The following is a 115,343-nucleotide window of genomic DNA, read 5'->3' on the forward strand; positions in this document are numbered from 1 at the left end:
CGACTCCCACGAACATCAGCTGACGCATCCCCACAACCGCTTGATCGAGTTGTTGGTAGGACTGGTCAAGGCGGTAGATCATCGCCAGGCCCAGACCCGTGAGCGCGACCGCGATGGGCAGAATCACGGGGTCGGAATAGGGCGCGAGGAAACGGATCCCAAGTTTCGCGATGAGGGAGATGGCGAGGAGGATTCCGATGTGTTGCAGGAGATTCGCTGGAAGCGCTCCCGTCCTGTTGATACTGGTCAGTGCATACCCGCCAATGCCGACCGCAAGGGCGAGCAGCAGGAGGAGGAGTTCGAAGAATCGACGCGGGCGCGTCGGGGCGATCGTCACGGTTGCCATCAGACCTTCACCGTGCTTCCCGACAGTCCGCTGTCAATCCTTGAATGCACAGACTGCACTCTATCGGGGGAAGTACTCGTCCCGGACTGTGAGTTTTCAGTGCCCTCCCCGCTCGTCTTCAATGATGAGCGCAACTGCGCGAGGTACTCGTCGATCTGTTCACGAGAAGACCTCATGACGGGATCTTGGAGACGTTGACGGTCCACGGGGGACAAGTCTTTCAAAGCAATATCCGTCACTTCGATCGAATGTGAGAACTCCCAGGGGCCCAAGGACTGGGGGATCCCCTGGTGGACGACGACGTATCCGTCCTGGCCGATCACGTAATACTGGCTCTGAGTCCACGCCCATCCGCCCCAGCCCGCGACGGCGAGCACGAGGGCCACCAACGCGGTGATAAGGAAAGGGAGCCAGGGCCTTCGCTTCTCTTCAAGATCGAGGTCGTCCTCGTCAAGGTCGCTGTCCTTCTCTTTCCCGAGGGCTGCGGCGCGGGCGGCCGCACTCGAGCCTCCGCGCGAAGCGGCGTTGCGGTCGAGGGCTGCGGCTCCAACGATCTGTGGGGGCGCAGGGGGGAAGGCACCGGAATTGACGACGTCTGCGACGACGCAGGTGACGTTATCAGGGCCGCCGGCGCGTAAGGCCAGGCGGATGAGTTCTTCAGCGCACTCTCCCGGATCCTTGATCTCGGCGAGGACCGAGCCGATTGTTTCTGGGGAAACGACTCCGGATAAACCATCGGAGCACAGGAGCCAGCGGTCGCCGAGAACGGCTTCGCGCATCGTCTCATCAGGAGTGACATCCGCCTGCGAATCACCGAGGATACGCAAGACGACATTACGATTCGGATGATGCTCGGCCTCTTCAAGGGTGATCTGCCCGGTTTCGACGAGGTATTGGACGAAGGAGTGGTCCGTCGTCACTTGCGTGAGGGCCGCACCTCGTAGGACGTAGGCGCGAGAGTCCCCGATATGCACCATCGCCAGTTTGTTCCCTGAGCGCATGATCGCAATGCACGTCGTGCCTAGGCCTTCGAGGTCGGGGTCGCGTCTGGAACGTTCCGAGAGCTCATCGTGCGCATCCATGAGGGCATCGCGCAAGAGGGCCAGCATTGAGTCTGCAGTGTGGGTGTCGGTGTCGAGGGGGACGAGGTGGGCGAGGGCGACGGAGGAGGCGATATCCCCACCCGCAGGTCCTCCCATACCATCGGCGAGGACCAGCAGGTTCGTACCGGCATAACCCGAATCCTGATTGTTCGAACGGACAAGGCCCACATCGGAGCGGGCCGCTGCGTGGAATTCGACCGCTGGCGTCGCCATGTCACTTCACCAGTTCGAGGGTCGTTTGCCCGATGCGAATAATGTCCCCTGCTGTGAGGAGTCTCGGTTCAACGAGCCTTTCATCGTCGACATAGGTCCCATTACGGGAACCAAGGTCTTCGATCCACCATCCGCGCTCAGAGGGTTGGAGGCGCGCATGACGACTGGAGGCGTACTCGTCTTCGAGCACGAGAGTGCAGGCGGGGCTCCGCCCGATCACGACGGGCGCGCCGCTCAGGGGCAGCATCGTTCCCACGAGGGGGCCGCCGGTCAGGAGGATGTGATGAGGGGTTTCGCTCACGCCCGGTTCCTGACGTCGGCGCTTACGCGAGTCTCGACGACGCTGATCAGCTTCTTTGCGTCCTTTCCCTCGCGGAGTGACCACTGTGCCGAAGATGTCCCGGCGTAGTGTGTGTACAGCGCCGAGGACGAGGAGCCACAGGAGGATCAGAAAAGCGAATCTGAAAACGGTGAATGCAAGATCTGTAGTCATTGATCACCGTCCGAGTCCGGGTGGGTCCAGAAGTCGATGGGGGTCCGACCGATCACGATTCGATTCCCATCGAGCAGGGTCGCAGCGTCGATCTTATGGCCTTCGACGAAGGTGCCGTTCGTCGAACCGAGATCAGTGGCGATCACGCCGGTCGGCGTGATGCGCAATTCAAGATGGCGACGTGAAACACCCGAGTCGTTGACGACAATGTCGGCTTCGGTGCCACGGCCGATAACCGTGACGGGTTCGGTGAGGAGCCACTTCTCACCGTCAACGTCAATGATCGGGTGAGCGGGGGAGGGTGAGGACGCGGTCGCCGGAGCTGCGGGGCCCCGACGGTTCGAAGACTCGACGCGAAGCTGGCCGGTCTGCTCGGTGTCATCCACCGCGAAGTCGATGTGCACGGGGCCCAGGAGCGCATACCCATTCGCCGTGGCATGCTCGGTGGCTTGGAGCGCGAACTCGTCGGCGAGAATCTCCAGATCCGCTTCGAGTGAAGCGAAGTCGGAGCGTGCCGCGTAGACGACGAAGTGGTTGGCCGCGATCGTGCGTTCAGGCGAGAGCTCCTTCGCGGAGTCGTCCATTGAACGACGGATCGCAGAGTTGACGTCAACGGGTTTGATCCCCGACCGGAACACGCGCGAGAAGGCGCTGTTGACGCCTCTCTCTACGGCGTTCTCGAAGCGGTCGAAGATGCTCATGGTGGTACTCCTCTTTTCTTCCCGCGCCGTGATGGTTGCGCAGAGCGTTCCTTCGCATGAAGCGAAGGCGCGGATCAGAAGCAGGACGCACCCGATCAGGGACAGTTTAACCGTCAAGGTGACCTTGAGGGGATTCACAACGAGTGCGCTGTCGGGAAATCGGTGCTTCTTCGCGTGAGAACACGGGCTGTTAAGGGGTGGAACTGGACGGAGGCCCGCAGACAGGCCGGGCCTCCGTTTCGTTCGAAGAGGATCAGAAATCCCAGTCGTCGTCCTCGGTGTCGACGATCTCCCCGATCACATAGGAGGAGCCGGAACCGGAGAAGAAGTCGTGGTTCTCATCGGCGTTCGGGCTCAGGGCCGCGAGGATCGCCGGGTTCACGTTCGTCTCATCGGAGGGGAACAGGGCTTCGTAGCCGAGGTTCATCAGCGCTTTGTTTGCGTTGTACCGCAAGAACTTCTTCACGTCCTCGGTCAGACCGAGCGGATCGTAGAGGTCCTCGGTGAACTGTTCTTCATTCTCGTAGAGCTCGTACAGGAGAGAGTAGGTGTAATCCTTCAGTTCATCGCGTCGCTCCTGAGGCGATTCGGCGACGCCCAGCTGGTATTTGTAACCGATGTAGTAGCCGTGAACGGCCTCGTCGCGGATGATGAGGCGGATCAGGTCAGCGGTGTTCGTGAGCTTGGCGTGCGCCGACCAGTACATCGGAGCGTAGAAGCCCGAGTAGAAGAGGAAAGACTCGAGCATCGTCGAGGCGACCTTACGCTTGAGCGGATCATCACCCTCGTAATAGGACTTGATGATCTCAGTCTTCTTCTGAAGGGGCCCGTTCTCCTCAGACCAGCGGAAAGACTCATTGATCTCCTCAGTTGACAGAAGAGTCGAGAAGATTGAGGAGTACGACTTCGCGTGCACGGATTCCATGAAGGCGATATTCGTCAGGACCGCTTCCTCGTGCGGAGTGCGGGCGTCGGGGATCAGGGAGATCGCGCCGATCGTACCCTGCAGGGTATCGAGGAGAGTCAGGCCCGTGAACACGCGGTTCGTCATGAGTTGCTCGGCGGGGCGCAGGGTGTTCCACGAGGGGATGTCGTTCGAGAGCGGGATCTTTTCGGGCAGCCAGAAGTTCCCTGTCAGGCGATCCCAGACCTCGAGGTCCTTCTCGTCTTCAATGCGGTTCCAGTTGATTGCCTCGAACACCGACTCAGCGCTCACTCGTCCTCCAAATTGTGATTCGGCGCCGCAGCGCCGCGTACCGGCAAGCCTACCTGCGAGCTCAGAGGAGAGGGAGATGAGCCTGTGCCGCGTTCCTCACCTTCTCCTCGCAGTGCGAGTGGAGGGGGTTGCGAGTGGGCGAGTGTCGTGTCGGTGGCACTCTTCTTCCCGTGCGTGTTCGTGGCTTCCCCGAATCGTGAGTGGAGGGGTTTGCGGTAAAAGGAGGGGTTGTATCCCCTCCACATGTCGTCAACCCCTCCACTTGGTTGGGGCACCCCCTCCGCTTGGTTAGAGGCTATGTGTCTACTTGCGCGGGAGACCCTCCACTCAGGTGGGGGAATGGCTCCACTCAGGCGGGATCCCGCTCAGCCAGTGAACGCCTCCAAGGAAGTGGGGGACTCAGTCGCGAAGGAGCTCGAGAAGATGGGCGAAGACCTTCCCAGAAGAGGCGCGAAGGCCGTCATGCTGGTATTCGTTCGTGATCCAGGTCCGGGTGTTGCGAACCGTCTGGGCGGTCGCAAGGGAGAGCTCGCGCGGGACGAACATATCCTCCTCGTAGACCGCGGCGGCGATCGGAACCTCGTTGGCGGCGAGGCGCTCGGGCGAATACACCGCAGGCCAGTCCGTGCGCGCAGCGAGGATATCGCTCGTACCCGCCAGAGGGACGAGGGCGAGGTCCTCATCGAAAATGCGGCGCATCATATGCTCCCCGGTCAGGTAATACGGTTCGGAGGCATCCAAAGGATCGGCATCCTTGGCGAATCCGGGCACTTCCTCGGCAAGACGATCAGCCGACCAAGCGGTCGCCGTTCCCGCAAGCTCCGGAGTCGCACACGCGTAGATCGCCTCCTGGAGCACGCCGTACATGGGGTTCATCGCGACCTCCGCGGCCACGCCCTCGAGAAACTCTAAGGAGAGGCGCCGCTCGCCGCGAAGCGTGACGAAGGGGCCTTCGAGCAGATAGTGCAACATGTCCGTTCGGCTTTGCATCCCCAGGCTCATACCGATCATGCGCAAGCGCTCGCTCGAGAGGCGCTCACCCGTGGGCAGCAGCTCCTCCGTGTCCCGCACATGGGCTGCGACCTCGCGGATCTTCTGCTCGTCACCCGGGTAGCGCGAGAAGTAGAAGCGGTTGCGCGCCGCAGTCTTCTCATAGCTCAGACGGTAGATGTCATCGACATGGACGAGGCCGGGAAGGCCGCCGGTCACGAGGGAGGCCTCGACGGCCTCCGGCGCGGTCGACAGGTAGGCGAGAGTGAGGAAACCGCCGTAAGACTGCCCGAGGGTCGTCCACTTCGCGCCATCGGTGATCTCAGCGCGGAAAGCCTCGGCATCTTTGATGATCTGATCTTGACGGAAGAGCATGAGATGGTCGGCGCGAGCCTGATCATCGGTCAACTCCTGGAGGGCTTGCCAGTCCATACGAGTGGACTGGCCCGTGCCTCGTTGATCGAGGAGCACGACGCGGAACTCCTTGAGCGCCTCGCCGATCCACCCATCGCGGAAGTCTCCTTGACGCGGCCCCTTGCCGCCCGGACCTCCTTGGAGGAATACGAGGTGCGGGAGCTTTTCCCCGCCCGGGCGGATGATCTCGCGGGCGAAGATCTCGATCTTGGGGTTCGTTGGGCTGAGCGGCTTCGAATGATCGAGGGGGACCTCAAGACGATGCTCGTGGACGGTGCAGGAATGCTGAACGTAGGTCGTCGTGCGCATGGGGGAAGCCTAGCCGTACTCTTCACGGAGCTTGGGTGCGGCGCGCATCGCTTCGGGTGCTGTGCATCGCTTCAGGTGCTGTGTATCGCTTCAGGCAGCGCCCAATTGTTCAACAGGGTGGCGCCCAGTTGTTCAAGAGGGCGGTGTCCAATCATGCAAGAGACAAGGGTGGTCCTCTTAGAGGTTGATGAAGAGCACGTAAGACAAGGTCCCCGCCGCAATGCTCACCATCATGCGGCGCCCGCCCAGCAGATGCGCCGCCACTGTGATGGCGCTCGCCGCGATGGTCGCCCAAGCTTTGCCCGGTGCAGAAACGAGGCTGGACTGGACGGAGACAATGGCGAGGACGAAGAGGATCCCCGCGGGCATCCACACTCCCATCGTCCGTACGAAACGAGACTCGCGTAGCGGCTCCAGAATAAGGAAGGGAATGGCGCGCAAGCCGAGGTCGACGAGGAAGACCACGAGGAGCACCGCGAGGATGTATCCGAGCGTCGGAGTCATGAGCGCACCTCCGGCTCACCCTCCACTGATTCGACGCCGTCCGCACGGGCGGGTGAAGGGACGTTGTCCTCGCCTAGGGGTGAGGCGACTCGATCCCCGTCCGCACAGGCTTGCGAAGCGCCCTCGTTCCCATCTGCGCAGGATCCGGCGTACTCCGTGTCGGACTGTGAATCGGCGTCGCCGTCCTCCTCAAGTGGGTGAAGGCCCTCGTCCGCGCTTGCAGGAGTAAGGCCCTCGTCCGCGTGTGCCGGAGAAGGGGCCTCATTGAGCAAAGAGAGGTCCTCGTGTGCCGGAGAATGCTCCTCGTCGAGCAGGGGAAGATCCCCGCGCGCCCTCAGCCATACGAATCTCGCAGCCAAAAGTCCCACGAAGATCAGCAGCGAGGTGATGAGCCATTGACTCGGAGCGATGAACCAGGCGAGCGTGAGGGCGAGACTCGCCAAGAGGACGGAGGGAATATCCGACAGTGAGCGCGCCGCCTCCAAGGTGAGGGCGATGAACATGGCGACGAGGGCGAAATCGAAGCCCTCGATGGATGCGGGGATGAGGGAACCGAGTGTCAACCCCGTCAACCCCGAACACATCCACAACCCCTGCAAGAAGAGCTGCATGGTGAGAATGCGGGTGTGCGTCCACCCGGGGCGTGACAAGGACAGCGCATAAGCCTCGTCGACCAGCGCATACGCCGAGTAGAAGCGCCCGAGCTTGGTGCGCACGAGCGAGATCGGGAAGGAGAAGGCGTAGAACAGGTAGCGTGAGTTCACGAGGAAGATCGTCACCGCAATGGAGGCGATGGGAGTTGCCGAGGCGATGAGGGAGACGAGGAGGAGCTCCGCCGATCCGGAAAAGGCAGCGATATTGAGGGCCACCCCGATCCAAGGGGGCAGACTGGTCTGCGAGATCAGCAGGCCGTAGGCGATGCCCAGAGGGACGTACCCTAATGCGACAGGAGCGGTGATCCGCACGCCCTCGAGGATCTCGTGACGCTTCGACCTTGCAGGTGCTGGAGCTGAGGCGGGCGCCCCTTGAGCGGGGTCGAGCGGCGGCGTGGCGGAAAGGGACATGAGCCCATTGTGTCTATGCCGCCCGATGGGGGCCAGCGGCATCGTCATGTGGACCCTCCACACCTTTCGCAGCCTTCACAACATCTTTCGCTCCTTCACACCTTTCATGTCGTCAATCATTGTTCGAAATCCGTGATCGCTGAGCGTGGCGCCCTCTCACTCCTGTGTCTTAGGCTCCTGTCCGCCTCCTTGTGTCCCTCCGTCTGTTCTGGCCTCTGCTCGCCTTGTTTGGCCCCTGCTCGTCTCGTTTCGTTCAGGAGTGTCCTGCTTCGTCCCCGCTTTTCGCGCTCGCGGTGACCTACGCGCCCTCGACTAGCATGACCCCATGACAATCACCGCAGCCGCAGACGGCTCCTCGCTCGGAAACCCCGGACCCGCAGGCTGGGCGTGGGTCGTTGACGAGGACCGCTGGGACGCGGGCGGATGGCCCGAAGGGACGAACAATCTCGGTGAGCTCACTGCCATCCTCGAAGTACTCAAAGCGACCGAGGCCGCAGGCCTCGCGGGCGAAGACCTGCATATCCTGTGCGACTCCCAGTACGCGATCAACGTCGTGTCGAAGTGGAGGATCGGCTGGAAGAAGCGCGGATGGGTCAAAGCCGATAAGAAGCCGATTAAGAATCTTGAACTTATCCAGCAGATTGACCGTGCCATTGAGGGGCGGCGCGTCACTTTCGAATGGGTGAAGGGCCATGCCGGGCATGCGCTCAACGAACTGGCCGATGAGCACGCCCGGGCCTGCGCCGAAGAGTACCGGGCGGGCAAGGTTCCCTCCCGAGGACCCGGTTTCTCAAAGTCTTCGACCTGCGACGAGGACGAGGCCCCTGATCAGGTGAAGGCTCTGGATGCGGGCGGTTCGGAGCCTGCGCTTGAGGGAGCGCAGGCGGTGATCGCCCTCGAAAAGAGGATGATCCTCGCGTGGACGAGGGGTGACGCCGAGGCTTTGAGAGGCCTCGAGGCCGGGGATACGACGCGGATTTGGCCGGATGGGCGAACCTCACAGGGCATGGGCGGCCCTGCTCCGGCGGGCCTGAGCGTCAGCCCAATGAATGTCGTCGAAGCGGGCGGCGCCTGGTGCGTGCGCTACACGATCCGTTTCGAGGGCGGTTCCAGCGCCGAAACATCCCTCTGGACACCCACTGACACTGGCCTGAAAATCCTCCTGCACCAATCGACCCTCGTCTCCGAGAGGTCCCGATGACGCTGATGCGACCCCTCCAGGAGATGCCCGAGGACATCGCCCACCTGCTCGGCGAATGGGGGCTACGCCAGGACTACGATGCCCGCCCCGCCTACCAGCGCAATGACTACCTCGCGTGGATCGCGCGCGCCAAGCGTCCCGCGACTCGAATGAAGCGCATCGACCAGATGCTGAGCGAACTGGAGGCGGGCGGCGTCTACATGAAGATGCGGCACGCGCCCTCCGAGCGCTGACTGCGCCCTTTGCGTCCGGTCTGGCTCTGCCAGCCGTGTCGGACTCGTCAGTGAGGGCATCGCCACCGAGGCGCGTGTGTCAGATGCGAATTGGGCTTTCTGAGGGAGGAGAACGAGTTCCTGCTCAGGAGATGCGCATTCATGGTCATCTTCATCTGCTCGATGTTCAACAAGTGGTACTTGTTCGAAATAAATCATCTAGCCATGTTCAACAAATGCACATTGTTGAACATGGCTAACCCTCTTATGTGCAACAAGTGCCTTATGATGAGTGTTGTGGATCTTGAAATGTTCAACAACAGCGCCATGGGTGAACTCGTTGAGATCAGCGGCTCGGATCCGATCTCGGGCTCATGGACGCATAAGGCCTTCATTCCGATCCCCCTGAGCGACGAAGAACCGCCCCTGTCCGCTCAGAGTTACCGTGAAGTCGCGGCAGCCGGGCGTGAACTCGCCTCCCTTGACGCGACAGCGCGTCAGCTTCCACAGCCATACCTCCTTCGTCTCCCCTCGTTGCGAGCTGAAGCGCAGGCGACTTCAGCCCTGGAAGGCACATACGCTCCTTTGGACGCCGTGCTCACAGCAAATGAAGCCGCCCCCACGAGTGTGGAGATGAGGGAGGTCCTCAACTACGTCACCATGGCTGAGACTGGCTATGCCTGGGTCGAAGAAGGACGTCCAATCACCCTTGGACTGTTGGAGGACCTCCAAGGGGCTTTGATGCGGGGGACTCCTCTGGAAGAAGAGTCCGGTCACTTGAGAGAAGGACAGGTGGTCATCGGACGACGCGACCTCCCAGATCCGCACGATCCTGCGATCAAGGGCTCCCGTTTCGTGCCGCCCCCTCCTGGAGATCGCCTGCGGGCCGGAGTCGAATCCCTGCTCGCATGGATTGAAAGGGATCATTCCGGCAAGATCGACCCCGTCATTGAAGCCGGAATGGCTCACTACCAGTTCGAAACTCTTCACCCCTTCCGTGATGGAAACGGCAGGCTCGGACGCTACCTGATCGTCCTCACCCTGCTTCGCAACCACTTGCTCTCCGAACCGACGTTGACAGTCTCCCCCTGGTTCGAAGCAAGACGAGGCGAGTACTACGACCGACTCCTCGCAGTCAGCACCGAGGGTGATTGGGATTCCTTCCTATCCTTCTTCGCCAGAGGCCTGGCCCACTCGGCGCGTTCGACCCGAGAGCTCATGCTGGCGCTGGCGGACGTCCAAGGGCGTCTGAAGGAGACCGTCAGCGCCTCGAAGTTGCGTTCGGCGAAGGCACTCGAACTCGTCGATTTTGCGGTAGCAAATCCGTCCTTCACTGCGAAGATGGTTCAGCGTGCGGTGGGCTTGTCGTATTCGCGAACGAACAATCTGATCGGACAGTTCGTCGATCTGCGGATCCTGGAAGCCCATGAGGGCGAGGGGAACCAGCGCGTCTTCTGGGCTCCTGAAGTCCTCCGCATCCTTTTGGCGGGGCGCAATCGATAAGACCGTGCAGCAGGGGGTGAACAGCAGGTCGCCGACCCCTCAAAGAGGTTCGGGCCCCGATGAAGGGCTCAGGCCCCGATCCCCACTTGCCCAAGGGCGAAAGCAAACTCTTCTGCGCGCGCCGCCCAATGCCCCTCACGACCCGAGGGGCCGGCATGCCCGGCGACCATCTGCGTGCGCAGCACGATCGGCCTGGCGTGAGCGAGTTCGGCGTCCTCGTGAGCACCGCTCGCCTCTCGCAGACGCAGCACCCACTTTGTCGGCTCAACGAACTCAACGCGCGTGTCATTCACCGAGGTCGTCGCCATAACCGCCGGAAGCTCAACCCCGATCGGCACATTCTCATAGGGGGTGTAGCCCCTCATGAGGGCATAAACCTCGGGGCTTTCAATGGGATTGCCCCACTCCTCCCACTCGCCGATCGTGAGCGGCAAAGAAGGATCAAGGATCGTCGTTAGAGCATCGACGAAGGGCACTCCCGCGACGATCACGCGGTAGCGATCTGGCGCCATGTTCGTCACCGCGCCCATGAGAAGACCTCCCGCGCTGCGCCCTTCGCCAATGAGACGCCCCTTCTGGACCCACCCGGAGGACACGAGCCACTCGCCCACATCAATGAAATCCGTGAAAGAATGGGGTTTTGCGAATTCTTTGCCGTCCTCGTACCAGGCGCGACCGAGCTCACCACCGCCTCGAACATGAGCGATCGCGAAGACAAGGCCGCGCTTAAGGAGCGGCAGACGCAGGATCTCAAACTCAGGGTCATAGGAGACCTCGTAGGCGCCGTATCCGAGCTCCCAGCCAGGGTTCGTCCCATCAGGCACGACATCGGCCCGGTGCACCAGCGTCACCGGGATCTGCGTCTTCTGGTCACGGGCCCGAACCCACACGCGCTCCTCGACGTAGGCGGAGGCATCCCACCCCGGGGCTTCGGCCACTTTCAACACCCGCTCCTCTGCGCTTCGCGGATCCACCTGCACGACGCGCGGCGGCTGGATCTGCGATTGCACAGAGACGCGGAAGAACTCATCGTGAAACCTCGGGCCGTTGATGGACTGGATCGTGCGGACAGGCACATCCGTTTCAACGAAGCGGCCCGGCCCCCAGGCTCTGGAAATCTCCTCAGCATCCAGGAAACGAGGACGAGGCCCCTGCCCCTGCCCGAGAGGCACTTCGCGCATCCTGTACTCGAGCTGTGTGAGCGACGCGGAACGCATTGTAAGGACGCAGAACCCGGCATAGGCCTCGACGTCGAGGATCCTTTCACCCACCTCGGGCTCGCGCAGGCAGATCCAGGTCGAAAAAGGCGCGAGGACGCGGTCGGCGTCGCCTGCAGCCCAAGCGACGCTCCCAGGGGTCGAGGCTGTGTTGTCCTTCTTGGCGTGCCCAGAGGTGGCGAGTGAACCCGAAGCAGGCTCTGTGCCAGGTGCCCGATTCCCCAGAGCCGATCGGGAGAACTCCGGGCCCACGGTCTCGAAACGATCCTCAAGATCAACGGGGATCGGCGCCGCAGCCAAAGAGCCCTCCCGCGTCGACGCAGTGTGAACAATAAGGAAGTGATCGCCCGCAGACTCGAGGGACACCATCACCCCGGGCCTCGGCTCGACGATTGGCAGCGGCCTTCCGCACGGAGTGAAAGGCGACCACGCCCACGCCTTCCCGGAGGTCGACGATACCGATGCGATAATGCCAAGATTCGGGTCTGCGCCAGTGGAGATGCCCATCTCGAAACGCTCATCCGGCTCAACAAGGAGTAGACGGTCCTGCCCCTGAGCGGTCCCAAGGCTGTGATGCCAGATCTCGCATGCGCGCCAGGCATCATCCACCCCGACGTAGATGAAGGAGGAAGAATCCGCGGCCCAAGCGAAGCCATAGCCGGCATCCACCACGGCCTCGTCCACGGTCGTCCCACTTGCGACCTCGCGAATCAGCCACTGGTATCTCTCATCCCCGGAAAGATCACGAGCCCAGGCGATGAAACGACCATCGGGGCTGGGCACAATATCGGCGACGCGGAAGAACTCATGTCCCGCAGCCTGCTCGTTCTCATCCAAAACGAGCTGCTCTCCGGGCAAAGGGGAGTTCACGGCGGGCTTTGGGGGAAGCGAGTCGGCGCTCAGCGGCGCACTCGGATCTCCGATCGCCCTCACGCGGTGGTGGGTCGCGTAGGACGCGCCTTCACGCCACCGGTGAAAGTACCAGAAATCGCCTTCGCGCACGGGCACGGACACGTCATCAAGCGCAGCATGCCCCTTCACCTCGGCGGCGATTCTCTTCGCCAATCCCGCGGTGGGTGCGCAGATCTCATCCGCCCACGCATTCTCCGCGTCGAGGTGTGCCAGGACCTCGGCATTGTCTTCGTCGCGCAGCCAATCCCAACCGTCGTCGAAGTGATCGCCGTGAATGTCGCGCACGCGCAAACCGAACTTCTTTGGGGCGCGGGGAGGGCGGGTCGTTTCAGTCATGGCCCGAGACTACCGAAGCCCTCGGGCATCTTCGGACTCGGAGAACGGGGCGGCCCTCGACACCACAGCACAGGTCCGTGAATCGGAAGGGTCTGGCGGAGCCGTATCGGCATGGGGTGTGCCAATCCGAAGGATTTGAGCTGTCAGCACCACACCTCAGCTCTCTTCTTCCGGTACAGATTGGAGGAGGAGCTTCACTCATCCGAATGCCCTTCATGCAGAAGAGCCCCCAGGCACAGCAGCCCACAGATGAGCCCACGCACAAATCCCCCTTCATACAGGAGAACCCCTGGCCCACACTCATCAAATAGAGCCTCGTTGAGCGTCCTCCAAGCTGCGGGAATAGGCTCGATGGGTGTCCGAAGCGATGAATGTCCCAGAATCCACGCCCGCGCCCACACAAAGCGGCGCGGGGAATCTTTCAGAGCCCACCTTCACTCCTGCGAGACGAGGCGCGCACGAATCCTCGATGCGCCTTGAAGAGCATCTCTGCCAGGAGAATGGAGGAACGCCTCGGAGCAGGAACGCAGTCGACCCGGGTCTTGCACCGAATGTGCTCGACACAGCCCTGGTTTTCGAGGGCGGAGGCATGCGCAATGCCTACACGGCGGCAGTCGTGGCGGAGTTGCTCGCTCAGGGAATCCACTTCGGCCACGTGTCGGGCATCTCGGCTGGCTCCTCGCACCTGTGCAACTACGTGTCCAGGGATGCCGCGCGCTCGCGCCGCACCTTCGTCGACATCGTGGATGACCCGGATTTCGGGGGCTTTTCGCACTTTCGTCAGGGGCGCGGCTTTTTTAACGCGGAGTACATCTACGAGCGCATCTGCTACCCCGAGGGCGCGATCCCCTTCGACATCGACACTTTCGCAGCAAGCCCGGTGAAGACCCGCGTCGGAGCATTCAACGCCTCCCGAGGTGAAATGCGCTGGTTCACGAAAGAGGAGATGTCCACGCTCGAGACTCTGGGGCCGAGGGTACGCGCCTCCTCCACCCTTCCGATCCTCATGCCCCCGGTCATCATTGAGGGCGACACCTACGTCGATGGTGCGCTCGGCCCGAATGGCGGCATCGCCTTGGATGCCCCGATGCGCGAGGGCTACCGAAAGTTCCTCGTGATCGCGACTCGTCCGCGCAACTATGTGAAGGGCCCGCTGCGGCCCGCCCTCGGTGCGGCGCTCAAAGCGAAGTTCCACACGCTGCCCACCGTGTACGAGGGCGTGGCCCGCCGTCCCGCACGCTACAACGCGGCGCGCAAGAAGATGCTCGAGCTTGAGGCCCAGGGGCGCGCCTACCTGTTCTTTCCCGAGTCCATCACCATTTCGAATACGGAAATGCGCAAGGAGCGCCTCGAAGCGAACTATCTCGCCGGTCAGGCGCAGATCCGCAGGGAGATGCCCGCGATCAGGAGGTTCCTCGGGCTCTGAGGGATCTGGGGAGTTCGGGTGCTCTGAGGGGGTGCACAAGCGTCGAGTGCTCCGAGAGGTCTGGGGAGTTCGGGTGCCTGCGCTCCCGGGTGCGAGGCCTTGCGTAGTGGGGAAAAGAGGCGTGTGGTGCCTTCGCAGTTGTCGCAGATGGTGGGCCCTTGTGTGCGGGGAAAGACCACGACCACGACCGGATAGCGGAACGCCCCGGGGGGTGGGCCGTTGTGTGCGGGGAAAGACCGGGAATCCCGTATCGGATTGCGCTTCCCGGGGTGTGAGGCCCCGTGCGCCTCGTACTCCCCGTGCGGATTGCCCACCTTCGTTCTCCCCATGCAGATGCCCCCGCCCCTCGTGCCGCAGTCGCAAGCCACTATACGTCGCCCACAGGCATGCAATCTTTCGCAGGCGATGTTCTCTCAGCTGATCTCCCCTATTGAATTCGCAGCCCCCGGTAGCGGTTGAGTGCGGCGCCAATGTCGACCATGCGCGGACGTGCGAGGAACGCGGGATAGGCGCGCGCCCCGGCCTTCGTCACCGTGTCCAGCCCCTCGGAATCCAAGCGCCGCTGGAAACGTTTGAGCAGATCAGGCAATGCCACCTGAGAGTTCGCGAGTTCTTCGAGGATCGTGCGCATCGCCCAGGCGATCGCCTCGGTCTGCCCCGGATCAACGATCTGCTCGAGGTCAAAGAGGGAGACACTGCGACGGTCGAGAATGATCTCGTCAAGACCCGAGGACTTCGTCTTGGGGCGCTCCGTGTTCGGGCGCTGACGGATCAGGACACGATGAGTGGGCATCGTGAAGGCGTCCTCGTCATCAAGGCGGCGTGGCATCGCAGCCACGACCTCTCGGGCGCGTTCACTCACGTCGAGACACCGGTAGGAATCGAGCATGAGGACCCTGTCAGCCACATCGAGATAATCACCCGAGCCGCCCATGACCATGATGGTGGACACTCCCGATGTGGCGAGCGCCCCGATCCTGTCGACCAGCGGCGTGATCGGCTCCTTCTCAGCGGCAACGAGAGTGCGCATACGCTCATCGCGAATAAGAAGATTCGTTGCGGAAGTGTCCTCATCAATGAGGAGCAAAGGCGAGCCGAGCTCCACTGCCTCCATGATCGCGGCCGCCTGCGAGGTCGAGCCGGAGGCATTTTCAGTGGAGAAGACGCGGGTGTCGGCGCCGGTCGGCAGATGCGTGATGAAGGCAGAGACATCAACCGCAGTGACCGCACGGCCATCGGCGGCCCGGACCTTCATCGCATCCGGAGTTGTGGCAACGAGTTCACGCCCATCGCCGGGGATGTGCGCGTAGACGCCGCGTTGCAGGGCGGACAGAAGTGTCGACTTGCCGTGATAGCCGCCGCCGACGATGAGCGTGACCCCCGGTTCGATCGCCATGCCGGTGATCTCGCCCGCATGGGGCAAGGTGACGGCGCAGCGCAAGGACTCGGGTGATTCGAAGGGGACTGCATCTTCCATGGGGGACTGCGAGACCCCAGATCGCCTCGCCAGGATTGATCCCTCGGCCACGAAAGCCACCCAGTTCTTCTCCACGAGAATGTCTTGCAAGGCCCGGTAGTCCTCGTACACGGCAATGTGCGTGAGAAGCGCGGAGCGTTTCGTAGTGGTCGCCTCGTCTTCGGAGATGAAATCGAAGGCATCCATCACGATGTTCGGGACATCGACATCGAAAATGCGGGCAGCTTCACGCCCCAAGATTGAGCGGCCGCGCGCGGGCAGCTGCACTTGGAAACGGATCTCGACGCGGTCAGGCATGACCGTGACACTTGAACGCTGCAAGATCTCCTGTCCGGGGCGGGCGATGCGGACCGCTCCACCGCGGGCGCGCTCGGCGATGGCGGAATCGAAGGCTCGTGCAAGAAAATCGGCGGTCGCCAGCCGGGAGCGCCCATCACTTAAGGCCTCTTCAGGTAGGCCCATTGTCTTTGGAACTGTGATCGCGCGGATCGCCGAGGGCGGGGCGTAAGGATCGGACTGGACACGATCGATCGAGAGTTGGAAATCGCCGTAATCCCAATCCCCGATCACTGACTTGTAGGAGCCGTAGGGTCGCGAGTCCATGCGGCGAAGATCGGCGAGAAGATCGGCATCTGAACCGGATCGGCGGCGGAACTGATCAGAATCGTGGCGAGGCGTCATGCATTCAGCGTAGCGGTGCCCCCGAGCGCGAAAGCTCAGGGGCACCAGGCTTGTGGCTGAATCCTCCCGCTTCGGATGAGAAACGGGAGGATTCAGTGTGATTCTGCGTGGAGCGCGGAGCGCAGGCTCAGTAGCCCGAGGCGCCCGCTGCGATGCCGAACATGATCACTCCGATGAAGAAGAGGATGCTGAGGGCAACAACAATGATCCAAATCCACGTTCCAACAAGACCGAGGATTCGGCCGATCTTTGCATTCGAAACGTAATCCTCAGGGATTCCGTTTGCCGCAGCCTCCTTGATGATGGAGTTGCCCCAGATCCATGCGGGAATCGATCCGAGCAGACCGATCATGACAAGACCGAGAATGCCTAGGATCAGGCAGACCATCGAGTTCGAACGCAGGCGCTCGGCAAGAGCCTGCGAAGAAGTGGAGTACTGGCCTTCCATGGGCTGAGCGTAAGAAGGCTGAGCCGTAGCAGGCTGCCCGTAGGCGGGCTGGCCGTAGGGAGCCTGCGGGGCGCTTTGTCCTGCGGGCGTTTGACCGTATGTCGGCTGCGAGTAGGGGGCCTGCCCATAGGGGGTTGAACCCTGCGGGTATTGGGCGGGCTGTGCGGGCTGGGTCCACGCCTGCGAGTCGCTCATCGCAGCCGGTTCACTGTTCGGCATGACCGGAGTGCTGTCAATGGGCATCGGGGTCATCGGCTGTGATGCAGCGGCGAGGGTGGGATCCTGCGGGAAACCATTGGCCTCGTCGTTGTTCGCGGGAACGGGAGTCGGAGTTGACATGATGCGCCTTTCAAATTCGACTGTCATCCCGATCGTAGGGGGTGAGAGGGTGAAAGCGACAGGAGGGATCACCCTGATTCGTCCCGGATCAGGCTTTCAGCGGGTGTTACAAGGCACTTGAAGTGATGAAGATCATAGTTGAGTGGGGGTGGGGAGGAGATTCTGTGTCCGCTCTTCTCCGATCGTGCTTTCGTCGGCTTCTCATGGCCGTGACCCGTGTTGAAGGCACGCTTCAGGGTAAGGGGCTGTCCCTGGAGGCGGGGCGTTCGCTGCTCAGATCAGCGACGTGCAGGCCGCAGCGGAGGGCCGCCCCCGGATGCGGCGGGGACGTTCGTGGCCCCTCCTCGGCACGTCGCTCGCCCCCAAGACCACTGACTGGACATGAGGGCGTTTCAGTGAAGCTCCCTTCGCTGCCTCTCGCGCGATCCCCGCTCCCCAAGACCAAAGCCCTGCCCTTCACAACCGAAGTCCCGTCCTCGTCAATGAACGAGGACGGGACCAGGAGCTGAGCCAGAGGCGTGAGATCGGCTGGAGTGGGGCCCTAAGCTCGGCTCGGCAGAGAGCTTGACCTAAGTGGGGTCGTAGGTTCGGCTGGGCCGAGAAGCGGGAGCTCAGGAGGAACTCGCCGACTCTCGACCCCGGAACTCAGTCGACGAGCACCTGGGCGCTCAATGGCGTCCGATTGCCGAAGCGGTGGTTGGTGATGGAGATCGCCTGCTCATGCACGAAGGGAAGGATCTCAATACGACCCGCGCCGGTAATGGGGCCGTCCCAGATCGCAATGTCGATCGACCCCTTGAGGGCGGTGCGCAGAGCATCGCCATCCTCTGCGATGAGACGAATCCTCTCGTCGAGGCCGACGCCTTCACGCTGGAAATTCGAAGCGAAAGACGCGGAATCCTCAATCGAATGCTCGACACTGTAGCGGTCGAGGAAGGAATCAAGTTCCGAAGGAATCGGACGCGCCGTCGAAAGATGGAGCGACATCGGCATGTGCCCGCCCCCGGAGAAGAGCCTCTCGAAACCGAGCGCATCCTGCGCCCGGATGTGCCCGAGAGCAAGACCGGCTGAAAGGACACGCAAGATGTCCTCGAGCTTAGCGGTGGCGCCCGCCCGGATCGTCACCGGGAGGGGCACGTAGCGCAGGATGTTCCTCTCCGCGGGAACCTGTGAAGGATCGTGGAGGACATCGAACTCAGTGGCTGCGGCCAAAGAATCCGAAGCGATCGCCTGATCGAGCCGGGCGGCGGCCTCCTCATCGAGGAGTCGGTGTCCAAGTGCGGCGAGCTCCGTGAGCTGCGGCTTCCTCACCATGCCAGAGCCCTGAGCCGAGGCCGGGGCTGCGACGGGGGCCGGAGTGAAGTCGCCGAAACCGAAGAGGTAGTTCGGGCCGCCCGCCTTCGCGCCCTCGCCGACGACCGAACGCTTCCACCCTCCGAAGGGCTGACGCTGCACGATGGCACCGGTGATCCCACGGTTCACGTAGACATTGCCAGCCTGAATACCGTTGAGCCACAGATTGATCTCATCGGGATCAAGAGAGTGCAGACCGGCGGTCAGACCATAATCGGTGGCGTTTTGCGCCTCAATCGCCTCCTCTAGGGTGTTGACGCGCATAATGCCGAGGATCGGACCGAAGTATTCGACGAGGTGGTACTCGCTGCCGGGTTCAACACCGGAACGGACCCCCGGGCTCCACAGGCGGTTCGTCTCATCGAGGCGACGCGGGGTGATCTCCCACTTCTGCCCGGGCTCCAGGGTCGTCAGACCCCGCAGGAGCTTCCCAGTGGGTTCAGCTGCGAGAGGACCCATCTGGGCGCTGAGATCATCGGCCCAAGCGACCTTCAAAGAACGCACGGCGTCGAGCAGCTGATCGTGCACCCGCTTGGAGAAGCCGACGCTTCCCACGAGGATCACATAGGAAGCGGCCGAGCACTTCTGCCCCGCATGACCGAATGCGGAGTTCACGACGTCCTTTACCGCGAGGTCGAGGTCGGCTGAAGGTGTGATGACGATGGCGTTCTTGCCGGAGGTCTCCGCCATGATCCGCATCTTCGGATCCCACGAGCGGAAGAGTTCGGCGGTTTCGGCGCCTCCGGTGAGGACGACCCTTTCGACCGCCTCATGAGTGAGGAGGGCCTTGCCGAGTTCGTTCTCGCCGACATCGACGAGGGCGAGCACCTCTTTGGGCACTCCGGCCGCCCAGAGGCATTCCGCGACGAGCGCGCCGCAGCGCTTCGCCTGGGGTGCGGGCTTGAGGATGACGGCCGATCCGGCGGCGAGGGCAGCCAGAACTCCGCCCGCGGGGATCGCGAGGGGGAAGTTCCACGGCGGAGTGACGAGCGTGAGGGAAACCGGATGGAAGTGCGCTCCATTGAGCGTGTCGAGGTCGAGTGCGGATTGCGCGTAGTAGTGCGCGAAGTCGCATGCTTCGGAGACTTCAACATCGGCCTGTTCGAGGGACTTGCCGAGTTCGGAGCCTGCGACCTCGATGAGGTCTGCGCGCCGACGGGCGAGTTCAACGCCCGCGCGGTGCAGGATCTCCGAACGTTCGGCGGCGGGCTTGGCGCCCCATGCGGCGCCCGCCTCGGCGCTTGCCTTGACGAGGGAGTCGAGGACAGCGGCATCATCAATGAAAGCTGCCGTGATCGTGTCAACGCCAAGAGTTGAGGAGGGGATCCTTTGCGCGATCTCGCGCGCCCAGGACAGGTTCGCGGGCAGGGCCGGATCGGAGTCGGGGGTGTTCGTGAAGGTCCAGGCCCCCTCGCTTTCCTTGAGTGAGGCGGCAAGATCTTCGGGGGTTTCACTCAGACGGTTCTGGGTGCGGGTCGGGCCGACGCGGGACTCTCCCTCGGCGTTCATCTGCTCGACAGCTGCGAGGAAGCGGGAACGCTCCTTCTCGAAGGCGGCCGGGTTGGTGCCGATCTCGAAGATCGACGCCATGAAGTTCTCATCAGCGGAGTTCTCCTCGAGGCGGCGCACGAGGTAGGCGATTGCGACGTCGTACTCCTCGGGATGGACGACGGGAACGTAGAGGAGGAGGTTGCCGACCTCTTCACGCACAGCGGCCGCCTGCTGGGTGGCCATGCCGGAGAGCATCTCGATCTCAACTTCGGAGGTGACTGCGCGCTCCTTCGCGAGCTCCCACGCGGCGGCAACGGTGAAGAGGTTATGACCGGCGACGCCGATCTGCACATTCGCGGTCCGTTCGGGGTGCATTGCCCAATCGAGGATACGAATGTAGTTCGCGTCCGTCGCCTGCTTGGATTCCCAGGTCGTCAGGCTCCACCCGCGCACTTGCGAATCGACGCGCTCCATTGCAAGGTTCGCGCCTTTCACGACTCGGACCTTGATGGGGGCTCCACCTCGGGCCCTACGAGCCGCCGCCCATTCTTGAAGGTCCTGCATTGCGCTGAGAGTGTCGGGCAGGTAGGCCTGCAAAACAATGCCGGCACGTAGACCCAGGCACTCTTCGCGGTCGAGGATCTTCTTGAAGACGTCGATCGTGATGTGCAGGTCGCGGTACTCCTCCATATCGAGGTTGATGAACTTGCCCCCGGCTTTCGCCGCGTACTGGTAGAGGGGGAGGAGCTGGGAGACGGCGTGGTCGACGACCTGCTCGTATCCCCAGGGATTGTGGGGGCCGGTGACGGCGGAGACTTTGAGGGAGACGTAGTCGACGTCGGGGCGTTCGAGCAGTCGGCGGGTGTCGTCGAGGCGTTTGCGCGCCTCCTTCTCGCCGAGGACGGCCTCGCCGAGGAGGTTCATGTTGAGGCGGGCGCCCTGGGCGCGCAGGCGCTCGATCGCTGGGCCGAGTTTTTCGTCGGTGACGTCAACGACGAGGTCGCCGACGAGACGAGCGAAAACCTTACGGGCGGCGGGCACTGCGAGGCCCGGGAGGAGACGACCGGCTTTCCCGCCGATCAGTGCGGGGGTGCGCAGGTACCAGGGGAGGAACTTCGGGTTCTTGTCGCCCAATTCGCCGAGGTGTCGTGCGGCGACGTCCTGGTCCTCCGGGCGGATGACGCCGTCGACGAAGGACACGGTGTAGTTGAGGCCGTCCTCATCGTCGAGGACGCCTGCGAGGAGTTTCGCTGCCGGGTCGATCGGGTAGTCCGTTGAGGCGCTCGCCCAACGGCGTGCGGTCTCGAGGGCGCGATCGACGATCGTATGGAAATCGGTGTTGGCGGTCATGGGGCGCTGTTCCTTCTATGCGATGAGCGGTGGAGAGACGAGGGGGAGGGGACGATCCGAGAACCGGGGCGTCGGGCGGGGACGGGGAGTGCGGGTCCCTCAGCTGTGGGGCGGTGGAGTTTTCGAGCGGCTCGGCGGGGGCCTTCGAGCCTCGGGCAGCTCAGCAAAGCTGGGGCTTTTCTCCCCACGAGCTGGGAGTTCAAATTCCCCGTGTGGCGGCGATGACCTGATCCATTTCTTCTTGAATTTCAGCATTGGGACGGTAGCTCGCCTGAGAAACGAGGATGGCCGCGAGGAGGCTGAGGAGGAAACCGGGAAGGATTTCATAAAGATCGAAGATCCCGCCGGGCCCGCCGGAGATATTGCCCCAGATGCCGACGACGAGGGCACCGGTGATCATTCCGGCGATTGCGCCCTTCGCGGTGAGTTTCCTCCAGTAGAGGGACAGGAGCACGATCGGCCCGAAGGAGGCTCCGAATCCTGCCCATGCGAAGGCGACGAGGCCGAGGATTGTGTCCGATCTGGGCCAGGCGAGAGCGGCCGCGATGAGTGAGACGCTTCCGACTGCGAGGCGTCCGGCGAGTACGCCATCGGCTCCGGACAGTTCCCTCTTCGTGAAGGCGCGGTAGATGTCCTCGACAAGGGCGGAGGAAGTGACGAGGAGCTGACTGGAGATGGTCGACATGATCGCCGCGAGGATCGCAGCGAGCATGAAACCGGCGATGAGTGGGTGGAAGAGCATCTGACCGAGGGCGATGAACACACCTTCGGGGTTGGCGAGCTCACCTGTGTCATGCTGGTAAACGGCGACGCCGACGAGGGCGGTGAGGCCCGCGCCGAGGGTGGAGAGAACCATCCAGCCGATGCCGATTCTGCGTCCCTGCTTCGCTTCCGCGACGCTGCGCAGGGCCATGAAGCGGACGATGATGTGGGGTTGGCCGAAGTAGCCCAGTCCCCAGGCGAGGGCGGAGACGATTCCGAGGATCGCGGCCCATGAGAGCGCACCATTGCCGTGGGTGAAGGACAGGATTGTTGGGTCGACGCTGTTGACCTGCTCGATGAGTGCGCCAAAGCCTCCGACGTGGGTGATGCCCACGATCGGCACTGCGACGAGGGCGATGAGCATGATGAGGCCTTGGACGACGTCGGTCCAGGAGACGGCGAGGAAGCCTCCGACGAGCGTGTACAAGACGGTGACGGCTGCGACGATCACCATTCCGAGGTGGTAGTTCATGCCGAAGGAGGATTCGAAGAAGGAGCCGCCTGCGACCATGCCCGAGGAGACGTAGAAGGTGAAGAAGATCGTGATGACGATGCCCGCGATGATGCGAACGCTTTTCGAGGTGTCGCGCAGGCGTTCTCCGAGGAAGGAAGGAATCGTGATGGAGTCGCTCGCGATTTGCGAGTAGGCGCGCAGTCTTGGTGCGGTGAACTTCCAATTGAGCCAGGCGCCGATGGTGAGGCCGATGGCGATCCAGCTTTCGAGGAGGCCAGTCGCGTAGAGTGCGCCGGGAAGGCCCATGAGGAGCCATCCCGACATGTCGGCGGCGCCGGCGGAGAGGGCGGCGACGGCGGGTCCGAGTCCGCGTCCGCCGAGCATGTAGTCGTCGAGGTTCTTGGTTCGGTTGTAGGCGAGGAGGCCGATCATCACCATTGCAACGAGGTAGATGATCATTGCGATCGCTTGGAATGTCGCTGTGCTCATAGGTCGTCCTTCCTCGGAGCATCCATAGGGGTGTGAGTCCAGTTCGCGCCTTTGTGAACTGAATGCCTGTGCTGGTGCCGGTGGGCTGGGCTTGATTCGCGGCAGTCTTTAGGAACGGCGACAGCCTAACACTTGGGACCTAAGTCACGCACTAGTTTTCCGCAAAGTGAGGGAATCTCAGGAGAAGAGACGAACAGAAGAGCTTCTCAGGCTGTTGACAGGTGAGTTCGTCACGCGAACTCGGCTCAAATCGCGCACTCCACCGCATGTGGGTCGAAGGTCTTAAAGCATGCCCGTTTCAAAGCTCAGCAGATTGAGGCACTCTGCAACAGCGCGACTCCGTCCTCGTCAATGAACGAGGACGGAGCCAGGGGAGGCATCCCGTGCTGGCCTCTTGGGGTGCTCGCCAATGGTGAGAGCAGAGCAGCGCCAGAGGAGCGGAGGGCGGGTCAGAGCATGCAGGACACGCAGCCCTGAACCTCGGTGCCTTCGAGGGCCATCTGGCGCAGGCGCATGTAGTAGAGCGTCTTAATGCCCTTGCGCCACGCATAGATATAGGACTTGTTGATGTCGCGCGTCGTCACAGTGTCCGGGTAGAACAAGGTGAGGGACAGGCCTTGGTCGACGTGCTGCGTTGCAACCGCGTAGGTGTCGATGATCTTCTCGGGGCCGACCTCGTAGGCGTCGACGTAGTAGTCGAGGTTCTCATTCGTCATGAAGGGCGCCGGATAGTAGACACGACCGATCTTGCCCTCTTTGCGGATCTCGATCTTGGAGACGATCGGGTGGATCGAGGAGGTCGAGTTATTGATGTACGAGATCGAACCGGTCGGCGGGATCGCCTGGAGGTTCTGGTTGTACATGCCGTAGCGCTTGACCTCGGCGGCGAGGGCGCGCCAGTCCTCGGGGGTGGGCACGTGGATCGTCGACTTGGCGAGGAGGGCCTTGCAGGTCTCGGTCTTCGGCGTCCAATCACCGTTGATGTACTTCTCGAAGTACTCGCCGGAAGCATACTTCGAGTCGGCGAAGCCTTCGAAGGATTCGCCGCGCTCCTTCGCGATGAGGCAGGAGGCCTTGATCGCCTCATAGGCGACGGTGAGGAAGTACATGTTCGTGAAGTCGAGGGCTTCCTTGGAGCCGTACATGACGTGCTCGCGGGCGAGGTAGCCGTGGAGGTTCATCGCGCCCAAGCCGATCGCGTGGCTCATCGCATTGCCTCGGGCGATCGAAGGGGCCGACTGGATGTTCGAAAGATCAGAGACGGCGGTGAGCCCCCGGATTGCAGTCTCAATGGTCTTCGAGAAGTCCGGGGAGTCCATGGCTTTCGCAATGTTGAGAGAGCCGAGGTTGCAGGAGATGTCCTTGCCGACGTGACTGAAAGACAGGTCGTCGTTGTAGGTCGAGGCCTCGGAGACCTGGAGGATCTCCGAGCACAGGTTCGACATTGTGATCCGGCCCTTGATCGGGTTCGCCGTGTTCACCGTGTCTTCGAAGACGATGTACGGATAGCCGGATTCGAATTGGATTTCCGCAAGAGTCTGGAAGAAACGGCGGGCGTTGATCTTCTTCTTGTGAATGCGACCATCGTCAACCATTTCACGGTACTTCTCGGTCACGGAGATCTCCGAGAAGGGCACCCCGTAGACCCTCTCCACGTCATAGGGGCTGAAGAGGTACATGTCCTCGTTGTCTTTGGCGAGTTGGAAGGTGATGTCGGGGATGACGACGCCGAGGGAGAGGGTCTTGATGCGGATTTTCTCGTCGGCGTTCTCCCTCTTCGTATCGAGGAAGCTGAGGATGTCAGGGTGGTGCGCATGCAGGTACACGGCACCCGCTCCCTGGCGCGCGCCGAGCTGATTCGCATAGGAGAAGGAATCTTCGAGGAGCTTCATTACGGGCACGACGCCGCTGGATTGGTTCTGGATCTTCTTGATCGGTGCCCCGGCCTCGCGCAGATTCGTCAAGGACAGTGCCACGCCGCCGCCGCGCTTGGACAGTTGCAGGGCGGAGTTGATGCCGCGCGCGATCGACTCCATATTGTCCTCGATGCGCAAAAGGAAACAGGAGACGAGCTCGCCTCGGGCTTTCTTCCCGGCGTTGAGGAAGGTCGGGGTGGCGGGCTGGAAGCGCCCCGTCATCATCTCGTCAACAAGGTTCTGGGCGAGGTCGAGGTCTCCTCGTGCGAGGTAGAGGGCGACCATGGAGACGCGGTCCTCGAAGCGTTCGAGGTAGCGCTTCCCGTCGAAGGTCTTGAGCGTGTACGACGTGTAGTACTTGAAGGCGCCGAGGAAGGTCGGGAAGCGGAACTTGTGGGCGTAGGCGCGTTTGAACAGCGCCTTGATATCCGCGAAGTCGTATTGGGCGAGGACTTCGGCCTCGTAGTAGCCCTCCCTCACGAGGTAGTCGAGTTTTTCCTCGAGGTCGTGGAAGAACACCGTGTTCTGATTGACGTGCTGGAGGAAGTACTGGCGTGCGGCCTTGCGGTCGGCCTCGAACTGGATGTGCCCGTTCTCGTCGTAGAGGTTCAGCTGAGCGTTGAGGGCGTGGTAGTCGAGCTCAGGGTCGAGGATTTCCTCTACTCCTGTGTCGGTGAGATTCTCTGCCAAAATTCTTTCAGTCCTTTACGAACTCGGGAGACATCCTCGGCGGTTCCGAGGAGTTCGAACTTGTACATGTGGGGGACACCCAGTTTTGCCGCGACGATATCGCCCGCAAGACAGTATGCGGTGCCGAAATTCGTGTTGCCCGATGAGATGACGCCCACACAGTGGGAGCGGTTTTCTGGGTTGTTGAGGAAGGCGATCACCTGTTTGGGGACTGCGCCACCGAGATTGCCTCCCCCGTAGGTGGGGACGATGAGCACATACGGCTCTGTGACCTGCAGTGGTCCCTCGCTTTTGCGCAGGGGGATGCGATCCGCGTCGAAGCCGAGTTTTTCAACGAAACGGTGGGTGTTGTTCGTCGCGGAGGAAAAGTAGACGAGCTTCACCACGGGGACTCCTTGGGGATCTGAGGGGGCCTGAGCTTTTGGCGTGGAAGCAAAAAGAAGAGACGCGCAGGGGCAAAATGCTCTCAACGGTGGCGCAGTCCGGGCCGAGCCTGAAGCGCGGGGCGCCTGGGCTGCGGGGTCCGGGTGGTCGTAATCTGAGGCGCTTCGAGTTTCCCGCAAGCCTGAGGGTTTCGGATAATGCGACTCGGGTGCACCCACGCGACTCGGGGTGTCACTCGTTTCGCGCCTCGGCGTGCGGAGGGGAGTGGCTCGGTGCATCACAGCCCGGGTGGGCTCTTCAGATTCGAGGGGAGAGTGAAGAGCCGGATGCTTCTCGTCCCGGTCCGCTGAGCAGACCGGGACGAGAAACAGTGATCAGGCTTGGCCGACTGCGAGAGATGCGGAGTCGAGGTGGGCCGCGACGGCGGCCTTGATACGGTCGGGGCGGAAGCCCGACCAGTGCGAGTCGCCGGCGACGACGACCGGAGCCTGCTGGTAGCCGAGGCCCTTGATGTACTCGAGGGCGTCAATGTCCTCGGTCACGTCAATGCTGCGATAGTCGATGCCCTGTTTGTTGAGGATACGGTAGGTTGCGTCGCACTGCGGGCAACGGGGCTTCGAGTAGACGGTGATCGTCATCGGTATCTCCTCTAGGGCTATGAGACGGGGCTGGCAAGCCACGAATCGGTGGTGTTCGTCGTTTTGCGGAAGGTCGCTGTGAAGTTGTCTCAACACTACACCTTGTGGCACTTCGTCTCCACGAACACAAGATGTTGTGTTCCTTGCTTCTGCGTATTCTCTTGTGGATACTGCGCCCCAGATCTGTAGGAAGGGTGTTGATGGGGGTGTGGATTCTTCCCCTCATCCTCGCTGCAAGCACGGGCATCTGCGTTCTGATGCTCCACGGAAGGGGCTCAATTCTGCGGAAAATAACATGCGTGTGATTCTTCGTCAGAGTATCCACAGGTGTGGAGGATTGCTACGCACAACAGTGGAAAAGCCTGTGGATAACTGTGGATGTGGATCTGTGGAGACAACAGAAAAATCCTCGACGAACTCGGCGTGTCTCCTTCCCGGATACACGATCCCGATCTGAACTCGACACCTGGAAGCGGAACTCACTATCCCTCAGATCGGGGGCGCCGCGCTTGGTCCCCAGACCTCGAGCAGCCCGTCACCTCATCCGCTCGAGTGCCGAAGCCTTACCTGACCCCCAGACCCAGGGGTAGAGCCCGACATGAAACGGAGGGCGGCACCTCCCCTGCGCCTGACCCCCAGACCCAGGGCAGAGGCCCCATGTGAGATCCACGATGCGGGTGCAATAGCACTTCCCGACGCGCGTTGAAGGGCCCGTGTCTTGTTCAGACCCTCATCCGTGTGGAACAGGTGCTCTGTTCAGCACTCGACGACGTTGACGGCCAGCCCGCCCTCGGAAGTCTCCTTGTACTTCGAGAGCATGTCGTTACCGGTCTGGCGCATCGTCTCAATGACAACGTCGAGGGACACCATATGCCGCCCATCGCTCCACAGGGCCATGCGGGCGGCATTAATAGCCTTGACCGCGGCAATCGCATTGCGTTCAATGCAGGGGATCTGCACGAGTCCCGCAACCGGGTCACAGGTCAGCCCTAAAGAGTGTTCCATGGCGATCTCCGCCGCGTTCTCCACCTGCTCAGGCGTGCCCCCCAGGGCCTGCGCCAAGCCCGCTGCCGCCATCGCTGAAGCCGAGCCCACCTCTCCTTGACATCCGACTTCTGCGCCCGCGATCGAGGCATTCGTTTTAATGAGCGCACCGATCGCGGTTGCCGCCAGGAGGAACTCGTGGACCGCGTGGCGCCTGCGGAGCGCGGCCTGTGAGAGAAGAGAGGAGGAGTCCTCCTGTTCCTCGCGAATCGGATGCACGCCGATCCTCATGTGCTTCAGGGGAGCGCTCGCCCGTCCGAGTCCACTCGGAGCCGAGGGCGTGCCCCTGTCCGCCCCGGCCTCGCGACAGTAGAGGACGAGGTAGCCAAGGACTGCTGGGATCACTCTTGCCGCCCCATTCGTCGGCGCTGTGACAACGCGGTGGCCCGCGGCATTTTCCTCATTCACTGCGAGCGCGAAAAGGGTCACCCAGTCCATTGCTCGCATCGGATCTTCGGGGGCGCACACCCAAGGGGAGGACGAGGCGGTCACGCCCTCGCTGGAAGATGTGCCTTCGAAGAGCCTTGTGGCGAGGCCCTGAGCTCGGCGCGGCACATCCAATCCGCCGGGCAGGATTCCGCTCGTAGAAGTCCCGGCGTCCACGCACTCGAACATCGTGTTGGCGATGAGATCGAGATAGTCGTCGAGTTCCTTGCGTGGGCGCACCGCCTCTTCGTTTCGGCGCACGAGTTCGGCGACCGAAAAGCCCGAGGCTTCGCAGGCTGCAAGAAGCTCTGCTCCAGTGGTGAAGGGGTGGGGTGCGGGCACATCCATATTGAGAGCCGCTTGCCCTGCGGCCAAGGACTCGACCCCGAGCGGGTCCTCGGTAGTGTGGACCATGACGAAACCGCCGCCCACCGAGTAGTAGGTGCGCTTGAGAATGATCTGCTCTTCGCGCTCCGCGCTCGGGTGGAGGCCGTGAAGCTCCGAGTTCGAGGGGACAGCGTCTTCACCTTCTCCACCTGAAGAGTGCTCCTCGCCTCGCGTGCAGGTTCCCTTCCTCCTCCAGGCCGTGAGGGTGAGGGCATTGACGTGGTAGGGCAGGCGGGTACGAGGAATGAATCGGATGTCGCTCGCAATATCGAAGGGGATGGTGCCACCTCCTGACAGGGGCAGGCGTGCGGTGGCGGCAATAGTGGGAAGGAGGGACTCGACCTCGTTGATGCTCACGCTTTCGGGCGCGTATCCGGCCAGGCCGAGCAGGACCGCGCGGTCGGTGCTGTGCCCGCGCCCCGTCGCCCCGAGCGAGCCGAACAAGTCGATGGCGATGCGAGCGGGGGCGCGATCGGGATCGGCGGCGGTGTCGAGGTCGGCGAGTTCCACGGCGAAGGCGCGCCCGGCCCGCATCGGGCCGACCGTGTGCGAGGACGACGGGCCGATGCCGATGCGGAACATGTCGAACAGGGAGAGCGGGTGGGCGGCGTCCTCGGCCGCGACCTCGCCGGACACGAGAGCCGCGGGCGTGGCGCGCCCGGCGTCGAAGCGCTCGAAGGAGGCGTCCGCCTCGAGTGCCGGGCTGTCGGCGGGGGTCATCCGTTCATCCATGCCGACCATTGTCCGTCCTCATGAGGGTCTGCGTGTCTCTATCGCGAGGCAGTGCCCCCTCCGAAACCCGTCCTCTTTCTCCGTGAAACCCGTCCGAGGGCGAATGCGGCGCGGCCCGTAGACTTGGAGACATGACCGAACCCCTTCGCCTGCCCGAACGCGTGCCCGTCGACGCCGTCATCCAATGCGCCATGGACATGGAGGCCGCACCCGTCCTCGCCGCCCTCGACCCCGCCGACGCCGACGCTCCCCAACGCATCGAGGTCGGTCACGAGGGCGGGGCCGTCCGCTCCTTCACGCTCGGGACGCTCGCCGGGCGCCGCGTGCTCGTCGCAGTGTCCGGCATCGGCCTGGCGAACTCCGCCGCCGCGACCGCCCGCGCCCTCGCCCTCGTCGACGCGCCCATCGTCATCGCCGCCGGAACCACCGGGGGGCTCGCCCGAGACATCGAAGTCGGGCAGGTCGCCGCCGGAACCTCCACGATCTACGGCGCCGCCGACGCCACCGCCTTCGGATACGCGATGGGCCAGATCCCGCAGATGCCGGTCGACTACAGGTCGTCGGACGAAACCGCCGCGCGGGTGCGCGCCCTCGCCGACTCCTTCGACGCGCCGGTGCGGATCGGGCGCGTCGTATCCGTCGACTCCTTCGTCACCGCGCCCATCGCCGACCCGGTCCGCGCGAAGTTCCCCGACGCCATCGGCGCCGACATGGAGACCTGCGCGATGGCGCAAATCGCCTGGTCGTGCGGTGTCGACTGGGTGAGTCTGCGGGCCGTGTCCGACCTGTGCGGGCCGAGCGCCGACCAGGACTTCCACATGGATTCCGAGGCCGCCGCAGAGATCAGCGCCCGCGCGGTCGCCGCCTACCTCGCCCTCGCCTGACCCTCGAACCACGCACAAGTTGATGCTCGAACCACGCACATCTTGTCCGCCCCGCCCGTCCTTCAACGCCAAGGAGCCCCGAACATGACCCGAGTCCTCATGGTCTGCACCGGCAACATCTGCCGATCCACCATGGCCCACCAGGTGCTCGCCGAAGCCGTCGAGGCGGCGGGCCTGGACGCGCAGATCCACGTCGATTCGGCCGGGGTGTCCGACGAGGAACGGGGCAATCCCATCGACCGGCGGGCCGCTCGGGTCCTGCGCGAGAACGGGCACGACGTCCCGGACCATTGCGCGCGCCAAGTCGGCCTGCACGAGCTCGGCGAGTGGGACCTCATTCTCGCGATGACCGGGCACCACCTGGCGGCGCTCAATCGCCTCCGCGACCGGGCCGGACTGCGCGGACAGGATCGCCCGGACATCCGGCTCTTCCGCGACTTCGACCCGCAGGCCCGGCCCGGCGACATGGACCTGCCCGACCCCTGGTACGGCGACTACTCCGACTTCGTCGAGACCCTCGAGGTCATCGAGCGCACGACCCCCGCAGTGCTCGAGCATCTTCGCGGGCTCTGAGGAGCGCAAGGGCTCTGAAAGGCGTCGCCCGAGGCCGAGCTCGACGGACGCGCGCGAGCGGATGTGCGTGGTTCGAGCCTCAACTTGTGCGTGGTTCGAGGGTCAGACGAGGGCGGAGGCCTTCGTCTCGCGCAGCAGCAGGCCCGAGGCCATCGCGAGGGCGAAGGCGCCGGCGAAGACCGTGAACACGCCGGCCGTCGACATGTGCTGGAGCAGCACCGGCACGGACAGCGGCGCGGCGATCGACGCCAGGCGCCCGAAGCCGGCCGCCCACCCCGAGCCCGTCGCGCGAATCCCGGTCGGGTAGACCTCCGGGGTGACCGCGTAAACCGCGCCCCACGCGCCGAGCGCGAAGAACGACAGGACGCATCCGGCCGCGATGATGCCCGCCGGGCTCGACACCATGGAGAACCAGAACGCGCCGACGCCCGCTCCGGCGAGGAACGCCACGAGGGTTGCGCGTCGGCCCCACTTCTCGATGAGCCACGCGGCCACCAAATACCCCGGGATCTGCGCGAGCGTGATGATGAGCGTATACCCGAAGGACTTGGGCAGGTCGATGCCGGACTTCACGAGCAGGCCGGGCAGCCAGATGAACGCGCCGTAGTAGGCGAAGTTGAGGAAGAACCACACGCCCCACAGGCCGATCGTCCGGGCGAGGAACACCGGGTGGAAGAGGGCCGCCACGCCCCGGTTCGCGGCCGCGATCTCGCGTTCGGCCTGGGCGCGGGCCGAGGGCGCAGCAGAGCCGGAATCGGCGTCCGAAGCGGCGGGGGTCGACCCCCACAGGGGCGTGCCCGCCTCGAACTGGGCGACGGCGGCTTCGGCCTCGTCCTCGCGACCCTTGCGTTGGAGGAAGCGGACGGATTCGGGGATGGAGCGGCGCACGTAGATCGCGTAGAGCGCGGGGATCGCGCCCAGGCCGAGCGCCCAGCGCCAGCCGCCCGCGGCCGGGACGATGAAGTAGCCGATGAGGGCGGCGAGCAGCCAGCCGAGCGCCCAGAACGCCTCGAGCAGGACGATGATGCGCCCGCGGATCGCGGCGGGCGCGAACTCGGAGACGAGGGTCGAGGCGACGGGGAGCTCGGACCCCAGGCCCAGCCCGACGATGAAGCGGAACACGAGGAGGACGCCGAGCGACGCGCAGAACGCTGACGCGCCCGTGGCCAGGCCGAAGACCAGCAGGGACAGGGCGAAGACTTGCTTACGCCCGAGCTTGTCGGCGATGAGGCCGCCGAGGGTCGCGCCGACGGCCATGCCCGCCATGCCGATAGACGCGATGAGGCCGGACTGGCCGGGGGTGAGGCTCCATTCCTTCGCGAGCGCCGCGATGACGAAGGAGATGAGTCCGACGTCCATGGCGTCCAGGGCCCAGCCGATGCCGGAGCCGATAACGAGTTTGCGGTGGGCGGTGTTGAAGGGGAGATGGTCGAGGCGTTGGTTGCGCGTCGCAGTAGCCATATGACCAACCCTAGACCATCTCCGATGGGCGGATGTGCACGCGTCCGCGGGGGACGAGGTCGATCGCCTCCAGCCTCGGGCGCCTTTCCGCTTCAGGCCGGGCCTGGGAGATCGTCGGCGGTAAATCGTGCAGGTCGAGGGCGCATCCGTGCGGACCCGGCGCGTTCCGTCATACGGTCGGATGGGCTTAGCGTGCGCCGTCGCTATCGGCCGAGCCCCGCCCGCCCTCGTCGCCCGCCGAAGCACCTCCGCCGCTCAGGGACAGGACGTAACGGCCGGGCGCCGCCGCGAACGCTGCGACGGTGAAGACGAACGCGGCGAGGCCGGTGGCGATGAAGATCCACTCGATCGGCACGCGGTCGGCGAGCGGGCCGAGCACCGTCATTCCGGCGGGCATGGCGAGCACGGCGACGATGCTCATCAGCGAGGACACGCGGCCCATGAACTCCGGTTCGACGGTGGTCGCCACGAGCGTCATGACCGGCGCGGAGAAGAAAGGGATGGCGATGGCGACGACGACCATGATGGCGAACATCGTGTACAGACCGATCGTCCTGCCGAGCAGCGGGGTCAGGCCGAACGCTGCGCCGAGGAGCCCGAAACTCAGACACGAGACCATGAGCATCCGCCCTTGATGCCACTTCGCCGGGAGGATCGCCACGAGGATGCCGCCGATCCCCATGCCTGCGGAGAAGGCGACTTCGATTCCCGTCAGCGCCCAGACTTCGGGGGTGAAGGAGCGGGTGATGAATAGGGGGTCGAGGAAGGTCGGTGCGACGACGAGCAGGTAGATGACGGTGAACAGGACGAGCAGCCAGGCGACGACGCGGTGCGAGCGGACGTAGCGGATGCCGGCCGCGAAGTCCTGGACGAAGGACGCGCCCTCGGCCGCGCCGGAACGAATGGTCGCCACCGGGATGGTGAGGACGATCGCGACGCCGACGAAGGCGGTCACAACGTCGATCCAGAAGGTCGGCACGAGGCCGCCCCACGCGTACACGGCGCCCGCGACGATCGGGGAGAGCAGCATCATCGCCGAGGTCACGGTCTGGTTGATGCCGTTGACGCGCATGAGGTGCGCCGCGGGCGTGAGCTGAGGGAGGAGCGCCGAGACCGCGGGCTGTTGGAACCCCTGGCCGACGGAGCGGACGGCGACGGCGACGAGGATGAGGGCGAGCGATGCGCGCCCCAGGGACATCGACACGGCCAAACCGAGGGTGACGAGGGCGATGAGGGTATCGGACACGGCGATGACGGTGCGCCGGTTCGTACGGTCGGCGAGGGTTCCGCCCGCCAGGGACACGATGGCCTGGGGGACGAACGCGACGAGGGCGTACAGGCCCATGACCCACCCCTGCTTGAGGGTGAGGGTGAGGTGCCACATGATCGCGTACTGAACGATGTTGGACCCGAACAGGGAGATCGTCTGGGCGGTGAGGAAGAGGGCGACGCGGCGCTTCCACCCGGGGTCGGGCTCGACAGGCTCGGTGGTGGCGGTTGGCGCCGACATGACGCTGGGCGCGACCGTGCTCGGTTCGTCGGGCCCGAGGGCGGGGCGGGGATCGTCGCTCACGGCGCAACACTAGCAACGGGTGCGGGCGGCGGCTCGGCGAGGGAGGGCCCGCCTGGTCATTGTGGCGAGGGCGGCCCCGCTCTCGTCCTCGATCCATGCCTCCGCCGCGCCCTCATGGCGAGTGGGCCCGTCCCTGGTCCTCCTCTCACCGCGCATGGATGGAGGGGTTGACGAAAAGTGGAGGGGATATAACCCCTCCACAACTCGTCAACCCCTCCTTTCACGGGGGCGCGGCGCAGGACGAGGTGGCCAACGGCGTTCCTCGTCCCCCACAGGTGCGATGCACGGTGGTTCGCTCCACGAGACCCGGTTCAGTGCACCAACGGGGGATCATCACAGGGGCCATGCCCAACTTGTGCGTGGTTCGAGGGTCAGAGGTCGGCGGAGACGATCGCGTCGGCGCGGCCTCGGCACTCGTTGACGAGGGCGATGTTCGGCGCATCCACCGTGCGCACCCAATGCGCGGCCTCGGCGGTCTCGCGCCCGAAGGCCTCATGGCGGGCGATGAGCCGACGGTAGACGAGCTCCTCGGCGGTATCGACGTGGACGAGGAAGTCGATGCGCTCGCGCGCCTCGCGCCAGCCCGGTGCATCGAGCCCCAGGTAATTGCCCTCCGTGATGACGACGCCCCGGGCGGGCAACAGGATCGACGCAGCCACGGGTTCATGCAGGTCGCGCCGGTAATCGGGGGCCAGCACCTCGCGGTCGCCCGCCTGGACGCGCGCCAGCAGCGCCGCGTACCCCCACACGTCGAAAGTGTCGGGAGCGCCCTTACGATCATGACGATCCAGCTCGTCGAGGACGGCGTTCGACAGGTGGAACCCGTCCATCGGCGCGATCCCCGCGACCTCGACCTCGGCCGCGCCCTCGAGGATCTCCGCGACGAGCTGAGCGACCGTCGTCTTACCGGTGCCGGGCGGGCCGGTGATCCCCAGGACCCGGATCTCCTCGCCGCAGGCGAGGCGGTGCAGAACGAGGTCGGCGATCTGCTGGGCGACGTTCAACGACGCGAGCGCCCGCTCGCCGCTGTGAGCTCGCGGCGCCTCGACCTCGGCCCCATCCGCCCCGGCCGCCTCGCCGAACGCGCCCTCGCGCACCGAATCGCCCTCGTCATCGGCGGACGAGAACGAATCGAACTCGGGCGCGGGCGTCATCGCGAACGCCTCACGCGGTGATGGTCGGCAGCGTCGACCAGGGGAAGTTGATCCACTTGTCAGTGTGGCGCCACACGTAGTCGGGTTCGATGATTGACACGGGCTTCTTGTAGATGACCGCGCAGCGCGCATCAACCTTCACCTGGGTCTCTCCGTCGAGGGAGAGACCGTGCTCCTTCACGAGGTCCATGACCATCTTCAAGGTCTTGCCCGAATCCGCGACGTCGTCGACGATGAGGACCCGCTTGCCGTTCATCGCGGACACATCCATGAGCGGGGGGAGAAGCTGAGGCTCTTCGAGGGTCTGGCCGACCCCGGTGTAGAACTCGACGTTCATCGTGCCGCAGGCCTTGACATCCATCGCGTAGGAGACCGCGCCGGCGGGGATGAGACCGCCTCGGGCGATCGCGACGATCAGATCCGGGATCCACCCGGAGGTGATGATCTGCTCGGTGAGCTCACGCGATGCCTCACCGAAAAGCTCCCACGTGAGGATCTCGCGCTCCGGCGCGTCGCTGGCATCTTTGCTGGACTCGAGGCTCATCTTCAGCTGATCGGTCATGTCGCTCCTGTGGATTGAAATCTGCGAAAGTCCCATCGGACCGGAGGGCCCGCATAGGCAATAGCCTAGTCCCCGAGCCCAGTGCCGACGTGACGCGCCGCATCGATCCAGGGGTGGTCGAGGGGAACCATCTTCACCCGGCCCGCGACCTCTTCAAGGGGTACGGGCACAGCCTTTTGAGCCTGCGAGGCGACAGTGAAACCGAACTCGCCCCGAGCAACAAGATCGGCCCCCGCCCCTCCGAGAAGAGTCCCCAGGAGACGATCCTGCGCATCGGGAGTCCCGCCTCGTTGCACATAGCCCAGGATGGTGACGCGCGATTCAAGGCCAGTCGCCGCCTCGAGCTTCTCAGCGAGGGCGTAGGCGTTGCCCCGGTGGGAGGCGAGGACGGAGGCGCGGTGTTTCTTCGCGGCAGCCTTGCCCTCAGGGGTGTCCGCCTGCTTGATGAGGGATTCTGCGGCGGCAAGTTCAGCTGCTGCTGACACGTCGCGGGCGCCCTCGGCGATGGCGATCACGGAAAAGTTCGCGCCGTAGCTGGCGCGCATTTCAATGGATTCAACGACCTTGTCGACGCTGTAGGGGATCTCGGGCAGGAGGATGATGTCGGCGCCGCCCGCGATGCCCGAGCCGAGGGTGAGCCAACCGGCGCGGTGACCCATGATTTCAACGATGATGACGCGGTGGTGGCTGTGCGCCGTGGAATGGAGTCGGTCGATCGCCTCGGTCGCGATCCCGAGCGCGGTGGAGAAGCCGAAACTCGTGTCGGTGTGGGCGATGTCGTTGTCGATGGTCTTGGGCAGGTGGATGACGGGAAGGCCTGCGGCCGCGAGGCGCTGCGCGTTCTTCGCAGTCCCGCCTCCGCCGATGCAGACGAGGGCGTCGAGCCCGTCCTTCTCGCAGTTCTCGACAATGGTGGGCACCATGTTGCGTACTTCGCCGTCCACCATCATCTTGTGGACTTTGTCGCGAGAGGTCCCCAGGATGGTGCCGCCGAGGGTGAGGATCCCCGACAGGGCTTTCGAGTCGAGACTGAGGAATCGGTTCTCCGCGAGTCCTCGGATGCCGTCCTGGAAGCCGATGAGCTCCATCCCGTAGTGGCCGATCGCGGCCTTGCCGAAGCCGCGGATCGCGGCGTTGAGGCCAGGGGAGTCGCCTCCTGCCGTGAGGATGCCGATGCGCTGGGGCTTTTTCGAGGATGGGGCTTTTGACTTCGACATGGCTGCTCCTCAAGGGGGACGTTCAATGAAAAGGGGCTTCCGGGTGATGGACACTTCCCACAGGAGGTCTACGAGGAAAGCCTCATCATTGATTCCGGCGGCGGATCTTGTTCGAACTCCCCTCTCACAGGCGGGTCGTGCGCTGAAGGAGGGGGAGACGAAGCGCTACTTCTTCGAGACGATAAGCCCGATCTTCGGTCTCGGCGCGGCGAAAGAGTTGATGTGCGCATCCGAGGCATAGCCGAGGGCGAAGCCCGTCAACAACTTGTAGTCCTCGGGAACGTCGAATTCGGCGTCCACGGGGCTGCGCCAGAACGACAGGAGGCCCAGCGGGCATGAGTCGACGCCGCGGACCTTCGCTGAGAGGAACAGGGTCTGGAGCATGAGACCAGCATCCATTGCCGCCCAGGGCATGAAGTCCCCTCGCACGAAAACGAAACCGATGATGGGCGCACCGAAGGCCTCGTAGTTGCGGCGACTGAGTGCGTTACGGCGCTCGCGGTCTTCGCGTCCAATGTTGAGATGCCCGTAGAGTTTCTTGCCGAGGTCGACGCTGCGAGCGCGCAACTCATCGGGGTAGGGGCGCCATCCCTCATAGTCCCCATCGGGCAGTCCCTCGGCGGGGCCGTTCGCGTTGGCGTTCTTGTCCTTCGCCATCTGCGCAAGCCATTTCTTCCAGGCCTCGACGTAGGCGCTGCGCAGACGATCCGCCTGTTCGCCGCTGGCCAGGGCGAGCATGTAGGGGCGGGTGTTCGACCAGCTCGGCGCATTGCTCACGTCCTCGAGGATCGAGTCGAGGACATCGGAGGCAATGGGGTCTGGAAGGAAGTCTCGGACCGAGTGACGGGAAGCTGCAAGGCTGGAAAAGGCGGCGGAATCCATGAAATCACTATACGTTCACAAGACTCACTTGTGAGACTGTTCACACAAAGAGGGGGGTTGGAAGGTCTGCATCTTGCTGAGATGTGGAGAGTGAGTGAACGATTGATTTAAAAATGCATATTTGACTCAGGTGATTCAAATATGCAATATGAGTATCATATGATTGATGTTGTCAACTATCTCCACGAAGGCCTCCAAGTCGAGGTCGTGGAGCGTTCGTGGCCAGGTGAAGCGAAGTTACCGCTTCACCTGCGAGACGTGGCCAACTACTCCCTTTGTGTTCTCGGGAGGTGGGACTCCGAGTCCGTTGAGGACGGGAGCTTCGTGCTCGCCCGTATGAAAGAAGGAGCGACTCTGCCAGAGTGCAAGAGAGTACACAGAGTTGTCTCAAGCATCTGCGGTTTACCCACCGTCATCTGCGCCCCCCTTGAGTCTCGGCAACGGCAAGCACTCGCCAGTCAGGGGCTGCCTTTCATCACCCCTGGACTGCAGATCCATATGCCCTTCCTCGGAATGACTCTGAGTTCACGCGCGCCTGCGGGTTTGAGAGTTGGTCGGCAGTACAGGGAAAAGCTCTCTGCCCGTGCACAAACCGCTGCAGTATGGGCTGCGAGGAGTGAAAGGTGGGTATCTCTTTTCGATATGCGCCAGGCTTCGGGTTTGCATGCCAGTGATGCCAGTCGAGCAGTCGAGGAACTCGTTGACCAGGGAATCGCAGACAAAACCCGTGAAGGTCGGATGGTCCAGTACTCGATTATCGGTGGTCGTCATCGAATGCTCGATGAGAAACTCTCTGTCTTCGACACTCCGGTGCTTAAGACCATCATGGTCCGCTCCGACCCTTCTTTCGAAGTATTTCCTTTGGGCGGTGAGAGTGCTCTTGCGGAACGCACGGACCTGACTCCTCCGAGGGTGACGATCCGCGCAGTCTCACACCGTGACGCGCGTGCTCTGACATTCATCGAGGCGTTCGAGGGCGAGTACCCGGATGAGCAAACGACACTTCTTCAGATTTGGAAGACTCCGCCCTTGTTCGGGGATTCTGCAGATCGGCAGATCGATGATGTTTCTCTGGGTTTGTCACTGAGCGCAGGCGATGAGCGTATTGAGCAAGCACTTGAGCAGCTTTTTGGGAAGGAATATCTATGGCCGTGCATGACAGCCTCGGCCTAAAGGTTTTTGCTCGAGCCTTTCGAGGCCTTGAAGGCTCCTACGCCCTCATCGGAGGAATGGCCTGCACAGTTTTGATGCGCCAGGCTGAACTTGACTTTCGCGCAACCAAGGACTTCGACACGGTGCTTCTCGCAGATGGTGATCTTCAGGCGGTGAGCACGGCCGTCTGGCGGCTCGTCGAGGACGGAGGGTATTCGATTAGGCGAAGCAGTGATGGTGCGCCGATCTTCTACAGGTTCGACAAGCCCCAGCACGCGGGATATCCGAAGATGATCGAGCTGTTCTCAAAGGTGCCAGACTTCCTCAAAGAGCACGAAAGAGCGATCAAAGCACCAGTGTTTGCAGGCGACGAGGTATCAAGTTTATCCGCGATTCTTCTCGACGAAGATTACTACGAGTTCCTCTTGTCTGGCATCATTCCAGTTCACCTGGATGATTCGACTGATCGCGTTTCTGTTCTGGAAGCGGACAGACTGATCGCATTCAAAGCGAAAGCATTCCTGGACCTCTCCGAACGTCAACGTGCTGGGGAAACCGTTGATAAGAAGAACATCAAGAAGCACAAGAACGATGTCTTCCGGCTGGCGCAGCTTGTGGTGCCAGGGACTCGTCTCCTTGCGCCCTCGAGCATTGCAGCTGACGTCGGTTCATTCCTCGAGGCCATGCGGGACGAAGACATCAACCTCAAGGCTCTGCTCGGCAGCCGCATCAGTGCAGAGGAGGTTCTTGCAAGCATCGCCGACATGTACGGACTGTGATCTGAGTGTGAGCCTCCTCAGCGTCGAGCCCTATCAGAAGCTGAGGTTCTTGCGGATCTGACGCAGCTCTCGCGCATAGGCTCCGCCGGGCACGGCGGTCACGCCCTCGTACTCCCAGGTGAGGATTCTGGCGGGATCGAAGCTGGGCGAGCAGGAGGCGCAGGCACTCACCCTCCTGGGGGCGCGGAACAATCGGCGTTGCGCACCGCAGTGCGGGCAGGTGCCGACCCAGGGTTCAGGGGGAGTGGGCAGGGAGGAAGGCAGGCGGGCAGTGTCGGGGGCGCCGAGCATCCTCGCGGTCCTCTTCCACAAGGCATCATGATGGTGCTGCGGTCCGACCAGTGCGTGCGCGATCTCATGCAAGATGACACCCCTGACCGTGTCCGGATCGTACAGATCCGTCAGCGGAGCGGATAAGGTGATCGTCTTCGTCCGGTGCGTGCACGATCCGGCCCTCCTGCGGGCAAAGTCAAAACGGAAAACCCATCCGTGCAGTTCGGAGGCTTTCATGAGCAAGAGTGCCTCACGCCGGGCGATCTCACGGTCCACGATCACACCGACTCAATGAGGGCGGCGACCCTCTTGAAAGACACTTTGTTCGGAGTCCCCAGCTTCTGGGCGAACACGGACACTCGCAGTTCTTCGAGGAGCCATCGGGCAGAAGAGATCGTCCTCGCCGATCTGGAATCGTAGGGACGGTGAGCGGCCAGGGCTTCGGCCTCGGCAAGGCTCGCTTCAAGGGTGTGCAGGCGATCCATATCCTCCAGATCTCGTTGAAGAGCGCCCGGTGAAGCGCAGGCCCTCTCAATGCGCACGGCCCCGGCGCGCAGGTAGCGGGCCAGGTGGGGTAGTGCGGACATGGGCGTTTCTACGAGGAAGCCCGGGTGGATGAGGGCATGCGTGTGCTCTTCGACTTCGGCGACGATCGGACGCATGGAGGCTTCACTGTGGCCGCGGATCTGAGAATCGACTTCGGACTGGGCTTCCATTGCGCGGACCACATGCCCAAGAATCTCGTAGACCCGGTCCTCGTGGATGTTCCGGCAGCGCGCGACTAGCTCCTCAAAGGCTCCGGCGTCGCGGATCGCTCCTGGCCCCGCCTCCCCGCTCAACTCATCGACGAGGGAGAGAGCCGAGGCCAATTGCGCATCATCGACGAGGGCGGCCGTGTCCTTGTAGGGCGAGGCCGCGAGCATGAGGGCTTGGCGTCCCGTCCAGCGGGTCGTGACGCGGGTCCGCTGGAGGCGAAGCCTGAAAAGGAGCAGTCGAGCAAGGCCTTCTCGGTGTTTGCGCTCCGCTTCGTGAGGGTTCGCCATGACACGCACTCCCGCAAGCGGATTCGCAGCATCGCCCTCGGCGACGAGCGCAGGGAAGGCCCTAAGGGTCGCCGAGGAGCCGGGGGATTCAATCGAACGGGGAAGGGGTGTTTCGGGGAAAGCGGTGAGGGCTTCGAGGTGAAGGCCTGCGGACATGTGGCCGTGAGGAGCTGAGACGCTACGAGATTCGGCGTGCGGGGCTTTGCCGCCAGGCGTGCGTGGAGCCGACGCATGGTGTGAAGAGGGGTCTGTGGCCTGTGGGCCTTGAAACTTGTGTACCCGGGTGGAATCAAGGTCTGCGAAAGTCCCCTGGCCTGAAGAGCTGTATTGACGAGCGGTCTCCTCTAAGGAAGCGGCGCTGTGGTCTTTGAGGTTGGGAGTGCCATTCTGGCCTGAATAGCCCTTCTGGCCTGAAACGGCGTGGCCGCTGGGGCCGGGAGCGCTGAGCGCCGAGGAGGCAGTGGAGCGAGCGCGACCTCGGCCTCGACGCCCGGAATGATCACGAGAAGCTTCGAGCATCGCTTCGGCGACCGCTCCTCTCACCGCCGAACGGATGGCCTCTTCGGCTCGGCTTGCCAATTCGCGCTGAAGATGGACGAGATCAGTGCCAGCGCCGATCTCGACGCCGTGGGAATCGAGGACGACGAAGGTCATGAGCAGATGAGGGGGAAGCTTGCTGCGAGCATGCGACAGATCCGATTCAGACAGTTCGACTCCGCGCAGGACTCGGATGGCAGTCGCGAAAGCCTTCTCAAAAGCTGGGCGCTTGTGGGACCAGTCGATTGTGGAGGGGCCCGTGTTCGGGGGATTCGAGGCCGTCACAGCAGCGGAGTGAGTGTGGGGTGCAGCGGAGTCTGTCTGTGCCGCAGCAGAGCCCGGCAAGCTTGCAGCGGAGCCCGGCTGGTCCGTGGCGGAGTGGGAGGCTACGCTCCTTGGGGCCGAGTCCAGCACTGTGGGGGCTGAGTCCGCTCCTTTCCCAGCTGCGCCATTTCGCCCAGGGTTCTTGTGAGTAGAGGATTTGCTCTGTCCTGAGCGGCTCGCATGCCCCGTGGACTGACTCCAGCGGGCGAGGCGATCCATTGCTGCGCCAAGACTCATCGGATCCGGGGCCTGTGCATCCTCCTTCTTGGGCGCTTGCGACCCAGCTTCGAGGGGGTCGAGCGTGCCCGCAAGAGCCCTCTCAATCCATGCAGTGGCTCGAGCTCCGACCTCGGGCGCGGGCGCGAGGAGGCGGCGCTTCGCCTTGGGCAGAGCGCGGATCATCTCTGTGATGAGCTCTTCGCGCATTCCGGGTACGAGCCAATCAGTGCCCTCATCGCTCACCCGCTCGAGCACCTCGATCGGGATGCTCAGCGTGACGCCGTCACGTGAGGAGCCGGGGGTGAAGGCGTAGGACAATTCGAGTTCGAGCCCCCCGCTTTCCCAGGTGTCCGGGAAACCATCACTCGCTTCTCCGACTCCGCGCGGAAGCAGCAGGGAGTCCGTGTAATCAAGCAGCTCGGGATGGCTTCGCCGCTCGTTCTTCCACCAGCGGTTGAAGTGGGCGGCAGAGACGATATCGTCTGGGATCAGCTCGTCGAAGAAGACGAAGCGAGCCTCTTCATCGGCGACGAGGCCGTGGGTGCGCGAGCGGCGTTCAACTTCACGAGCCTGTTCGACGAGCTCGTCATTGTGGGCCTGGAAGCGATGGCGTTCACGCCATTCCCCCGCCACGAGGGCGTGGCGGATGAACATTTCGCGCGCCAACTCGCGGGCTGTAAGAACTGAGTGCGCTGTGAGATGTGGCTGGGCTTGTGGAGTAGAGGCCGAGGGCGCGGGCGCCGAGGGAGGGGGTACCGACTCGAGTTCGGCCTCATTCTTCGGCGCGGCCTGTGCTGTCGCCTCAGCGCGTGTGTCCGCTTCTTCCTCGCGCCGCGTGCCCGCTGGTGGCTTGCTCCGTGCCTCCAGTTGCGGTTCGTTCGGTGCGCCCTGCTTTCGTGGGGCTTGGCAAGAGGGATCTTCGACTGTGTCCTTCCCAAAGCCTCGCGCCCCTAAATCCGCATTCGCTCCGTCGACCCCACTCCCGGAGTTTGCAGCGCCTCCGAGTGTTGCGATGACCGCAGAGTCTGTGGCGCCCTCGGAAGAGGAGGAAACGCCCGGGGAAGCAGTCGCGGAAACAGCTGAAACCCCGGAGACATCAGAAGCGGAGAGGGCTGCGGTCCCGGAGAGTGAAACAGGGGCGGAGACAGCGCCCTCGTCTTGCGCACTTGAAGCGTCAGGCTCGTCTTTCCCTGCGCAAGCCAGAGCCATCGCCAGGAAATCACGGCCAACAGAGCCCAACTCCCGGCTCGATCGACGCTCATCACCGGCCCCCACGAGGCCCTGCGCAAGACCGGCAAGAGTCCCCGCAGTGACCACCCCAGAATTGCGCGCCCCGCCCTCGTCGATCACACGGTCCCCGAGGCGGCCGAGCAACACCGGGCGCTCCGCGACCAAGGTCAAGCCGTAGAGCAAGAGCTTCTCCTTCGCCATCGCCGCGCCCTTGGAAGACGACCAGTAGGGTTCGGAATAGACGCGCTTCAAAAGATGAGTCGCGAGGGGCTCAACCCACGCCGGGTCGATGCGCGCAACCGTGCGGGCGAAAAGCCGAGAAGTCTCCACCAGCTCCGCCGTCATCACCCACGCCGGATGCGAGCGGGCAAGCCCCGAACCCGGCCAAATCGTGAAGCGTGCTCCTCGCGCCCCCTGGTAGTCGCGCTTCGCCTCGTCCCAAGAACCAAGATTCGACAAAAACCCGACAAGCATTGAACGGTGCACATCATCGGCGTCAACCGTCCTCGACCCCTGGGTGAAAGCGACGACCGCGCGAGCCGCAGCATCTTGCGCTCCCCCGTACTGAGCGGCCTCAATGACATCTGCCGGAGAGGGGAGCGCCAAGGGATGCACGATGAGATCCAAAGGCCGCGCCATCTGCTGGAGCTGGACGACGACATCCCTCCACTCGCGGAAACGCAGGTAGTGCAAGAACTCCGCGCGGCACAGTCGCCGGAACTGCGAGCCCGACAGATCACGCTGCTGAACATTGAGGTAGCGCCACAGATTCAGGTAGGTGATGAAATCCGAATGCGGGTTCGCGAAGCGCGCATGCGCCGCATCCGCAGCCTGCTGATGTTCAAGAGGGCGCTCGCGAACATCCTGGATCGATAGGGCTGCCACGATCACGAGGATCTCCGAGGCGCAGCCATTCGCATCGCCCTCAAGGAGGATACGGCCGAGCCTCGGGTCGATTGGCAGGCGTGCGAGGTCGCGGCCGATGGGGGTGAGGCGATGCGTGGTGCGGCCAGAATCGTCCTTCTCCTCGCGAAGCGCCCCGATTTCAACAAGAGAGGCGACCCCGTCTCTCACGGCCCGGTGTTCGGGGGCGTCAAGGAAGGGGAAGTCGGCGACGGAGCCGAGGCCGAGGGCCGCCATCTGCAAGATCACGGACGCGAGGGAGGTACGGAGGATCTCCGGTTCAGTGAAGCGCGGGCGCGACTCGTAGTCGCCTTGGGAGTACAAGCGGATTGCGATGCCGTCCGCGACGCGGCCGCATCGACCGGCCCTCTGGTTCGCGCTGGCCCGGGAGATGGCTTCGATGGGGAGGCGCTGCACTTTCGTCCGGTTGGAATAGCGCGACACTCTCGCAAGCCCCGGGTCGATAACGTAGCGGATCCCCGGCACCGTCAGGGAGGTCTCGGCAACATTCGTCGCGAGAACAACGCGGCGCAGGCGGTGCTCTTCGAAGACGCGATGCTGCTCGGCGGCGCTCAGACGAGCGAATAGGGGCACGATCTCGATTGAGCCGGGCAGAGCTTTCGCGGTGTCTCCCGCGCGAACACCGCGCGTTCCGAGGTGATCGAGGAGGGCCTGCTCCGTATCGCGAATATCGCGTTCGCCCGGAAGGAAAACGAGGATATCCCCTTCGCCCTCGGCGCACAGTTCATCAACGGCATGGCAGATCGCGCTTTCAACATCAATGTCTTCGCCCAAGCCGTATCCGAGGGTCGGCAGATCATCATCAAGATCTTCGAGGACGAGCTGGGTGGCGTCCGGCTCGGGGGTGAAAACGAAGGCTGAATCATGAATGGAGGCCGCATGATGTGTGCAGGTCGTGTCGTCCTCGGTGGCTTTTGCCAGGGGCTGCTCGGTCTTCAAGGCTTGCTCCGAAGGAGGCAAGCTGAGCGGGCGGGCAGCGAACCCCGAGAGTGAGGAGGAATCCTCAGCGGATGAGGAGGATTCCTGAGAACTCGTCGAGGTCGAATACGAGGAGACAGCATCGGCGGCGAGGGGTCGGTATCGGATCTCGACGGGGAAAGTCCGGCCGGACACTTCAATGACAGGTGCAGGCTCAATGAGGTGCCCCCGCCCCGGAGTGCCTTCCCAGCGGCCGAAGTGCTCGGCGAAACGGGCCGAGTCGATCGTTGCCGAAGTGATGATGACTTTCAGGTCCGGGCGGGCTGGCAGCAGGCGTGCAAGATATCCGAGGATGAAGTCGATGTTGAGGCTGCGTTCGTGCGCCTCATCAATGATGAGCGTGTCGTAGCGGCGCAACAGTGGGTCGGATTGGATCTCCGCGAGGAGGATGCCGTCCGTCATGAGTTTCACGAGGGTCGTTGGGCCGACCTCGTCGGTGAAACGCACCTGGTAGCCGACGACCTGGCCGGGCTCTTTGGAGACTCTTTGCCCGAGCTCTGCGGCGATGCGGTCCGCAACCGAGCGGGCAGCGAGCCTGCGGGGCTGGGTATGACCGATCATCCCGGTGACGCCTCTGCCGAGTTGGAGGCAGATCTTCGGCAGCTGGGTCGTCTTGCCCGAGCCGGTTTCACCGGACACGATGACGACCTGGTGGTCGCGGATCGCGGCGGCAATCTCATCGCGCCGGGCAGATACGGGCAGATCCGGGTAGTCGATGACGGGGATCGCGGCTGCGCGCTCGGCAAGGCGTTCAGGGGTGAAAGGCTGGAAGGCTCGGGCTCGCTCTGACTGGGGGCGTCGGGTACGACGGGTTGTGCGAAGCTTGTCGCCCCTCTCGTTTTCCTTACGTCCTGCCCCACGGCGCTCTTGCGTGCGCTTCGCAAAATGCGCAGACTTCTTGGTATTCCTGCGCCCGCGGTGCTGTTCGCGCCACTTCGATGCTTCGCCCGACTGCAATGTCCCGTCCTGCTGTGTTGTTCTCGCCTGGGGTGTTGCCCCGACCCGAGGTGTCTTAGCGGGGGCCTGGGATGCCTCTTTGGTGGCCTTGGAACGGGAGTCGCGGGGTGTCTTTGAGTCGGTGTGCCGACCTGGGCTTGGGGTTGGTCTTCCGGTGATGTGCGGGCGCGACCCCTTCGGCCCCGCTGGCTCGCGAGGGCCGGGGGCTTTCGAGGAATCGGGGGCATCGGGCACTCTGAGAGTTTAACGGTGACAGGGCCCGCGGTCGTGACGAAGACGGTGCACAGGCCGGGGCGCTCGCCTCATCTTTTTGAATGTCGGGCGAGGTCGCGGTGCGTCGAGTGACGGACTTGCGTATTCGTGGTGTCAATCTCCCACGGTCTCGTCGTGTACATCGGTCTTCCGTATCGTTGATCGGTGATACTCCCGTGAAGTCTCTAGGTTCTAGTGGTGGTTGCAACAGGGTCTTTGTGAAGGAGTTCGTTGTGGCGGGTCGATGACCATGTACGGGAGGCGCGCGAGGAGGTCATTGCGGCTATTGCCGACCGACGGGAGGAGCTTCTCGCGAGTGCCTACTATGAGCGCGCCGATGAGTCGGCACGCAGGAGCGTCGTCACCGAGATCGATTGTGTGATTGAGTCGGTGTCACGGCAAAGCGATATTTCGATGATTCATCAGACTCAATCGGCTTTCGAACGCGATCGGTACACGGCGATGATTGAGCGCCTCGACGCATCCACTCACGATGACGGACAGGAGCTGGCTCCGGTGAAGTCCGTCGTTTCGATTGCGACGATCAGTGCCAAGAGCGGTTCGGGAATCCTCGACACGGCCGCCGACGTTGACGCATATCTTGCGGCCCTGCGCAGGGCACTCATGTCCACTCTTGATGACGGGAAGCGAATCGTACTCTGATGGAGACTGCACCTTTGAAGTCTTTCGCTACATCTGCGCGCAAGGAGCTCCTCCGTGAGGTCGATGCGCGCCTCACTGCGGTGCTCGCCCCGGGATCTTCCGAGCAGGTCGAGCATCCGTCGATCGTCAATTCCCTTGAGGACGCGATCGCTCAAGCGGGTGGAGGTCACAACGGTCGCAAGCACGTTGTCGACCGAGCTGCGTATTTGTGGTTCAACCGGGTCAGCGCGCTGCGTTTCATGGATGCGAACGGCTACACGGGGATCGCTGTCGTCTCACCGGCAGCCGATCAAGTTGGTCAGCCTGAGGTGCTCGCTCTTGCGAAACGTGGCCAGGTTGACAGCGAGGTTGTGAAGGCTTCAGAGGCGGCGACAGTCTTCGGGCTGCTCAGCGGTTCTGTCTTGCCGAGTCCGGGCGCTGAGGCGTACGCTCTCCTTCTGAGGAGCTACTGCCGTTTCTGGAATCGCGCGATGCCGTCAATGTTCGAGCGCGAGGGCGATTTTTCTGAGTTGCTCATTCCGAGGAGTCTTCTGGCCGAGGGAGCGCTCCTTGATCGCGCGTGCGCTGTGTTGACACCTGAGGTGTGCGAAGACGTCGAGGTGATTGGCTGGCTCTACCAGTTCTATATTTCGGAGCGCAAAGATGAGGTTTTCGCTGGTTTCAAGAAGAAAAAGAAGGTCGGCGCCGATGAGATCCCTGCTGCTACTCAGCTCTTCACTCCTCATTGGATCGTCCGCTATCTCGCGGAGAATTCGATCGGGCGATTGTGGATGCTCAACCATCCGGGGTCGGCACTGATCGAGCGGATGGAGTACTACATCGAGCCGGTCGACGAGGAGAGGGACTTTCTCCGTATCTCCTCTCCTGAGGAGATCTCCGTCATTGAAACTTTTATGACACGCTGGATACAAAAGCGCGCGAACTACGATTTAGCCGCCTGACTGGTTCACTCCGCAATCCATGTCAATTTGAGAGAATGCCATCCAACCGACGACTTAGGGGCAAGTAATGACTGGCGAAAATAGGCAGCTTGATGCAAAGGAAATAAGCGTCGGCAGGCTACTAAACGATGGAGACTACGAGTTTGTCATCCCTGAATACCAACGCCCTTATGCCTGGGGCGTCGAGGAAACCCTGCAGCTCCTTTCCGACTTGCTTGGGGCGTTGGAGCGTGACACCGATGATCCTTACTTCCTTGGTTCCGTCGTCTTGGTCAAAGACCCTAACAACCCCCGCGCTGAGGTCATCGACGGGCAGCAACGACTGACTACCCTCACCCTTCTGCTTTCGCTTCTACGAGACCTGGCTACCGATGACGAATTGCGTAGAGACATCCACAGGCTCATTGAGGAACCGGCCGTTGGCTGGGAAGACAAGGCTGCGCGACCCCGCTTGGCGCTACGTCCACGCGACAACCAGTTCTTCTTAGAATATGTCCAACAGCAGGGCAGCACTCTCGGGTTGGTTGGACTGAGCAACAACATCCCGGAGACGGACGCCCAGCGCGGTCTGCGCGACAACGCCAAGGCACTCTACGAGGAGTTGCAGAACCTTACTCCCGAACTGCGCAAAGATCTGTTTCGCCTCATCGCACGACGAGCATTCTTGGTCATCGTTGCAACTCCTGACTTGAACAGTGCGTATCGCATTTTCTCGGTGATGAACGCTCGGGGACTGCCTTTGTCGCCCCAGGATATTTTCAAGTCCCAGATCATCGGCGCGATCCCTGAAGGCCAGAAGAAGAATTACGCTGACCGGTGGGAACGCCTTGAGGAAGATCTGGGCCGCGATGAGTTCGGAGATCTGTTCCTTTATATTCGTGCGATTAAAGCACGCATGCGAAGTGTCAAGAGTCTGTTGCAGGAATTCCCTGAGCAGGTTCTCAACGTCTATCTGCCGGACAACGGAAGCGGCTTCATAAAGGAAGTTCTAGAGCCGTATGCCAAAGCAGACATTCGCCTGAATGCTCAAGACTTCCAAGGAGATGACCCGCTTTGGGAGCAGGTCAACAATTGGCTAAAGCGTTTAGCTCAACTCGACAACGATGACTGGCGTCCCCCAGCTTTGTGGGCGATCACCGAGCACGGCGAAGACCCCGAATTCCTAGTCGCGTTCTTCAGCAAGCTCGAACGCCTTGCTGCCAGCATGCTTGTCCGCCGGGTCTACGCGACGCCACGTCAGATGCGTTACATGGAGCTACTCAAACAGCTCGCTGATGGTCATGGTCTGGATTCGTATAGCTTCGAACTCACCGACATTGAACGAGCAGAGACGATGAAACGCCTCGATGGGGACATCTACTTGAACGCGCGTGTTCACAAGTATGTGTTACTACGGCTGGATTCCGTGCTGGCTGATGACCCGGGAGCTACCTACGACCACAAGATCATCTCGGTCGAGCACGTTCTGCCCCAAACCATCAATCCCGATAGCCAGTGGGCCTCAAACTTCACTGAGGAAGATGCCACAACGTGGACCCATCGCCTCGGGAACCTACTGCTGCTCAACCGACGGAAAAACTCCAGCGCTGCAAATTACGACTTCGACGTTAAGAAAGAGAAGTACTTCAAGTCCGGGAAAGGAGTGGCGGTGTTCGCACTCACCACGCAGGTACTCGGAGAACCGGTGTGGACTCCGAGTGTTATCAACCGACGTCAGGAAGAACTTATTGAGGTCTTGATTAAGGAGTGGCAACTCTAGTCACACCCTGACACCGTCCCAAGTTACGACTTGATGGCGACCACTTGGGTGCTGCCGTCGCGGAATTGAAAGGTGACATTGCCGTCGACGTCGACGACGCCTTTAACGAGCAAAACTACGCAGAGGTGTGGGCTGAAGACCAACTGTTCGAGATCAAGGTTGGCGGTCTCCTGCCTGTAGTAGTGGTAGGCGGCCAGTCGGTTGTTCTTGTTCTGTATCTCGGCGACCACGGCAGCGTGCTCAGCTAACAGCGCCTGGTGCTGTTCGTGGCTAGCGTTGAACGCCTTCTCGTAGGTTTGCTGGTCTTGAGCGACTCGTGCGTTGTGGGCGATCATCGATTGGAGCTTCTTGGCCACCTCGTTGATCTGAGCGAGAAGCCCGGCGGCCTCAACCTCCAGGTCACTCGTGTCGAGGGCGTCGAGAACGGCTTGGTTGACGCCGGTGTCGGTCGGTGAGCCGAATCGAAGACGAATGGCCTCCAGGAACATGTCCTTGAGTCGTTGATCGCTGATGTGCCCGGTGGCGCATTTTTCCTGGCCTGCGTATTTGTGGCCGCACCGCCAGATGACCTTTTCGTACTTACTGCCCGCGTGCCAGGTTTTCGAGCCGAAGAAGTGTCCACACTGGCTGCACTCGAAGGTCGATGAGAAGGGGCGGGTGCGGTGCTGGGTTCGCTGATCTCTAGCGCCTTTAGCTATTTCGGCTTGGACGAAATCCCACACTGCGGGGCTGATGATCGCCTCATGGCTGGCGGTGACGTAGTACTGGGGTACTTCGCCTTGGTTGATGACTTGACGTTTCGTCAGGTAGTCAGCGATGTACGATTTTTGCAGGAGAGCGTCACCCTTGTATTTCTCGTTGGTGAGAATGGCTCGTATGGATTGGTAATGCCAGGTCTTGTTGCCTGCGGCGGTGAAGGTTTCTGGTTCGTCGGTGAGGGTGCGGGCAATCGTGCCGATGGACATGCCGCCTAAGTACATGTTGTAGATCCGGCGCACAGTTTTGGCTTGCTCGGGGTTGATGACGAGGCTGCCGTCTTCGCCTGTGTCGTATCCGAGGAACCGAGAGTATGGGACGGTGACCTTGCCATCGGCGAAGCGTTTGCGGTGTCCCCAGGTGACGTTTTCTGAGATGGAGCGGGCTTCTTCTTGCGCCAGGGAGCTCATGATGGTGATGAGGAGCTCGCCCTTGGCGTCGAAGGTCCAGATGCCTTCTTTCTCGAAGAAGACCTCCACGCCTTTGTCTTTGAGGGCTCGAACGGTGGTGAGCGAGTCGACGGTGTTGCGGGCGAAACGAGACACGCTCTTGGTGATGATCAGGTCGATCTTGCCGTCGAGCGCGTCGGTCACCATCTGCTGAAAACCGGCACGCTTTTTCGCGGAAGTGCCGGTGATGCCTTCATCGGTATAGACCTTGACGAACTGCCAGCCTGCGTGGTCGCTGATGTAGCGGGTGTAGTAGTCGACTTGGGCTTCGTAGGACGTCACCTGATCGTCGTGGTCGGTGGACACGCGGGCGTACCCGGCGACCCTGCGCAGGGTTGTCTGTCCAAGTGGAGCACCAGTGTGGAGAGCTCGGATGGCGGGGATTGCTGTGACGGTGCGGGCCATTTAGCGTTCGCCTCGCTCGGCGCGCAGGCGCTCAGCCTCTGCCTTGGCCACAGCCCGGTACTTTGCCAATGCTTCTGGTGGTGTTGGTGCTTGCCGTGGGTTGTCTAACCCGAGCCTTTTGGCTTGGGCCCAGCGGGCACGCACGAGTTCACCCCAGGCGGCTTTTCTTGCTGGGGTCCACGAGCTCTTCTTCAGGTTTGGTCGCCACGTGTGGGAGCTGCTGGTGCCATCGGTGTAGTGGAACGTGTAGTGGTCTTTTCCTTGCACGTCGATGTGGTCGATACGCTCGTTGAACACCTCTTCGTCGAAGGCCACGATGTCAAGGACTTGAGCGATGAAGCCTTTGAGTGCCGTGTCAGAGATCTCGCAGGTGCCGCATCCGGTTTTGCGGCCTTTCTTCCGTTCGGTGCAGATCCAGTGCTCGGTGGAGATTGAGTTTTGGCTTTTCGGATTGCGTACGTTGCGCACAAACGAACAGTCGCAGGCAACGCATTTGATCTTCGACGTCAACGCCACAGTTTCTATGGACCAGTTCGCCCGGGCCCCGAGTTCACGTCGGCGTGCGATCTCGGTTTGCACAGACGGTGAAAAATAGGTGTCCGTGTTCTGTGGTCGTGATCGAGAGTGACCCCCATTTTCAGTTCCGAAAGCGCGAACCTCTTCTCCGTCGTTTTCCCAGTTGACGACGAACTCTTGGTTGCCGTACCACTTTCGAAACTCGCCCCCCTTGTTGTACGGGAACCAGCGTGCTCCGCTTCGAGCGGCGGCTTCACGCGACGTGCAAGCGAAGGCGATGCGAGGTATCGCAACCTCCCACCACTCCCTCAGAAATCTATTGTTATCTGCTGTTGCAAGTCCCTGCCGCAGGTTCGCAACCTCACTAAGGGGCTGCCCCTCTTTGAACGTCGCGCGCATTTTTTCACTGAGCCGTAGACAATCGGCGACCCTGGGATCGCCCCGAAGTCCTCTTGCGAGACTTCGAATCTGTTGTACTCGATGTCACGGAACAACTGTTCGATGACTTCAACAGATCGGACTTCGACGTGCTGCTCGAACAAACGTCGGTAGACACCGTGAAGCCCTACTGCGTTTCGATTGTCAATGACGAAGGCGACGGTGCCGAAGTCTGACCCGAAGACTCCGCGACCAAGATGCACCATCGTAGCGATGCGTTGAGTGGCAAGGAGATCTTGCCGCAGAGTTTCAAAGGACTTGAGAGACATCCACGACGGGAGATTGATCATCGTCCAGGTGCCGCCAGGCTTCGTCAGCATCTGTGAGCGAAGCATGAAGGCCGTCATAAGATCTGCCTTCCCGGTCGGATAGGTCTCTTTCATGAACCGTGACTCGTTCGGAGAGTGCAGTACCGGATCCCGGGGAGCATCCTGGTCTTCGTCACGCCAGTGCTGAGGTAGATGGCTACCCCCATGGCTACCCCCACGGATCGGCGCTTCCCATCATGAAAACCATGGGACAACGACGACCTCGACGAAAAGGAACGGGATCCATCTATCGGAACTCACGCGGCCAATGGGTCGCAGCGATAGAAGTGGGATGGTCGGCGACAGGAAAACGTCGTCGAATCACCTTCAAAGCCCGCACGGAAGCCGAAGTACGCGCTCGACTTATCCAGGCGCAGCAGCGCATTGCGGTGGAGGGGCCGACAGCATCCTTCACGTCGATCAGCGTCAAAAGATGGGCAGACGAATGGCTTGAACACAGGCAACGCATCGTCCGACCCGGCACCTTCGTTTCCGACCAATCCTCGATCCGACGATGGATCATTCCCGTCATCGGACACATCAGGCTCGATGTCCTCACACCGGCTGATATTCGTGCTGTAGCGCGAGCTCAAGAGGAGCAAGGACTCGCGCTCCCCACAATGCAACGCACCCATGTCGTGCTCAAGAAGATGCTCGCCGACGCCGTGGCGGAGGGATACCAGGTCAGTCACCGGAAACGCGACGCAAGCAGTCCCGGCGTGGGAAGATCCCCCCCCGTCAGGCCCTGAGCGTCGAGGAAGCCATGCGGATCCTCGACATCGCTAAGACTCGCCCCGACAGCTCACGATGGATCGCCGCCCTCGTCGAAGGGCTGCGCCCCGCGGAAGCCCTCGGACTCACCTGGGAGCAGATCGACTTCGATACGGAAACAATGATCCTCGCCTGGCAGCTCAAAGCCCTGCCGTATAGGAGGCACAGAGATCCAGCGAGCGGCTTCCGTGTTCCCAGGGGCTTCGAATCCCGGCGCCTCGAAGGCGCCTACCATCTCGTGCGCCCCAAGACCCGTGCCGGCACCCGCGTCGTGCCCCTCGCCCCCGCCCTCGTCGATGAGCTCACGACCTGGAAGGGAAAAGTCCCATCTCCGCATAACCTCGTCTGGCCAAAGGAGGATGGGGCGCCACGTTCCGCAGAATTCGACCGGAGCCAGTGGTACGAGATCGTCGACGAGGCAGGGGTCAAGGTCACGCTGCCCGATGGGACAAAGAGGCGCCCCCTGCTCTACGAAGCGCGGCACACTGCGGCCACCCTCTTGCTTGCCAGCGGCGTTGACGAGACAACGATCAAAGCGATTCTCGGTCACTCGACGATTCTCAGCACCCAGACCTACCTGCACACTGACCGCAGCCGGACCCGAGCAGCCCTCACAGCGTCGGCTGAAATGCTCGGATTAGGCAGGTAACCTTGGCGTATCGATCGGCTACCCGAATGGCTACCCCGACCAGTTTTTTCGTTGAAGAACATGGGATCCGCCGTCCGACGAACCCGCGCGAGGTATCAGTGAAGGCTCTCGAACAGATCGTTGCCCAACATCGCGAAGAATGGAAGCAGCGCTCCCTCGAACAGCGTCGGCTCGAAATTGAGAACAACGAGGCCGTCGCCAGACTTTACGGACTTGAGGACGAAGTACCTTCCCATGTACCGCTTGAACGAGTATCTCTCACGAACAATTCCGCCTTCCGCTGGCCGAACAAAACACCCGAAGAACGTGACCTCCTCTTCGCACAGTCTGCGATCGTTGACCTCATCTCCTATGCGGTCGGATGCATGTTCGGCCGTTACAGCCTGGACGCTCCAGGGCTGATCCTCGCCGACCAAGGGGCGACCATCGAAGACTATCTTGAAAAGATCCCCGCACCGAGCTTCATGCCGGATGCGGATAACGTCATTCCTGTACTTGACGCTGACTGGTTCGAAGACGACATCGTCGAACGCTTCCGGCTCTTCCTGCGCACAGTCTTTGGTGACGAGCACTTCGAGGAGAATCTCCGTTACATCCTTAACCTCCTCGGACTTAAAGACCTGCGCGAATACTTCGTAAAGTCTTCCAAAAAGGGAGCCTCTTCGAAGTTCTATGACGACCACGTCCATCGCTACAAGAAACGGCCGATCTACTGGCTCTTCTCCAGTCCCAAGGGATCGTTCAATGCGCTCATCTACATGCACCGCTACACGCCCTCAACGGTGTCCCGAGTCCTCACCTACCTGCGCGAGTACGTGACCAAGCTCGAGTCTGCACTTGCCCGTGCCGAGCGCGACAATGATGCGAAGGAGGCGGATCGCATACGCGCAGTCCTCATTGAGCTCAGTGAGTATGAGCACGACGTCCTCTTCCCGAAGGCAACCGAGAACATTGAGATCGACCTCGACGATGGCGTGCGGAGCAACTACCCGAAGTTCGGGGATGCCCTCAAGCGCATCAAAGGGCTCGAAAAAGCAGACAGCCGACCAAAACCTGGGGTGAGCGGATGAACGGCGAAGTGATCCTTTACAACACCGACGACGGGGCGCAGATGCAACTGCGCGCCTCGGAGGGGACGGTATGGCTGACTCAAGCCGAAATGGCGGAGCTGTATGGAACCTCGATCCCCAACGTTGCTCAGATCATCGGACGTGTTCTTAAGGACGGAGAAGTCACCGAGGCAACTATTCACTCAGAGTTAACAGTTCGTCGAGAAGGCGAGCGAGACGTCCGACGGCAGCTCAAGGTCTACAACCTCGACATGATCCTTGCTGTCGGCTACCGCGTGACGACTCCTCGCGCGGTCCAATTCCGGCAGTGGGCGACGAGCGTTCTCAAGGAATACCTCGTCAAAGGCTTCGCCATGGACGACGCGAAACTCAAAGGCTCAGATGGCTGGGACTACTTCGACGAATGGTTGGAACGCATTCGCGACATCCGAGCCTCGGAGAAACGCTTCTACCAGAAGGTTCGTGACCTCTACGCAACAGCGATCGACTACGCCCCGTCGAGCGATGCTGCGAAAGCCTTCTTCGCGAAAGTCCAAAACAAGATGCTCTGGGCCGTGACAGGACACACCGCAGCGGAGATCATCTCTTTGCGTTCCGACCCTGCGGGGTCAAACATGGGCCTCACCTCGTGGAGCGGAAGCATCGTGCGGAAACGCGACGTGGTGACGGCCAAGAACTACCTCCAAACAGCTGAGATTGCGGAGCTTGACCGCATTGTCACCATGTACCTCGACTACGCAGAAGACCAGGCGAAGCGACGTCAGGCGATGACCATGCGCGACTGGGAAGAACGCCTCGACGCCTTCCTCAGCTTCAACGAGCGCGAACTCCTCACCCATGCGGGCACAGTGAGCGCAAAGGTCGCGAAAGCACTCGCCGAAGATCGCTACACCGCATTCGATGCCGAACGTCGGCGGCAGGAGGCGCTCGCCGCTGACGAGGACGATGCTCGAGCCCTACGTGAGCTCGAACAGAAGATGGAGAATTACGAATGAGCAATCAGATCACCCGGCACCTGAGCCGACGCTTTGAAACTCAACGGATCCTCTTCTGGCACGATGGCGTAGGGGAATATAGCGATAGCGTCGAGGTTTACGTTCCCGAGGGCGTCGTGCTTCTGCGGGTAGAAGGCAATGAGTTCGGCATCAAACACCGCCTGCTCACTGACCGTGAGAGCAAGTACCTCGTCTACCGCACTGACGAGAGCCCTGCAGGTACCGGAAATTGGTTGCTCGACCAGGAACTCGCCCACGGCGTCTTCGTCGCAGATAAAACCTCGATCATCCAGCAGGAGCTCGGAATCGAGGACCCGCTGCTCCTCCCCGTCATCGAGTCCCACACGAAGTTCTTCATGGCGGCCGCCCGCAAGCAAGCACTCGCGAAGCTGCTCGCAGAAGGCGATGATCCGGCACTCCTTCGGACGAAGATGTGCCAGGTGCTCCTCAAGTCCTCCAGCCATCGTCTCTCCGACATTACTCGGGAGATCCTCCTCGAAGCTGCCGCCGATGGGCACGCAAAATTCGACGAACTCATGGCCTACGGTCTTGGCGACTTCTTCTGGACAGGCTTGCACGAAATATACGGCTACCGGAGTGAAGCGCCAACCGTCGACGACTTCATCCTTTGGATGTTCGCCCGTGCGATGCACAACTTCTCCTCGGACACTCCCGACGCCTATCGCAACATTCGCAACGACTACCAGAACCTCGTCTACGACGTTCGTACGCGTGAAGCGATGACAACTCTCGCCACTCGTGCCGCGCAAAGCCTCGGCGTTGCCTCGAAGATCGAGAACCTGAGCCTTGATGACCTCCAGGACCGCACAACCTTCGAGGAGATTGAGCAGAAGATCATCACCGACCTTACAGCCGCAGTTATTCAGCGGAGGATGGGCCCGCGCGATGTCGCTGCCCTCGTCCGTCAGCGTCGTAACGGCCTGTGGTACAAGGAATATGAATCCCTCTACACAGCCCTTCAGAGTGCCTCCGAGCTTCTCGCGGCGATCGTCAAACTCCCCGATACCATCGGCTCGGTCGCCGACGGGCTGGCGAAGTATCAGGCCGAATGGTTCCGAATTGACCAGCACTACCGGCATTTCATCGTCGCCTGGAGATCCGCTGAGTTTCAGAAGCCTCTCACCGGCCTCAAGGATGAGATCGACAAGCAGTACGCGAACCAGTACCTTTACGCCCTCGGAAACGCCTGGCAGGCCGCACTCGACACTCTCCACGAGTGGAAGACACCCGCCCTGTCGCCCCAGCGACGTTTTTACGACGAGTGCGTTGCTCCACTTCTCGCCGGTCGTTCCAAAGCGGTCGTCATCATCTCCGATGCCCTTCGCTACGAGATCGCCGAGGAACTCGCCTCAAAGATCCGATCCGAGGACCGCTTCGACGCCGAACTCGGTGCCGTCCTCGGGTCCCTCCCCAGCTACACGCAGCTCGGGATGGCGGCCCTGCTCCCTCACAAGAGTCTCAAGGTCGATCCGAGCGGAACACCCGTCTACGCGGATGGACGTCGTACCGACGGGACGGCGAACCGTGCGAAGATCCTCCAGAAGGCCAAGGGAACCGCGATCAGTGCGCAAGATGTCCTCACCATGACGAGCGAGGAACTGCGCGAGCTCTACAAGGCCCACCAGCTCATCTACGTCTACCACAACGTCATTGACGCGACCGGCGATGATGCCACGACAGAACAAGGAGTCTTCGAGGCCTCGGACCGGGCAATGAACGAACTCATTAAACTCCTCAAGAGATGGACCAACGCCAACGCGACGAACATTCTCATCACCGCTGACCACGGATTCCTCTACCAGGACAGCCCGCTCGAAAAGTCCTACTTCCTCTCCGAAAAGCCCCAGGGCGATGAAGTCAGTTACTCGACCCGTCGATTCGCCCTCGGCAAGAACTTGCGCCCGTCCTCGTCGTTCATGACCTTCACTGCCGAGCAGGCGGGAATCGATGGGGACCTTGACATCCAGATCCCCAAATCCATCCACCGGATCCCGCAACCCGGGAAGGGCACGCGCTACGTCCACGGAGGTGCCTCCCTCCAGGAGATCGTCGTACCCGTCATTGCGGTGAACAAGAAACGCAAGAGCGATGTTCGCTCCGTCGCCGTCGATCTCATGCCGGAGACCGACAAAATCACGACAGGACAGCTCTCCGTCAAACTCATCCAACGCGAAGCCGTCACCGACAAGATCCAACCGTTGCGCGTACGACTCGGCATCTACGTCGGCGACGTCCTCATCTCCGACCAGCCAATTCTTACTTTTGACTCCACCTCAGACAACCAGCACGACCGGTACCAGAATGCCGTCCTCTACCTCACCCAGGATGCTGACGAATACAACCGCCGCGGTGTCGAACTGCGACTTGAGGAGCCGATCCCCAACACCACGCAGTGGCGAACCTTCTCGACCGCGAACTACACACTGCGGCGATCATTCACGACCGATTTCGACTTCTAGGAGACGCGATGAGCTCTTTTAACGACTCTCCCGATACCGTGGGGATCCCGGAATCGGGTGAGCAGACCGCGAGCACGCCAGTGAAGTCCGCGCTCGATGAAAAGATCAACGAGCACTTCCCCGGCAGGGTCGTCCGCAAGGACCTCGTCAAAGCTGTCCGAGGGAATGCCGTTGTCCCGTCATACGTCCTCGAATACCTGCTCGCCCAGTACGCGGCTTCCGACGACGAAGCAACGATTCTCTCGGGCATCGACACGGTCCGGAAGATCCTCGCCACCCACTACGTGAAACCGGAACGAGGCGGAGCTCGTGAAGTCGGAGATCCGACGAAAGGGACGGCATCGCATCATCGACAAAGTGAGCGTCATCCTCAACGAGAAGAATGACGTTCACGAAGCATCCTTCGAGAACCTCCAACTCAAGGGGGTGATTATCGATGACGGAACAGTAAAGAGGAACCCAAAGCTCCTCGTCGGAGGCGTGTGGTGCATCTGCGACATCGACTACTTCCATTCCGATGATGCAAAGCTCGTACCGTGGATTCTCTCCTCACTCAAACCGATTCAGGTCGCTACCGCTGATTTCGAGGACTATCTCGAAACCCGGCAAGCCTTCACGACAGGCGAATGGATTGATCTGCTCATACAGTCGATCGGACTCAACCCTGAACAGTTCACCGATCGAGGCAAACTCATCGCACTCACGCGCCTTATCCCCTTCGTCGAAAGGAACTACAACCTCGTTGAACTCGGACCGAAAGGGACCGGAAAGTCGCACACCTTCAGCGAGTTCTCACCCAACGGGATCCTCGTCTCAGGTGGCGAGGTGACCGTTGCAAAACTCTTCGTCAACAACGCCAATGGGCGGATCGGCCTTGTCGGCTATTGGGACTGCATCGCCTTCGACGAGTTCGCAGCAAACAAGCGGACTGATCAGAACCTCGTCAATGTGATGAAGAACTACCTGGCAAACAAGTCCTTCTCCCGCGGGACAAGCATTTACGGCGCCGAAGCCTCAATGGCTTTCATCGGGAACACGACCCACACAGTCCCCTATATGTTGAAAAACTCTGACCTTTTCGACGAACTGCCCAACGCCTACCGTGATCCCGCATGGCTCGACCGGATTCACCACTACATCCCCGGCTGGGAAGTCGCTCCAATCCGATCGGAGATGTTCTCCAACGGCTACGGCTTCATCGTCGACTACCTTGCTGAGATCCTTCGATCAATGCGCTCGACCGACTTCTCAGACAAGTACAGTGAGTTCTTCACACTCGACTCCTCCTTGTCGACTCGCGACCAAGATGGAATTCGTAAGACCTTCTCAGGGCTCATGAAGCTCATTCACCCGAGTGGACGGGCATGCGAAAACGAGGTGCGAGTGCTGCTCGAATACGCGATCGAAGGACGCAAGCGCGTGAAGGACTCAATCCTGCGGATCGACGCAACGATGCGTGATACTCCCGTGCACTTCCGATACATGGATCGGCAGGGGAGCTGGCATGAGGTCATCTCCCTTGAAGAACGCCAATATCCCCACCTTTACCGCAGGAGTTGGTCGCTTCTCGGGGAAGAATCCGTCGAGAACACGGCAATGCCGGGGTCTTTCTCGGCGCTGAGTGGTGGTGCCGGGGACCAGGCTCAGACCCCTCAGATGGAGCTTCGAATCGCTGATGACGAAGAACCGAAAGAGGGACATCGCGACTTCGCTGCGGGTCAGAAGGGTGTGAGTTACAGGAAACTCCTTCTGCCCTACCTCACAGGAGTGACGAGGATTCGGATTACTGATCCGTACATTCGGCTGCCACACCAGGGAAGGAACCTTGCCGATCTTCTCAGCCTCATTGCCTCAGTGAAAGATGACGCTGATGAGATCGAGGTTCTCCTCGTGACTTCACGTGACATCAAAGAAGAGTTCCAGAAGCATCAACTCCTCATGCTTCGCGACATCAAGGTCGCTTCGGAGGCTGAAGGCATCTACTTCAACGTGAAATTCGACGATTCAATCCATGATCGCCGAATCGAAACTGACCATGGGTGGAGGATTGATCTAGGCAAGGGGCTTGATATCTGGCAGAAACCGGGCGATAACCCCTTTACCTTCGGGCGAAATCATCAAGAGTTTCGACTTGTCAGATCAGATTTTAGCGTCCACTACATGAAGATTTCAGAGTGAGAATAGGGGCTGGAGGTGATCCCCTCTAACGAGAAATCCTTTCCTGAGACAGTCGCTACTATTGCGGAAAATTTGTGCCCAGGTGTCCGGACTCTTGTTGTTTGACACCGAAAGTCTCCAATCTGTATGACAACAGCGGTGACATGGTTTACATGTGTAGTCATGTCTGTGACTCTTTCCCGCGCGGTTTCAGTCCGAATTCCGGAGGAACTGTGTGTGAGGATCGCTGCGCTCGTGAAGCAGACCCGGCGGATCCAGGGGACATCGTTCGTGAGGAGCGCGAAAGGGATTAGCCAATCTCGGATGGGAATTTCGCATCTCAGCGAAGGTACGAGATCATCGGGTAGGCAGGGTACGTACCGTTTCCTCCGACAAGGTTGATCTGATGCTCAGACTCAGCGGGCAAGCTTCGGCCCCGGCCCTTGAAACTGTCTCATAAGCTCGCGGCATTTCGATGACGATGATTGGCTCTTCGCACTCGCCATCGGCGTGAGGGATCACATCTACGACGAATCGGCGACAATACTTCCATGCACGCCCTTCTCGCAGGCCTGACGACCCTTGACGTCATTCATGCGCTCGACCACGAGCCGGACACGACGAGGAAGACCACCTCAACGAATCACGCGATGTCTGCAGGAGGGCCAGCCACGAACGCTGCCGTGACGATCGCGGCCCTCGAATCCCTCCGGCCCATGCCTTCCTGCGCCCCAGCCTCGTCAATCACTTTGCTCAGCGCAGTGGGGGAGGGGACGATCGCGGGCATCCTCGCCGCCGACCTTGAAGGGTGCGGGGTGAGCGTGCTCGACGCGAGCGCAGCCGATTCGCCCGTGAGCGCACCGGCGATCTCCTCCATCATTGAACATCCGGGAGGGCGCATGGTCGCCTCAACGAACGCGCGGATCAGCGTGGATGCTGAAAAAGGGGAGGCACTCCTCGCCGAAGCCCTCGACAAGGTGGGCAGTCCGGATGTGGTGCTCGTTGATGGGCACAACCCTTCCCTCGCGAATCTCGTTCTTGGCGTCGGAGTCGCCCCTGAGGGCGGGGTGGGCGAAGACCCCTTCGCGCGTCTTGAAGAAAAGCCCTCTCACCTGCGGATATTGGATGGAGGTTCCTGGAAGGAATGGTTTGTGCCGCTCCTTCCTCTCGTGGATGTGGCTGTGGTGTCAGCAGACTTTTGTCCGCCCCTGCTCGAACGCCCGGAGATTCACGGCGTCGCAGGATTCTTGCGCGGCTTCGGTATTACGCGCGTGGTGCGCACCCGCGGCCCCGAACCCGTTGAATGGGTCTGGGACGAGAGACAGGGCACGACTGCCGTCGACGAGGTCGAGGCACTGTCCACCCTCGGCGCCGGTGACATCTTCCACGGGGCTTTCGCCTGGGCGCTCGGCATCCTGCACGAGGAAGGGCGTGAAATCCTGGAAGACCCCTCAAGACTCATCGCCTTCGCCGCCCGGATCGCAAGTGTTTCGACGAGCGTGTTCGGCACTCGTTCGTGGCGCGATGACCCGCGAGTCGTGGAGGCGGTCGAAGAGTTCCTGAGCTTCTCGGAGGTCGAGGACCTGAGGCGGGGTTCGGCACCTAAATAGGTGTGAAGCCGGGGTTCGGCACCTGGAGGGGTGTGAAGGGGACGGATCAAGATGGATTCATGTCCTGTGCCACCAGGGAGTATCGGGTTCCGCGCCTGGTACCACTTCGAACGGCGAGACCGTGATCGACCAGCTCCATGAGCTCGCGTCGCGCCGTCGCCGAATCGACCCCAAAGCGTTGTCGATAGTCGGAATTGGCGATGGGACCGCCTCTGCGCATGAGGAGGAGCGCTTCGCGCTGGCGAGGCGAAAGCTCGAGTGGAGCAAAGACTGATGCGAGCCATTCGAGATCGTCGTCCGAATGCAACGCGTGATTCGGGAAGAGCACGGTGAAACGGAGGCCGTCGTCAATGAAGACTGGCGGAGTGAGACCGGCGCTCTCCAGCGCGTCGCGGGTCGCCCGGATTCCCGTGCCGAGAGCTTCGATGACGCGCCCATGCCGCCCGCTCACGTGCCTGCAGATCGTGTACAGGTATTCGTTGACAGCAGAACGACCGCGCCCGAGCCGATCGAGGCTAATGCCCCATAATCCGCCGGGACTTGTCAGGACAAGCCCACGTTCCGTGAATCGGAGATCGACCGGAACTCCGGCCGTTGCGGGTGAGAGATCACGATGGACGAGTGCGTTTGCAACGACCTCGCGAACGGCCTCAAGCGGAAGCGGGTACTCCCTCACCCCCCGTCCGTCGTGCGTCACGACTTCTGTTGCCCCGAGGACTCGGGCGACCCAGTCGAGAGCCTCGTCGAGTATGTCAGGGATAGACCCGGTGAGGTCCTGGCGAGCGCGCGACCGTGCTCCTTCGGTGAGGAGGCCCTGATCGGTCACTGCGGCGCTGAGGAACAGATGAGGGAGGAATTGCTGAGGGTATAAGCCGAGTGCGTACAGGCCTGCGACGGTAGTCTCGCCGTCCCGAGTAAGGACGTTCAGGAGGCGGAGGATGTCTATGTCGCTCGTGTTTCTCAATCGCGGTGTCGTTTCCCTCGCCGATGCGATGAACGAGGCGAGAGCGTCCGGGTCGAGGTCGTGGATCGTCGTTCCGGGAACGGGAGCGATGTCGTCGCGCGGACGTTCCCTTCGGCGGATGAACTGTTGTTCGTCCTCGCGGGACATGGCTTCGTCCCCGTCGAAGACGCGAACGTAGGCCTTGCCTGACTTGTTCCAGACGCAGGGCTTCTTCGACAGGGGAGCTTCTTCGACCTCGATTGCGACGAGGGTCTTTCCTGAGACTTCAACGCACTCGACTCGAACGGAAATCGGCGGGGTGAATCCTTTTCGAGCCTGATCTGAGGCGCGTCGCGCGTAATCGGCTGCGACCGCGGGGGATAGGCCGACGAGGGGGTCCTCTTGTCGTTCATCGATGCCGAGGAGGATGAGGCCGCCGCCCGGCAGGTTGGCGAGCGCCGAGAGGCTGGGGCCGAGGGCTTGGGGGGAGTACTCGGAGAAGGTCTTCGCCTCGACATCGAGGCGGTCTCCTCCTTCGAGGTTGAGGCGGGCGAGAGCTGATCGTGCGCGGTCTGCCAGGGAATCCATGGAAGCACCCCCAATTGCCTGTTTGATGAGATTCTTATCAAAGATATCTCATATTAAGGGCGAGTTATGTTTAACTCATTTGAGTTATGTCAATCCACAGAGTTCATATCCGAGGTTCTGAGGGGCTCCCGGGTGGTGCGCAAGCCCCGGAGTCCCTGGCCTCCTCGGAGGTCTCGTACCTGGGGCGGGGTTCGGTGCTTGAATGGGGTGTGAAGGGGCCGCAACTGGTCGAATGGAACGGCTGGGCGCCCCCACATCACCGTCCGCGCACGACAGGCACCCAGCGCTTCACCCATTCGAGGGAGGGGGCGTCCAAAGCCTCGACGTTGATGCTCTCCCCGAAGAACGCGTCTTGCGCGACCTCCACGCGAGAGCCGTCGGGTAGAAGAGGGAAGGCCTCCTGCGTCATCTCCAAAAGCCCGAATTCTGCATCCGTCGCATCGTGAATGATGAGCGTCGGCTTATCGAGCCCATCGAGAAGCTTATTGGCATCACCCATCGACAAGTCCGCGAGAGTCTGCTTCGAAATCGTGAACTGTCGCCTCATGGACGCGGAATCATCGGGGATCGTGGTCGCACCGATCTGTTCGAGATCGGCCAGCTGATCCTCAGAGAAGATCTGCCTCCAGTCCACCGACATCGGTCCGATCCGAGGCGAGGAGAGAATGTAAGTAAGAACAGCCTTCGGCCTTGCAGTCAGTGCGACGCTCGCCCCGAAAGAGTGCGCGTGCACGATCTGACGCGAGTACCCCTGATCGGCGAGCCATCCCGAAGCTGCGCGCAGGTCCTCAACCTCAGCGTCAAGGGTGATGATCTCGTCACCAGACTGCCCATGCCCCGAGTAGTCGAACTCGAGGGTCGCGTATCCGGCGGCGCGATACTGGCGTGCGAGACGGTCAAAATGCTCAGCGGAATGGCGATCAGCGAGGAAAGAGTGGGAGAAGAGGACCGCCGCGTCCACCGAATCGACCGGCGATACGAAAGTTCCTGCAAGTGTGACGCCGCGGGGAGTGAGGATCCTCGTTTCAACCATCCTTTTACGGTAGCGGTCACTTTCGACGAGGCAAAGAGGTTTCTCGCTCAGCGCACATGAGTAACCTGCGTCGCCCGCTCCTCGCAGGCTCCAGGAGCGAGGAAACGCTGGGAGCAGGTGAGAAGTCTGGGCGATTGAGAAGAGAGCACTGCGGGATCGAAGAGCGGCGCCAAGGCCGCTAGGCTTAAAGCGGATTCACGCCCCGTGCATGGGCGACGATTGGGCGTCGCCCCGCTACAGATATGACGAGGAGAACTCATGGGAACCAAGTTCGGACTGCTTCTTGGACTGGGCGCCGGATACGTGTTCGGCACTCGCGCGGGCCGCGAACAATACGAAAGAATCCGCCTCGCCGCTTCGAAGATTCGTCGTTTCCCCGTGGTCGCCAAGCCTCTGGACAGCGCCGGTGAGAAAGTCTCCAACATTGTTCGCGCCCAGGGTGAGCGCGTCACCGACAAGGTCGCGGACGCGGTAAAGGAACGCCTCTTCGGCGCGCCCGCCACCCCTCGTGAGGTCGATCTGCGCTTCGAGGACGAGGGCCCAAACAGCCGCTGAGCGCATGACGATCCCAACACCTCCTTCCACTGCCTCCTCTCCGTCCGGACACGAGGGCAATACCGCTCAAGGAGTTTCCTCCGATTCGACTTCAGCCCACCGTTCGGAGCCGACTCGCCAGCAGATTCGCCGTTGGCGTCGACACCTCGCTGAAGAGCGGATGGAGGCTCGCACCTATCGGGCGCTCGCGGAACGCCGAACCGGCTGGGAGCGTGAGATCCTCCTCCAACTTGCAGACGCCGAGCGCCGCCACGAGGAGTACTGGCTCGCCCTCCTCCAAGAACGAGCCCTGCCCGCGCCCCGCCCACCCATGCGAACCCGCTTGTCCGCGTGGCTGGCGCAGATGTTCGGCACGATCTTCATCCTCGCGATGGCGCAGCGCGCAGAGCAACGCACCACCTACGACCTTGACGCCGACGCGACCGCACAAATGGCCGCCGACGAACACATTCACGGGGAAGTGATCCGCGGCCTCACAGCCCGCTCACGCGAAGCACTCGCGGGCACCTTCCGTGCTGCGGTGTTCGGAGCGAACGACGGCTTGGTATCGAACCTCGCCCTCGTAATGGGAGTCGCCGCCACTGGAATGGCACCGCGCCTCGTCCTCGCGACCGGTGTGGCCGGCCTGCTGTCTGGCGCTTTGTCGATGGCCGCCGGGGAATGGGTATCGGTGAAGAGTCAGCGAGAACTCCTCGACGCCTCCATCCCAGACCCTGAAGCACACCAGGCAGTGCCCGACCTCGACGTGAATGCGAATGAATTGGCTCTCGTGTTCCGCGCCCGGGGTGAGAGTCCCGAGGAAGCGGATGCTCACGCCGAAAAGGTCTTCCGCCAGATCTCACGCCCCGCGCTCTCAGAAACAGGGCAGATCGCCGTTCGCGCGGCGCTCGAGGGCGGGAACACCACTCAAGCGGGGGCCGGAGAGCAGATCGGCATGCCCTGGCATGCAGCCGCATCTTCTTTCTGCTTCTTCGCGATTGGGGCTCTCCTCCCGCTGATCCCCTATCTCCTCACTCTGATCGGCCTCGTGCCCGTCGGCCTCGCCGCCGCGATGGCCACAGGAATCGTGGGCCTTGCGCTTTTGGGGACGGGCGGGGTCGTTGGAGTCCTGTCCGGCCAGCCGCCGACGCCGCGCGCATTCCGTCAGCTCTTCATCGGTTTTGGAGCCGCAGCGCTCACCTACGCTTTGGGGTCTCTCTTCGGAGTAGCACTCGCTTAAAGGGTGCGTGTCGCCTGAGGTGCCGCGCAGGGGCGGATGCGCCGGGACCCGGTGGTATCGGACAATGATCCTGTGCTCGATGCCCTCAACCACGCGCTTCCAGACCTGTTCCGTGCGATCGACCTCATCGGTGTGCTCCTCAACGGCATCATTGGCGGGCGGCTCGCTCGGACGAAACACTTCGATGCGGTCGGCTTCGCGGTGCTCGCAATCATGTCCGCACTCGCGGGCGGAATGCTCAGGGATGTGCTCTTACAATCCGGCCCGCCAGCAGCACTCACCGACCCCCACTATCTGGGTACCGCCCTCGTCGGCGCCGGAATCGCCATGCTGTGGAAACTGGACTCGAGGCCGTGGCGCATCGCCCTAGTCATTATGGACGGGATCGTCCTCGGATGCTGGGCCGCAACGGGAACACTGAAAACCCTCCAGGCCGGTTTTGGGATTCTGCCCGCGATCATGCTCGGCGTCATCACCGCAGTCGGTGGCGGAGCAATCCGAGACATTTCGGCCGGCAATATCCCGCAGGTGTTTGGTGGCAACAACCTCTATGCGACGCCCGCGCTCGTCTCCTCGGCGATCATGGTCCTCTTCGAGCTCCGCGGCCTGGGCACGATTGGCATGCTCTTCGCAACACTCGTCGGCTCGAGTTTCACGGTTCTGTCCCATTGGCGAGGCTGGCAACTCCCACAGGTGAGTGAATGGGAAGGAACTGAGCTTCACCTCTTCCCAGTTGCGCTCTCTCTTGGGGGAACGCTCCTCGTCTCGGCCAAGGCTCGCGATCCACGACGCCTCCCCAAGCCCGGGTCAGATCAACGATGAGGACCTTCCCTCCTCGGCTGATGAAAGGCCAGCATCGATTGACGATTCCCCCTCAGCGTGATGTGCGGTCGATTCGTCCAATTTGCCGAGGACGAGGAAATCGTCTCAGCATTCGATCTGGACCTCCTCGAAGGGGAAACAGAACGGCCCCGCTACAACCTGGCCCCGAGCCAGAAAGCCCGAGTCGTTCTTGAACGCTTCGTCGACATCCCCGATGCCACCGGAAGCACCCGGAAACGACTCCTGAGAAAAGGGCGCTTCCTCCAGTGGGGTTTCGTGCCACGCTGGGCGAAGACCCCTTCTCGCCCCATGATCAACGCCCGCGCCGAAACGCTCCTCGATAAGCCGATGTTCCGTGCATCCGCAGTCAGAAGACGCTGCATCGTCCCAGCTAACGGCTACTTCGAGTGGCACAAGCACCCAAAAACGAACACAAAGATCCCCTACTTCCTTTCCGCCAGCCCCTCCGATCCCCTCCTCGCCTTCGCCGGTATCTATGAAGCCTGGCGCAACCACCAAGTTCCCTTGGGCGAGGAGGGTGCCTGGCTCCTCACCTTCGCGATCCTCACTCGCGGAGCCCCCGATGAACTCGGGCGGATCCATGATCGAATGCCCCTCATCTTGCCCCCTGACATGTGGGACGAGTGGCTTGACCCCGCCCTCAAGGAGCCCAGATGCGTCCACGAAATGATTGGTGCCGTCCCCGACCCTATGCTGCGCCCTAGGATCGTTTCGCCCCGCGTGGGCAAGGTAGATAACGACGATCCGACGCTCATCGCGGAAAACCCCTTGTGAGCGTCCCCAACCAGGGCGAACCGCCCCAGGAAAGGCGCACGGTGGCCACGAGTCAGAACGTGCCCGGAATGACGCTGGATAGCGCAACCGGAGCCCCCACGTCCCCAACAGCCCCGAAACGATTCCGCACACGCCATTTGTCGATGATGGCACTCGGCAGTGCGATCGGCGCTGGCTTCTTCCTCGGAACGGGAGTCGCGATCAGCGAAGCGGGTCCAGCTGTCCTCGTCTCCTACGCGCTCGCGGCCCTCATCGCCGTGTCCGTCATGTTCGCCCTGTCCGAACTCGCCTCGGCTCTGCCCTCAACGGGTTCCTTCTCCACGTACGCGGAAGTCGGGATCGGCCGCTGGGCGGGATTCGCATCCGGCTGGCTGTATTGGGCGATGCTCATCATGGTTCTCGGCATGGAGATCACGGGCGCTGCGGGAATCTTCGTCCAATGGTTTCCCTCTATCCCCCAATGGACGGTCGCCCTCGCGATCGTGATCGTCCTCGGCGGCGTGAACCTCTTGGCCGCCCGAGATTTCGGCGAGGTCGAGGCCTGGCTCGCAGGAATTAAAGTCGTCGCGATCATCCTCTTCCTCATCATCGGCATCGCCCTCGTCTTCGGGCTCATCCCTGGGCGAACCGAGCCGGTCGGCCATATGATCATTGGCCACGGCGGTTTAGCGCCGAAGGGTTTCGCGGGCATCGCAATCGGCCTGCTCGCGATCATCACCTCTTTCGGTGGGATTGAGATCGTCACGATCGCGGCGGCCGAGGCCGAGGACGCCAAGTCTGCGATGTCCGCGGCGATCCGCTCCGTGATCGGGCGAATCCTCGTGTTCTACGTCGGTTCGGTCATTCTCCTGATCTGCCTGCTCCCCTGGGATTCGGAGGAGATGCGGACGAGTCCTTTCGCTGCGCTGCTCAATATGGCGGGCGTGCCTGCCGTCGGGCGCATCATGGAGACGGTTGTCTTCATCGCGCTCATTTCCGCGTTCTCCGCGAACGTTTACGCCTCGAGTCGCATGGCCTATTCATTGTCCGCACGAGGAATGGGCATACGCTGGCTGCTCGGCAAGAACGCGGGCTCCTTGGGGCGCCGTGTTGAGGCGGGAGCTGCTGTGGATCACGCTGAGGAGCTCTTCGACCAAGTGGCCAACAGCGGAGAAAAAGGCGATATCGCTTTGGGGCGCACGCCGAGACGTGCGGTCGCGACCTCTATCGCTTTGGCGCTCGTTTCCGTGGCTTTGAACTGGTTCCTGCCCGAGACCCTTCTTGGCATCCTCTTGAATGCGATCGGCATGGTCCTCTTGATCATTTGGGTGTTCATCCTCATCGCCCAGGTCCGACTCCACCCGCTCCTTGAGGAGAAGGGGGCGATTTCTCTTCGCGCGCCGGGCTGGCCCTGGCTGCCGCGCCTCGTCCTCTTCGCCCTTGTGGGTGTGGCGGGCCTGATGGCTTGGGATCCGGCGGCCCGCGCGCAGCTGATCTCGATGACGGTCCTGACGATCATTGTCATTGCCCTCTTCTTCGTGAAGGAAGCAGTGGAGAACAAGTTGAAGTAGAGCCTGGCGGCGCTGCGAGTTGTGGCTTTTTGACGCGAGCGGAGGCGTTCACGCTTCGCTCGTGACGTCTTGCGATCCGCTCGCCACCAGTAGCCCCGCTGTTGCTTCTCCCTCTGGTTGTTTCTGGTCCCTCTGGTTGTTTCTTCGCCCCTCCCGCCCTCGTTCTCCACATGGGGACGAGGGCGGAGTCGCAGACGCCTACGCCTCGGAGGAGAATATGCCTCCGCAGGGCTGATGCTTCCCCTCCGCTGCGTCGCTAGATGGGGGAGGGGAAGCATGAGGGAACACAGAGCCGGGAGTGCACGTCGAGCACTCGGAAGGAGAAGAAGAATGCGTCGGCGCAAGGGGCGAAAACCTACTCTTGGGGACTGGATCATCGCTGTGATCGCCGGGATGCTCCTCCTATCCGTCTTCGTCGCGCCTCTGGGCACATGGGCTTCGAACGTCGCCCGGGGAGCTGTTGAGCACTGGGGATTGGAACTTCCTTGGGGAGATGGGTTTTTCTGGTCTTCGTCCGCAGATCCGCTGGAGGGACTGCCTGATTCACCGGAGATGAATGAACTCAAAGCCCTCAGCGTCCGTGAATCCGAGCGGGGCGGAGCGCCGAAATACGAGCGTTCCGAATTCGGCCCGGCCTGGGCGGATGAGGACCACAATGGCTGCGACACGAGGAATGACATTCTCGCGCGCGACCTCGCCAGACCGAGTTTCAAAAAGGGGACGCACGATTGCGTTGTCCTCAAGGGGAGTCTGGCCGAGCCCTACACGGGACAGATGATCGAGTTCCAACGAGGGCAGAACACCTCCTCGCTTGTTCAGATCGACCACGTGGTCGCGCTTGGGGACGCCTGGAGATCAGGCGCCTGGCAGTGGGATGCCGCCTCGAGGCAGAGCTTCGCGAATGATCCGCTCAACCTCCTCGCCGTTGACGGGAAGACGAATCAGGACAAGGGGGCGGCCTCAGCGGATGAGTGGATGCCCCCGAACTCCGCTTTTCACTGCGAGTACGCGAGACTCCAGGTTGCCGTGAAATCGAAGTGGGGTCTGTCGGTCACGCAGGCGGAGCGCACGGCCCTCGCACGCGCCCTCGCCACCTGTGAGTGAGCCTGAGGGCTTTCCCGACGAAGGGAACGGAAGACGAAAAGGCTGCGGGCTGGGCGCGAACAACTCCGGCGCGGGCAAGGGGTTCAGAGCCATCCCTTCTCAGTCGCGAGGCGAAGGGCCTGCGCCCGTGTACGGGCATTCGTCTTCAACATCGCCGATGAGACGTGATTGCGGACCGTTCCTTGTGATAAGCCGAGTTCGGAGGCAATATCTGCGAGGGTCCCGCCCTCGGCGACACAACGAAGGACCTCGGCTTCACGTTCCGTCAATGGTGAAACGCCGAGCGAGAGGGTTTCCACGGCAAGAGTCGGATCAATGACCCTGTGGCCAGCATTGACACGACGAACCGCCTCGGCGAGCTGTTCGGAGGGGGCGTCCTTCACGATGAAGCCGCTCGCCCCCGCATCGAGGGAGCGCTGGACATAACCGGGACGGCCGAAGGTCGTGAGCATGAGGACACGAGTTCCGGGGAATCTCGTGCGAATCGCTTCACAGGCCGCGATGCCGTCCATGACGGGCATTTCGACATCCAGAAGGACCACGTCGACGGGGCGGGTGCAAGCCGCGCCCGCAGGCGCCGAATCTTGGGAGCATGCGATGCCCCCGAGGACTTCCAGGGCTTCGCGACCATTACCGGCCTGTCCGCACACCTCGATGTCCGGCTCCAATGAGAGCAGGGCCGCGAGGGCACCGCGCACCATCGTTTGATCGTCGACGACAAGGATTCTCAGGCTCATTCGACGCCTCCGAATCGCAGCTCGAGCGTCCACAGATCAGCCTCGCGCCCCCACAGGAGGCTCCCGCGCGAGCCGACGCGATCGCGCAGCCCTTCAAGCCCCGAGCCGTCGGCCCGGCCGAGCTGATCCGACCTGCGGTGAAGAGGATCACCGAGCCGCAAGGACTGCCTTTTCGCCCCGTCGTTCGTCACCGTCACGCTGTCCTCGCGTACCGTGATCGTCACGGTTTTCGCATCCGAATGACGGAAGGCGTTGATACAGCCCTCCCGAATGACATGCGCGACGAGGGATGAGGGCGTTCCAGGGGCGGGATCGCCTTCATGAACGACATTCAGTCGAATTCCCGCGGCATCGAGGATGGTGCGCGCGGATTCGATCTCCGTCTCAGGCAGGAGCGTCCGATTCGCGGCGACGACATCGCGCACATCGGCGAGGGCTGTGCGCGACATCTCGGTGAGGTCGTCGATCTGGGCGCGGGCCTCGTCAATGCGTCCCCCGTCGAGGAGACGTCCCGCGAGGTCCGCTTTCACGGTGATCCCGGTGAGAGTCTGACCGAGAATGTCGTGCAGATCGGCGCTGATGCGGGTGCGCTCCCGTTCGCGTGAGAGGGCGAGGTTCTGCACCATTGCAACCTCTTTCGTGCGATCGTGGTCGATCATGAGACGAGCGAAGACGCACACGAGGGTCGTGATCGTGACACTGATGATAGGGAAGAAGTCCAATACCGGACTGAAAAGCAATTCAAGAGCTCCGAGGGCCACAACGAGAGCGATTCCGGGGGCGACCCAGCGTTTCGGTGCTTGGAGCGCAATCGGCGAGAGCACGTAGGAGAGCATGTAGACCCCGCCCCCGCCGCCCGCGTTCGTCGCGGTGATGAACATGGCGATCTGGAGGGCGAGGATCACGAAGATGAAGGCGAGGAAGACCCACTTGCCGGAGTCATTCGCAGGTCCTGACTCATTCACCACCCAGGATGCGGAGTACACGAAGCCGAGGGCGATCACTTCGATGAAGAACGCGCGTGCGATCGGATGATTCAGGCCCATGTCGAGGGCCGAGGCGATCGGGAATGCGAGGAATGCGAGGAACGGCAAGGCCCAGGCCAGTGAAATGAGTGTGCGGATCGGCAGTCCGAGCCAGCGGCGTTCCCCTTCAGATGCTGTGGGCAGTGCGATCATCACGTGCCTCCTTACCGAAATGACACTACCCGAGTACAAGTGCTCTGAGGGCAGTTGAGCCGAGGGCGGGAACGAGTCTCTTGGCTTTGCCTTTCATGCCCGATCACCTGCCGGTGTCGTGCCTTTGCGCCCATATTGAGAGGGCGAGGAAGGTGATCATCCAGAAAAGGTAGTTGCCGAGCCAACCCCATTCGAAGGAATCCCAACCGAATAAGGGTGTCTGCACCATGGAGACGAGCCCGTAGAAGGGCGTGTAGGGTGCGAGGCTCTGCCAGAAGCCCCCCATTTGCTCCAAGGGGATGAACATGCCTGCGGCGAAGGAACCGGTGACGGTGAAGGCGCTGGTGAGGGCGAAGGCGCCGTCGGAGCGGACTCCGAAGGCGCAGGCCAGGCCGAGGGCGATCGGCAGCGCGGTCACGGCGACTATCAAGCCGAGGGTACTCGCCCACGTGGCGCTCTCCATCCGCGCACCGCTTGCTGCGCCCACGCAGAAGACGATCCCCGTGACGATGAGCGAGACCAGCATCGACGCGATCACACGTGCTGCGATGAGCGCGCCAGAGGAGATCGGCGTGAGCGCGTAGAGGCGGGTGATTCCACTGGTGCGTTCTAGTGCGACATTCGTCCCCATCGAAGAGGCCGTCATGATCGTCCCGTACACCGCCATGTTCACTAAGACGATCGCCGAGACATTCGAGTTCACGACCCATTGCTCCTGAGCCTCCGAACTCGTGCCGAAGATCAGGTACATGAACACGGGAAGCCCGATCGCAAAGCCCAGCGAGAAGGGATTCGTGAACAGTTTCCAGAAGGAGAACCAGAGTTGGACCGGAAACCCTCTCCATCCCGAGCCGGGTGTGCGTTCGACGAAGGATTCGTCGAGGGAGGAGGAAGGCGTGTTCGCGGCGACGATCATGGGGTATTCCCTTCTGTGGGATTTCACAAGGACGAGGATCAGAGGAACGGGCTTCGCTTGTAGGAGGAGGGTCTCCATTGCTTCGGAGACGGCTTCGCCACGGGCTCCTCTTGTTCGGGGAGAGGGCGTTTCGAAAAGGGGGAGGAAAGCGGATCGCCTCAGGAGGTCAGGGTGCTGAAGGCGTCTTCCAAAGATGCCGGGACGATCTCGAGGTCGTGCGCGCCTTCGATGTGAAGGAGAAGAGCTGCGGCCTTGTCCGTGTTCTTCGCCTCAAGGGTGAGCAACGCGTTCTCGTCAGGAGCGGTGCTCCACGTGATGCAAAAGTCGCCAGAGCCCTCCAGACCGCCCAGGAGGTCGGCTGCGCGATCGCGTTGCAAGTCGGGGATCCTGATGCGGAGGGTTTTCGCTGAAACGGAGCGGCGCAGTTCATCGGTCGGAGCATCGGCGACGATCCGACCGTCTTGGATAACGACGGTGCGCTGCGCGAAGCTCTCTGCCTCGGCGAGGTAGTGGGTGGCGAACACGATTGTTCGGCCGCGTTCAGCCTGGCGTTGCATGAGGTCCCAGAATTCACGGCGGGCGGTCGCGTCCATACCAGCTGTCGGCTCGTCGAGGATCAGGAGCATCGGGTCGGGCAGGAGGGCGAGGGCGAGGCGCATGCGCTGCTGCTCGCCGCCCGAAAGTTTGCGGATTCGACGCTTGACTAGGTGTTCGAGATGGGTTTCCTCGATGATCTCTTCCAGTGGGAGCGTATTCGCGTGGACGGAGGCGAAAATGCGCAGGGCTTCGAGGACCGTGTAGTCCATTGGCAGGGAACCGGTCTGATGGACGACTCCGATGAGGGATCGCCGGATTGCTTCCCGGGGTGTCATCCCGAAGAGCGCCCCTTCGCCGCTCGTCGGATTCTGGAGTCCGAGGATCACGTCGATGAGGGTTGTCTTTCCGGCGCCATTGCGGCCCAGGAGCGCCATGATCTGTCCTGGCGGTACCTTGATGTTGATGCCGTCGAGGGCTTTCACCTGCCCGTAGCTCTTCTCGATGCCGGACACGCGGATTGCGGGAGTCGTGCTGTCCATGACTGCATTTTCGCCCGGAGTGGATCCCTTCAGAAGTGCCGGGTGTCGGAGGGCTTGCCATGACAGATGTCATGCCCGGTGTGCGCGGCATTTCGGTGTGCTGCCCCAAGAGGTTTCAAAGCTAAGAGCCTCCGTACACAAGAGCGCCGCGCAGGAAAAGTCTGCGCGGCGCTCCCAGTTGATGCCGAGGGGGTCCCGAAGGATCGTGAAGGATCAGAGATTGAGCTGAATCTTGCGGCCGGGAACCGCTTCGATGAGTTCTCTCGTGTAATCCTGCACAGGGTTCGCGAACAGGGCGTCCGTGGTGTTCTTCTCAACGAGCCTGCCCTTCTCCATGACAACGACATCATCGGCGATCTGACGGACCACCGCGAGGTCGTGAGTGATGAAGAGGTAGGACAGGCCGAGTTGGGCTTGCAGATCGTTGAGCAGGTAGAGGATCTGGTTCTGCACGAGGACATCCAGGGCGGACACGGCCTCGTCGAGGACAATCACCTCAGGATTGAGTGCGAGGGCGCGCGCCACTGCGACGCGCTGACGCTGACCGCCGGAGAGTTCATTCGGGTAGCGGCGCATCGCGGAGCGGGGCAAGGCGACCATGTCAAGGAGCTCGGAGACGCGTTTGATGCGCAGCCTCTTCGGGTTGAACTCCTTCTTTTCAGCGGAAGAGAGCTCGCGCCCGGCCTTCTTCGCGCCCACGAGAGCGGTGATCCACTCTTCGGGATCGCGTCCGGTCTTCATGGCGCGCGCATACTCCTGCTCGGCGTAGGCCAGGGTGCCGTATCCGTGGACGCGCAGGGGCTCTTCGATGACTCTAAAGATTGAGAACATCGGGTCAAGAGAACCGTAAGGGTTCTGAAAGACCGCCTGCAGGCGACGACGCAAAGCGAAAAGCTCCTTGTCGTTCATCTGCGAAGTGTCCTGGCCGTCGAAGAAGACTGTGCCGGAAGTGGGGGACAAGAGCTGGAGGACCATGTTCGCCGCGGTCGACTTCCCAGAGCCCGACTCGCCGACAACTGCGAGGGTAGTGCCGCGCCGCAGGGCGAAGGACACGTTGTCAACGGCGAGGAGCTTCTTCGCCTCGCCCCTGGAACCGCGGATGTCGAACTCTCGGGTGAGGCTCTCGACACGGATGATCTCCTCAGTCGAGGTCGATCCCTTGCCAGCGCCGATGAGTTCCTCGTCGGTGACGTTGATCCCCTTCGCGTGGGCTGATTCGATGCGCGCAGACGCCAGGGAGGGGGCTGCGGACACGAGGCGCTTCGTGTAGGGGTGGCGCGGGTGCTGGAGGATCTCGAGGGCGGGGCCGGACTCGACGATACGACCTCGGTGCATGACGACGAGCTGTTCGGCGCGTTCGGCGGCGAGGCCGAGGTCGTGCGTGATGAATAAGACGGCGGTCCCCAGATCACGAGTCAGGGTGCCGAGGTGGTCAAGGATGCGGCGCTGAACTGTCACATCAAGGGCCGAGGTCGGTTCATCCGCGATGAGGAGCTTGGGGCGGGCCGCCATGCCGATGGCGATAAGGACTCGCTGGCGCATGCCGCCGGAGAACTCGTGGGGGAACTGCTTGGCACGACGTTCAGCGTCGGGAAGTCCGGCCTCTTCGAGGAGCTCGGCGACGCGGGCTCCGGTCTCGGTGCTCGGTACGACATTGTTCGCGGTCAGGGCCTCTTTGACCTGCGTGCCGATTTTCAGCACGGGATTGAGATTGGACATGGGGTCCTGGGGGACCAGGCCGATGCCGGAGCCTCGCAGGTGCACCCATTCCTTCGAGCTCAGGTGCGTGATGTCCTTACCGGCGAATTCGATGGTGCCCCCGGTGACCTTACCCGTGCCGGGCAGAAGACCGATGACTGCTGCGGCAGTGGTGGACTTGCCGGAGCCGGATTCGCCGACGATCGCGACGGTCTGGCCCGGATAGATCGTGAGGTTTGCGCCGCGAACGGCGGGAACGACACCGGTCGAGGTCGCGAAGGTGACCTCGAGGTCAGTGATCTTCAAGAGGGGGTTCTGGTCCTCGGGGTGGAAAGAGGCGGCGTCGAGAATCGAGGCGGATTCGGTGCCATCACCGAGGACGGTGCGGGTGATCGCCTCTTCGAGGGCGTCCTCGTTCATGGGAGTCTGGTTCTGCTCAGTCACTTGCGGGCCTTCGGGTCGAGGGCGTCGCGGACGGCGTCACCCATCATGATGAAGCTGAGAACGGTGAGGGCGAGTGCGAGCGCCGGGTAGAAGAGCACCATCGGGTTGGTGCGTAGCGACGCTTGCGCGGCGGAGATATCAGCGCCCCAGGAAACGACCTCAGGTGGCAGGCCGATGCCCATGAAGGACAGGGACGCCTCGGACACGATGAAGGTGCCCAGGGCGACGGTCGCGTACACGATGATCGGCGCCATTGAGTTCGGGATGATGTGGCTGAGGAGAATACGGCTCTTGGAGGCGCCGGTCGCGCGTGCTGCGGTCACGAATTCTTCATTCTTCGCGGACATGACGGCGCCGCGCGTGATTCTTGCGATCTGTGTCCAGCCGAAGAGGGAGAGAACGGTGATGACCATCCAGATGTTGCGGTTGTCTTTGAACATCTGCATGAAAACGATCGCAGCGAGAAGCAGCGGGATCGCGAAGAAGATGTCGGTAATGCGCGAGAGGAGCGCGTCGAACCAGCCGCCGAGGTAGCCTGCGGCTGCGCCGATCACACCCCCGAAGAGGACGACGAGGATTGTCGTGAACACGCCGACGGAGACGGAGGCGCGGGCGCCGTAGATGACACGGGAGTAGATGTCGCAGCCCTGGCGGTTGAAACCGAAGGGATGGCCGTCCGAGGGGCCCTTCAACGAGTTGGACAGTTCACAAAAACGCGGATCCTGGCTTGTGAAGAGGCTCGGGAAAGCGGAGATTGCGAGGGCGATGACGATGATGGTGAGCGCGATCCAGAAGATCGGACGTCGACGCAGGTTCTTCCACGCCTCTCCCCACAGGGATGAGGGTGCCGAGTCATCTGCGACAGCGTCGACGGCGCCCAGACCGGTTTCGTCGATGCGAGAAACGTAGTGGGCCTGGCCTGCACGGGTACGCACAATATTGGCGGAGGGAATGAAGTCACTCATAGCGGATCCTCGGGTCGAGCACGGCGTACAGCAGATCAACGACGAGGTTCGCGATGATGTACACGAGAACCAGGACGGTGGTCACGGAGACGACAGTGGCAGGCTCGCCTTTGATGATGGCCTGCCACAGTGTGCCGCCGACGCCGGAGATGTTGAAGATGCCCTCGGTGATGATGGCGCCGCCCATGAGGGCACCGAGGTCGCCGCCAAGGAAGGTGGCGACGGGGATGAGGGAGTTGCGCAGGATGTGCCGCGTCATGACGCGGCCGTTGGACAGGCCTTTCGCGCGAGCCGTGCGCACGTAGTCGGCGGAGACGTTCTCAGACACCGACTGGCGGGTGAGGCGAATGACGTATGCGAGGGACACGCCGCCCAGCACGAGGGCAGGCATCGTGAGGGATTTGAGGGTGACGTGTGCGCCGACGGTGGTGGGGAAGATTCCGAGTTTCACACCGAGGAGGAACTGGAGGACGAAGCCGAGGACGAAGGTCGGCACCGAGATGAGGAGGAGGGAGACGACGAGGATCGTCGAGTCGAAGATCTTGCCGCGACGGACACCGGCGATGACACCGAGGAAGATGCCGAGGATCGCCTCAATGGCGAGGGCGTAGAGCGCGAGCTTCACGGTGATGGGGAAGGCCCGGGCCATGACGGCGGTGACTGGCTGACCGGAGAAGGTTTTGCCGAAGTCGAGGGTGAAGACACCCTTGAGGTAGAGCAGGTACTGCATCCAGAAGGGTTTGTCGAGGTTGTACCTTGCGGAAATCTCGGCGTAGGCGGCGTCGGAGAGACCGCGGTCGCCTCCGAGTGCAGCGACGGGGTCACCCGGCATGAGGTACACCATCGCGAAGATCAGGAACGTGGCTCCGAAGAAGACCGGGATGGTCTGGAGGAGTCGCCGTCCGATGTAGCGAAGCATGGACAGTCCTTTGGATGGGGACGAGGGGGTGAGCCCTCGTTGCGAATCGGTGGGTTCGTTCGGTTTTTGCCTTGGCGAGGAAGGTGAGGATCGGACCCCATTGTTCCTGAGCTAAGACTTACTCAGGGCATCATAGGGTAAAAGAACGGCAAATGTCTGTTTCGGCTGGTCAAGGATGAGCCAAATTCCCTTTTATATGCCCGGTGGCGGGTGGGAGTTTCCCACCCGCCACCGGGAGTTGAAGGCGCTCATTCCGGTGCGAACCGGGGGCTGCTCAGGCCTTCTTGGTGATCTGGTTGTACACGGGCACGGACTTCCAGTTGAAGACGACGTTATCGACCTTCTCAGACCAGCCGCCGACAACATTGGCGTACCACAGCGGGATCACGGGGAGGTCCTTGAACAGGACTTCCTGTGCCTGGTCGAGGATCTTGTTCGATTCCTCAGTGGAGGTCGCGGAGGCGGACTCCCTCAGGAGCGAGTCAAGCTCGGCGCTGGAGTAGTCGGTGTCGTTGGAGCCTGCGCCGGTGCCGTACAGCGGGGCGATGAAGTTGTACTTGCCCGGGTAGTCGGCCTGCCAGCCGGTGCGGAAGGCGCCGGTGATGGTGCGGTTCGTGACCTCGGTGCGCAGGGACTTGAAGTCCGGGTAGGGGGCGCCGACGGCATCGATCGAGAGGGTGTTCTTGATCGAGTTGGTGACAGCGTCAACCCAGGCCTGGTGGCCGCCATCGGAGTTGTAGCCGATAGTGAAGGTGCCTGACCACGGGGAGATGGCGTCAGCCTTCGCCCAGAGTTCCTTGGCCTTCTCCGGGTTGTAGCTCAGGACTTCAGAGCCCTTGACGGAGGCGTTGTAGCCGTCAACGACCGGCGAGGTGAAGTCCTTGGCCGGGGTGCGGGTGCCCGAGAAGATCGTCTCGGTGATGGTGTCACGGTCGATCGCGTAGGAGAGTGCCTGGCGGCGCAGGTTGCCCTCTTCGCCGGAGAAGTGCTCAAGCTTCTGCGGGATTGCGAAAGACTGGAAGATCGCTGCAGCCTGGTTGACCGAGCGTCCCGAGAGATCGGCTTCGAAGGTTGCGAAGGCGGAGTCCGGGATGGAGTCGAGGACGTCGAGGTTGCCGGAGAGGAGGTCCTGGTAGGCCGCGTCCTGCGAAGCGTAGAAGATGATGTCCACGCCGCCGTTCTTCGCGACATTGTCGCCCTTGTATTCGGGGTTCGGAATGAGGTGGATCTGGGCGTTGTGCTCCCAGCCGTTCTCGGCGACCATGTAGGGGCCGTTGCCGATCGGGTTCTCGCCACCCTTCTCCATGTCTTCGAGGGTGGAGTCGGGGAGCGGAGCGAAGGCCGAGTAGCCCAGGCGCTGGGAGAAGTCCGCGGTCGGGGCCTTGAGGGTCACGGTGAAGGTGTAGTCGTCAACGACCTCGAGGCCGGTAAGGTCACCGGCACCCTCTTCGTCGGCGCCCTGGATGGGCTCGAAGAAGAAGGAGGAGAGCATGGCCTCGGAGGCGCCCTTCTTCCATGCCTCGACGAAGTTTCTGGCCTTCACTTCGGTGCCGTCGGAGAACTTCTGGCCCTTCTTGAGGGTGATGGTCCAGACGGAAGAGTCCTCATTCGGTTCGATCTTTTCGGCCATCTCATTGTGGACGGCGCCCTTGGCGTCGTAGTAGACGAGGCCCGCGAAGATGAGGTCGAGGATCTTGCCGCCGCCGGTCTCGTTGGTGTCGGCCGGGATGAGCGGGTTCTGGGGCTCGGAGCCGTTCGTCGTGATGATCGCGTCCGAAGCGCCCTCGCCGGTGGTCGCGGAATCGGCGGTGCCGCCCGAGCAGGCGGACAGGCCGAGGGCGAAGACGGCCGGGACTGCCAGCCAGGTCTTCTTGAGGTTCATGAAGACTCCTCTGATTAGATGGGTCGATCCTGCGTCGTTCAGACACAAGTGCTCGTCGAGCCTATCGGGCCCCGAGAGCGACTTGCCTTTGCAAACCCCCTAGGGGATGTTGCGGTTCGGTCACGAAGTGTCATGATTCAGTAAAGAATGTGCTCAAAATGCCTGTTGAAGTGCGGATATGGCAATTCCTTTACCTTTGGCGAGCTTTCGCTTGTGGCGTACGTCTCAGTACGTAAAGTCCAAAAGGTGAAATACTGCAGTCAAGATGTGGGATGGCATGGGAGTTGTCTCGCTCCGCGCATCTGAGAGTGCTTTGCTCGATCTGCCTGCGCAGGTGAAGCATCCTCGCCATTCTCTTCCCTTCCCCATCAGAGCCTCGTTCTGCCCTCGGGCGCGAAGAACCTTCTGTGCGCGTCGCCGACACGTCGAACGATCTCAGACTCTGTCCGCGCGCGATGCATCCTCCGCGATTCCGATCTTCGCCCCCACGCCCATCTTGTTCTGCCTCGCCTGCGAAGCATCCTCGTTATCCTCGCTCTCCCCACTCCGGAACTCTGAAGTTCTCCCCTTGCGTGCGAAGCATCCTCCCCGCGCAGACTCCCATCACAAAGCTCCCCTCTCGCCTCCCCAAGGCTGTGAAGCGGACTACAGTGAGGACCAGCCACGGCGCGCGCATCCAAGCATCCAAGCGGCGCCTCGAACTCTCGAAGGAACGCGATGCCCCTCGGAGAATCACCGGCCCCCACCCCGAAGGTGTGCGTCGCTGGACCTCTCGTCCTCGCCCTCGTCATGGGTCCGCTCGAGCACGCCCCCCGCGCAGGGGAAGAACAGATCAGCCCGACCTCCTCCATCGCCCCCGGAGGGTCTGCGAACCAGGCGATCGCGCTCGCACGCCTCGGACTCGACACGGAACTCATCTGCTCCATCGGCATCGACGAGGCCGGCGCCCTGGTCCGCCAGATGCTCACCGCACACCATGTCGACTTGGAGCACGCCGCCAGAGTCCCCTCCCAGGCCATCACCGTCGCCCTCGGATTTGAAGGGGACCGCGCCCTCACCACCAGCGGAGACCTCAAAGTCCCCGCCATTTCGAAGCTGCGCGCAGCGCCCCACGCCCTCGTCGCTGAACTCGGAGTGCTCGCGGACAACGCAGATACGCTGAGCGAATGGAGGCAGCGCGGCTGCGTTGACAGGATCGGTGAGGGCGGTGAACTGATCGACCGCACCTGGGTCCTGTCCGAATGCCGCTGGGACCCGACGGGGCAGTGGAAACAATCGGACCTGGATCCTCTCAAATACGTCGACGTGTTCTCCTTGAATGAGCATGAAGCCGTGTCCTACACGCGCAAATCGGATGCGAAATCAGCTGCCCGCCAACTCCTATGGCAAGTTCCCGGCGTGGTCGTCACCCGCGGGGCCAATGGCGTCTTCGCGGTCATCGACGACGAGGAGATTTCACTGCCCGCAGCTCCCGCTCGGACGATTGACCCAACTTCGGCCGGACACGCCTTCTCCGCGGCCCTCGTCTATGCGCGAGTCAAGGGCCTGCACCCCAGAGCCGCCATCTCCATGGCAATGCTCGCGGCCGCCCGTTCAACGGAATCAATGGGCTCCTTCCTCGCAGCCCCGACCCTTCAAGAGCTGTGCGAGTGGACGAAGACCTGTGACGTGCCCGAGGGCTACGACCTGGCTTTCCTTGACCTCGCGCAGGAGTCTGCCGAGTCGGCTTCGGATCAGGAGGATGCGGGATTGTCCGATGAGGACCCGCGAGATGGTTCTGCTTTCGAAGTCGCGACCGATATTGCGTAGGGGCTGCCGTACCGGAGCTGAAGAGCTGGCGGCGCCATGCTGCTCTTGCGTGAGTGGAGGGGTTTGCGACTTGTGGAGGGTTTATAGCCCCTCCACTATTCGGTATCCCCTCCTATTTCATTTGGGGTGCTTCAACTGAGGTCGTGCATCATCAATGCCCACAGGCGCTGAGCCTCACGATCGCGGGAGCCCTTCCACCGTCCGCTCCCGCTGATCCGCTCGACGACCCGCCCGCGGAGGCGACGAGGGTCGAGCAAGTCGTTCCAGCCGATGCGGATGATGAGCCACCCCGCGTCCTCCAGGTCCCGCTGCCTCGCCATGAGCTCGGCCTGTGCGCGGCGAAACTCCTCCGGAGTCTTCCCCATCTTCACGACTCCGTCGAACTCGAATCCGATCCTCGCCCCTGGAAGGGCGAAGTCGATGAAGTATCGCCGACCGGCGACGATGACCTCGTGCTGCGTCTGCAGGCCCAGCAGGCCGATCGTGCTGAGAACCGCCAGCGCAGCCGACTCCCCGGCGCTCTCGCATCCCGCATCCGCATGGGCGAGGACGAGCCCGGCGCGTCCACGGCCGTGCAGCGCGCCGAGGGAGTCGAGGCATTCGAGGAGGCCGCTGCGCGCCCGGGCCTCCCGCGCCCTTGAGGCCGGTATGTTGAATCTGTCGAAGGAGGAGAGGCGCCGGAGAATCCCCGAGACGGCGACGAAGCCGTCGAGGAGCGGCCTCCTCGCGGTGAGGAGCACCGCCGTGTGGGCGAGGGCGTCATGAGCGATCCCCGTCGGCGACTCGACGACGGGCGGCGGTGAGCCCGCGCGGCACTGCCTCACGGAGACCGGAGAGATGCGGTGCGGTCCGAGGCTCACCGCGGGGAGAGCCGTTGTCGAGTAGCGGCCGGGAACCCGCACGTGCACATCGGGATTGCGCCTCCACATCGGAAGATCCTCCAGGACGAGGACGGACTCCATTGCGAAGGCGTGCGGTGCCGACAAGGCCGCGTCGACGGCCTCGATCCTGGCCCTGTCGACCAGACTCTGAGCATGCCAGGGGCTGAGATGCTCCGAATCTTCGGGCAGGGCGACGGCGAATCCGCGCTTTACCTTCTCGATGCGGCCGTCCCCGCATTCATGGGAACCGTTGAGTCGGATGAGCTCGTAGTCCTTCAGCGCCATGCGGCAAGCATCACCCCGTCGGGCGTGACCGGCGGGGCGACGGATCCATACCTGTGGACGGGCTCCGCTATCCGCGGTGCTGTGGATGGGACCCGGCATCCGGGGGTGCGGGCGCTTGCGGGTGAGGACGACTCGTCCGAGTGAACCCGCAAAAAGGAGGGGTTGGCGAAAAGTGGAGGGCCTATAATCCCTCCTCAATTCGGCATCCCTTCCTTTTCCGAGGAGGGAGGGGGAGAGCGGCGGGAGAATCGAACGCGAGTCAGCGTTCCGCGATGATCCCCTCTGAGAGCAGCCACTCGCGTGCGATGGTCTGCGGTGAGGCCGCCTCCTCGGTGGAGCGCCGATTCATCTCGATGAGGTCAGCCGAATCAAGTGCTGCTGACACCGCGTTGAGAGCATTCACGGCCCCCGAGCCCAGTCGCTCGGAGACGAGTGGTACCACCCTGGAGGAAAGGAACATTCCTTTCGGGTCCTCCAGAACTTGCAGCTCCGGGTCCGCCAGAGCCGGGTCTGCCGAATATACGTCAATGAGCTGGACCTGATTGTTCTTCAGTGCTTTCACGCTCAGAGCTCCTCCCGAATCCTCGATCGGAGTGAAAGCTACTTCGACGCCGTAAAGCTCTTTGAGGCCCTTGGGCCCGTAGGGGCGGGTCTCCAATTCAGAGTTCCCACCAAGGGTCAGTGGCCCCACCTTCGCCGCAGCCGCCGGCAAGTCGGAGATGCTCTTCAAGCCGTGTGCTTTCGCGAACTCTGCGGTGACGACATAAGAGTCCTGATCGGAGGCCTCAGCGGGAGTAAGTACACCAAGACCTTCTGGCAGCGCCTCAATGAGTGCAGCGAGCACGTCCTCGGGAAGTGTTGCTTTCGTGTTCGGGGCGAAGTACTGCAGGAGCGAGCCCGTGTATTCGGGCATGACGTCGATCGATCCGGCCTCAAGTTCGGGCAGGTACACCTCGCGTTGGCCGATCCGGTATTGGCGATCAACCTCGTAACCCGCGTTTTCAAGGGCTTGCGCATAGGCTTCGGCAAGGATCTCATTCGAGTAATAGTCCTGCGATCCGACAATGATCGGCGCATCCTCGCCCTCCGCGCGACCCTCCAGGGTTTCAGCAGTCGCGCATCCGGACAGGACGAGGGCGAGGGCGCCGAGTGCGGCGAGTACATGAAGCGGGCGGATCATCGCTATCTCCTCATTGATCAGATCGGTCGCGCAGTCACGTTGGTCGTGTCGGTCGCGCCTGTCACCTTGGTTCCACTGGTCGCGCCAGTCACGTTGGTCGGGAAGGTTGCGCCAGGCGCACCTCTCCCACTGGTCACGCCGGTCGCTCCAGTCGGGACGCTCCCACTGGTCGCGGCGGGTTCGTGATCGGCGTTGGGCGAAAGGGAACTGGGACCAGCGCCGGGTACGGCGGCGTGAGTAGTGTCGGGCCTCAGTGTCGGCTCTGCCGCCTCACTTCCGGCCTTAGCTGAGGACGCTGTTCCTCCTCCCCCAACGGGTGGGGATGCTTCTCCGCCCCCAGTGCGTCGAGACGCCGCCCGCGAAACGAGGACCCACAATCCGTCGAGAACGAGCGCCAAAGCGACAACAAGGATCGCGCCGGCGATCATCTGCCCGTAGTCGCGTGTTTTAAGACCGATATAGAGGTATCGGCCCAAACCGGCGTCCGCTGTATAAGCCGCGAGTGTCGCAGTTGCGAGGATTTGCAGGGTCGTGGAACGCAGCCCTCCGAGGAGCAAAGTGCGCGCGGCGGGCAATTCGACGAAGCGGATGATCTGCCATTCCTTAAGACCAATGGCGCGTGCCGCGTCCACGGCCCGAGGATCCGCAGAATCGATACCGGTGTACGTCGCGGTCAGCATCGGCGGAATCGCGAGAACGAGGAGAGCGAGCACGGGCGCAGCGAGACCGATCCCGAGCCAGAGCCCCGCGAGCGTCAGCACGCCGAGCGTGGGGATTGCCCTGGCAGCACCGGAAGTTGCGACGATGAGGAAGCGGAATCTGCCGGTGTGCCCGATCATGATCCCGAGGGGGAGGGCGATCAAGGCCGCGAGGGTGACAACGCCGAAAGTCAGGCCGAGGTGTTGAAGAAGTCGCACAGGGATTGAAGCTGCTCCCACCCAATGCGTCGGCTCCACGAGCCACACCAGGGCGTCCATCAGGAGATTCATGCGTTGACCTCCGAGATCATCCGAGCCTTTCTGGTCTGCTCGAGTCTTTCTTGTGATCTCGTCCACGGGGTGGCGACCCAGCCGAGGAGGACAAGGAGGGCGTCAAGGACGAGCGCGACGACGAGCGTGGCGACGAGGCCGGACAGCACTTCGGAGATGAGGCCGCGCTGGAACCCGTCCGTGAAAAGGGTCCCCAATGAGCGCACACCGATGAAGGCTCCGACCGTCACAAGCGAAACCGTGGAGACGACAACGACGCGGACCCCGGCGAGGATCGAAGGCAAGGCCAGGGGAAGCTCGACTTCGAAGAACCTGCGCAGCGCCGGGTAGCCCAGGGAATCAGCGGCTTCTAGGACGGAGGTGGGAAGGGAGGCGAATGCGTCGGCGACTTGACGGACGAGGACCGCGATCCCGTAGAGGGCGAGAACGATCACCATATTGGTGTTGGAGCGCAGGGCGATCCCGATGATGACCGGAATGATGATGAGCATCGGCAGGGAGGGGATCGCGTAGAGCAGTGAGAGGGCGGTGAGGAGCGTGCCGCCGAAGCGTTTCGAGCGGTTCGCCCACCATCCGATGGGCACGCTGATGAGGCTCGCCGCGAGAATCGCGGGCAGTGCGAGGGCGAGGTGTTGGAGGGTCAACTCGCCGAGGAGGGCAAAGTTGTGGGTCAGCCAGTTCATCGGGCCCGGTCCTCTTCAGCGTGTGTCGGGGAGGCCGAAGTATGGGAAGGCGAATCGGGGTTCGCGTGCGCCAATAGTCCCAGCGGGCGCCCCTCCGGGTCTGTGACGAGCTGTCCTGCTGGGGTTGCGATCGAGTTCAAAGAGCGAGAGGCCTGCGAGGATACGAAGGATGCGACGAAATCATCGGCTGGATTCGCGACCAGTTCTGGGCCTGTTCCGACCTGTGCGAGTCGCCCTCCTTTTGCGAGCACGGCGATGGTGTCCCCGAGGATGAATGCTTCATCGAGGTCGTGTGTGACGAACAGGATGGTCGTGCCAGTCGAGTCGCGAAGGCGCCTGATCTCCGCTTGAAGATCCGCACGGACCAGGGGGTCGAGGGCGCCGAAGGGTTCGTCCATGAGGAGGATGTCCGCTTTGTTCGCGAGAGCGCGAGCGACGCCGACGCGTTGACGTTGACCGCCCGACAATTGGCTCGGATAGCGGCGGGCGAGTGCGGGCTCGAGGCCGACGAGTTCCATCAATTCGAGGGCGCGGGCTCTCGCTGCGCGTCTGCTTGCGCCCTCAAGTCGGGGGACGGTTGCGATATTGTCTGCGACATTCCTGTGGGGGAAGAGTCCGGCGTCTTGTAGGACGTAGCCGATGGAGCGGCGCAGTTTCACCGGGTCCATTGCGGCGACGTCCTCGCCTCGGACGAGTACACGCCCGGAGCTTGGTGAGATCATGCGGTTCACCATCCGCATGAGGGTCGTTTTCCCGGAGCCGGATGAGCCTAGGAGCACGGTTGTCGTGTGGGCTCCGACTTCGAGACTCACATCCTCCAATGCGCTCGTGCCATCGGGGAAAGTGTGGCTGACATGCTCGAATCGGATCATTCGATTGATTCTCCTCGGGTGGTTTCGCCTCCAGCGTGATGATGCCGGTCGACGAGGACGATAATGCGCGGCGGGCGAGTGGAAGTGCGGGCCTCGTGCAGTGTTCGGAGCCGATGCATGTGCGGATTGGTGTTCTTCTCGTTTCTGCTTCGAGCGCGTGGCCCCGTCCTCGTCACTCACTGTCGCATCTTTCATCGTTTCAAGCGCGGCGAAGAATGCGGAACCGGCCGACCCCGAGTGGGATCGGCCGGTCCTCTTCGAGTCAGAGCAGGGCTGTGATCTCAATGGATTCTCTTCGTCCTGGTCCTCATATGAGGCTCTGTGAGCGCATCCTCATGTGCGGATGATCACCGTGATGGGAGCCGTGAAGAGAAGCCTTCGTAATCAGGCTTTCGGCGGCGTCGCCTTGTGGCGAGTGGAGTACGCCTCGGACTCGAGCTCGGTTCCTGCGGGCGCCGAAGCGGGGGAGGCCTGCTCAAGGTTGGTGCCGCGCACCTTCGAAATCCAGTTCATGACGTGGTAAATGAGGATCGCGGCCCCAGTGCCCAGAGCGATGCCCTCGAAGGACATTTCGCCGATGTTCCAGGTGAAGTTCGCGATCGCGACAACGAGGGAGACGGCCGCGGTGTTGAGGTTCACCGGGTTTGAGAAGTCTACGCGGTTTTGGACCCAGATGCGCACGCCGAGCATGCCGATCATGCCGTAGAGGACGGTGCCCGCGCCGCCGAGCACGCCCGCCGGGATTGTCGCGATGATCGCACCGAACTTCGGCAGGAGGGACAGGGCCAGACCAACGAAGGCGGCGACGACGTAGGCTGCGGTCGAGTAGACGCGGGTCGCGGCCATGACGCCGATGTTCTCCGCGTAGGTGGTCGTACCCGAACCTCCGCCCGAGCCTGCGAGGACGGTTGAGATGCCGTCGGCGAAGAGAGCGCGGCCGGTGACGTCGTCGAGGTTCTCGCCGGTCATGGCGGACACGGATTTCACGTGGCCGACGTTCTCAGCGACGAGGACGAAGACGACGGGCACGAACAGGCCCAGAGTTGAGGGGTCGAAAGCGGGGGCGTGGAACTGCGGGAGGCCGAACCATGCGGCCTCGGAGATCGCGGAGAAGTCGACCTGGTTCTGGACGATCGCGGCCCCGTAGCCGATGAGGACTCCGAAGAGGATCGACAGGCGTCCGATGATGCCCTTGAAGAGGACCGTGATCAGGCAGATCGACACGATTGTGATGAGGGCGGTGAGGGGCGCGGTTTTGACGTTGTTCCACGCGGCGGGCGCGAGGTTCAAGCCGATGAGCGCCACGATTGCGCCGGTGACGACCGGGGGCATCAGGGCGTCGATCCAGCGCACTCCCGCGAAGTGGACGATCAGGCCGACGAGGGCGAGGGTTGCGCCGGTTGCGATGATGCCACCTTGGGCGTAGTTCATGCCCAAGGTTTCGGATACGGCGATGATCGGCGCGATGAGTGCGAAGGAGGAGCCGAGGTAGGAGGGGAGGCGGCCCGCTGTGATGAGGAAGAAGAGGAGGGTGCCGATGGCGCTGAAGAACAGGGTGGTCGCCGGGGGGAAGCCGGTGAGGAGCGGGACGAGGAAGGTCGCGCCGAACATTGCGACGACGTGTTGAGCGCCGATGCCAATGGTACGGGGCCAGGACAGTCGTTCACCTGCGGCGACGACTTCGCCGGGGGAAATAGTGGATCCGTCGCCGTGCAGGGTCCAGCGGAACAATCCGCGAGAGTTGTCGCTCATGAAAGAGCTCTCCGATCAGTCGATGGGCATATGGCCGTTTCACCGGTCGGAACATCAGGATACCGACTCGAATCCTGCGGATTCGCACTGAGTGCGGTTCTGTGAGGATTCCCCCGTCCCTGTCCCTATCGCTGGTCCTGTTTGGCCCCCATCTGCTCGGATTTGCTTGGGCTCGTGAATCGGACTTGCTTGGGCTCGTCAATAGGTGGCGTGTGTGCTCGCATCTCCTGGAGACGTTCCAATGGCGGACTGGCGCTCTGGCTCTAGCGCTGGATTGGTGGTGAGGTCTGGCGCTGGATTGATGGTGCGGTCTGGCGCTCTGGCGCTGGACTGCTGGTGCGCCCTTGGTCGTGATGGTGGTGCGCTCTCGGCCTGCGGAGACCCCAGACCCCTTCTAGGTGGTCCAGCTGGAGCGCGCGCTGCACCCTCGGCCCGCAGGGGCTTCCAGGGGGAGCTCCTCGAAGAAGAACTTCTCGAGCTCAGGGTATTCCTGGACTTGCGGGCGCCCCCAGCTTGTGGGGTGTTCCTGGGGACGCGTGGCCTTCCTGGACCTGTCGGGGCTCCTGCGGTTACAGGGGCTTCCAGAGTGCGAGTGTCCTCTAAATGAACGCCCTCGCCCTCGCGACCTTCTTTACTTATTCTTGGGGTATGAACTCCTTTCTCTTGGTTTCTACGCGTCCTGAAGACGAGGCGGTTGCTGCTGAGTACGCCTCCTTCTTGAAGGTGACGGGCCTTGAGCCCGAGGAGTTGGAGCAAGTCCGCCTGGATATGCTGGGCCTTCCTGAGATCAATGTGCGCGCCTACGCCGGGATCATCGTTGCGGGCTCCGTGTACGGCACGACCACGCCCGACGAAACGAAATCGCCGAGCCAAAAGCGCGCCGAAGCAGAGTTGTGCAGGCTCCTCGCGCAGATCGTTGAAGCTGGGACGCCCTGTCTCACGACAGGTTATGGGGCTGAAGTTGCGACCGTTCTCATGGGGGGCACCGTGACGCGCAGGTGGGCGGAGTATCCACAGCTGACGGAAATATTCCTCACTGAGGCCGCTTTCGAGGAGCCTCTCCTTGCCGGATTCCCGCGTTCCTTCATGACTTTTGTTTCTCATAACGAGGCCGCCGAGGAGCTGCCTGAAGGTGCGGTGCTTCTCGCGAAGTCGATCACCTGTCCTGTGCAGATGGTCAAGCTCGCGAAGGACTTCTATGCGACTCAGTTCAATCCTGAGATTGATTCGGACGCGATCCGAATGGTGCTTGAGCGTTACGAGGATGCCGGGTATCCGGGTACTGATGATCTCGACTCCCTTTCCCACATTGCGCATCTGGGCGAGGCCCGCCATCAAGCGGGTAAAGTCGCGGCGAACTTCGTCAAGCTCTACCGCTGACTCTGCCTGATCGCTGACTCTTCGTTCAGCGCTGACTCTTCGTTCAGCGCGGACTCTTCTTTTTCGGGGCGGTCTCCTTGCGTCCTTTCAAGTGACGGTCTGTGCTTTCCCTCTTCTTCTCGGCAGCCCACTCCCAGGGTTTTGATGATGCTCGCGAGAAGGGCCCTGGATTTCATCTCGTCTGGGCTTCACCTGTGAAGGTGCTGTCCAGGCCCCGTCCTCGTCAGTGAAGTATGAAAGTGAGCAGAAGGTCGACTGCTCAGCCGAACTTAGTTCCGTCCTCGTCAGTGAAGAACAACGCCGGAAGCATCAGCTGAGCGTGTGGAGGGAGGAGGTGGAATCGCCCCTCGTCTCCACTCGTGTCCGACGCCTCTTTGGAAGCCTAGAGACGAGCGCGGTGTTGATCACTACGTCATCGCCGAGGATGAAGGATCTTTGAGTACGTGGAGGAATGGGCCGCGATCAGGCCGGGCGCGAGGTTGAGAGACGAAGGATCCTTGAGTGCACGGAGAAAAGGCTGTCGGTGGGCCTTGGCGTGTTGCTCCCGGGCTTCGGGGGCGATCAAGAGTGCGACATTCGTGCGGGTGACTCGTCAAGAGTCCGCGAATACCGGTATCAGCGTGTCCTCGTACGACATTCGTGTGGCTAGCTCGTCGATTTCCCCTCAAAGCGTGTTTCCTCGCCTCGGAGGTGCGTGAGCGAGGTCATGGGTTTGGCGAGGCTGAGCGGTTGGTGTTTTCCTCTGCTTTCCGTTTAGGATGGTCAGGTGCTTCGGCGCAGCTGGAGGATTCGCCTAGTGGCCTATGGCGCACGCTTGGAAAGCGTGTTGGGTGCAAGCCCTCGGGGGTTCGAATCCCCCATCCTCCGCGGAGTAGCCCCGGAATCCTTGGGATTCCGGGGCTTTTCGTTGTTTTCGCGTGTCCTGGGACCCTGCGGGGTGAGCGGGTGGTGGGTGAGCGGGTGAGAGCCAGAAATGTGTGTACAGGGGCGGCGGGTCCTTGGTGGTTTGGTGTTCTGTGACCCCGTCGGTTCGCGCGCTCTTCGCGGCTCCATGTAGACTAAAGGCCGATCCTCCACGTGACGGTATCATCCGAACCTCCCCAGGGCCGGAAGGCAGCAAGGATAAGGGTGCGCTGCCGGGTGCGTGGGGGATCCTTTGCATACTCCCCATCTTTCGCGTGATGAGTCACGCCTATGAATCCCATTCTTGAGGGATAGTGACTCGAAGGTACGCCTCCGTTCGGGTGTGGCTGTCCACAAGTCGAACCGTATGCCGTGGCTCTTGGGGAACACCCCAGGTCGCAGTTTGACTCGTCCGACTTGTGTGCGTCTGGTGTCCGGCTTGTGGCCGCAGGTGGAGGCTCAGTGTCCGACTTGTGGACGTATCCGGGGTTTGGGCTCCGATGTGTGTTCACAGGCGAGTGTCAAGTATCCGTCTCGTGCTCTTTCCTGGTGGGGCCCTGTTTGTTGGAGTGTGATCGAAACCTCCAGCGGGAAAGGCCTTCTCGTTTTGCCTTTTCGACGTAGAGGCGCGTACAGTTGGCGTCAGCCAAACGGCGATGCGCTCGTAGCTCAATGGATAGAGCATCTGACTACGGATCAGAAGGTTGGGGGTTCGAGTCCCTTCGAGCGCGCAGCGGCCCCCCTCGGTGCGATCCACCGGTGGGGGTTCTGCGTTTTTCTGGGCCTTCGCTCTCCGACCGTCGCTCCCCATTGAATCCTCCCTTCACGAGTGCTGGGGTTGGTCGTCATTGAGAGTCGCGCCAGTCCTGACAAGTCCGCGATCTACAGCGGGAGATGTCGGCCAGAATGTGGGGTACAGGACAACCCGGGGTTCTAGGACACAGTACCTTGGTTCGATCTGGACTTTCTGGCTGTGCGGTGCGGGAAAATGGTGTTGAAGTTGGGTGGGCCAGCTTGGAGATCGGATAAGGCGTGGGCTATAGGACAAAACGTGTTGGTTTGACCTGGATCTTTAGGGACTAGCGGCACGGGCACGTCTTTTCGGGCACATCGGTGGAGGTTGATATCGCCGCAGGCCCTTGTCGCAGGGCTGCATGTCCTCGAGTCATGCCGCCGGGCTCTATCTCTTCGGGGTCATGCTGCCGGAGTGTGTCAGTGGGCTTTGAGACATGGATGCGTCCCTTCCCAGTTTCTTCGTGCCTGTGCCAACTTCCTCATGCCTGTGCAGCCTTTCCGTGCTCGTGCTGGCCTTTCCTAGTGGGAGCGGTCTCTTTGTGCCCGTGGCGGGGACAGGTTCTCAACACCGCCGACGCGACGATCGAACGCGGCCTCCTTGTGTCTGTGGTGGATTCCTTTCACCGGGGAGTGATCGCGAGGAAGATGACTTCTTCAGGCTCGCGCTCGAACATTCGTTTCGATGGCATTAGACGTTCACGGCATTAGACATTCACTTCGACGGCAAGGCGTCCGTCCTCGTCGCGAGTCGCGCGAGCCTTCACTGCCGTCATCCTCAGCCCCGAATCAGCTCGCATGCGCTCGAGGAGGTCGTCAACGAGCTCATGGGGGAGCATTGCGATCGGGGAGCCAAGACTGTTGACCTCAAGAGTCCCCTTGGAGAAGTTCCCATGCACAATGAGAAGACAGACGAATTCGTGGGTTTGACCGAGGGCTTCGGCCCATTTCTCTTTCTTTGCGCGCTTGTCGAGTGCCTTTTGCAGTTTCTCGGTCCAGGGCAGGGAAGTCCAGTTCTCGGATTCGGCGAGGATCAGCGTCGGCTCCTTGTGGCCGAAGAGCTTCTGGAAAAAGTCCATGCGGTAAGTCTGCCACGAGGAGTTACTTTCCCTGGGAGACTGCGTTATCGCGGTGGCCTCTTGATGAAGTCCCTTCGGGGGAGGCTTTTGACGTGAGGACGGGGCCCACAATCGCCTAGTGGTGGGGTTGGCGCCCAGTGGTGGGGTTGGCTTCTAGTGGTGGAGGCGTCCTTTGAACGGGCGCGCAGCGCGGCGACCTTCTGGCGCCCAGTGGTGGCTGGGTTCTAGTGGCGGGGCGGAGGCTCCTCGGGGTGCGATGCCCAGTTGAGGCTCTCGTGAGTGGAGGGGTTGACGACGTGAGAAAGGGGAATAACCCCTCCACTTGTCGTCAACCCCTCCATTAGGAACACTCGCTCGAGTTCGGAAAGGTCAACCCCTCACCTCGGAAGATTTGCCCAGATCCGCCCGCAAATGGGGCGACTCAACACGTCGCGAAAGTAAAGATTCCGCGCTTCTTCAGACTCACCCGTGGCGGGGTGAGCACGAGTCGGTAAGCCTTCCGACCTATCCCGAGCCTTGAGGTCCTCCCCTGGACGGGGTGACGGACATCTCCAGCCTGGGCAGCGAGCTACGCACCTTGAGGTCCTCCTGTGGGCGGGGTGACCACCCACGGATCCAAGGGCATCGCGCGCAGGCGATCCATGCTGAGGGCATCGAGAAGATCTGCAGCCGTCCTCGCCCCCGATACGCCCAAAGAATGTCCGATCCATTCGAGAACATCCGCAGGCGACCACCCCAGGGCAGCCAGATCCTCGAGGGTAACGGCTCCATCGCGCTTTGCGAGCCTCGCACCCGAGGGGGCTAGCGCGAGTGGGACGTGGACGTAAACAGGAACAGGAATCCCGAGCAGAGTCGCTAACGCCGCTTGCGCGGGGGTCTGTGAGAGAAGGTCGTCTCCTCGTACGACCTGGTCGACGCCCTGGAATCCATCGTCGACGACTGCTGCGAGGTTGTATGCGGGCACACCGTCGCTGCGCCGCACGACGAAATGATCGACCGGGCCCGTGTACTCGCCGTGAAGCTCGTCGAACACGGTCCACCGCGATGCGGGTGCTCGGAGGCGTAGCGCGGGCAAGCGGTGCGCGGCTGCAAGTTCCGCCCTTTTCGCTTGGCGCTCGTCCTCGGAAAGATGCAAGCAGGTCCCCGGGTAGTGGCCTGGTGGGACGTGTGGAGCGGAGGCGGCTTCGCGGATGTCTTTGCGAGAGCAATAGCATTCGAAGAGCAGACCTTTCGCAGCAAGATCATCGAGTGCGGCGGTGTGCGCCTCATGCCGGGTTGATTGCACGAGGATCTCGCCGTCCCAGTCGATCCCGATGGCATGAAGATCGGCGATCTGGCGTTCCGCGCTGCCCGAACGTACGCGATCAATGTCTTCCAGCCGCAGGACGAAGGCGCGCCCTGTGCGTCTTGCCCACACCCAGGACAAGATCGCCGTCCGCAGGTTCCCGAGGTGGAGATCTCCTGTCGGCGAGGGTGCGAAACGGCCCGTTCCCACACCTACTGACGAGGACGAGGGCGAAGGCGAGGACGAGGCCAGAGCGGAGGCTGGGAGTGAATCCTGGGAAGAGGCCGGGGCTTGGGAGGAGAGCGGAGCTGGAGAGGATACCGCGAGTGAAAGCGGGCCTGGTGGCAAAGATGAAACCGAGGAGTGACCTGGCGGTAGTGACGAGGCCGGGGGCGGAGAGAAAGTCGACTCGGCCTGTCTGCTCGCTAAGACGTGACTGTCTAAGACATGAGGCGAGCCGGAGACCTCAACGGGAGCCGCATCCGGGGAAACGGATGTTGGATGCTCAAAGTTTTCAATCGGATTCATGCTCATAGGACGATGCTCAAGGCAAGGAGAATAATCGTGCGATCAACCGAGCTCTGCGATCGCGCTCTCGAGGCGTTCCAGTTTGCCGTGCATCTCATCGCTGCGACCCGCACGGATATCGGCCTTGATAACGAGGGAGACGCGGGGAGACACCTCGGCAACCGCGTCGGTGGCGGCTTTCACGACGGACATGACTTCATCCCATTCGCCCTCGATAGTGGTGAACATGGATGTCGTTTCGTAGGGCAGTCCCGATTCGCGCACGATCTTCACGGCGCGGGCGACAGCCGAGGTGACGGCGCCCTCGGCGCTGGAGGTCGTGGTCGGGGCGACGGCGAAGGCGAGGAGCATGTCTTCAGTCTAAAGCGGGTGCCGAAAGACGGAGGGACGGAAATGGGTGGCGTAGGCGGGGTGTCTCAAGACGGGATATGCGCAAGCGGGTGGGTGAAGACTTCTGGCGAAGCTTCGTGGCGGGCGGCGAGGGGGTCCGAAGAGGGCTATGTGCGAACGGGTGGTGAAGAGTCTGGGGCAGCAGATGAAGACCTGCTCATGAAGCATTCGAAGGTGCTGGCCGCAACTGGAGCGTTCGCAAGCGGGCAGTGTGGGCGGAATGCCAGAAGAGGGAGGCGTCGGGAACGAGGCTGCTCAGATGGAAGGCCAGAAGGAGAAGGCGTCGGGAAGGGGGCTGCTCAAATGGAAGGGCGCAGGGGAAGGCATTGGAAAAGAGACGATGAAGGTAAAGTGACCGAAAAGCGGACTACTCACTAAGCAGATGAGGCGCTGGCAGATAGTGCAGGAATAGCGAGGGAAAAAGGAGAGTGCGTGTCAGCAGGCGTAATGCCCAGGCTTTGCGAGGCTCGGGTGGCACGAAGGCGGACGTAGACTTCCGAGGTGAACTCTTTCGCCCACCCCTCGCCCGGAGCGAAGCGTGTGAAAACACGGGAAAAGTCCCTGCCGGAGTGGGTTTTCGTAGCCACAGGAGGCGCTGCGGGGGCGCTCGCACGAGCAGGCCTTGACGCGCTCGCGGAACTCTTCCCCTACTCGGGCTTCCTTGCTTCTTTCATGCTGCTCCCCTGGTCGACGCTCCTGGCGAACCTGGGCGGAGCATTCTTCCTCGGTGCTCTTTCAGCCTTCCTCACTCGCAAAACGGAGCCCACTCCACAACTTCTGCGCCTGAGACTCCTCGCGGCAACAGGATTCGCCGGAGCTTTCACAACCTATGGGACCCTCATCGCTGCCAGCGCAACGGCGATGATACGGACACCTAACGTCACCACGATCCTCAGCACCGCAGCGGCTTCTCTTCTCATGCTTCTTCTCGGCGTCATCTCAGCGGCTGGAGGCTGGAGGCTTGTGAAGAAGCTGGCGGCAGTGGCTGAGACGCGAAGGGATGGTGCAGCGAAGACAAAATCCCCCTCGAAGGACGCTGAGGTTTGCGAAACAGGGGGCTTGGAATGACGAGTCTGCTTGTCTGGATCGCCCTGGCCTTCGGCGGTGCTCTCGGGGCTGTGTCCCGATGGAAGTTCGACCTCGAAGTGCGCAGCCTCATTGCCCGCCGCTTCGACAAACACTCTCAGCACAGCCCCGAAAAGCCTCTTCAATACAGTCTCGAACAACGCCCTCAACACAGCCACAAGAAACGCCTTCAACACAGGCACGAGCAACGCCCTGGCGAGAAGGGCAATCTCCCAAAGAGCCCCCTTGGGAACCCCATTCGAGAAGAACACCACCCCCACGATGGAGAGCCACAAGAAGAAACCCGAAAACCGCTATTCGCTCCAATGCTTGGCATTGGCCTGGTCAATGTCCTCGGATCCTTCCTCCTCGGACTCCTCATCGCTGCACCAATGATTGACTCGGAGCTGAGGCTCGTCGTTTCAAGCGGATTCCTCGCAGGTTTCACAACCTTTTCCACCGCAGTCATGGACTCATGGACCTTATGGCGTTCGGGCAGACGAGCCGCATCCTTCGCCCTGCTCCTTGGCGTGTGGGCGGGTGCCCTCATCGCCCTCTTCTTCGCTTTAGCTCTTGGCAAGTTCGTCTTCTCAGCGAGCTAGCCCTGTCTCCAGGGAGCTTCTCACGTTCTCAGTGGCACACGCCTCACGGGGATGAAGCATTATCATCGCAGATCAACAGCCATTCGATTCCGAATAGTGGGGGAATGTAACACAAGATTTGGGTCCCCCAAAAGAGCCCCCTATGCTGAACTCATCCACAACAGGGTGCACAACCGCGGCCTGAGAAGCGCTAAGACACGACACGGAGGGCGTCATGATCGACCTGAACGGAGTCCGTAAGGTGTACTCCGTCAAGGGCGGCAACGAAGTCGTCGCCCTCGACAATGTCACGCTCCACGTCGACCGCGGCTCCATCCATGGCATCGTCGGACAATCCGGCGCCGGTAAATCGACCCTCATCCGCTGTCTCACCGCCCTCGAACATCCGACTGAAGGGTCGATCGTCGTCGATGGTCTTGATCTTGCACAACTACGTGGCAAGAAGCTGCGTGAAGCCCGTCGTCACATTGGCATGGTCTTCCAATCGGCGAACCTCCTCGACGGCCGCACCGCCGCCGAGAACATCGGCTATCCGCTGAAACTCGCCGGAGTGCCGAAAGCACAGGTGAAGACCCGAGTCGCCGAACTCCTCTCCCTCGTCGGCCTCGCGGGACGCGGCAACTCCTACCCCTCACAGCTCTCCGGAGGACAGCGCCAACGCGTCGGCATCGCCCGCGCACTCGCCGACAATCCCGCCGTCCTGCTCTGCGACGAGCCGACCTCCGCCCTCGACACCGACTCCACCCGTCAGATCCTTGACCTGCTCACTCGAGTCCGCGACTCTGAAGGCGTCACCGTCCTCGTCATCACCCACGAAATGGCCGTCGTCCGTGAAATCTGCGACTCCGTTACCCTCCTCGGGCACGGAACAATCATCCAGACCGGCGCCATTGAAGAGGTCATCGCTGACCCGACGAGTCCCCTGTCGCGCGAACTCATTCCCGCCCCCAGCGTCGACGAGGCAGACCTGCGCGGAGACACCAGTCTCCTCGATGTCATCTTCACCTCGCACCCAGGTGTTCCCACCGGTGCGACCGTCCTCAACCTCACCTCCTCAATGGGCGCGGACGTCACAGCCGGAACCTTCGAATCCATGGGCTCCACCCAGGTCGGAAGACTCGCACTCTCAGTGCCCTCCTACCATGCACAGAAGATCATCGACAAGCTTCGTGAGCAGAACATTTACGCCGAAATGAGGTCCGCATGAGCCTGACGCTTCCCAGCCTCGCATCCGCGGCGAACCAGCTTGCACTGCTTGTCCCCACCGGGAAGAACGACCCGAAGTGGCTCGATAACCCGGCGTTGACCAAGGAATTCATTCCCGCGACCCTCGACACCCTCGCGATGATGTTCTTCGCGACGGTATTCACGGTCCTCATCGGCCTGCCTCTCGGTCTTCTGCTCGTGCAGACCGGCAAGTCGGGCCTCACACCGAACCGCAGCATCTACCAATTCGCTTCGGCCGTCGTCAACGTCGTCCGATCCTTCCCCTTCCTCATCGGCGCTATCGTGCTCTTACCCCTGACACGCTTGATCGTTGGCACGACCCTCGGGTGGCAAGCGACCGTCGTTCCCCTCGTGATCCTCTCGGTCCCATTCTTCGCTCGACTCGTCGAATCGAACATCCTCGCCGTCGACGCAGGAAAAATCGAGGCCGCTCAGATGATGGGCGCCTCTAACCGGCAGATCCGCTGGGGCGTCCAGGTCCGTGAAGCAGCCCCCGCCCTCGTGCAGTCGATCACGACACTCGCGATCACACTCATCGGCTATTCCGCGATTGCCGGAGCGCTTGGCGGCGGTGGCCTCGGGCAGATGGCCATGAACTACGGCTACAACCGTTTCCAAGATGACGTCATGATCGTCACGGTTCTCGCGATCATTGTCATCGTTCAGATCGTCCAGATGTTCGGAGACATGATTTCCCGGCTGGTGGACCACCGCTGAGGCGACTGCCAGCCGGGTGAGATCCTGGCCCAGCACGACTATCTTCTTCCGACACTCACCCATGGACGAGGGCGAATGCCCCCGACCCGCAAAGCGGGCTACCATGCCCGCATACACAGCTTCGCCGAAGAACTGGGAACACGCCGATAGGTACTCCCGGATCAGTCGCGACACAACGAAAGAGACCCATCATGCGCAACTTCCGTCAAATCCTCGCCGCTTCTGCGGCCGCAGCCCTCGCCCTCGGCCTTTCGGCCTGCTCCTCGAACGCCGACAAGGCGGACTCCACGAACGGAGCCGACGCTTCGGGCGTCGTCACCTTGAAGGTCGGTGCCTCCCCTTCACCGCACGCGAAGATCCTCAAGTACGTTGACGAAAACCTCGCCGCCGAGGCGGGCATCGACCTCGACATCGTCGAATACACCGACTACATCCAGCCGAACGAGGCCCTCAAGTCCGGTGATCTGGACGCGAACTTCTTCCAGACCGTCCCCTACCTCGAGCAGCAGGCCGAGGAGAACGGCTACGAGTTCACCGCGGGCAAGGGTATTCACCTTGAGCCTCTTGCAGTCTATTCCGAGAAGCTCAAGTCCCTTGATCAGCTTCCCGAGGGTGCGACCATCGGCATCATTGACGACGTCACCAATCAGTCCCGTGCACTTGCCCTTCTTGCCGAGCAGGGGCTCGTCACCCTGCCGACCGATGGTTCCGACGCCAATGTCCACACGGTCACCAAGGTGAAGAAGTTCGAGTTCAAGGAGGTCCAGGGCCCGCAGCTCGTGCGTTCCCTCGCCGATGTGGACGTCGCAATCATCAACGGCAACTTCGCACAGGAAGGGGGCCTGAGCCCCAAGGACGCGATCGTCGTCGAATCCCCTGAGAACAACCCTGCCGTGAACATCCTCGCCTGGGCGAACAACACGAAGAAGCTCGACGCCGTCAAGAAGCTTGAGGATCTGCTCCACTCCGACCAGGTCAAGCAGTACATCGAACAGACCTGGGACGACGGCTCCGTCATCCCGGCTTTCTGATCGGTCGAGAGGCTTTTGATCGGCTGAGGGGATTCTGGTTGGTTAAGAGACTCTCTTGCCCCGAGTGGTGGGCGAGGGAGGTGGACGCCTTGCTTCGGTAATCTCGGGCGGCCGGAGCCTTAACTGAAGAGACTTTCAACGGGCCAGGGCCTTAATGCGCCAGAGCCTCAATCCGCCGGAGCCTCAACTGAATAAACGCCCCGTGGGGCCCGCTCTTTTCGGGCGGGCCCCACGGTCATTTCGTGGTGAGCGTGCGACCCTTCAGTGGGAGTCTCGGCGGGAGTCTCGAAGGGGCACGGAAGGGTTTTCGGCTGTGGGCCCGGCAGTGGTGGCTTTGGTGAGGGGCTCGGTGGTGGGCTCCTCGGCTATAGGCCACTTCTTTGTGGAGGGTTTGACGCGTGGCGGAGGCTTTGGCTGCAAGTGGAGGGGTGATATCCCCTCCACAAGTCGTCATCCCCTCCACTTATGTGAGGCGAGATTCTGAGGGCGTGCTGCAGAGGTTTCCCTTGTCGGATATTCGCCTGAGGACTCCGCAGCTTCGATACGGTTGCGCCATGAAGAATTCCCCGTTAATCAACGCCGCTGAGCTGGCCTCCCTGTTCGAGAGCTCCGACGCCTTGACTCCAAGCAGCTCAGATCACGACACAACAGCGGACTTCTCCGACCACTCAGCCCCGGACCACTCCTCTTCTGCTCCAGGCCCGCATAGCTCTCCCGAGCCTTTCAATGTCCCTTTCACTGCCGACGATGCTGAGCAGAGCATCGCTCGCAATTCGACCACCCGCCCTCTCGCCCTGAATAAGTCCAAGCACACGATCGCCCGCGATCCAACCTCCCGCCCTCTTACCCCGAATAAGCTCGAGAACACGATCGCTCGCGATGTGGCCGAGCAGGTTCTCATCCTCGATGTCCGCTACCCGGGTCCAGGCTCGCTGATCAATGGGCACCTCCAGTACCTCGAGGGGCACATCCCCTCGGCCTGCTACATCTCGATGGACGAGGCTTTGGCCGCCCCGCACATCCCCGGAGTGACGGGCCGCCACCCGCTGCCCTCCCTTGATGTCTTCGAGAAGGCGATGCGCGCAGCAGGGCTTCGTAAGGGCAGGCCGGTGGTGATCTACGACGATTGGAAGTCGATTGCGGCAGCCCGATGCTGGTGGCTGCTGCGCAATGCTGGGCACGAGAACGTTCGCGTCCTCGACGGCGGTTGGCGGGCATGGGTGGATGCAGCCCTGCCCATCGAAACGGGAGAGGTCGCCCCCATTCCCGGGTCCTTCACAGCCGCCACCGGATTACTCCCGAGCGTTGATGCCGTGGGCGCAGCCCGGATCTCTTCAGAGGGGGTCCTCCTTGATGCTCGTCCCGCGAATCGCTTCCGCGGTGAAGACGAAACGATCGACCCGGTCGCCGGGCACATACCGGGTGCGCGCTCCTTCCCGGCCCTGAATCTCATCAACGAGGACGGCTCCTTCCTTCCCGCTCACAAGCTTCGCACGATGTTCGCCTCAGTCGGTGCGACTGACGAGGCCGAGGTCGGTGTCTACTGCGGTTCAGGGATTCAGGCCTCGCACGCCGTGCTCGCGGCAGCGGTCGCGGGTTTGAGGCTCCCGGCGCTGTACGCGGGGTCCTGGTCGGAGTGGATTGTCGATCCTTCTCACGAGGTGGAGATTGGGGCCTGATCCCGTTGACAAGACAAAGATGTTTCAGCACATTCGGGGTGGACGCCTGCAATTGTGGGGGACCGCCATGTCGAAGCGCGTGCTCTCTTGATGGGAATTCGCGCCGATCGTGGAGCGAGCGGCGTTTCGAACCTGAGGGCATGCGCTGTGAAGCAAGCACTTCGGGCGTGAAGAACCGTGCGGAGCGAGCCTTTTGGGTGTGAAGACGAAGAACTGCATCGAGGGGTTCATTAGCTCCAGGCTCCGAAATCGGGAGGGAGCTTCGGGCGTCGTCGTGTCGGGGTGTGCGGGCTCGGGCCTCACAGGCTCCGCAAGCACCTCAGACCGGCGCAGAGTCAGATTCGTTTACGCTACGGGCGTGGCGAAGAGTATGAGCGAATGCGGCAAGGTTCAGAATGGAGCGTTGCCAGCTGGAGAGATAATCGGCGAGGAGTGTATCCGTGAAGAGTCCTCAGTTCATAGCTGGGATCGTTGAACTTAACGAGGCTGACGTTTCCGCCGCCACGCACTTGTGGGCAGAATGTGGGCTCACGGTCCCCTACAACGATCCCGAGGCAGACTTTCTTCGCGCACTTCGCGGCCCCTCCTCAACAATTCTCGGCATCCGAGCGGAGCCGGTTCCGGGTGATGCTTCAAGCGGCCTTATCGGCACCGTCATGGTGGGACACGAGGGGCACCGCGGCTGGATCTACTACCTTGCGGTGCGCCCCGAGCATCAGGGGCGCGGCCTGGGATCCGCCCTCGTCCGCGCCGCGGAGGAGTGGCTTGATGAGCGGGGAGTTCCGAAAGCGATGCTCATGGTGCGGGCCACGAATGAAGGCATTCAGAACTTCTACAGGGCTCTCGGTTATGAGACGTCGACCGTCACCGTCATGCAGAGGTGGTTGTGATTCCCCGGAGCTCAAAGTGAGTGTGCGGAGGGTAAAGCAAGAAGACGCGGCCCGCCCTCGATCATCGAGGACGGGCCCAAAGCTTCACAAAGCGCAGTAAGTACTCAGGCCACCGGAGAAGAATCTGTTCGCCTTTGTGCGCACAACTCAAGTGTGCGCGCAGAACTTGTGCGCACCACGCTCAGCTTCCTGTTCGGAAACCTCCCTTGCCCGGAAAGTTTCCCTGCGCAGAAACCTCCCCTGCACGGAAACCCTCCCGTTCGGAAAACCTTCCGCCCGGAACCCCTGTTTCTGCGCAGAATCTCAGTCGCAGAATCTCAGTCGACGATGCCGTAGAGACGATCACCCGCATCCCCGAGGCCGGGCACGATGTAGGACTTCTCATTGAGGTGGTCGTCAACGGCGGCAACAACGACATTCACATCGCCTCGATCACCGACGGCCTTCTCCAAGACGGCCAAACCCTCAGGGGCTGCGAGAAGACACACACAGGTGACGTCTTTTGCTCCGCGCTCGAAGAGGTAGTTCGTCGCCGCAACCATGGTGTGCCCGGTGGCGAGCATCGGGTCGAGAATGAAGCACTGACGCCCGGACAGGTCATCGGGAAGACGGTTCGCGTAGGTCTCGATCTCGAGGGTGTCATCGTCGCGGCGCATACCGAGGAATCCGACCTCAGCTGTCGGTAGCAGGCGGGTCATACCTTCGAGCATGCCCAGTCCGGCACGAAGAACAGGGACAACGATCGGACGAGGCTCGGAGAGTTTACGGCCAACAGTCGGGGCGACGGGGGTGTTGATCGCAGTCTCGGTGACAGACACCTGACGGGTCGCCTCGTAGGCGAGGAGGGTGACGAGCTCGTCGACGAGCTGACGGAAAGTCGCGGAGGGGGTCTGACGATCGCGGAGGACGGTGAGCTTATGGTTGATCAGCGGGTGGTCCGCAACATGAAGGTGCATGCCTTAAGGGTAGCGCGGACGGGGCACGGCAAGGACTTCCTTCGAGCCGAGTACGAACAAGGCGGACACCACCCCGGCAGCGGAAGAATCCCCTCGTTTAACGAGGACACTCAGGGGCAGCACGGGACTTCTGAGATGGTGAAGTCCGGCTACTCTTGGAGACGTGGCATCCATGGATCGTTATCGCGAGGCGATGAGTCGCGCCCTGTTCTTGGCCAACCGTGCTCGTGAGTCGGGGGACGTGCCGGTCGGCGCCGTCGTGATCGACTCGCTTGGCCGGATCGTCGGCAAGGGGTGGAATGTTCGCGAGGCCGAACACGACCCCTGCGGTCACGCGGAGATCGTGGCCCTGCGGGAGGCTGGGCGCACCCTCAATCGTTGGAACCTTGTGGGTTGCACTCTGGTCGTCACTCTTGAACCCTGCACGATGTGCGCGGGCGCTGCCATTGCCGCGCGCGTTGATCGTGTCGTTTTCGGAGCATGGGACCCGAAGGCCGGGGCCGCGGGGTCATTGCGCGACGTCCTGCATGATTCGCGTCTGAATCATCGCGTTGAGGTGATCGGCGGAATTCTCGGCACCGAGGCGACCGTCCAGTTGAAGGCATTCTTTGAAGGATGCCGTGAAACACCCGGCGAACCAACAGGTCGTGCGGCCTTGGCGGACGCTCCGGTGGTCGCGCCCAGTTTCGACGTTATCTCCTCTTGGCAAAATGGCGCCCTAGGACAGAAGGACGAGGACGAGCCCCCGACTCCTTCACATGTGCAGCGCAGCACACACGAGGATGCTGCGGATTTGCATGTTCACGGGCATAAGGAGGCCTTTCACTCCCCCGAAAGTGAAGCTGATATGCGGCCCACCCTCGAGGCCGAGGAGGAGAAGACGCAGGCCCGGCTCAAGGTAGAGGCCGAAACTCCAAGCGAACTCAAGCCTGAAGGTGCAGGCGGAAGGGGAACACAGGCAAGGTCCGCGCTTATGGTACCGAGCCTTGCGGACCACTCCTCCGAATTCGGGATTCCCGCTGACCTGGCTTCCACGCGGGTACCACCGCCATCGATTCCTGCTGATGATCCGCTCAAAACGCAGGCTGATCTTCCTCGTCTGCAGCGTCGCGTCTCACATCGAGGACAAGTCCAGTCTTTCGGCGGAGGCAGCGCGAATAGTCGGGAGGCGCGTATCGCGGCCACGGGGATTCCGGTTCGCTCGCGGCGCGGTGATGAGAGCAGGCGCTGAGGCGTGAATCGTGCATACCTCCCAGGAATGCAGTGCAGCCGAGGCGCTACGGCACATCCAAGGCGATGACGACTGCTCACAAAGCCTGCCGAACGGAGGACCATGACAGGATCACCCCCTCAATCGACGATTCCCGCGTGCGTCATCACCGTGTCCGATCGCTGTTCGCAAGGAAACGCTGAAGACCTCTCGGGCCCGCTTGCGGCTCGGCTGCTCGCCGACTACGGCATCGAAGCGAGGCTCCTCCTCGTCCCCGACGAGGTCGAGGCGATCCAGGAGGCGATTGTCTCCGCCAGCAAGGAGGGGGCTCGCCTCGTTTTCACGACAGGTGGAACGGGCCTCGCCCCCCGCGATGTCACTCCCGAAGCAACCGAAGCACTACTGAGCACGCGAATCCACGGTCTTGAAGATGCGATGCGCCGGGCCGGCGAGGGCCACGCCCCTGCGGCTGCATTGAGCCGTGGCCTCGTGGGCGTGACCTCTCGCGCTCCAGGGGGAGTGCTCGTCGTGAACGCTCCGGGTTCGAGCGGCGGGGTGAAGGATGCGGTCGGGGTGATCGGCCCCCTCGTCGCGCACATCCTCGATCAGCTCGCCGGAGGAGACCATCCCCGCTGAGGGGTGCAGACGCACAATGGCGCAGGCGCGCAGACCCACAGGCGCACAGTGACATCGTGGCGCAGGAAGCTCACCGCCTGAAATGGCCCCGTAAGACAACACTGAGGGTCCCGAACAATCCCCGAGGGGCCTCTCGCACGTGGTTAGCAGACCCCGCAGACTGATGAGAGACCCCGTAGGCCGATTGTATCCCCACTGAAGTCCCAATGGGGCCGCAAGGAGAGTCAGGTTTTCTGAGGAGAGCTCAGTCCTCGGGCCGGGTCCACTCTCCCGAACGCCCACCGGACTTCGAGGTGATCTTCGCTTCGCTGATGCGAGCGGAACGGTCAACGCCCTTCACCATGTCGATCAGCGCGAGGGCGCACACCGTCACCGAGGTCAGGGCCTCCATTTCCACGCCCGTCCGATCTGCAGTGCGCACAGTTGAACGGATCGCGACATGGTCGTCTTCGAGCTCAAGGTCGACCTCGCAGCCGTGAACACCGATCGTGTGCGCGAGGGGCAGCAGATCCGGTACTCGTTTCGCGGCCGCAATACCGGCGACACGTGCCACCGCGAGCACGTCACCCTTCGGGACGCTTCCCGTACGAAGCGCCGTCATCACAGTAGGAGAGCAGTCCACTCGCGCAATTGCGCTCGCCTGACGGATGCTCGGTGCCTTCGCGGTGACATCAACCATGTATGCGGCGCCGTCAGAGCGCAGGTGAGTGAGTGCGATATCGGACATCACATGCCTTTCTTTGAATGAGTTCACTGTGCCGCGCGGAGTTCATCGGTGAAGACGAAGAGCGCAGCGAAGAAGGGGAGAAGTTGTGGTGAGAAAAACACAGCGCCGACACGAGTGGGGACTTGTCGGTGAAGGGCCCTGAATAATCAGATTCCCAAGCGTCAAGGCTTTTCAGCTGTGCAGGCTTTCCAGGTGTGCGGGCTCGATGGGGAGCCTTCAGTGCAGGCTATTGCGCCCGAGAATTGGAATGAGCTCGAAGGTATCGCCCGCAGCGACGGATTCGTGCTCCGGGCCGATGACGGCGAGGAACTCGGCTACAGCGAGTGAAGCGGTGAGGTGCGAACCGGAGCCGAGAATATGAACGGGCTCAACGAGGATCGGTTCGCCACCACAACGATGAGCGTCACCATCAGCACGAAGAGTCTCACCCGCACGAGGGGACTTGCCAGCACGAAGAGGCTCTCCAGCAGCGGGGACAAAAGCCCCGCTGGGCTGAGCGGACGCGCACACCGCCGGGCGCACGGGCACGAATTGAGTCTTTCCCGCAGGCGAACGCCACCCCTTCGCAGCAATACCGGGCAGCATCCTGGGCGCGCTAGCTCCCGGCGCATCAGACACCCGGCCTGCGAGGCGCGCGATCAGACCAGCGACGTACACGTGGAAGGACACGAAGACGCTCACCGGATTGCCGGGTAGACACAGTACAAGCGTCGGTTTCTTGCTCGCCCCCACCGGAAGGAGCCCAACTCCCTGCGGGCCTCCCGGCTGCTGAGCGACATGATGGAAACGTCCTCGATCTGCGAGAGCACGTCGCACCACCTCGAAAGCCCCCTGGGAGACTCCACCAGCGGTAATGACAAGATCGGCTTCAGGAGCGCAATCCATGAGCCGAGTGAACTCTTCGGGATCGTCACCGCACAGGAAAGTCCCCACCACGTGCGCCCCGGCCTCGCTTGCGAGTGCCGCCATCATCAGGCCATTCGAATCGTGAATACGACCAGGGCCCAGGGGCTGGCCCGGGGCGACAAGTTCGGCGCCGGTCGCGATGACGAGGACGCGAGGGCGCGGATGAACGAGGAGACGATCCACTCCCACGGAAGCGGCAGCGGCAATCGTGCCTGCACTCAGGGGCGTGCCCGCGGGGATGACAATGTCTCCACAGTCGACACCTTCACCTTTGAAACGCACATTTGCACCGGGAACGGGGGCCTTGAGGATCTGCACCTGCTCGGGCGGGCATGACACACCGGCCTCATGGTCAGTCCATTCGACTTTCACAACGGTGTCGGCGCCCTCGGGAACGGGGGCACCGGTCATGATGCGCCACGCGGTGCCCGGCTCGAGATGGTTCTCCCTCGTATCTCCTGCGGGAATATCACCTGCGACGGGAAGAATCGTCGGCCCCTCGGCTTTGAGATCGGCTGCTCGAAGGGCGAAGCCGTCCATCGCGGAGTTCGTGAAAGCGGGGACGGGAACAAGGGCGCGAACATCGGCTGCTGCAACGGCACCAATGCACTCTTCCAAGGGAAGTTCCACGGGGTCGAGCATCGGGCAGGAGGCCTCAACGAGGGCTCGGTGCTCATCAATTGACAGCGAGGCGTGATGGCTCATGGTGGTCCCTTCCCGACGCCCCCTGGGGGCGCACACTGTGTTGAGATGGTTCAGTCGCCTGGTAGTTCAGCGAATTCTACGATCGTGGTGCGCCGCTTGAGAGCGTCGCTGACGAGGACTCTGCCCACGAGGGGGTCCCCGAAGCCTGCGATGAGCTTGACGGCTTCGCTGGCCATGATTGTTCCCGCCTCCCCGGCCACAGGCCCGAGGATCCCGACGGAAGAGGCCCTGGGCGTGGTTCCGGGCTTGGGGGGAGTCGGATGCAAAGACCTGAGGGAAGTTGGCGGGTAGGGGGCGGGGGCGGCCGACCAGAAGGAGGCGACCTGGTAGTTCATGGCGACGACGGTGCCCCATACGAGCGGGACCCCCGATTCTTTGCACCAATCGGCGATGAGGTACTTCGAGTCGAAGGTATCAGTGCAGTCGACGAGGAGGTCCCATTCGCGTCCGTGCTCATGCAAAAACTTCAGGGTGATACGCCCATAGGTCTCCACGGTGATCGAAGAGTTCAGGGCTGCGAGGCGGGTGGCAGCGGAGTGGGACTTAGCGCTGCCAATCGAGTCTTCGCAATGGATGATCTGTCGCTGCAGATTCGAAGGAGCTACGCCATCGGGATCTGCGATGCCGATTGTGCCCACTCCGGCTGCGGCCAAATAGAGCAGGACGGGCGAACCCAAGCCTCCCGCTCCGATGACGAGGACTCTGGATGCAAGGAGCCTGGCCTGCCCGGCTTCTCCGATACCGGGAACGAGCAGATTCTTCTCGTAGCGCTCCCGTTCCAAGGCAGTCACGGGCCGAGGCGGGTGTAGGAGTGGAATCTGAAGCGGGGGGAGGCTCACCGCAATCCCGACCACTCGTGGGAGCCGTCGAGACGGAACTGCTTCTTCCAGATCGGCAGGCGCACTTTCACTTCGTCAACCAGGTCTGAGCAGGTGGTGAATGCTTGGCTCCGGTGTTCGGCGGCAACGACGATCACCATGGCCTCATCGCCGATCCCAAGGGAGCCGACTCGGTGGTGAGCTTCGATATGGTGGACGCCTTCGCGCCGGGCGAAGTCCTCAACGAGTTCCTTGAGGATCTCTTCGGCCTGAGGGTGAGCAGAATAGTCGATGCCCTGCACTCCTTCGCCGTCGTCATGGTTGCGGACAACCCCGATGAAGGAGACGAAGGCTCCGCAATCGGCGCGGCGGGCTGCCTCTTCAATGGTAACAGGGTCGAGGGGAGTCTCGACGATGGATGTGCAGATCTGTGCGCTCATGGTGGTGGATCAACCTCCTGCAAAGGGTGGGAGCACATCGAGTTGCAGACCGGGACGCAAAGGAGTGTTCCGATCGGCGGGTTTACGGTTCAGCAGGAAAGTGGAGACTTCGAGGACCGGTGCAAGGGCGGGACGTGAATCGGCGAGCATCCCGAGGAGTACGCCGAGGGTTGTCGGCAGGGAAGAGGCGGGGATCTCCAACTCGTCTGCTTCGGCAGCCTCAGCTGCGCCCCCGAAGAATCGCACGAGCATCGGAGCTTCGCGTAGGGGTTTCGTGATGCGTTCACTCAGAGTGACGACCACTCTCATCGGCTGCTTGTCATCCGGCACGTAGGTCCAGGTCGCATAGTCCACAGCAGTGCGCTCCAGGATGCGTTCCACGAGGCCTCGACGCAATTCGAGGGCGAGGGGGTCGGGATCTTCCGGATGCGTGAAGGGACAGGCCGTCATGACGAGCGAGGTCGGATGCCCGTGGAGCGGTGAGGCAGCGAAACCCAGTGCCGAGAGGAACATGCGGATCTTGCCCATATGGCTGGAAAGAGTGAAGCCCTCGGGAAGACGCGTGAAATGTGAATGATCGGGGATCCCGGTGGCTTCGAGGGCATGATTAGCCCACTTACGGCCAATCAGTCGGGCAATGGCTCCGGGGTCGTCATTGGTTTCCCTGAGTACGTCGAGGATCGCGCTCGTCATCTGGTTGAGCATGAGCGCGGGGAAGGCCGGGTCCGTCGGCGTTGTTGTTGAATAGCCGAGGGCGGGGCGCCCTCGCCCCTGGGCGGGCAGCTGCTCGCGCGACACGAGGCCCATTGCCATGAGGGCATCCAGGGTCTCCCGGACGGAGGAGACGTGCAGTTCTGCTTCGGCAGCAAGATCCGAGACTGTCACGGGGGTTTCGTGCTCGGCGATCCTCTCGAGGAGGGAGTGCTGCGCGGCGGTGAGCGATGCCATCGTCGACAGGGTGTCGGCGAATGATCGGGTAGTGACACGCGTCATGGAGCCTCTTCGATTAGGGACGGACGAAATGGATTTCAGTCTGCCAGCGCCATGGGGTGAGTGACAACTGAAGGAGAGACGACTCTCCTTCCTCGCCCGCGCCCCGGCGAGGGGCACTCACCAGCCTTGATGCCTCAAAAAAGAGGAGGGACGGGCTCAGTGGAAGCGAGGAAGGAGAAGCAATCGTCCGAGTGTGTGCTGCTCACCAGCCGCGCTTGCGCCCAACGGGTTGCTTCGCGTCACGCGAGCGGTACACGACCGAGGGGCGCGTGACGTAGCCGACCGGCGCAGAAGCGACGTGCACGAGGCGCGTGAAGGGCCACACGCAGAACAGGAGCATGCCCGCGATGATGTGCATCTGGAAGCTCAGGGGCACATCAAGCATGTACTCGGGCTTGGGTGAGAGCATGAGGATCGAGCGGAACCATACGGAGATCGTCTCGCGGTAGTCGTAACCGTGACCGGAGAAGCTCGGAACAACCTGATGCATGACGGTCGCGACGATGCCCAGGGCGATCGGCAGGCACAAGAGCACGTAGGTGACGATGTCCATGCGGGTTGTCGCCAGACGCACCGACTTGACGAAGATGCGACGGTAGAGCAGACCGAGAAGGCCAATGACCGTGACGAGGCCCGCGATGCTACCGCCCACGGTCGCCCCCATGTGGTACATCTCCTCGGAGACGCCCACGGCCTCAGTCAAGGCCTTCGGGACGAAGAGGCCACCGACGTGGCCGAGTCCGACGAACAGGATGCCGAAGTGGAACATGGGGGAGGACCAGCGCAGAATCGCGGACTCGTTCCAGTTCGAGGAGCGGGAGGTCCAGCCGTACTGGTCGGTCTTGTAGCGCCAGATGAGGCCGACGACAAGGAGGACGATCGCGAGGTAGGGCAGGACGACCCAGGCGAGCGTGCCGAACACGCCGACACTCCGGCCCGCCTCAGCGCCGTTTTCCAGCACGAGCACGCGGCTCATGAAATCCATGTGAGTCACCTTTCCGAGACGAGGAGCGGGGAAGGAGTGGACGTAAGATCACCGATCCCGACGAGTTCAGTCGGGGGACCTTGCGAGATGAGCCGCTGATAGGCGGCTACGACCTCGGGGGTCGCTTCGGGAAGAGTCAGGACGAGGGCTTCGAGGAGCTCCGCCCAGGGGGACGCATAGGAACGCAGGGCTGAACGGACCACTTCAATGCCTTCCCGGTTCGCCTCGAGAAGATTCTCGGCGACACCGGAATCATCAAGGGCTGCGAACTCAAGGAGGAGAGGCAGGTGATCGGGGAGTTCTTCGCGTTCCACCTCGAAGCCGGAGCGTTTGAGCGCTTCTTTGAAACCGATGATCGCTTGGCCTCGCGACCTCGTGTCCCCATGGGTGTAGTAGGTCAGGCCGAGGGCGCAGCGGCGCCTCTGATCGAAGGTCTCCACATAGGCGATTTCGAGTTCGCGCAGGCTCATGCTCTCTGCCGCGTCGCAAAACGCGCGCAGACGCTCGGCGACGGGGAGGGGAAGACCATCAAGTCCGGCGCGCACCGTAGCGAGCTCCTCAGCAGTCTTCTCGTCTGGATAGTCGAGAAGGAGCGAGCACGCCATGCGGACGAAGCGCTTCTGCTCGTCGCTCACCGGCTCCAGCGCAGGGCTGGGGAGGCGGGGCTGGCCGATGAGGGTACTCATTTCAGTACCTCAAGGGGGAGCATAGTGCGGCCCTCGGGGGTTGAGCCGCCCTTCGGGGTGGACATCCCGTGGAAGGCCTCCACATCGTAGGACACGGGGCAATCCTCGAGTCCGGCGATCCCTCGGGGAAGCTCAGGCGAGGTGGTGGGCACGACGTAGCGGTCGTCGTACTTCGCGATCGCGAGCATCCGGTACATCTCCTGGAGCTGCACGCCGGTCATGCCCACGGCAGCTGCGATCTGCTCATTGCCCTCTTCACCGTTGTGAATGTCGCGCATGTAGGAGCGCATCGCACCGAGTCGACGCAGCGCCAACTCGACCGGCTTCGTGTTGCCGGCGGTGAACAGGCCCGCGAGGTATTCGAGAGGAATACGCATCTTCGCGATCGCAGAGAGCAAGATCTTGTGGTCCTCACCGTCTGAACCGGAGGCGGTCACCTGGTCAACGACCGGGGACAGCGGTGGCACGTACCAAACCATCGGCAGGGTGCGGAACTCGGGGTGGAGCGGCAGAGCCAGAGCATAGGTGTGGATGAGTGTGTAGACCGGCGACTGCTGGGCGGCCTCGATCCACGAATGCGGGACGCCGTTCGCCTTCGCCGCCTCCACGACCTCCGGGTCGAAGGGGTCGAGGAGGATCGAACGCTGAGCCTCGTACAGGTCCCCCTCGTTCTCGGTGGCCGCGGCCTCGGACACGCGATCCGCGTCGTAGAGGAGCACCCCGAGGTAGCGGAGACGACCCACGCAAGTTTCGGAGCAGACCGTGGGCAGGCCCGCCTCGAGGCGCGGATAGCACAGGGTGCATTTCTCAGCTTTGCCGGTCTTGTGGTTGAAGTAGACCTTCTTGTAGGGGCAGGCCGAGACGCACATGCGCCAGCCTCGGCACTTGTCCTGGTCGACGAGGACGATGCCGTCCTCGGTGCGCTTGTACATCGCGCCGGAAGGGCAGGCCGAAACACACGCCGGGTTGAGGCAGTGCTCGCAGATGCGCGGCAGATAGAACATGTAGGCGTCTTCGATGGTCTTCGAAACCTGCAGGTTCATCTGCTTGAGGACGGGGTCTGAGTCGAGGGTCTCCATCGAACCGCCCAGATCATCATCCCAGTTCGGACCCCAGTTGACCGTGCCCATCTCCTCGCCGGTGATCTGAGAGACCGGGGGGACGGAGGGCACGGACTTCTGGTTCGCGGGGGTACGCAAAAGCTTGTCGTACTCGTAGGTCCAGGGCTCGTAGTAGTCGTCCTGGGTCGGCATCGTCGGATTGTGGAAGATCTTCGCGAGGGTCGCGAGTCGCCCACCCTGTTCGAGGACGAGCTTGCCCTGCTTCGTTCGACGCCAACCGCCCCGCCACTTGTCCTGGTCGGACCATCCGCGCGGGTAGCCGACACCGGGGCGGGTCTCGACATTGTTGAACCACATGTACTCGGTGCCCTCGCGGTTCGTCCACGCCTGCTTGCAGGTGACCGAACAGGTGTGACAGCCGATGCACTTATCGAGGTTCATCACCATCGCGATCTGTGCCATGACCTTCATCAGTACTGCACCTCCTGATTGCGGCGGCGGATCACGGTGACCTCGTCGCGCTGATTGCCCGTCGGGCCGTAGTAGTTGAACGCGAAGGAGATCTGGCCGTAACCGCCGGCCATGTGGGTCGGCTTGATCGCGATACGCGTGAGCGAATTGTGGATGCCCCCGCGCTTGCCGGTGCGCTCCGTCAAAGGAGTGCCGACCATGCGCTCTTGGGCGTGGTGCATGAACACCGTGCCCTCGGGAATGCGGTGGGAGACGACTGCACGGGCCGAGACAATGCCGTTGCGGTTGTAGGCCTCCACCCATTCGTTGTCCTTCACACCGATCTTCTCGGCGTCCTGCGGGCTCATCCAGATGGTCTGGCCCGCCCTGCCGAGCGTCAGCATGTAGGGGTTGTCGAAGTACTGCGAGTGGATCGACCACTTGTTGTGGATCGTCAGGTAGCGGACCGCGACCTCGGCCGTGCCCTCTTGCGAAGTGCCGACGTGGCCGACGGGCTTCTCGCCGTACATGTGCGCCATGTCGAGCGGAGGACGGAACACGGGTAGGGACTCGCCGAGGTTTTGGATCCAGTCGTGATCGATGTAGAACTGCGGGCGACCCGTGAGGGTGTGCCAGGGGCGGGACTGCTCAATGTTCTGACAGAAGGCCGAGTAGCGCCGCCCGCCGGTTTCTGAGCCCGTCCACTCCGGGGAGGTGATGACCGAGCGGGGCTGGATCGTCGTGTCCGCGAAGGTGATGCGCTTCTCCTCATCTCCTTCGGCGAGCTGGGCCATCTTGGTGCCCGTGCGCTTCTCGAGGTCTTTGAAGCCCGTGTAGGCGAGACGACCGTTCGTCGTACCCGAGAACATGAGGATCATGTCGGCGGCCTTCACCGCAGAGTCCAGGAGGGCCGAACCCTCACCGGGAAGCCCGTCCATGGGTGCGCGGCCGTTGAGATCACCGAGCTTCTCGACCTCAATGGCCGGGTCGAAGGAAACGCCCTTTTGGACGAGTCCCGCCTTCTTCGCGAGCGGGCCGAGGCGTTCGAACTTCGTGCCGATCATCGTGTAATCGCGTTCGATCGGGATGATCTTCGGCATGTCCACGCCCGGATGCCATCCCTTGCGCTCGGGCACCATGCCGTTCTTCAGGGTGTATTCGTCGGGGGTGTCGTGGAACAGCGGGATCGACATGACGTCGAGCTGTGTGCCGAGATGATCCTTCGCGAAGCGCGAGAACACCTTCGCCAGGCTGCGGTAGATCTCGAAGTCCGTCCTCGCCTCCCACGGCGGTTTGACCGCGGCGTTGAAAGAGTGGACGTAGGGGTGCATGTCCGTGGAGGACAGGTCTTCCTTCTCGTACCAGGTCGCCGCGGGAAGGACGATATCGGAGTGCAGCGTGGTCGAGGTGTTGCGGAAGTCCGCGACCCACATGAGGTCGAGCTTGCCTTCAGCCGCTTCATCCCTCCACTCGATCGAGTGCGGGCGCGCGTCCTCGGGCAGTTCTTCCGCGTTGACGGAGTTTTCAGCGCCGAGCATGTGCTTGAGGAAGAACTCGGTGCCCTTCGCGGAAGAGCCCAGGAGGTTCGTCCTCCAGTTCGCGAGGATGCGTGGGAAATTCTCGGGCGAATCGGGGTTCGTCACGGCGAACTTCAAACGTCCTTCGTTGAGTTCTTGGGCGACGTAGTCGGCGGGAGCCATTCCCGCTTCCTTCGCCTGGCGTCCGAGTTCGAGCGGTGAACGATCATAGGCGGGGAAGGAGGGCATCCATCCGCGCTGTGCGGCCTCGACGAGGGTGTCCGCGATCGTCATGCCTTCGAGTTTGCCGGCGCCAAGGGGATGAGCCATAGCGTCGGCGCGGGCGCCGTCGTAGCGCCACTGGCTCGTCGTCATGTAGTACCAGCCGGTCGAGATCATCTGACGCGGCGGCCGCTGCCAGTCGAGGGCGAGGGCGTACTGCTGCCAGCCGGTGATCGGGCGGACCTTCTCCTGGCCGACGTAGTGGGCCCAGCCGCCGCCATTGCGGCCCTCGCAGGCGCAGATCGTCGTGAGGGTGAGGAATCCGCGGTACATGAGGTCGGAGTGGAAGTAGTGGTTCGTACCCGCGCCCATGAGGATCATGGAGCGGCCCTCGGAAGCGAGGGCATTGAGTGCGAATTCACGTCC

The 115,343-nt window shown here is 62.2% G+C and carries 95 protein-coding genes, 2 tRNA genes and 1 other RNA gene (2 of these 98 cut by a window edge); 41 read left to right on the forward strand and 57 right to left on the reverse strand.

The annotated features are described in order from the left end of the window. The 8 genes from JFX23_RS02565 to JFX23_RS02600 all read right to left on the reverse strand — a co-directional run. Positions 1-346: the 5' end (the start) of an FtsW/RodA/SpoVE family cell cycle protein gene (locus tag JFX23_RS02565; protein ID WP_198775587.1), read on the reverse strand. 1,052 nt of this gene lie to the left of the window's left edge; only the first 346 of its 1,398 coding nucleotides appear in the window; the start codon lies at positions 344-346; the stop codon falls past the left edge of the window. Continuing rightward, the gene (locus JFX23_RS02570) at positions 346-1,662 is read right to left on the reverse strand and encodes a PP2C family protein-serine/threonine phosphatase (protein ID WP_198775588.1); all 1,317 of its coding nucleotides are present in this window, start codon (positions 1,660-1,662) and stop codon (positions 346-348) included. Before JFX23_RS02570 ends, JFX23_RS02565 begins: the two co-directional genes overlap by 1 nt. A 1-nt stretch (position 1,663) precedes the next feature. Further along, positions 1,664-2,155, reverse strand: coding sequence for an FHA domain-containing protein FhaB/FipA (locus tag JFX23_RS02575; RefSeq protein WP_198775589.1), 492 nt, complete (start codon positions 2,153-2,155; stop codon positions 1,664-1,666). Then, positions 2,152-2,856 (reverse strand): FhaA domain-containing protein, encoded by a 705-nt coding sequence (locus JFX23_RS02580; protein ID WP_005962921.1) that lies wholly within the window; start codon positions 2,854-2,856, stop codon positions 2,152-2,154. The genes JFX23_RS02575 and JFX23_RS02580 overlap by 4 nt, the downstream gene beginning before the upstream one ends. Positions 2,857-3,109: 253 nt before the next feature. Beyond that, on the reverse strand, positions 3,110-4,072 hold the full coding sequence (gene nrdF, locus JFX23_RS02585; protein WP_198775590.1) for a class 1b ribonucleoside-diphosphate reductase subunit beta: 963 nt from the start codon (positions 4,070-4,072) through the stop codon (positions 3,110-3,112). Positions 4,073-4,471: 399 nt separating this feature from the next. Then, positions 4,472-5,785, reverse strand: coding sequence for an alpha/beta fold hydrolase (locus JFX23_RS02590; protein ID WP_198775591.1), 1,314 nt, complete (start codon positions 5,783-5,785; stop codon positions 4,472-4,474). A 177-nt stretch (positions 5,786-5,962) separates the two neighbouring features. Then, positions 5,963-6,289, reverse strand: a complete 327-nt coding sequence (locus JFX23_RS02595) for a branched-chain amino acid transporter permease (protein ID WP_198775592.1) — start codon at positions 6,287-6,289, stop codon at positions 5,963-5,965. Further along, complete coding sequence (locus JFX23_RS02600; protein ID WP_233050511.1) at positions 6,286-7,401, reverse strand: AzlC family ABC transporter permease; 1,116 nt, start codon at positions 7,399-7,401, stop codon at positions 6,286-6,288. Before JFX23_RS02600 ends, JFX23_RS02595 begins: the two co-directional genes overlap by 4 nt. A 277-nt stretch (positions 7,402-7,678) precedes the next feature. Between JFX23_RS02600 and JFX23_RS02605 the strand changes: the two genes are divergently transcribed. The 3 genes from JFX23_RS02605 to JFX23_RS02615 all read left to right on the forward strand — a co-directional run bounded on the left by JFX23_RS02605 (position 7,679) and on the right by JFX23_RS02615 (position 10,269). Beyond that, positions 7,679-8,554: a ribonuclease H family protein gene (locus tag JFX23_RS02605; protein WP_198775593.1), complete on the forward strand. Its 876-nt coding sequence runs from the start codon at positions 7,679-7,681 to the stop codon at positions 8,552-8,554. Then, a complete protein-coding gene (locus tag JFX23_RS02610; protein ID WP_198775594.1) occupies positions 8,551-8,787 on the forward strand; it encodes a YdeI/OmpD-associated family protein in 237 nt (78 codons plus the stop codon). The genes JFX23_RS02605 and JFX23_RS02610 overlap by 4 nt, the downstream gene beginning before the upstream one ends. Before the next feature lie 231 nt (positions 8,788-9,018). Beyond that, entirely contained in the window at positions 9,019-10,269 is a 1,251-nt protein-coding gene (locus JFX23_RS02615; RefSeq protein ID WP_233050512.1) for a Fic family protein, read from the forward strand. 68 nt (positions 10,270-10,337) lie between these two features. Here JFX23_RS02615 and JFX23_RS02620 read toward each other — a convergent pair whose 3' ends face one another. Then, positions 10,338-12,734, reverse strand: a complete 2,397-nt coding sequence (locus JFX23_RS02620) for a S9 family peptidase (RefSeq protein WP_198775595.1) — start codon at positions 12,732-12,734, stop codon at positions 10,338-10,340. A 469-nt stretch (positions 12,735-13,203) separates the two neighbouring features. Here JFX23_RS02620 and JFX23_RS02625 point away from each other — a divergent pair, with 469 nt between their 5' ends. After that, positions 13,204-14,160 carry a patatin-like phospholipase family protein gene (locus JFX23_RS02625; RefSeq protein WP_198775678.1) on the forward strand — a complete coding sequence of 319 codons (957 nt, stop codon included), beginning with the start codon at positions 13,204-13,206 and terminating at the stop codon, positions 14,158-14,160. Between the two features lie 427 nt (positions 14,161-14,587). On the opposite strand, the gene JFX23_RS02630 is transcribed toward JFX23_RS02625, so the two are convergent. The 8 genes from JFX23_RS02630 to JFX23_RS02665 form a co-directional block, all read right to left on the reverse strand. Then, positions 14,588-16,318, reverse strand: coding sequence for an ABC-ATPase domain-containing protein (locus tag JFX23_RS02630; RefSeq protein WP_198775596.1), 1,731 nt, complete (start codon positions 16,316-16,318; stop codon positions 14,588-14,590). 127 nt (positions 16,319-16,445) lie between these two features. After that, entirely contained in the window at positions 16,446-17,132 is a 687-nt protein-coding gene (locus JFX23_RS02635; RefSeq protein WP_198775597.1) for a hypothetical protein, read from the reverse strand. Between the two features lie 618 nt (positions 17,133-17,750). Beyond that, positions 17,751-21,299, reverse strand: coding sequence for a proline dehydrogenase family protein (locus tag JFX23_RS02640; protein ID WP_198775598.1), 3,549 nt, complete (start codon positions 21,297-21,299; stop codon positions 17,751-17,753). A gap of 199 nt (positions 21,300-21,498) precedes the next feature. Continuing rightward, positions 21,499-23,004 (reverse strand): sodium/proline symporter PutP, encoded by a 1,506-nt coding sequence (putP, locus tag JFX23_RS02645; RefSeq protein ID WP_198775599.1) that lies wholly within the window; start codon positions 23,002-23,004, stop codon positions 21,499-21,501. A 449-nt stretch (positions 23,005-23,453) separates the two neighbouring features. Continuing rightward, positions 23,454-25,610 carry a class 1b ribonucleoside-diphosphate reductase subunit alpha gene (gene nrdE, locus JFX23_RS02650; protein WP_198775600.1) on the reverse strand — a complete coding sequence of 719 codons (2,157 nt, stop codon included), beginning with the start codon at positions 25,608-25,610 and terminating at the stop codon, positions 23,454-23,456. After that, a complete protein-coding gene (nrdI, locus tag JFX23_RS02655; RefSeq protein ID WP_198775601.1) occupies positions 25,580-25,996 on the reverse strand; it encodes a class Ib ribonucleoside-diphosphate reductase assembly flavoprotein NrdI in 417 nt (138 codons plus the stop codon). The genes nrdE and nrdI overlap by 31 nt, the downstream gene beginning before the upstream one ends. 372 nt (positions 25,997-26,368) lie before the next feature. Continuing rightward, positions 26,369-26,632: a glutaredoxin-like protein NrdH gene (nrdH, locus tag JFX23_RS02660; protein ID WP_040313590.1), complete on the reverse strand. Its 264-nt coding sequence runs from the start codon at positions 26,630-26,632 to the stop codon at positions 26,369-26,371. A 756-nt stretch (positions 26,633-27,388) separates the two neighbouring features. After that, positions 27,389-29,221: an L-serine ammonia-lyase, iron-sulfur-dependent, subunit alpha gene (locus JFX23_RS02665; RefSeq protein ID WP_416153016.1), complete on the reverse strand. Its 1,833-nt coding sequence runs from the start codon at positions 29,219-29,221 to the stop codon at positions 27,389-27,391. 131 nt (positions 29,222-29,352) lie between these two features. Between JFX23_RS02665 and mtnN the strand changes: the two genes are divergently transcribed. Next, complete coding sequence (gene mtnN / locus JFX23_RS02670) at positions 29,353-30,105, forward strand: 5'-methylthioadenosine/S-adenosylhomocysteine nucleosidase (protein WP_005962967.1); 753 nt, start codon at positions 29,353-29,355, stop codon at positions 30,103-30,105. An 84-nt stretch (positions 30,106-30,189) separates the two neighbouring features. Further along, positions 30,190-30,678 carry a low molecular weight protein-tyrosine-phosphatase gene (locus JFX23_RS02675; RefSeq protein ID WP_198775679.1) on the forward strand — a complete coding sequence of 163 codons (489 nt, stop codon included), beginning with the start codon at positions 30,190-30,192 and terminating at the stop codon, positions 30,676-30,678. Between the two features lie 102 nt (positions 30,679-30,780). Here JFX23_RS02675 and JFX23_RS02680 read toward each other — a convergent pair whose 3' ends face one another. The 6 genes from JFX23_RS02680 to JFX23_RS02705 form a co-directional block, all read right to left on the reverse strand. Then, complete coding sequence (locus JFX23_RS02680) at positions 30,781-32,139, reverse strand: MFS transporter (protein WP_005962973.1); 1,359 nt, start codon at positions 32,137-32,139, stop codon at positions 30,781-30,783. Positions 32,140-32,326: 187 nt separating this feature from the next. After that, positions 32,327-33,712 (reverse strand): MFS transporter, encoded by a 1,386-nt coding sequence (locus JFX23_RS02685; RefSeq protein WP_198775603.1) that lies wholly within the window; start codon positions 33,710-33,712, stop codon positions 32,327-32,329. Between the two features lie 371 nt (positions 33,713-34,083). Continuing rightward, entirely contained in the window at positions 34,084-34,866 is a 783-nt protein-coding gene (locus JFX23_RS02690; protein WP_005962981.1) for a nucleoside/nucleotide kinase family protein, read from the reverse strand. Between the two features lie 10 nt (positions 34,867-34,876). Beyond that, complete coding sequence (locus tag JFX23_RS02695) at positions 34,877-35,428, reverse strand: phosphoribosyltransferase (protein ID WP_416153017.1); 552 nt, start codon at positions 35,426-35,428, stop codon at positions 34,877-34,879. A 65-nt stretch (positions 35,429-35,493) separates the two neighbouring features. Next, entirely contained in the window at positions 35,494-36,645 is a 1,152-nt protein-coding gene (locus tag JFX23_RS02700) for a 6-phosphofructokinase (RefSeq protein ID WP_198775604.1), read from the reverse strand. Between the two features lie 165 nt (positions 36,646-36,810). Beyond that, on the reverse strand, positions 36,811-37,527 hold the full coding sequence (locus JFX23_RS02705) for a nitroreductase family protein (RefSeq protein WP_198775605.1): 717 nt from the start codon (positions 37,525-37,527) through the stop codon (positions 36,811-36,813). Between the two features lie 159 nt (positions 37,528-37,686). On the opposite strand from JFX23_RS02705, the gene JFX23_RS02710 reads away from it, so the two are divergent. Together JFX23_RS02710 and JFX23_RS02715 are read left to right on the forward strand one after the other, a co-directional pair. Then, positions 37,687-38,700: a hypothetical protein gene (locus tag JFX23_RS02710; protein ID WP_198775606.1), complete on the forward strand. Its 1,014-nt coding sequence runs from the start codon at positions 37,687-37,689 to the stop codon at positions 38,698-38,700. Further along, entirely contained in the window at positions 38,673-39,458 is a 786-nt protein-coding gene (locus JFX23_RS02715) for a hypothetical protein (protein ID WP_198775607.1), read from the forward strand. The genes JFX23_RS02710 and JFX23_RS02715 overlap by 28 nt, the downstream gene beginning before the upstream one ends. A 33-nt stretch (positions 39,459-39,491) precedes the next feature. Here the strand turns inward: JFX23_RS02715 and JFX23_RS02720 are convergent, their stop codons facing one another. Together JFX23_RS02720 and JFX23_RS02725 are read right to left on the reverse strand one after the other, a co-directional pair. Continuing rightward, entirely contained in the window at positions 39,492-40,007 is a 516-nt protein-coding gene (locus JFX23_RS02720; RefSeq protein ID WP_198775681.1) for a SprT-like domain-containing protein, read from the reverse strand. A 2-nt stretch (positions 40,008-40,009) separates the two neighbouring features. Then, positions 40,010-45,943 (reverse strand): DUF3418 domain-containing protein, encoded by a 5,934-nt coding sequence (locus JFX23_RS02725; protein ID WP_198775608.1) that lies wholly within the window; start codon positions 45,941-45,943, stop codon positions 40,010-40,012. Between the two features lie 483 nt (positions 45,944-46,426). Between JFX23_RS02725 and JFX23_RS02730 the strand changes: the two genes are divergently transcribed. The 3 genes from JFX23_RS02730 (at position 46,427) to JFX23_RS02740 (ending at position 49,558) form a co-directional block, all read left to right on the forward strand. Then, a complete protein-coding gene (locus tag JFX23_RS02730; RefSeq protein ID WP_198775609.1) occupies positions 46,427-46,858 on the forward strand; it encodes a hypothetical protein in 432 nt (143 codons plus the stop codon). Further along, positions 46,858-47,799 carry a BREX-1 system adenine-specific DNA-methyltransferase PglX gene (locus JFX23_RS02735; protein ID WP_198775610.1) on the forward strand — a complete coding sequence of 314 codons (942 nt, stop codon included), beginning with the start codon at positions 46,858-46,860 and terminating at the stop codon, positions 47,797-47,799. Before JFX23_RS02730 ends, JFX23_RS02735 begins: the two co-directional genes overlap by 1 nt. A 67-nt stretch (positions 47,800-47,866) precedes the next feature. Beyond that, positions 47,867-49,558, forward strand: a complete 1,692-nt coding sequence (locus tag JFX23_RS02740) for a DUF262 domain-containing protein (protein ID WP_198775611.1) — start codon at positions 47,867-47,869, stop codon at positions 49,556-49,558. A 23-nt stretch (positions 49,559-49,581) separates the two neighbouring features. On the opposite strand, the gene JFX23_RS02745 is transcribed toward JFX23_RS02740, so the two are convergent. The 3 genes from JFX23_RS02745 to JFX23_RS02755 all read right to left on the reverse strand — a co-directional run bounded on the left by JFX23_RS02745 (position 49,582) and on the right by JFX23_RS02755 (position 52,505). Then, positions 49,582-51,168: a recombinase family protein gene (locus tag JFX23_RS02745; RefSeq protein WP_198775612.1), complete on the reverse strand. Its 1,587-nt coding sequence runs from the start codon at positions 51,166-51,168 to the stop codon at positions 49,582-49,584. After that, positions 51,169-51,678 (reverse strand): hypothetical protein, encoded by a 510-nt coding sequence (locus JFX23_RS02750; protein WP_198775613.1) that lies wholly within the window; start codon positions 51,676-51,678, stop codon positions 51,169-51,171. Positions 51,679-51,992: 314 nt separating this feature from the next. Then, positions 51,993-52,505 (reverse strand): Eco57I restriction-modification methylase domain-containing protein, encoded by a 513-nt coding sequence (locus JFX23_RS02755; RefSeq protein WP_198775614.1) that lies wholly within the window; start codon positions 52,503-52,505, stop codon positions 51,993-51,995. 131 nt (positions 52,506-52,636) lie between these two features. On the opposite strand from JFX23_RS02755, the gene JFX23_RS02760 reads away from it, so the two are divergent. From JFX23_RS02760 to JFX23_RS02795, 8 genes are all read left to right on the forward strand, one after another. Beyond that, positions 52,637-53,179 (forward strand): N-terminal phage integrase SAM-like domain-containing protein, encoded by a 543-nt coding sequence (locus JFX23_RS02760; protein WP_198775615.1) that lies wholly within the window; start codon positions 52,637-52,639, stop codon positions 53,177-53,179. 14 nt (positions 53,180-53,193) lie between these two features. Further along, positions 53,194-53,850 (forward strand): tyrosine-type recombinase/integrase, encoded by a 657-nt coding sequence (locus JFX23_RS02765; protein WP_198775616.1) that lies wholly within the window; start codon positions 53,194-53,196, stop codon positions 53,848-53,850. 26 nt (positions 53,851-53,876) lie between these two features. Next, complete coding sequence (locus JFX23_RS02770; protein ID WP_198775617.1) at positions 53,877-54,920, forward strand: BREX-1 system adenine-specific DNA-methyltransferase PglX; 1,044 nt, start codon at positions 53,877-53,879, stop codon at positions 54,918-54,920. Next, positions 54,917-55,915: a virulence RhuM family protein gene (locus JFX23_RS02775; RefSeq protein ID WP_198775618.1), complete on the forward strand. Its 999-nt coding sequence runs from the start codon at positions 54,917-54,919 to the stop codon at positions 55,913-55,915. The genes JFX23_RS02770 and JFX23_RS02775 overlap by 4 nt, the downstream gene beginning before the upstream one ends. Beyond that, entirely contained in the window at positions 55,912-58,395 is a 2,484-nt protein-coding gene (gene pglZ / locus JFX23_RS02780; protein WP_198775619.1) for a BREX-1 system phosphatase PglZ type A, read from the forward strand. The genes JFX23_RS02775 and pglZ overlap by 4 nt, the downstream gene beginning before the upstream one ends. Before the next feature lie 8 nt (positions 58,396-58,403). Further along, positions 58,404-58,781 (forward strand): anti-phage BREX system Lon protease BrxL, encoded by a 378-nt coding sequence (locus JFX23_RS09480; protein ID WP_198775620.1) that lies wholly within the window; start codon positions 58,404-58,406, stop codon positions 58,779-58,781. Beyond that, on the forward strand, positions 58,705-60,573 hold the full coding sequence (gene brxL / locus JFX23_RS09575; protein ID WP_198775621.1) for a BREX system Lon protease-like protein BrxL: 1,869 nt from the start codon (positions 58,705-58,707) through the stop codon (positions 60,571-60,573). The genes JFX23_RS09480 and brxL overlap by 77 nt, the downstream gene beginning before the upstream one ends. 530 nt (positions 60,574-61,103) lie before the next feature. Next, entirely contained in the window at positions 61,104-62,162 is a 1,059-nt protein-coding gene (locus JFX23_RS02795; protein WP_198775622.1) for a PfkB family carbohydrate kinase, read from the forward strand. A 46-nt stretch (positions 62,163-62,208) separates the two neighbouring features. Here JFX23_RS02795 and JFX23_RS02800 read toward each other — a convergent pair whose 3' ends face one another. Together JFX23_RS02800 and JFX23_RS02805 are read right to left on the reverse strand one after the other, a co-directional pair. Continuing rightward, complete coding sequence (locus JFX23_RS02800) at positions 62,209-63,693, reverse strand: RNA-binding domain-containing protein (RefSeq protein ID WP_198775623.1); 1,485 nt, start codon at positions 63,691-63,693, stop codon at positions 62,209-62,211. Between the two features lie 256 nt (positions 63,694-63,949). After that, positions 63,950-64,726 (reverse strand): alpha/beta hydrolase, encoded by a 777-nt coding sequence (locus tag JFX23_RS02805; protein ID WP_198775624.1) that lies wholly within the window; start codon positions 64,724-64,726, stop codon positions 63,950-63,952. A gap of 258 nt (positions 64,727-64,984) precedes the next feature. Between JFX23_RS02805 and JFX23_RS02810 the strand changes: the two genes are divergently transcribed. The 6 genes from JFX23_RS02810 to JFX23_RS02835 all read left to right on the forward strand — a co-directional run bounded on the left by JFX23_RS02810 (position 64,985) and on the right by JFX23_RS02835 (position 70,771). Then, entirely contained in the window at positions 64,985-65,281 is a 297-nt protein-coding gene (locus JFX23_RS02810) for a YtxH domain-containing protein (RefSeq protein WP_198775625.1), read from the forward strand. 160 nt (positions 65,282-65,441) lie between these two features. Then, entirely contained in the window at positions 65,442-66,500 is a 1,059-nt protein-coding gene (locus JFX23_RS02815; RefSeq protein WP_233050531.1) for a VIT1/CCC1 transporter family protein, read from the forward strand. 72 nt (positions 66,501-66,572) lie between these two features. Beyond that, positions 66,573-67,322 (forward strand): trimeric intracellular cation channel family protein, encoded by a 750-nt coding sequence (locus JFX23_RS02820; protein ID WP_332874662.1) that lies wholly within the window; start codon positions 66,573-66,575, stop codon positions 67,320-67,322. 60 nt (positions 67,323-67,382) lie between these two features. Beyond that, entirely contained in the window at positions 67,383-68,117 is a 735-nt protein-coding gene (locus tag JFX23_RS02825; protein WP_198775626.1) for an SOS response-associated peptidase, read from the forward strand. A gap of 68 nt (positions 68,118-68,185) precedes the next feature. After that, positions 68,186-69,667 carry an amino acid permease gene (locus tag JFX23_RS02830; protein WP_198775627.1) on the forward strand — a complete coding sequence of 494 codons (1,482 nt, stop codon included), beginning with the start codon at positions 68,186-68,188 and terminating at the stop codon, positions 69,665-69,667. A 330-nt stretch (positions 69,668-69,997) separates the two neighbouring features. Continuing rightward, a complete protein-coding gene (locus tag JFX23_RS02835; protein ID WP_198775628.1) occupies positions 69,998-70,771 on the forward strand; it encodes an HNH endonuclease family protein in 774 nt (257 codons plus the stop codon). Between the two features lie 83 nt (positions 70,772-70,854). Here the strand turns inward: JFX23_RS02835 and JFX23_RS02840 are convergent, their stop codons facing one another. From JFX23_RS02840 to JFX23_RS02875, 8 genes are all read right to left on the reverse strand, one after another. Beyond that, positions 70,855-71,508, reverse strand: a complete 654-nt coding sequence (locus tag JFX23_RS02840) for a response regulator transcription factor (RefSeq protein WP_198775629.1) — start codon at positions 71,506-71,508, stop codon at positions 70,855-70,857. Then, positions 71,505-72,686: a sensor histidine kinase gene (locus JFX23_RS02845; protein ID WP_198775630.1), complete on the reverse strand. Its 1,182-nt coding sequence runs from the start codon at positions 72,684-72,686 to the stop codon at positions 71,505-71,507. The genes JFX23_RS02840 and JFX23_RS02845 overlap by 4 nt, the downstream gene beginning before the upstream one ends. A gap of 103 nt (positions 72,687-72,789) precedes the next feature. Further along, on the reverse strand, positions 72,790-73,602 hold the full coding sequence (locus tag JFX23_RS02850) for an ABC transporter permease (RefSeq protein WP_198775631.1): 813 nt from the start codon (positions 73,600-73,602) through the stop codon (positions 72,790-72,792). Positions 73,603-73,760: 158 nt separating this feature from the next. Further along, positions 73,761-74,678, reverse strand: coding sequence for an ABC transporter ATP-binding protein (locus JFX23_RS02855; protein WP_198775632.1), 918 nt, complete (start codon positions 74,676-74,678; stop codon positions 73,761-73,763). Between the two features lie 213 nt (positions 74,679-74,891). Next, positions 74,892-76,820, reverse strand: coding sequence for a dipeptide ABC transporter ATP-binding protein (locus JFX23_RS02860; protein ID WP_416153018.1), 1,929 nt, complete (start codon positions 76,818-76,820; stop codon positions 74,892-74,894). Next, positions 76,817-77,785 (reverse strand): ABC transporter permease, encoded by a 969-nt coding sequence (locus tag JFX23_RS02865; RefSeq protein WP_198775633.1) that lies wholly within the window; start codon positions 77,783-77,785, stop codon positions 76,817-76,819. Before JFX23_RS02865 ends, JFX23_RS02860 begins: the two co-directional genes overlap by 4 nt. Beyond that, on the reverse strand, positions 77,778-78,704 hold the full coding sequence (locus JFX23_RS02870; protein WP_005963054.1) for an ABC transporter permease: 927 nt from the start codon (positions 78,702-78,704) through the stop codon (positions 77,778-77,780). Before JFX23_RS02870 ends, JFX23_RS02865 begins: the two co-directional genes overlap by 8 nt. 274 nt (positions 78,705-78,978) lie before the next feature. Continuing rightward, positions 78,979-80,586, reverse strand: a complete 1,608-nt coding sequence (locus JFX23_RS02875) for a peptide ABC transporter substrate-binding protein (protein WP_005963057.1) — start codon at positions 80,584-80,586, stop codon at positions 78,979-78,981. Between the two features lie 717 nt (positions 80,587-81,303). Here JFX23_RS02875 and JFX23_RS02880 point away from each other — a divergent pair. Beyond that, positions 81,304-82,395, forward strand: coding sequence for a carbohydrate kinase family protein (locus JFX23_RS02880; RefSeq protein ID WP_198775634.1), 1,092 nt, complete (start codon positions 81,304-81,306; stop codon positions 82,393-82,395). Between the two features lie 131 nt (positions 82,396-82,526). Here JFX23_RS02880 and JFX23_RS02885 read toward each other — a convergent pair whose 3' ends face one another. The 6 genes from JFX23_RS02885 to JFX23_RS02910 form a co-directional block, all read right to left on the reverse strand. After that, the gene (locus JFX23_RS02885; protein ID WP_198775635.1) at positions 82,527-83,561 is read right to left on the reverse strand and encodes a hypothetical protein; all 1,035 of its coding nucleotides are present in this window, start codon (positions 83,559-83,561) and stop codon (positions 82,527-82,529) included. A 259-nt stretch (positions 83,562-83,820) separates the two neighbouring features. Further along, complete coding sequence (locus JFX23_RS02890; RefSeq protein ID WP_198775636.1) at positions 83,821-84,741, reverse strand: ABC transporter substrate-binding protein; 921 nt, start codon at positions 84,739-84,741, stop codon at positions 83,821-83,823. A gap of 17 nt (positions 84,742-84,758) precedes the next feature. Beyond that, entirely contained in the window at positions 84,759-85,730 is a 972-nt protein-coding gene (locus JFX23_RS09580) for an ABC transporter permease (RefSeq protein ID WP_198775637.1), read from the reverse strand. After that, entirely contained in the window at positions 85,727-86,413 is a 687-nt protein-coding gene (locus JFX23_RS02900) for an ABC transporter permease (protein WP_198775638.1), read from the reverse strand. Before JFX23_RS02900 ends, JFX23_RS09580 begins: the two co-directional genes overlap by 4 nt. Continuing rightward, positions 86,410-87,285 carry an ABC transporter ATP-binding protein gene (locus tag JFX23_RS02905; protein ID WP_198775639.1) on the reverse strand — a complete coding sequence of 292 codons (876 nt, stop codon included), beginning with the start codon at positions 87,283-87,285 and terminating at the stop codon, positions 86,410-86,412. The genes JFX23_RS02900 and JFX23_RS02905 overlap by 4 nt, the downstream gene beginning before the upstream one ends. A gap of 384 nt (positions 87,286-87,669) precedes the next feature. Beyond that, complete coding sequence (locus tag JFX23_RS02910) at positions 87,670-89,037, reverse strand: uracil-xanthine permease family protein (RefSeq protein ID WP_198775640.1); 1,368 nt, start codon at positions 89,035-89,037, stop codon at positions 87,670-87,672. Positions 89,038-89,685: 648 nt separating this feature from the next. Here JFX23_RS02910 and JFX23_RS02915 point away from each other — a divergent pair. From JFX23_RS02915 to JFX23_RS02930, 4 genes are all read left to right on the forward strand, one after another. Continuing rightward, positions 89,686-90,417: a glutamine amidotransferase-related protein gene (locus tag JFX23_RS02915; RefSeq protein ID WP_233050513.1), complete on the forward strand. Its 732-nt coding sequence runs from the start codon at positions 89,686-89,688 to the stop codon at positions 90,415-90,417. A 782-nt stretch (positions 90,418-91,199) separates the two neighbouring features. Beyond that, a tRNA-Ser gene (locus JFX23_RS02920) sits at positions 91,200-91,284 on the forward strand. Between the two features lie 197 nt (positions 91,285-91,481). Beyond that, positions 91,482-91,577, forward strand: an RNA gene (gene ffs / locus JFX23_RS02925) — signal recognition particle sRNA small type. A gap of 401 nt (positions 91,578-91,978) precedes the next feature. Next, a tRNA-Arg gene (locus tag JFX23_RS02930) sits at positions 91,979-92,051 on the forward strand. 768 nt (positions 92,052-92,819) lie between these two features. Here the strand turns inward: JFX23_RS02930 and JFX23_RS02935 are convergent. Together JFX23_RS02935 and gluQRS are read right to left on the reverse strand one after the other, a co-directional pair. Beyond that, positions 92,820-93,191 (reverse strand): hypothetical protein, encoded by a 372-nt coding sequence (locus tag JFX23_RS02935; protein WP_198775642.1) that lies wholly within the window; start codon positions 93,189-93,191, stop codon positions 92,820-92,822. Positions 93,192-93,759: 568 nt separating this feature from the next. Next, positions 93,760-94,686, reverse strand: a complete 927-nt coding sequence (gene gluQRS / locus JFX23_RS02940) for a tRNA glutamyl-Q(34) synthetase GluQRS (protein ID WP_198775684.1) — start codon at positions 94,684-94,686, stop codon at positions 93,760-93,762. Between gluQRS and JFX23_RS09585 the strand changes: the two genes are divergently transcribed. After that, the gene (locus JFX23_RS09585; protein ID WP_198775690.1) at positions 94,592-94,843 is read left to right on the forward strand and encodes a hypothetical protein; all 252 of its coding nucleotides are present in this window, start codon (positions 94,592-94,594) and stop codon (positions 94,841-94,843) included. The two genes, gluQRS and JFX23_RS09585, sit on opposite strands and share 95 nt — an antisense overlap. Before the next feature lie 203 nt (positions 94,844-95,046). On the opposite strand, the gene JFX23_RS02950 is transcribed toward JFX23_RS09585, so the two are convergent. Then, positions 95,047-95,355 carry an MTH1187 family thiamine-binding protein gene (locus tag JFX23_RS02950; RefSeq protein WP_198775643.1) on the reverse strand — a complete coding sequence of 103 codons (309 nt, stop codon included), beginning with the start codon at positions 95,353-95,355 and terminating at the stop codon, positions 95,047-95,049. A gap of 259 nt (positions 95,356-95,614) precedes the next feature. Here JFX23_RS02950 and JFX23_RS09485 point away from each other — a divergent pair, with 259 nt between their 5' ends. The 8 genes from JFX23_RS09485 (at position 95,615) to JFX23_RS02985 (ending at position 102,605) form a co-directional block, all read left to right on the forward strand. Beyond that, on the forward strand, positions 95,615-95,749 hold the full coding sequence (locus JFX23_RS09485) for a hypothetical protein (RefSeq protein ID WP_269815646.1): 135 nt from the start codon (positions 95,615-95,617) through the stop codon (positions 95,747-95,749). Between the two features lie 146 nt (positions 95,750-95,895). Then, positions 95,896-96,462, forward strand: a complete 567-nt coding sequence (locus JFX23_RS02955) for a CrcB family protein (RefSeq protein ID WP_198775644.1) — start codon at positions 95,896-95,898, stop codon at positions 96,460-96,462. Beyond that, the gene (locus JFX23_RS09320) at positions 96,459-97,061 is read left to right on the forward strand and encodes a fluoride efflux transporter FluC (protein WP_233050514.1); all 603 of its coding nucleotides are present in this window, start codon (positions 96,459-96,461) and stop codon (positions 97,059-97,061) included. The genes JFX23_RS02955 and JFX23_RS09320 overlap by 4 nt, the downstream gene beginning before the upstream one ends. A gap of 214 nt (positions 97,062-97,275) precedes the next feature. Then, entirely contained in the window at positions 97,276-98,268 is a 993-nt protein-coding gene (locus JFX23_RS02965) for a methionine ABC transporter ATP-binding protein (RefSeq protein ID WP_198775645.1), read from the forward strand. Continuing rightward, positions 98,265-99,005 (forward strand): methionine ABC transporter permease, encoded by a 741-nt coding sequence (locus JFX23_RS02970; protein ID WP_198775646.1) that lies wholly within the window; start codon positions 98,265-98,267, stop codon positions 99,003-99,005. The genes JFX23_RS02965 and JFX23_RS02970 overlap by 4 nt, the downstream gene beginning before the upstream one ends. Positions 99,006-99,196: 191 nt before the next feature. Next, positions 99,197-100,036, forward strand: a complete 840-nt coding sequence (locus JFX23_RS02975; protein ID WP_198775647.1) for a MetQ/NlpA family ABC transporter substrate-binding protein — start codon at positions 99,197-99,199, stop codon at positions 100,034-100,036. 554 nt (positions 100,037-100,590) lie between these two features. Next, on the forward strand, positions 100,591-101,715 hold the full coding sequence (locus JFX23_RS02980) for a sulfurtransferase (RefSeq protein ID WP_198775648.1): 1,125 nt from the start codon (positions 100,591-100,593) through the stop codon (positions 101,713-101,715). Positions 101,716-102,155: 440 nt separating this feature from the next. Then, positions 102,156-102,605 carry a GNAT family acetyltransferase gene (locus tag JFX23_RS02985; RefSeq protein ID WP_198775649.1) on the forward strand — a complete coding sequence of 150 codons (450 nt, stop codon included), beginning with the start codon at positions 102,156-102,158 and terminating at the stop codon, positions 102,603-102,605. Positions 102,606-102,922: 317 nt separating this feature from the next. On the opposite strand, the gene upp is transcribed toward JFX23_RS02985, so the two are convergent. Then, a complete protein-coding gene (gene upp / locus JFX23_RS02990) occupies positions 102,923-103,561 on the reverse strand; it encodes a uracil phosphoribosyltransferase (RefSeq protein ID WP_005963104.1) in 639 nt (212 codons plus the stop codon). A 172-nt stretch (positions 103,562-103,733) separates the two neighbouring features. Here upp and tadA point away from each other — a divergent pair, with 172 nt between their 5' ends. Both tadA and JFX23_RS03000 read left to right on the forward strand, forming a co-directional pair. Next, the gene (gene tadA, locus JFX23_RS09325; RefSeq protein WP_233050535.1) at positions 103,734-104,792 is read left to right on the forward strand and encodes a tRNA adenosine(34) deaminase TadA; all 1,059 of its coding nucleotides are present in this window, start codon (positions 103,734-103,736) and stop codon (positions 104,790-104,792) included. A 102-nt stretch (positions 104,793-104,894) separates the two neighbouring features. Further along, positions 104,895-105,407, forward strand: coding sequence for a MogA/MoaB family molybdenum cofactor biosynthesis protein (locus JFX23_RS03000; RefSeq protein WP_198775650.1), 513 nt, complete (start codon positions 104,895-104,897; stop codon positions 105,405-105,407). A gap of 244 nt (positions 105,408-105,651) precedes the next feature. Here JFX23_RS03000 and moaC read toward each other — a convergent pair whose 3' ends face one another. The 9 genes from moaC to JFX23_RS03045 form a co-directional block, all read right to left on the reverse strand. Next, a complete protein-coding gene (gene moaC, locus JFX23_RS03005) occupies positions 105,652-106,134 on the reverse strand; it encodes a cyclic pyranopterin monophosphate synthase MoaC (RefSeq protein ID WP_233050515.1) in 483 nt (160 codons plus the stop codon). A gap of 216 nt (positions 106,135-106,350) precedes the next feature. Continuing rightward, positions 106,351-107,745, reverse strand: a complete 1,395-nt coding sequence (locus JFX23_RS03010) for a molybdopterin molybdotransferase MoeA (RefSeq protein ID WP_198775651.1) — start codon at positions 107,743-107,745, stop codon at positions 106,351-106,353. 50 nt (positions 107,746-107,795) lie between these two features. Further along, positions 107,796-108,536, reverse strand: coding sequence for a HesA/MoeB/ThiF family protein (locus JFX23_RS03015; RefSeq protein WP_332874663.1), 741 nt, complete (start codon positions 108,534-108,536; stop codon positions 107,796-107,798). Positions 108,537-108,580: 44 nt separating this feature from the next. Continuing rightward, entirely contained in the window at positions 108,581-109,003 is a 423-nt protein-coding gene (locus tag JFX23_RS03020) for a molybdenum cofactor biosynthesis protein MoaE (protein ID WP_198775652.1), read from the reverse strand. Between the two features lie 9 nt (positions 109,004-109,012). Then, the gene (locus JFX23_RS03025) at positions 109,013-109,996 is read right to left on the reverse strand and encodes a MarR family transcriptional regulator (RefSeq protein WP_198775653.1); all 984 of its coding nucleotides are present in this window, start codon (positions 109,994-109,996) and stop codon (positions 109,013-109,015) included. 202 nt (positions 109,997-110,198) lie between these two features. Continuing rightward, positions 110,199-110,972: a respiratory nitrate reductase subunit gamma gene (gene narI / locus JFX23_RS03030; RefSeq protein ID WP_416153019.1), complete on the reverse strand. Its 774-nt coding sequence runs from the start codon at positions 110,970-110,972 to the stop codon at positions 110,199-110,201. A 14-nt stretch (positions 110,973-110,986) separates the two neighbouring features. Then, on the reverse strand, positions 110,987-111,667 hold the full coding sequence (gene narJ, locus JFX23_RS03035) for a nitrate reductase molybdenum cofactor assembly chaperone (RefSeq protein WP_198775655.1): 681 nt from the start codon (positions 111,665-111,667) through the stop codon (positions 110,987-110,989). Then, positions 111,664-113,199 carry a nitrate reductase subunit beta gene (gene narH, locus JFX23_RS03040; RefSeq protein ID WP_198775656.1) on the reverse strand — a complete coding sequence of 512 codons (1,536 nt, stop codon included), beginning with the start codon at positions 113,197-113,199 and terminating at the stop codon, positions 111,664-111,666. Before narH ends, narJ begins: the two co-directional genes overlap by 4 nt. Continuing rightward, positions 113,199-115,343, reverse strand: the 3' portion of a protein-coding gene (locus tag JFX23_RS03045) for a nitrate reductase subunit alpha (RefSeq protein WP_198775657.1). 1,617 nt of this gene lie beyond the right edge of the window; 2,145 of the gene's 3,762 nt are visible here — the last part of the coding sequence; its start codon lies off the right edge, out of view; it ends in the stop codon at positions 113,199-113,201. The genes narH and JFX23_RS03045 overlap by 1 nt, the downstream gene beginning before the upstream one ends.

It is taken from the genome of Schaalia cardiffensis (genome assembly GCF_016405145.1).
GTDB lineage: Bacteria > Actinomycetota > Actinomycetes > Actinomycetales > Actinomycetaceae > Pauljensenia > Pauljensenia cardiffensis.

Coding starts and splice junctions, on each gene's coding strand:
- putP (WP_198775599.1), bottom strand. CDS start 23,004: ATGAGCACAGCGACATTCCAAGCGATCGCAATGATCATCTACCTCGTT.
- JFX23_RS02835 (WP_198775628.1), top strand. CDS start 69,998: ATGCGTCGGCGCAAGGGGCGAAAACCTACTCTTGGGGACTGGATCATC.
- JFX23_RS02575 (WP_198775589.1), bottom strand. CDS start 2,155: ATGACTACAGATCTTGCATTCACCGTTTTCAGATTCGCTTTTCTGATC.
- JFX23_RS02905 (WP_198775639.1), bottom strand. CDS start 87,285: ATGATCCGATTCGAGCATGTCAGCCACACTTTCCCCGATGGCACGAGC.
- JFX23_RS02625 (WP_198775678.1), top strand. CDS start 13,204: ATGCGCCTTGAAGAGCATCTCTGCCAGGAGAATGGAGGAACGCCTCGG.
- pglZ (WP_198775619.1), top strand. CDS start 55,912: ATGAGCAATCAGATCACCCGGCACCTGAGCCGACGCTTTGAAACTCAA.
- JFX23_RS02600 (WP_233050511.1), bottom strand. CDS start 7,401: ATGACGATGCCGCTGGCCCCCATCGGGCGGCATAGACACAATGGGCTC.
- JFX23_RS02775 (WP_198775618.1), top strand. CDS start 54,917: ATGAACGGCGAAGTGATCCTTTACAACACCGACGACGGGGCGCAGATG.
- JFX23_RS02590 (WP_198775591.1), bottom strand. CDS start 5,785: ATGCGCACGACGACCTACGTTCAGCATTCCTGCACCGTCCACGAGCAT.
- JFX23_RS02840 (WP_198775629.1), bottom strand. CDS start 71,508: ATGAGCCTGAGAATCCTTGTCGTCGACGATCAAACGATGGTGCGCGGT.
- JFX23_RS02635 (WP_198775597.1), bottom strand. CDS start 17,132: ATGACAGTCGAATTTGAAAGGCGCATCATGTCAACTCCGACTCCCGTT.
- JFX23_RS02755 (WP_198775614.1), bottom strand. CDS start 52,505: ATGAAAGAGACCTATCCGACCGGGAAGGCAGATCTTATGACGGCCTTC.
- JFX23_RS02745 (WP_198775612.1), bottom strand. CDS start 51,168: ATGGCCCGCACCGTCACAGCAATCCCCGCCATCCGAGCTCTCCACACT.
- JFX23_RS02735 (WP_198775610.1), top strand. CDS start 46,858: ATGGAGACTGCACCTTTGAAGTCTTTCGCTACATCTGCGCGCAAGGAG.
- JFX23_RS02950 (WP_198775643.1), bottom strand. CDS start 95,355: ATGCTCCTCGCCTTCGCCGTCGCCCCGACCACGACCTCCAGCGCCGAG.
- JFX23_RS02975 (WP_198775647.1), top strand. CDS start 99,197: ATGCGCAACTTCCGTCAAATCCTCGCCGCTTCTGCGGCCGCAGCCCTC.
- JFX23_RS02890 (WP_198775636.1), bottom strand. CDS start 84,741: ATGATCCGCCCGCTTCATGTACTCGCCGCACTCGGCGCCCTCGCCCTC.
- JFX23_RS02815 (WP_233050531.1), top strand. CDS start 65,442: ATGGAGGCTCGCACCTATCGGGCGCTCGCGGAACGCCGAACCGGCTGG.
- JFX23_RS02935 (WP_198775642.1), bottom strand. CDS start 93,191: ATGGACTTTTTCCAGAAGCTCTTCGGCCACAAGGAGCCGACGCTGATC.
- JFX23_RS02675 (WP_198775679.1), top strand. CDS start 30,190: ATGACCCGAGTCCTCATGGTCTGCACCGGCAACATCTGCCGATCCACC.
- JFX23_RS02580 (WP_005962921.1), bottom strand. CDS start 2,856: ATGAGCATCTTCGACCGCTTCGAGAACGCCGTAGAGAGAGGCGTCAAC.
- JFX23_RS02830 (WP_198775627.1), top strand. CDS start 68,186: ATGACGCTGGATAGCGCAACCGGAGCCCCCACGTCCCCAACAGCCCCG.
- JFX23_RS02910 (WP_198775640.1), bottom strand. CDS start 89,037: ATGAGCGACAACTCTCGCGGATTGTTCCGCTGGACCCTGCACGGCGAC.
- JFX23_RS03025 (WP_198775653.1), bottom strand. CDS start 109,996: ATGACGCGTGTCACTACCCGATCATTCGCCGACACCCTGTCGACGATG.
- upp (WP_005963104.1), bottom strand. CDS start 103,561: ATGCACCTTCATGTTGCGGACCACCCGCTGATCAACCATAAGCTCACC.
- nrdH (WP_040313590.1), bottom strand. CDS start 26,632: ATGACGATCACCGTCTACTCGAAGCCCCGTTGCCCGCAGTGCGACGCA.
- JFX23_RS02765 (WP_198775616.1), top strand. CDS start 53,194: ATGCGGATCCTCGACATCGCTAAGACTCGCCCCGACAGCTCACGATGG.
- JFX23_RS02700 (WP_198775604.1), bottom strand. CDS start 36,645: ATGTCGAAGTCAAAAGCCCCATCCTCGAAAAAGCCCCAGCGCATCGGC.
- JFX23_RS09580 (WP_198775637.1), bottom strand. CDS start 85,730: ATGAATCTCCTGATGGACGCCCTGGTGTGGCTCGTGGAGCCGACGCAT.
- tadA (WP_233050535.1), top strand. CDS start 103,734: ATGGATCGTTATCGCGAGGCGATGAGTCGCGCCCTGTTCTTGGCCAAC.
- JFX23_RS02630 (WP_198775596.1), bottom strand. CDS start 16,318: ATGACGCCTCGCCACGATTCTGATCAGTTCCGCCGCCGATCCGGTTCA.
- JFX23_RS02865 (WP_198775633.1), bottom strand. CDS start 77,785: ATGAGTGACTTCATTCCCTCCGCCAATATTGTGCGTACCCGTGCAGGC.
- JFX23_RS02740 (WP_198775611.1), top strand. CDS start 47,867: ATGACTGGCGAAAATAGGCAGCTTGATGCAAAGGAAATAAGCGTCGGC.
- JFX23_RS02870 (WP_005963054.1), bottom strand. CDS start 78,704: ATGCTTCGCTACATCGGACGGCGACTCCTCCAGACCATCCCGGTCTTC.
- JFX23_RS03020 (WP_198775652.1), bottom strand. CDS start 109,003: ATGAGCGCACAGATCTGCACATCCATCGTCGAGACTCCCCTCGACCCT.
- JFX23_RS02705 (WP_198775605.1), bottom strand. CDS start 37,527: ATGGATTCCGCCGCCTTTTCCAGCCTTGCAGCTTCCCGTCACTCGGTC.
- JFX23_RS02760 (WP_198775615.1), top strand. CDS start 52,637: ATGGGACAACGACGACCTCGACGAAAAGGAACGGGATCCATCTATCGG.
- narI (WP_416153019.1), bottom strand. CDS start 110,972: ATGAGCCGCGTGCTCGTGCTGGAAAACGGCGCTGAGGCGGGCCGGAGT.
- JFX23_RS02795 (WP_198775622.1), top strand. CDS start 61,104: ATGCACGCCCTTCTCGCAGGCCTGACGACCCTTGACGTCATTCATGCG.
- JFX23_RS09480 (WP_198775620.1), top strand. CDS start 58,404: ATGAGCTCTTTTAACGACTCTCCCGATACCGTGGGGATCCCGGAATCG.
- JFX23_RS02620 (WP_198775595.1), bottom strand. CDS start 12,734: ATGACTGAAACGACCCGCCCTCCCCGCGCCCCAAAGAAGTTCGGTTTG.
- JFX23_RS02695 (WP_416153017.1), bottom strand. CDS start 35,428: ATGACCGATCAGCTGAAGATGAGCCTCGAGTCCAGCAAAGATGCCAGC.
- JFX23_RS02875 (WP_005963057.1), bottom strand. CDS start 80,586: ATGAACCTCAAGAAGACCTGGCTGGCAGTCCCGGCCGTCTTCGCCCTC.
- JFX23_RS02845 (WP_198775630.1), bottom strand. CDS start 72,686: ATGATCGCACTGCCCACAGCATCTGAAGGGGAACGCCGCTGGCTCGGA.
- JFX23_RS02605 (WP_198775593.1), top strand. CDS start 7,679: ATGACAATCACCGCAGCCGCAGACGGCTCCTCGCTCGGAAACCCCGGA.
- JFX23_RS02615 (WP_233050512.1), top strand. CDS start 9,019: ATGGCTAACCCTCTTATGTGCAACAAGTGCCTTATGATGAGTGTTGTG.
- JFX23_RS03000 (WP_198775650.1), top strand. CDS start 104,895: ATGACAGGATCACCCCCTCAATCGACGATTCCCGCGTGCGTCATCACC.
- JFX23_RS02880 (WP_198775634.1), top strand. CDS start 81,304: ATGCCCCTCGGAGAATCACCGGCCCCCACCCCGAAGGTGTGCGTCGCT.
- JFX23_RS02965 (WP_198775645.1), top strand. CDS start 97,276: ATGATCGACCTGAACGGAGTCCGTAAGGTGTACTCCGTCAAGGGCGGC.
- JFX23_RS09320 (WP_233050514.1), top strand. CDS start 96,459: ATGACGAGTCTGCTTGTCTGGATCGCCCTGGCCTTCGGCGGTGCTCTC.
- JFX23_RS02570 (WP_198775588.1), bottom strand. CDS start 1,662: ATGGCGACGCCAGCGGTCGAATTCCACGCAGCGGCCCGCTCCGATGTG.
- JFX23_RS02810 (WP_198775625.1), top strand. CDS start 64,985: ATGGGAACCAAGTTCGGACTGCTTCTTGGACTGGGCGCCGGATACGTG.
- JFX23_RS02595 (WP_198775592.1), bottom strand. CDS start 6,289: ATGACTCCGACGCTCGGATACATCCTCGCGGTGCTCCTCGTGGTCTTC.
- narJ (WP_198775655.1), bottom strand. CDS start 111,667: ATGAGTACCCTCATCGGCCAGCCCCGCCTCCCCAGCCCTGCGCTGGAG.
- mtnN (WP_005962967.1), top strand. CDS start 29,353: ATGACCGAACCCCTTCGCCTGCCCGAACGCGTGCCCGTCGACGCCGTC.
- JFX23_RS03010 (WP_198775651.1), bottom strand. CDS start 107,745: ATGAGCCATCACGCCTCGCTGTCAATTGATGAGCACCGAGCCCTCGTT.
- JFX23_RS02640 (WP_198775598.1), bottom strand. CDS start 21,299: ATGACCGCCAACACCGATTTCCATACGATCGTCGATCGCGCCCTCGAG.
- JFX23_RS02885 (WP_198775635.1), bottom strand. CDS start 83,561: ATGGCGCTGAAGGACTACGAGCTCATCCGACTCAACGGTTCCCATGAA.
- narH (WP_198775656.1), bottom strand. CDS start 113,199: ATGAAGGTCATGGCACAGATCGCGATGGTGATGAACCTCGATAAGTGC.
- JFX23_RS09485 (WP_269815646.1), top strand. CDS start 95,615: ATGCCAGAAGAGGGAGGCGTCGGGAACGAGGCTGCTCAGATGGAAGGC.
- JFX23_RS02665 (WP_416153016.1), bottom strand. CDS start 29,221: ATGGATGAACGGATGACCCCCGCCGACAGCCCGGCACTCGAGGCGGAC.
- JFX23_RS02680 (WP_005962973.1), bottom strand. CDS start 32,139: ATGGCTACTGCGACGCGCAACCAACGCCTCGACCATCTCCCCTTCAAC.
- JFX23_RS02805 (WP_198775624.1), bottom strand. CDS start 64,726: ATGGTTGAAACGAGGATCCTCACTCCCCGCGGCGTCACACTTGCAGGA.
- JFX23_RS02900 (WP_198775638.1), bottom strand. CDS start 86,413: ATGAACTGGCTGACCCACAACTTTGCCCTCCTCGGCGAGTTGACCCTC.
- JFX23_RS02970 (WP_198775646.1), top strand. CDS start 98,265: ATGAGCCTGACGCTTCCCAGCCTCGCATCCGCGGCGAACCAGCTTGCA.
- JFX23_RS02980 (WP_198775648.1), top strand. CDS start 100,591: ATGAAGAATTCCCCGTTAATCAACGCCGCTGAGCTGGCCTCCCTGTTC.
- JFX23_RS02710 (WP_198775606.1), top strand. CDS start 37,687: ATGATTGATGTTGTCAACTATCTCCACGAAGGCCTCCAAGTCGAGGTC.
- JFX23_RS02850 (WP_198775631.1), bottom strand. CDS start 73,602: ATGATCGTCGCCGCGAACACGCCTTCCTCCTCCCTCGACGAATCCTTC.
- JFX23_RS02715 (WP_198775607.1), top strand. CDS start 38,673: ATGGCCGTGCATGACAGCCTCGGCCTAAAGGTTTTTGCTCGAGCCTTT.
- JFX23_RS02915 (WP_233050513.1), top strand. CDS start 89,686: ATGAACTCCTTTCTCTTGGTTTCTACGCGTCCTGAAGACGAGGCGGTT.
- JFX23_RS02800 (WP_198775623.1), bottom strand. CDS start 63,693: ATGGATTCCCTGGCAGACCGCGCACGATCAGCTCTCGCCCGCCTCAAC.
- JFX23_RS02855 (WP_198775632.1), bottom strand. CDS start 74,678: ATGGACAGCACGACTCCCGCAATCCGCGTGTCCGGCATCGAGAAGAGC.
- JFX23_RS02770 (WP_198775617.1), top strand. CDS start 53,877: ATGGCTACCCCGACCAGTTTTTTCGTTGAAGAACATGGGATCCGCCGT.
- JFX23_RS02690 (WP_005962981.1), bottom strand. CDS start 34,866: ATGACGCCCGCGCCCGAGTTCGATTCGTTCTCGTCCGCCGATGACGAG.
- JFX23_RS02825 (WP_198775626.1), top strand. CDS start 67,383: ATGTGCGGTCGATTCGTCCAATTTGCCGAGGACGAGGAAATCGTCTCA.
- moaC (WP_233050515.1), bottom strand. CDS start 106,134: ATGTCCGATATCGCACTCACTCACCTGCGCTCTGACGGCGCCGCATAC.
- JFX23_RS02610 (WP_198775594.1), top strand. CDS start 8,551: ATGACGCTGATGCGACCCCTCCAGGAGATGCCCGAGGACATCGCCCAC.